Origin of the sequence: Nitrosomonas communis (genome assembly GCF_024102715.1) — a bacterium.
Lineage (GTDB): Bacteria > Pseudomonadota > Gammaproteobacteria > Burkholderiales > Nitrosomonadaceae > Nitrosomonas > Nitrosomonas communis_B.
Window position 1 is genome coordinate 1 of the sequence record NZ_JAGFJM010000081.1, and the last position, 98,532, is coordinate 98,532.

General features: G+C 49.8%; 91 protein-coding genes, 1 tRNA gene, 1 other RNA gene and 1 CRISPR repeat array. Of the genes, 50 read left to right on the top strand and 43 right to left on the bottom strand.

What is annotated here, in order from left to right:
* The first annotated feature begins 209 nt into the window (after positions 1-209).
* Positions 210-422 (top strand): BBE domain-containing protein, encoded by a 213-nt coding sequence (locus tag J5I83_RS07655; RefSeq protein WP_304054651.1) that lies wholly within the window; start codon positions 210-212, stop codon positions 420-422.
* 302 nt (positions 423-724) lie between these two features.
* On the opposite strand, the gene lolD is transcribed toward J5I83_RS07655, so the two are convergent.
* Both lolD and J5I83_RS07665 read right to left on the bottom strand, forming a co-directional pair.
* Positions 725-1,399, bottom strand: a complete 675-nt coding sequence (gene lolD / locus J5I83_RS07660; RefSeq protein ID WP_304054653.1) for a lipoprotein-releasing ABC transporter ATP-binding protein LolD — start codon at positions 1,397-1,399, stop codon at positions 725-727.
* Positions 1,392-2,639 carry a lipoprotein-releasing ABC transporter permease subunit gene (locus J5I83_RS07665; RefSeq protein ID WP_304054654.1) on the bottom strand — a complete coding sequence of 416 codons (1,248 nt, stop codon included), beginning with the start codon at positions 2,637-2,639 and terminating at the stop codon, positions 1,392-1,394. Before J5I83_RS07665 ends, lolD begins: the two co-directional genes overlap by 8 nt.
* Positions 2,640-2,821: 182 nt before the next feature.
* On the opposite strand from J5I83_RS07665, the gene rsmD reads away from it, so the two are divergent.
* From rsmD to J5I83_RS07680, 3 genes are read left to right on the top strand one after another with little or no spacing between them, the layout of a single operon-like run.
* Positions 2,822-3,373, top strand: coding sequence for a 16S rRNA (guanine(966)-N(2))-methyltransferase RsmD (rsmD, locus tag J5I83_RS07670; RefSeq protein WP_304054655.1), 552 nt, complete (start codon positions 2,822-2,824; stop codon positions 3,371-3,373).
* Complete coding sequence (coaD, locus tag J5I83_RS07675; protein WP_304054657.1) at positions 3,366-3,848, top strand: pantetheine-phosphate adenylyltransferase; 483 nt, start codon at positions 3,366-3,368, stop codon at positions 3,846-3,848. Before rsmD ends, coaD begins: the two co-directional genes overlap by 8 nt.
* Positions 3,849-3,866: 18 nt before the next feature.
* Positions 3,867-4,136: a YfhL family 4Fe-4S dicluster ferredoxin gene (locus tag J5I83_RS07680; protein WP_304054658.1), complete on the top strand. Its 270-nt coding sequence runs from the start codon at positions 3,867-3,869 to the stop codon at positions 4,134-4,136.
* Here J5I83_RS07680 and J5I83_RS07685 read toward each other — a convergent pair.
* The gene (locus J5I83_RS07685) at positions 4,105-4,821 is read right to left on the bottom strand and encodes a YggS family pyridoxal phosphate-dependent enzyme (protein WP_304054660.1); all 717 of its coding nucleotides are present in this window, start codon (positions 4,819-4,821) and stop codon (positions 4,105-4,107) included. The genes J5I83_RS07680 and J5I83_RS07685 overlap by 32 nt on opposite strands.
* A gap of 212 nt (positions 4,822-5,033) precedes the next feature.
* Between J5I83_RS07685 and J5I83_RS07690 the strand changes: the two genes are divergently transcribed.
* Entirely contained in the window at positions 5,034-6,077 is a 1,044-nt protein-coding gene (locus tag J5I83_RS07690) for a type IV pilus twitching motility protein PilT (RefSeq protein ID WP_304054663.1), read from the top strand.
* Between the two features lie 38 nt (positions 6,078-6,115).
* A complete protein-coding gene (locus J5I83_RS07695; RefSeq protein ID WP_304054665.1) occupies positions 6,116-7,252 on the top strand; it encodes a PilT/PilU family type 4a pilus ATPase in 1,137 nt (378 codons plus the stop codon).
* 81 nt (positions 7,253-7,333) lie between these two features.
* Here the strand turns inward: J5I83_RS07695 and J5I83_RS07700 are convergent, their stop codons facing one another.
* From J5I83_RS07700 to J5I83_RS07710, 3 genes are all read right to left on the bottom strand, one after another.
* Positions 7,334-8,119, bottom strand: coding sequence for a carbonic anhydrase family protein (locus J5I83_RS07700; RefSeq protein ID WP_304054667.1), 786 nt, complete (start codon positions 8,117-8,119; stop codon positions 7,334-7,336).
* Positions 8,120-8,145: 26 nt separating this feature from the next.
* Positions 8,146-8,388: a hypothetical protein gene (locus tag J5I83_RS07705; protein ID WP_304054669.1), complete on the bottom strand. Its 243-nt coding sequence runs from the start codon at positions 8,386-8,388 to the stop codon at positions 8,146-8,148.
* A 622-nt stretch (positions 8,389-9,010) separates the two neighbouring features.
* On the bottom strand, positions 9,011-9,205 hold the full coding sequence (locus tag J5I83_RS07710) for a hypothetical protein (RefSeq protein WP_304054670.1): 195 nt from the start codon (positions 9,203-9,205) through the stop codon (positions 9,011-9,013).
* 133 nt (positions 9,206-9,338) lie between these two features.
* Here J5I83_RS07710 and cutA point away from each other — a divergent pair, with 133 nt between their 5' ends.
* Genes cutA through J5I83_RS07730 form a run of 4 tightly spaced genes read left to right on the top strand, consistent with a single transcriptional unit; the run spans position 9,339 to position 12,623 of the window.
* Positions 9,339-9,662 carry a divalent-cation tolerance protein CutA gene (gene cutA / locus J5I83_RS07715; RefSeq protein WP_304054672.1) on the top strand — a complete coding sequence of 108 codons (324 nt, stop codon included), beginning with the start codon at positions 9,339-9,341 and terminating at the stop codon, positions 9,660-9,662.
* 33 nt (positions 9,663-9,695) lie between these two features.
* Complete coding sequence (gene dsbD, locus J5I83_RS07720) at positions 9,696-11,639, top strand: protein-disulfide reductase DsbD (RefSeq protein WP_304054674.1); 1,944 nt, start codon at positions 9,696-9,698, stop codon at positions 11,637-11,639.
* Positions 11,640-11,684: 45 nt separating this feature from the next.
* On the top strand, positions 11,685-12,224 hold the full coding sequence (locus J5I83_RS07725; protein WP_304054675.1) for a TlpA disulfide reductase family protein: 540 nt from the start codon (positions 11,685-11,687) through the stop codon (positions 12,222-12,224).
* A gap of 12 nt (positions 12,225-12,236) precedes the next feature.
* Complete coding sequence (locus tag J5I83_RS07730) at positions 12,237-12,623, top strand: DUF2784 domain-containing protein (protein WP_304054677.1); 387 nt, start codon at positions 12,237-12,239, stop codon at positions 12,621-12,623.
* Here the strand turns inward: J5I83_RS07730 and ttcA are convergent.
* Positions 12,620-13,537, bottom strand: a complete 918-nt coding sequence (gene ttcA / locus J5I83_RS07735) for a tRNA 2-thiocytidine(32) synthetase TtcA (RefSeq protein WP_304054679.1) — start codon at positions 13,535-13,537, stop codon at positions 12,620-12,622. The two genes, J5I83_RS07730 and ttcA, sit on opposite strands and share 4 nt — an antisense overlap.
* Before the next feature lie 168 nt (positions 13,538-13,705).
* Here ttcA and J5I83_RS07740 point away from each other — a divergent pair, with 168 nt between their 5' ends.
* Genes J5I83_RS07740 through J5I83_RS07750 form a run of 3 tightly spaced genes read left to right on the top strand, consistent with a single transcriptional unit; the run spans position 13,706 to position 15,186 of the window.
* A complete protein-coding gene (locus tag J5I83_RS07740) occupies positions 13,706-14,173 on the top strand; it encodes a cupredoxin domain-containing protein (RefSeq protein WP_304054681.1) in 468 nt (155 codons plus the stop codon).
* A 35-nt stretch (positions 14,174-14,208) separates the two neighbouring features.
* Positions 14,209-14,655 (top strand): DUF411 domain-containing protein, encoded by a 447-nt coding sequence (locus tag J5I83_RS07745; protein WP_304054792.1) that lies wholly within the window; start codon positions 14,209-14,211, stop codon positions 14,653-14,655.
* A gap of 45 nt (positions 14,656-14,700) precedes the next feature.
* The gene (locus tag J5I83_RS07750; protein WP_304054683.1) at positions 14,701-15,186 is read left to right on the top strand and encodes a cytochrome c; all 486 of its coding nucleotides are present in this window, start codon (positions 14,701-14,703) and stop codon (positions 15,184-15,186) included.
* 111 nt (positions 15,187-15,297) lie between these two features.
* Here J5I83_RS07750 and J5I83_RS07755 read toward each other — a convergent pair.
* The 3 genes from J5I83_RS07755 to J5I83_RS07765 all read right to left on the bottom strand — a co-directional run bounded on the left by J5I83_RS07755 (position 15,298) and on the right by J5I83_RS07765 (position 17,030).
* Positions 15,298-15,373: transfer RNA gene (locus tag J5I83_RS07755), tRNA-Arg, on the bottom strand.
* 48 nt (positions 15,374-15,421) lie between these two features.
* On the bottom strand, positions 15,422-16,705 hold the full coding sequence (locus tag J5I83_RS07760; protein WP_304054684.1) for an HlyC/CorC family transporter: 1,284 nt from the start codon (positions 16,703-16,705) through the stop codon (positions 15,422-15,424).
* Positions 16,706-16,832: 127 nt separating this feature from the next.
* Complete coding sequence (locus J5I83_RS07765) at positions 16,833-17,030, bottom strand: DUF3460 family protein (RefSeq protein ID WP_304054795.1); 198 nt, start codon at positions 17,028-17,030, stop codon at positions 16,833-16,835.
* Between the two features lie 133 nt (positions 17,031-17,163).
* On the opposite strand from J5I83_RS07765, the gene J5I83_RS07770 reads away from it, so the two are divergent.
* The 6 genes from J5I83_RS07770 (at position 17,164) to J5I83_RS07795 (ending at position 24,013) form a co-directional block, all read left to right on the top strand.
* On the top strand, positions 17,164-18,588 hold the full coding sequence (locus tag J5I83_RS07770) for a homospermidine synthase (RefSeq protein ID WP_304054687.1): 1,425 nt from the start codon (positions 17,164-17,166) through the stop codon (positions 18,586-18,588).
* A 164-nt stretch (positions 18,589-18,752) separates the two neighbouring features.
* Positions 18,753-20,642, top strand: coding sequence for a tRNA uridine-5-carboxymethylaminomethyl(34) synthesis enzyme MnmG (gene mnmG, locus J5I83_RS07775; protein WP_304054689.1), 1,890 nt, complete (start codon positions 18,753-18,755; stop codon positions 20,640-20,642).
* Between the two features lie 4 nt (positions 20,643-20,646).
* Positions 20,647-21,291: a 16S rRNA (guanine(527)-N(7))-methyltransferase RsmG gene (rsmG, locus tag J5I83_RS07780; RefSeq protein ID WP_304054691.1), complete on the top strand. Its 645-nt coding sequence runs from the start codon at positions 20,647-20,649 to the stop codon at positions 21,289-21,291.
* 40 nt (positions 21,292-21,331) lie between these two features.
* Positions 21,332-22,096: an AAA family ATPase gene (locus J5I83_RS07785; RefSeq protein ID WP_304054693.1), complete on the top strand. Its 765-nt coding sequence runs from the start codon at positions 21,332-21,334 to the stop codon at positions 22,094-22,096.
* A 51-nt stretch (positions 22,097-22,147) separates the two neighbouring features.
* Positions 22,148-22,987: a ParB/RepB/Spo0J family partition protein gene (locus tag J5I83_RS07790; protein WP_304054695.1), complete on the top strand. Its 840-nt coding sequence runs from the start codon at positions 22,148-22,150 to the stop codon at positions 22,985-22,987.
* 57 nt (positions 22,988-23,044) lie between these two features.
* Positions 23,045-24,013 (top strand): ADP-ribosylglycohydrolase family protein, encoded by a 969-nt coding sequence (locus J5I83_RS07795; RefSeq protein ID WP_304054696.1) that lies wholly within the window; start codon positions 23,045-23,047, stop codon positions 24,011-24,013.
* Between the two features lie 73 nt (positions 24,014-24,086).
* Positions 24,087-24,324: direct repeats of the CRISPR family, unit length 37 nt; unit sequence GTTGTAGCTCCCTCTCTCACCCCGGATGAACTACAAT.
* A 63-nt stretch (positions 24,325-24,387) separates the two neighbouring features.
* Here the strand turns inward: J5I83_RS07795 and cas2 are convergent.
* Genes cas2 through cas9 form a run of 3 tightly spaced genes read right to left on the bottom strand, consistent with a single transcriptional unit; the run spans position 24,388 to position 28,982 of the window.
* Positions 24,388-24,696 carry a CRISPR-associated endonuclease Cas2 gene (gene cas2 / locus J5I83_RS07800; protein ID WP_304054698.1) on the bottom strand — a complete coding sequence of 103 codons (309 nt, stop codon included), beginning with the start codon at positions 24,694-24,696 and terminating at the stop codon, positions 24,388-24,390.
* Between the two features lie 28 nt (positions 24,697-24,724).
* Positions 24,725-25,630, bottom strand: coding sequence for a type II CRISPR-associated endonuclease Cas1 (cas1, locus tag J5I83_RS07805; protein WP_304054700.1), 906 nt, complete (start codon positions 25,628-25,630; stop codon positions 24,725-24,727).
* Positions 25,617-28,982, bottom strand: coding sequence for a type II CRISPR RNA-guided endonuclease Cas9 (gene cas9, locus J5I83_RS07810; RefSeq protein WP_304054702.1), 3,366 nt, complete (start codon positions 28,980-28,982; stop codon positions 25,617-25,619). The genes cas1 and cas9 overlap by 14 nt, the downstream gene beginning before the upstream one ends.
* 663 nt (positions 28,983-29,645) lie before the next feature.
* Between cas9 and J5I83_RS07815 the strand changes: the two genes are divergently transcribed.
* From J5I83_RS07815 to J5I83_RS07830, 4 genes are all read left to right on the top strand, one after another.
* Positions 29,646-30,596, top strand: a complete 951-nt coding sequence (locus J5I83_RS07815) for a CoA ester lyase (RefSeq protein WP_304054703.1) — start codon at positions 29,646-29,648, stop codon at positions 30,594-30,596.
* A gap of 49 nt (positions 30,597-30,645) precedes the next feature.
* Entirely contained in the window at positions 30,646-31,827 is a 1,182-nt protein-coding gene (locus J5I83_RS07820) for a malate--CoA ligase subunit beta (protein ID WP_304054704.1), read from the top strand.
* Between the two features lie 15 nt (positions 31,828-31,842).
* A complete protein-coding gene (gene sucD / locus J5I83_RS07825) occupies positions 31,843-32,730 on the top strand; it encodes a succinate--CoA ligase subunit alpha (protein ID WP_304054705.1) in 888 nt (295 codons plus the stop codon).
* 130 nt (positions 32,731-32,860) lie between these two features.
* Entirely contained in the window at positions 32,861-33,475 is a 615-nt protein-coding gene (locus tag J5I83_RS07830; RefSeq protein ID WP_304054706.1) for a TIGR00645 family protein, read from the top strand.
* On the opposite strand, the gene J5I83_RS07835 is transcribed toward J5I83_RS07830, so the two are convergent.
* From J5I83_RS07835 to J5I83_RS07865, 7 genes are all read right to left on the bottom strand, one after another.
* Entirely contained in the window at positions 33,464-33,976 is a 513-nt protein-coding gene (locus J5I83_RS07835; RefSeq protein ID WP_304054707.1) for a CinA family protein, read from the bottom strand. The genes J5I83_RS07830 and J5I83_RS07835 overlap by 12 nt on opposite strands.
* A gap of 15 nt (positions 33,977-33,991) precedes the next feature.
* Positions 33,992-34,537: a phosphatidylglycerophosphatase A gene (locus J5I83_RS07840; RefSeq protein ID WP_304054708.1), complete on the bottom strand. Its 546-nt coding sequence runs from the start codon at positions 34,535-34,537 to the stop codon at positions 33,992-33,994.
* Positions 34,518-35,489 (bottom strand): thiamine-phosphate kinase, encoded by a 972-nt coding sequence (gene thiL / locus J5I83_RS07845; RefSeq protein WP_304054709.1) that lies wholly within the window; start codon positions 35,487-35,489, stop codon positions 34,518-34,520. The genes J5I83_RS07840 and thiL overlap by 20 nt, the downstream gene beginning before the upstream one ends.
* 284 nt (positions 35,490-35,773) lie before the next feature.
* On the bottom strand, positions 35,774-36,268 hold the full coding sequence (gene nusB / locus J5I83_RS07850) for a transcription antitermination factor NusB (protein ID WP_304054710.1): 495 nt from the start codon (positions 36,266-36,268) through the stop codon (positions 35,774-35,776).
* A gap of 10 nt (positions 36,269-36,278) precedes the next feature.
* Complete coding sequence (ribH, locus tag J5I83_RS07855; RefSeq protein WP_304054711.1) at positions 36,279-36,758, bottom strand: 6,7-dimethyl-8-ribityllumazine synthase; 480 nt, start codon at positions 36,756-36,758, stop codon at positions 36,279-36,281.
* Between the two features lie 50 nt (positions 36,759-36,808).
* Positions 36,809-37,924: a bifunctional 3,4-dihydroxy-2-butanone-4-phosphate synthase/GTP cyclohydrolase II gene (gene ribBA, locus J5I83_RS07860; RefSeq protein WP_304054712.1), complete on the bottom strand. Its 1,116-nt coding sequence runs from the start codon at positions 37,922-37,924 to the stop codon at positions 36,809-36,811.
* Between the two features lie 6 nt (positions 37,925-37,930).
* Positions 37,931-38,530: a riboflavin synthase gene (locus J5I83_RS07865; RefSeq protein WP_304054713.1), complete on the bottom strand. Its 600-nt coding sequence runs from the start codon at positions 38,528-38,530 to the stop codon at positions 37,931-37,933.
* Positions 38,531-38,957: 427 nt separating this feature from the next.
* Here J5I83_RS07865 and J5I83_RS07870 point away from each other — a divergent pair, with 427 nt between their 5' ends.
* The 8 genes from J5I83_RS07870 to J5I83_RS07905 all read left to right on the top strand — a co-directional run bounded on the left by J5I83_RS07870 (position 38,958) and on the right by J5I83_RS07905 (position 49,208).
* Positions 38,958-39,641, top strand: coding sequence for a hypothetical protein (locus J5I83_RS07870; RefSeq protein ID WP_304054714.1), 684 nt, complete (start codon positions 38,958-38,960; stop codon positions 39,639-39,641).
* Between the two features lie 39 nt (positions 39,642-39,680).
* Positions 39,681-40,367 (top strand): hypothetical protein, encoded by a 687-nt coding sequence (locus tag J5I83_RS07875; RefSeq protein WP_304054715.1) that lies wholly within the window; start codon positions 39,681-39,683, stop codon positions 40,365-40,367.
* Positions 40,368-40,372: 5 nt separating this feature from the next.
* Positions 40,373-41,701: a hypothetical protein gene (locus J5I83_RS07880; RefSeq protein ID WP_304054716.1), complete on the top strand. Its 1,329-nt coding sequence runs from the start codon at positions 40,373-40,375 to the stop codon at positions 41,699-41,701.
* 65 nt (positions 41,702-41,766) lie between these two features.
* Complete coding sequence (locus J5I83_RS07885) at positions 41,767-43,896, top strand: hypothetical protein (RefSeq protein ID WP_304054717.1); 2,130 nt, start codon at positions 41,767-41,769, stop codon at positions 43,894-43,896.
* An 11-nt stretch (positions 43,897-43,907) separates the two neighbouring features.
* On the top strand, positions 43,908-45,035 hold the full coding sequence (locus J5I83_RS07890; protein ID WP_304054718.1) for an aminotransferase class I/II-fold pyridoxal phosphate-dependent enzyme: 1,128 nt from the start codon (positions 43,908-43,910) through the stop codon (positions 45,033-45,035).
* 23 nt (positions 45,036-45,058) lie between these two features.
* Positions 45,059-47,032, top strand: coding sequence for a peptidoglycan-binding domain-containing protein (locus tag J5I83_RS07895; protein ID WP_304054719.1), 1,974 nt, complete (start codon positions 45,059-45,061; stop codon positions 47,030-47,032).
* Positions 47,029-48,429, top strand: coding sequence for a serine protease (locus J5I83_RS07900; RefSeq protein WP_304054721.1), 1,401 nt, complete (start codon positions 47,029-47,031; stop codon positions 48,427-48,429). Before J5I83_RS07895 ends, J5I83_RS07900 begins: the two co-directional genes overlap by 4 nt.
* On the top strand, positions 48,426-49,208 hold the full coding sequence (locus J5I83_RS07905; RefSeq protein ID WP_304054723.1) for an amidohydrolase family protein: 783 nt from the start codon (positions 48,426-48,428) through the stop codon (positions 49,206-49,208). Before J5I83_RS07900 ends, J5I83_RS07905 begins: the two co-directional genes overlap by 4 nt.
* Before the next feature lie 9 nt (positions 49,209-49,217).
* Here the strand turns inward: J5I83_RS07905 and J5I83_RS07910 are convergent, their stop codons facing one another.
* Positions 49,218-50,600: a sigma-54 dependent transcriptional regulator gene (locus tag J5I83_RS07910; protein ID WP_304054724.1), complete on the bottom strand. Its 1,383-nt coding sequence runs from the start codon at positions 50,598-50,600 to the stop codon at positions 49,218-49,220.
* Between the two features lie 457 nt (positions 50,601-51,057).
* Here J5I83_RS07910 and typA point away from each other — a divergent pair, with 457 nt between their 5' ends.
* On the top strand, positions 51,058-52,872 hold the full coding sequence (typA, locus tag J5I83_RS07915; RefSeq protein ID WP_304054726.1) for a translational GTPase TypA: 1,815 nt from the start codon (positions 51,058-51,060) through the stop codon (positions 52,870-52,872).
* A gap of 65 nt (positions 52,873-52,937) precedes the next feature.
* A complete protein-coding gene (locus tag J5I83_RS07920; RefSeq protein WP_304054728.1) occupies positions 52,938-53,546 on the top strand; it encodes a DsbA family protein in 609 nt (202 codons plus the stop codon).
* Between the two features lie 220 nt (positions 53,547-53,766).
* Here the strand turns inward: J5I83_RS07920 and J5I83_RS07925 are convergent, their stop codons facing one another.
* Positions 53,767-54,909 (bottom strand): acyltransferase, encoded by a 1,143-nt coding sequence (locus J5I83_RS07925; RefSeq protein ID WP_304054729.1) that lies wholly within the window; start codon positions 54,907-54,909, stop codon positions 53,767-53,769.
* Between the two features lie 989 nt (positions 54,910-55,898).
* Here J5I83_RS07925 and J5I83_RS07930 point away from each other — a divergent pair.
* The 6 genes from J5I83_RS07930 (at position 55,899) to glgA (ending at position 63,389) form a co-directional block, all read left to right on the top strand.
* Positions 55,899-58,379 (top strand): cation:proton antiporter, encoded by a 2,481-nt coding sequence (locus tag J5I83_RS07930; RefSeq protein WP_304054730.1) that lies wholly within the window; start codon positions 55,899-55,901, stop codon positions 58,377-58,379.
* Between the two features lie 221 nt (positions 58,380-58,600).
* On the top strand, positions 58,601-59,122 hold the full coding sequence (gene hslV, locus J5I83_RS07935) for an ATP-dependent protease subunit HslV (protein ID WP_304054731.1): 522 nt from the start codon (positions 58,601-58,603) through the stop codon (positions 59,120-59,122).
* Positions 59,123-59,152: 30 nt separating this feature from the next.
* The gene (gene hslU / locus J5I83_RS07940; RefSeq protein WP_304054733.1) at positions 59,153-60,481 is read left to right on the top strand and encodes an ATP-dependent protease ATPase subunit HslU; all 1,329 of its coding nucleotides are present in this window, start codon (positions 59,153-59,155) and stop codon (positions 60,479-60,481) included.
* A gap of 15 nt (positions 60,482-60,496) precedes the next feature.
* Positions 60,497-60,691 carry a hypothetical protein gene (locus tag J5I83_RS07945; protein WP_304054735.1) on the top strand — a complete coding sequence of 65 codons (195 nt, stop codon included), beginning with the start codon at positions 60,497-60,499 and terminating at the stop codon, positions 60,689-60,691.
* Positions 60,684-61,862: an acetyl-CoA C-acyltransferase family protein gene (locus J5I83_RS07950; RefSeq protein WP_304054797.1), complete on the top strand. Its 1,179-nt coding sequence runs from the start codon at positions 60,684-60,686 to the stop codon at positions 61,860-61,862. The genes J5I83_RS07945 and J5I83_RS07950 overlap by 8 nt, the downstream gene beginning before the upstream one ends.
* 42 nt (positions 61,863-61,904) lie before the next feature.
* Positions 61,905-63,389 (top strand): glycogen synthase GlgA, encoded by a 1,485-nt coding sequence (glgA, locus tag J5I83_RS07955; RefSeq protein WP_304054736.1) that lies wholly within the window; start codon positions 61,905-61,907, stop codon positions 63,387-63,389.
* Positions 63,390-63,399: 10 nt separating this feature from the next.
* On the opposite strand, the gene rsgA is transcribed toward glgA, so the two are convergent.
* Genes rsgA through J5I83_RS07970 form a run of 3 tightly spaced genes read right to left on the bottom strand, consistent with a single transcriptional unit; the run spans position 63,400 to position 65,917 of the window.
* On the bottom strand, positions 63,400-64,317 hold the full coding sequence (gene rsgA, locus J5I83_RS07960; RefSeq protein ID WP_304054737.1) for a ribosome small subunit-dependent GTPase A: 918 nt from the start codon (positions 64,315-64,317) through the stop codon (positions 63,400-63,402).
* Positions 64,314-64,652, bottom strand: coding sequence for a 4a-hydroxytetrahydrobiopterin dehydratase (locus tag J5I83_RS07965; RefSeq protein ID WP_304054739.1), 339 nt, complete (start codon positions 64,650-64,652; stop codon positions 64,314-64,316). Before J5I83_RS07965 ends, rsgA begins: the two co-directional genes overlap by 4 nt.
* 8 nt (positions 64,653-64,660) lie before the next feature.
* Positions 64,661-65,917: a M48 family metallopeptidase gene (locus J5I83_RS07970; RefSeq protein WP_304054740.1), complete on the bottom strand. Its 1,257-nt coding sequence runs from the start codon at positions 65,915-65,917 to the stop codon at positions 64,661-64,663.
* A 112-nt stretch (positions 65,918-66,029) separates the two neighbouring features.
* On the opposite strand from J5I83_RS07970, the gene orn reads away from it, so the two are divergent.
* Together orn and glgP are read left to right on the top strand one after the other, a co-directional pair.
* Positions 66,030-66,575, top strand: a complete 546-nt coding sequence (gene orn, locus J5I83_RS07975; protein WP_304054741.1) for an oligoribonuclease — start codon at positions 66,030-66,032, stop codon at positions 66,573-66,575.
* 39 nt (positions 66,576-66,614) lie between these two features.
* Positions 66,615-69,170 carry an alpha-glucan family phosphorylase gene (gene glgP, locus J5I83_RS07980; protein ID WP_304054742.1) on the top strand — a complete coding sequence of 852 codons (2,556 nt, stop codon included), beginning with the start codon at positions 66,615-66,617 and terminating at the stop codon, positions 69,168-69,170.
* An 8-nt stretch (positions 69,171-69,178) separates the two neighbouring features.
* Here the strand turns inward: glgP and panC are convergent, their stop codons facing one another.
* From panC to J5I83_RS08025, 9 genes are all read right to left on the bottom strand, one after another.
* Positions 69,179-70,069, bottom strand: a complete 891-nt coding sequence (gene panC, locus J5I83_RS07985; protein WP_304054744.1) for a pantoate--beta-alanine ligase — start codon at positions 70,067-70,069, stop codon at positions 69,179-69,181.
* A 32-nt stretch (positions 70,070-70,101) separates the two neighbouring features.
* Positions 70,102-70,893, bottom strand: a complete 792-nt coding sequence (gene panB / locus J5I83_RS07990; protein ID WP_304054745.1) for a 3-methyl-2-oxobutanoate hydroxymethyltransferase — start codon at positions 70,891-70,893, stop codon at positions 70,102-70,104.
* A gap of 21 nt (positions 70,894-70,914) precedes the next feature.
* Positions 70,915-71,568, bottom strand: coding sequence for a deoxynucleoside kinase (locus tag J5I83_RS07995; protein WP_304054747.1), 654 nt, complete (start codon positions 71,566-71,568; stop codon positions 70,915-70,917).
* Positions 71,565-72,077, bottom strand: coding sequence for a 2-amino-4-hydroxy-6-hydroxymethyldihydropteridine diphosphokinase (folK, locus tag J5I83_RS08000; RefSeq protein WP_304054748.1), 513 nt, complete (start codon positions 72,075-72,077; stop codon positions 71,565-71,567). The genes J5I83_RS07995 and folK overlap by 4 nt, the downstream gene beginning before the upstream one ends.
* A gap of 4 nt (positions 72,078-72,081) precedes the next feature.
* Positions 72,082-73,479 (bottom strand): polynucleotide adenylyltransferase PcnB, encoded by a 1,398-nt coding sequence (gene pcnB, locus J5I83_RS08005; RefSeq protein ID WP_304054749.1) that lies wholly within the window; start codon positions 73,477-73,479, stop codon positions 72,082-72,084.
* Positions 73,480-73,501: 22 nt separating this feature from the next.
* A complete protein-coding gene (locus J5I83_RS08010) occupies positions 73,502-73,687 on the bottom strand; it encodes a hypothetical protein (RefSeq protein ID WP_304054751.1) in 186 nt (61 codons plus the stop codon).
* A 308-nt stretch (positions 73,688-73,995) separates the two neighbouring features.
* An RNA gene (gene rnpB, locus J5I83_RS08015) (RNase P RNA component class A) lies at positions 73,996-74,286 on the bottom strand.
* Between the two features lie 47 nt (positions 74,287-74,333).
* On the bottom strand, positions 74,334-75,653 hold the full coding sequence (locus J5I83_RS08020) for a TolC family outer membrane protein (protein WP_304054753.1): 1,320 nt from the start codon (positions 75,651-75,653) through the stop codon (positions 74,334-74,336).
* Positions 75,654-75,749: 96 nt separating this feature from the next.
* On the bottom strand, positions 75,750-76,415 hold the full coding sequence (locus J5I83_RS08025; RefSeq protein WP_304054755.1) for a protein-L-isoaspartate O-methyltransferase: 666 nt from the start codon (positions 76,413-76,415) through the stop codon (positions 75,750-75,752).
* Positions 76,416-76,723: 308 nt separating this feature from the next.
* Here J5I83_RS08025 and thiC point away from each other — a divergent pair, with 308 nt between their 5' ends.
* Together thiC and J5I83_RS08035 are read left to right on the top strand one after the other, a co-directional pair.
* Positions 76,724-78,619 (top strand): phosphomethylpyrimidine synthase ThiC, encoded by a 1,896-nt coding sequence (gene thiC, locus J5I83_RS08030; RefSeq protein WP_304054756.1) that lies wholly within the window; start codon positions 76,724-76,726, stop codon positions 78,617-78,619.
* 49 nt (positions 78,620-78,668) lie between these two features.
* Positions 78,669-79,490, top strand: a complete 822-nt coding sequence (locus J5I83_RS08035; RefSeq protein ID WP_304054757.1) for an undecaprenyl-diphosphate phosphatase — start codon at positions 78,669-78,671, stop codon at positions 79,488-79,490.
* A gap of 182 nt (positions 79,491-79,672) precedes the next feature.
* On the opposite strand, the gene J5I83_RS08040 is transcribed toward J5I83_RS08035, so the two are convergent.
* Entirely contained in the window at positions 79,673-80,125 is a 453-nt protein-coding gene (locus J5I83_RS08040; RefSeq protein WP_304054758.1) for a rhodanese-like domain-containing protein, read from the bottom strand.
* A gap of 154 nt (positions 80,126-80,279) precedes the next feature.
* Here J5I83_RS08040 and J5I83_RS08045 point away from each other — a divergent pair, with 154 nt between their 5' ends.
* The 3 genes from J5I83_RS08045 (at position 80,280) to J5I83_RS08055 (ending at position 83,901) form a co-directional block, all read left to right on the top strand.
* Positions 80,280-80,963, top strand: a complete 684-nt coding sequence (locus J5I83_RS08045; RefSeq protein ID WP_304054760.1) for a zinc metallopeptidase — start codon at positions 80,280-80,282, stop codon at positions 80,961-80,963.
* 115 nt (positions 80,964-81,078) lie between these two features.
* Complete coding sequence (locus tag J5I83_RS08050; protein ID WP_304054761.1) at positions 81,079-82,680, top strand: hypothetical protein; 1,602 nt, start codon at positions 81,079-81,081, stop codon at positions 82,678-82,680.
* A 201-nt stretch (positions 82,681-82,881) separates the two neighbouring features.
* Complete coding sequence (locus tag J5I83_RS08055; protein WP_304054763.1) at positions 82,882-83,901, top strand: NAD(P)-dependent alcohol dehydrogenase; 1,020 nt, start codon at positions 82,882-82,884, stop codon at positions 83,899-83,901.
* A 97-nt stretch (positions 83,902-83,998) separates the two neighbouring features.
* Here J5I83_RS08055 and xerC read toward each other — a convergent pair whose 3' ends face one another.
* Positions 83,999-84,904 carry a tyrosine recombinase XerC gene (gene xerC, locus J5I83_RS08060; RefSeq protein ID WP_304054765.1) on the bottom strand — a complete coding sequence of 302 codons (906 nt, stop codon included), beginning with the start codon at positions 84,902-84,904 and terminating at the stop codon, positions 83,999-84,001.
* A gap of 106 nt (positions 84,905-85,010) precedes the next feature.
* Positions 85,011-85,670, bottom strand: coding sequence for a DUF484 family protein (locus J5I83_RS08065; protein ID WP_304054768.1), 660 nt, complete (start codon positions 85,668-85,670; stop codon positions 85,011-85,013).
* A gap of 688 nt (positions 85,671-86,358) precedes the next feature.
* On the opposite strand from J5I83_RS08065, the gene J5I83_RS08070 reads away from it, so the two are divergent.
* Together J5I83_RS08070 and J5I83_RS08075 are read left to right on the top strand one after the other, a co-directional pair.
* Positions 86,359-89,058, top strand: coding sequence for a hypothetical protein (locus J5I83_RS08070; protein ID WP_304054770.1), 2,700 nt, complete (start codon positions 86,359-86,361; stop codon positions 89,056-89,058).
* A 136-nt stretch (positions 89,059-89,194) separates the two neighbouring features.
* Positions 89,195-90,730: a class I SAM-dependent methyltransferase gene (locus J5I83_RS08075; RefSeq protein WP_304054772.1), complete on the top strand. Its 1,536-nt coding sequence runs from the start codon at positions 89,195-89,197 to the stop codon at positions 90,728-90,730.
* Positions 90,731-90,853: 123 nt separating this feature from the next.
* Here J5I83_RS08075 and J5I83_RS08080 read toward each other — a convergent pair whose 3' ends face one another.
* The 5 genes from J5I83_RS08080 to J5I83_RS08100 form a co-directional block, all read right to left on the bottom strand.
* Positions 90,854-91,666: a sulfite exporter TauE/SafE family protein gene (locus J5I83_RS08080; protein ID WP_304054775.1), complete on the bottom strand. Its 813-nt coding sequence runs from the start codon at positions 91,664-91,666 to the stop codon at positions 90,854-90,856.
* 7 nt (positions 91,667-91,673) lie between these two features.
* Positions 91,674-93,380 (bottom strand): TIGR01244 family sulfur transferase, encoded by a 1,707-nt coding sequence (locus tag J5I83_RS08085; RefSeq protein WP_304054778.1) that lies wholly within the window; start codon positions 93,378-93,380, stop codon positions 91,674-91,676.
* The gene (locus tag J5I83_RS08090) at positions 93,352-93,735 is read right to left on the bottom strand and encodes a metalloregulator ArsR/SmtB family transcription factor (protein ID WP_304054799.1); all 384 of its coding nucleotides are present in this window, start codon (positions 93,733-93,735) and stop codon (positions 93,352-93,354) included. Before J5I83_RS08090 ends, J5I83_RS08085 begins: the two co-directional genes overlap by 29 nt.
* Positions 93,736-93,856: 121 nt before the next feature.
* Positions 93,857-94,282 carry a YeeE/YedE family protein gene (locus J5I83_RS08095; RefSeq protein WP_304054781.1) on the bottom strand — a complete coding sequence of 142 codons (426 nt, stop codon included), beginning with the start codon at positions 94,280-94,282 and terminating at the stop codon, positions 93,857-93,859.
* A 22-nt stretch (positions 94,283-94,304) separates the two neighbouring features.
* The gene (locus J5I83_RS08100; RefSeq protein ID WP_304054784.1) at positions 94,305-94,736 is read right to left on the bottom strand and encodes a YeeE/YedE family protein; all 432 of its coding nucleotides are present in this window, start codon (positions 94,734-94,736) and stop codon (positions 94,305-94,307) included.
* Between the two features lie 110 nt (positions 94,737-94,846).
* On the opposite strand from J5I83_RS08100, the gene J5I83_RS08105 reads away from it, so the two are divergent.
* Complete coding sequence (locus tag J5I83_RS08105; RefSeq protein WP_304054785.1) at positions 94,847-95,710, top strand: MBL fold metallo-hydrolase; 864 nt, start codon at positions 94,847-94,849, stop codon at positions 95,708-95,710.
* Positions 95,711-95,745: 35 nt separating this feature from the next.
* Positions 95,746-97,416 (top strand): multicopper oxidase family protein, encoded by a 1,671-nt coding sequence (locus tag J5I83_RS08110; RefSeq protein ID WP_304054787.1) that lies wholly within the window; start codon positions 95,746-95,748, stop codon positions 97,414-97,416.
* A 165-nt stretch (positions 97,417-97,581) separates the two neighbouring features.
* On the opposite strand, the gene J5I83_RS08115 is transcribed toward J5I83_RS08110, so the two are convergent.
* Positions 97,582-98,298, bottom strand: a complete 717-nt coding sequence (locus tag J5I83_RS08115; RefSeq protein WP_304054789.1) for a dienelactone hydrolase family protein — start codon at positions 98,296-98,298, stop codon at positions 97,582-97,584.
* Between the last annotated feature and the right edge of the window lie 234 nt (positions 98,299-98,532).

The following is a 98,532-nucleotide window of genomic DNA, read 5'->3' on the forward strand; positions in this document are numbered from 1 at the left end:
GCCACGCTCCATTGCTTAGGTCACTCGGATAACGCTTCCTACACTTTTTGTTGATTCATGATACCGCCTGTTTATAGAAAATTCCTTACATTAACGCTAGGATTCAGAATTTCCAAACAGTTTCTTACAAAGACAAGTTATTCACCATACAGTACCAGACTTGGTGGAACGAAGCTGAAAAAGAAAAGGAGGAAGGTCAGAACAACTGCGTGTACACACGCCTAAACCGTGCACTTGACTGGATGGATATTTGTCGCGATTACGATATCCCTAATACCTCGGGCGCTTTCATCAGCTTCAAAGACAGTTCGGTACCCACCAGAACTTACTTTGATAAAAGTTACAACGAGCTGGTAAAAATAAAGCAAACCCGCGTAAAAGATCCCTACAATCATTTCAGTTCGCGCAAAACGATTATCTGATTGGATTTAACCCAGAAACCATAGCTGGGCAGGATGTGGTGTGCGGTGCTCCAGTTGAGAGGAAAGGTTAGTCGCAGGGCTGCCCTTTGCATTGCAAAGGGCAGCGTATTCGTTGCTGGAGCAAATTGACCAGATTGGGCCGCGACGTATCTGATAGTAATCTCGCCATATAAGTGGGCTGCAAAATTTTGAACATGCTCCTATAGATCATGCGTTAATTTTCCAGCTAAGCAGCCAACTACGGCTTCTAGGATTATCCAGTAGCAGCATCAGGTGTGTTATCGCGCTAACAAGATCAAGGTTTATACCAGCCCTCCGTCAATCAGTTGTAACACCCGTTCTGCCTGGCTGGCAAGGTGTGCATCATGCGTGACGATGACAAGGGTGGCATTGACTTTACGATTGAGCTCCAGCATTAAATTAAACACACCCTCGGCGGTATGACGATCCAGATTACCAGTCGGCTCATCAGCCAGCACACAGGCTGGTTGGGTTACCAGCGCGCGTGCCACTGCTGTCCGTTGACGTTCTCCGCCAGAAAGTTCGCCAGGGGTATGAGTCAGGCGATGGCCCAGGCCTACCAGCTGCAGCATTTCTGCTGCGCGCTCCATTGCTTCGCGCTTGTTCATGCGCCGTATCCGCAGCGGCATGGCAACATTTTCCTGCGCGCTGAACTCTGGCAGCAGATGGTGGAACTGATAAATAAAACCGAGGGATTGATTGCGCAGCTGGCATCTTTTTTCTTCGCTGATAGTGGTGAGGTCTTGCCCCAGCAGCAGAATTTCACCTTTGCTTGGCGAATCGAGTCCGCCGAGCAGATGCAGCAGCGTGCTTTTACCCGAACCGGAAGCACCGACAATTGCAACCATTTCACCCTTGTTCAGCGTCAAATTGATTCCTTGCAACACAGGCACTTCCAGTTTGCCCTGAAAGTAGCTTTTGTAGAGATCGTGGCAAGAGATGACCGTATTATTCATAGCGCAGCGCCTCCGCTGGATTGACTTTTGATGCGCGGTAACTTGGGTAAAGCGTTGCCAGTAAAGTCAGCAGGAAGGATACTGCTGCCACTGTCACGATGTCCTCAAGCTGGGGGTCAGAAGGTATTTCACTGATGTAATAAACCTCCTGTGAGAGAAACTGTACGCTAAACAGTTGTTCGATGAATGCAACCACTTCACCAACGTTATAAGCCAGCAGCATGCCGCCTATGAGCCCCAGTACCGTGCCAAGCACACCGATTAACGTTCCCTGAACGATAAATATTTTCATAATGCTGCCAGGACTGGCGCCCAAGGTACGCAGGATGGCGATATCTGATTGTTTATCGGTCACCGCCATGACCAGGGTGGAGACGATATTGAAGGCTGCGACCGCGATAATTAATGCCAGAATCAGCGACAGCATGCGCTTCTCGATCTGGATGGCGCGGAAGTAATTGGCATGCTGATGGGTCCAGTCAGTGAGATAATTGTCAGCAGCAACCACTAATGACAGGTCGCGCACTACTTGTGGCGCCTGGAACATATCCTGCAGTTTCAGCCGCACGCCAGAAACCTGGCCGGGTTCCATGCGATAGAGTTTCTGGGCGTCTGCCATGTGAATCAATGCCAAGCCAGAATCATATTCATAGTGACCTGCCTCAAACACACCGGTTACGGTAAATTGTTTCAGACGGGGTAAGATGCCGGCAGGGGTTACTTGCCCTTGCGGTGAAATCAGGACAATCTTGTCGCCTGGAAATGCGCCAAGACTGCGTGCCAGCTCGATACCAATGACAATACCGAATTCACCTGCTGCCAGCCGATTGAGCTCGCCCATTACCATCATTTGCGCAAAATCGGCCACGCGGCTTTCATCATCAGGCAAAATCCCGCGCACGATGACGCCCCGCACGACCTGATTATGCGACAACATGCCTTGTGCGTTGACGTAGGGTGCTGCCGCGACGACCAGCGGATGCTTGCTAGCTGTGTCGGCAACAGTTTGCCAGTTGGTTAAAATCCCATTGATGCTGCTGATTTGAACGTGCGAGGCCACACCCAGTATCCGCGAGCGGATTTCCTTGTGAAAGCCATTCATCACGGACATGACCGTAATGAGTGCGGTCATGCCCAGCGTGATACCGAGCAAGGAAATCAGGGAAATAAAAGAGATAAAGTGATTGCGCTTTTTTGCACGTGTGTAGCGTAGACCGATTAACAGTTCATAAGGTGACACGAATATTTTTCCCCGAAAAATGAATTTTAGCGTATGTCATATTCTAATGAAGCTGAGCGAGTAAGTGACAGGAAATTTCCAGATTAAGCCTGAATTTCTGTCAAATTACAGAAAGAGTGCTGCGAGTCTCCAGTATAATCGCTCTCAAGAAATCAGGATTTGCCATTGAGTGTGATCGACATATGTTGCGTGAGGGAAAGATTCGGGTTATTGGTGGCAAGTGGCGCAGCCGTGTGATCACTTTCCCCGAGGAGCAATACTTACGGCCAACGCCTGATCGCGTGCGGGAAACAGTGTTTAATTGGCTGGGGCAGGATTTAACCGGTAAGCGTTGTTTGGATTTGTTCGCAGGCAGCGGAGCGATGGGTTTTGAGGCTGCGTCACGCGGGGCAGAGCATGTCGTGATGGTAGAATTGAATAAAAGCATCATGCGTGGTTTGCATGTTACCCGGGAAAAGCTGGGAGCAACGCAAGTGGAATTAGTGCAGATGAATGCGCTGGCGTTTATCGCTGCTGATGTCAGACAATATGATGTCATTTTCTTGGATCCCCCTTTTCAGTTTGACTTGTTACCTGACTTAATCGCACAGTTGCCTGGCCGTATGACAGAAAATGCGTTGGTTTATGTTGAAAGTGATCATGGCACCGAGCTTAATGAGCAGTGGCTGGTATGGCGAAGCGGGCGGGCAGGCAAGGTTTACTATCGATTACTAAAATTGAATGAAAATGGATAAAGCGGTTTATCCCGGCACTTTCGATCCTCTGACGCGTGGTCATGAGGATCTGGTGCGCCGTGCGGCAAAATTATTTGACAGGGTGATCGTGGCAGTTGCTGCTGATAGTGGTGGCAAGGCACCCTTTTTTTCATTGAGCGATCGCATCAAAATGGCGCAAGAAGTGTTGAAGGACTGCTCAAATATTCAAGTGATGGGGTTTTCTGGCCTGCTGACTGAGTTTTTACAGCAACAAAATGCCCGCATCATTCTGCGAGGTTTGCGGGCGGTATCTGATTTTGAATATGAGTTTCAGCTGGCAGGAATGAATCGTAGCTTGTATCCGGATGTTGAAACGGTTTTCATGACCCCTTCTGAGCAGTACATGTTCATTTCCGCAACAATCGTGCGGGAAATTGCCCGACTTGGAGGGGATGCAGGTAAATTTGTGCATCCCATTGTTGCGCAAGAGTTACGTCAAAAAATGAAAAACTGATTTGTTGAGGTTGCTGGTATGGCGTTAATAATTACAGATGAATGTATCAATTGTGATGTATGCGAACCGGAATGCCCTAACGGCGCAATTTCGCAAGGTGAGGAAATTTATGTGATCAATCCCAATTTATGCACCGAGTGTGTGGGGCATTATGACACGCCCCAATGCGTTGAAGTTTGCCCGGTTAATTGCATCATCACCAATCCGGATGTGATCGAGAGCCGCGAGCAATTGCTGGCCAAATATCAGGCGCTGACTACTGGCGCGGAGCGAGCTCCTCGGGAATAGCATAGCGCCTTGCTCCAAAAATAGCAGTACCTACGCGTACAATGGTTGCACCTTCTGCAATCGCGATATCCATATCTTCAGACATGCCCATTGATAGCGTGTCGATATCGAATCCATCCTGTTTGAGCTGATCAAATATTTTCCGCATTATCTGGAATTGTTCCCGCTGAAGGGCGGTGGCAGAAGTAAGCTCGGGTACCGCCATCAAGCCGCGCAATTTTAACCGGGGTAACTGGCTGACAAAAGCAGCCAGTTCTGCTGCCTGCTCAGGCGCGATACCGCTTTTGGTGACTTCGCCACTGACATTGACTTGTACACAGACTTGCAGCGGCGGTAACGACTCGGGCCGGGCATTAGATAGGCGAACAGCAATTTTTTCCCTATCCACGCTGTGGACCCAGGAAAAGTTTTCAGCAATGGGTTTTGTTTTGTTGCTTTGGATTGGACCAATAAAATGCCACTCGATGGGCAGATCGGCAAGCGCATGAATTTTTATCAATCCTTCCTGCAAGTAGTTTTCTCCGAATACAGTTTGCCCTGCCTCCCAGGCTTCTCTTAACTTTTCGGGTGGATTGGTTTTGCTGGCAGCCAATAACAGAATATCTTCAGGGCGTCGTCCTGCGTTCCTGGCAGCTTCTGCAATGCGTGATTTGACTGTTTGCAGACGTGTGGCAATGGTTGTCATGATGTGCTAATGGCAATGAAAAACAATGAAATGGGTACGTATCGGGGTAAGGCGTATTAGCCAAGGATGGCTATCAATCACTTAATCTCTTCTCAATTTTTATTTATTCCTACCGTTGATAAGCAAACAGGCTTTTTTTACTTTAAGCTGGAAAATCAGGAACACTCTGAACTGACCAGCATCACCTATTCATAAAAAATTTAGGAATTTAGATGAACATAGTAGAGCTACTTGCCTTTGTGGTCAAGAATAACGCCTCTGATTTGCATTTGTCTGCCGGCATGCCGCCAATGATACGCGTGCATGGCGACATCAGGCGTATCAACTTGCCAGCAATGGAGCATAAAGATGTGCATGATATGGTGTATGACATCATGAATGACAGTCAGCGTAAATTCTATGAAGAGCATCTGGAATGTGATTTTTCTTTCGCTGTCCCTAATCTCGCCCGTTTCCGGGTAAATGCTTTCAATACCAACCGAGGCGCGGCCACGGTCATGCGCACCATCCCGTCAACAGTGCTGACGCTGGAGCAGATCAAAGCCCCCAAGATTTTTGCTGAGATTGTGCAACAGCCACGTGGTGTGGTGCTAGTGACGGGGCCAACCGGCTCCGGCAAGTCAACTACATTGGCTGCAATGATCAACGAAATTAATGAAAATCAGTACGGCCATATTCTAACGCTCGAGGATCCGATCGAGTTTGTTCATGAAAGCAAGAAGTGCCTGATCAATCAACGCGAAGTCGGCCGAGATACCCATAGTTTCGCCAATGCCCTGCGCGCCGCTTTGCGGGAAGATCCGGATATCATTCTAGTGGGTGAGATGCGTGACTTAGAGACGATACGCCTGGCGATGACCGCAGCAGAAACAGGTCATTTGGTATTTGGCACATTGCACACCAGTTCAGCAGCCAAAACGATTGATCGCATCATCGATGTTTTTCCTGCGGAAGAAAAGGAAATGGTACGCGCCATGCTCTCTGAATCACTGCGAGCAGTTATCTCTCAGACCTTGCTGAAGACCAAAGAAGGCACCGGACGGGTGGCGGCGCATGAAATCATGATTGGTACGCCGGCCATCCGTAATTTGATTCGGGAAGGCAAGGTAGCGCAGATGTATTCCACTATTCAGACTAGCGGAGCGGTGGGAATGCAGACGCTTGATCAGAATCTGGCCGATCTCGTGAAGCGCAATGTCGTTGCTCTGGGAGAAGCAAGAGCTAAAGCAATGAACAAGGATAATTTCCGAGGTTGATGGACTCAATTAAATTGAAAAGGATTTGAAAATCGGTCATGGAACAAGAGCAAGTCATTAAATTCATGCACGATCTGCTGCGCTTGATGCTCAGTAAAAAAGCTTCTGATTTGTTTATCACAGCAGGGTACCCGCCTGCGTTTAAAATTGATGGAAAAATGACGCCGGTATCACAGCAGCAGCTCTCACCGCAGCATACGGCTGAGCTGGCGCGGGCTATCATGAATGATAAGCAGGCGGCAGAGTTTGCAGCGAGCAAGGAATGCAATTTCGCTATTCATCCCCATGGGATTGGGCGATTCCGTGTCAATGCCTTTGTGCAGCAGCAGCGGACGGGATTGGTGATCCGCACAATTACCACGCAAATTCCGAAATTTGATGATTTAGGGCTGCCACCGGTGCTGAAAGAGGTGGTGATGAGCAAGCGTGGTCTGGTCATTTTCGTGGGCGGCACCGGCTCAGGCAAATCGACTTCACTCGCCGCTCTGATCGGCCATCGTAACCAGAACAGCTATGGCCATATCATCACCATCGAAGATCCCGTGGAGTATGTGCATGAACATATCAATTGTGTTGTCACCCAACGGGAAGTCGGCGTGGATACCGCTTCCTGGGAAGCTGCACTAAAGAATACCTTGCGCCAGGCACCCGATCTCATTCTAATTGGCGAGATTCGTGATCGCGAAACCATGGAGCATGCGATTGCTTTTGCTGAAACAGGCCACTTATGCATGGGGACGCTGCATGCCAATAGCGCCAATCAGGCGCTTGACCGCATTATCAATTTCTTCCCGGAAGAGCGGCGGGCGCAGCTGCTGATGGATTTATCATTAAATTTGCGCGCATTGATCGCGCAGCGGCTGATTCCCAAGAAAGAAGGCAAGGGACGGGTGGCGGCGATTGAGGTGATGCTGAATTCTCCGCTGATTTCCGATCTGATTTTTAAGGGAGAGGTACATGAAATCAAGGAAATCATGAAGAAATCGCGCGAGCTCGGCATGCAAACGTTTGATACGGCGCTCTTTGAGCTTTACGAGGCTGGACACATCAGCTATGAGGATGCACTGAGAAATGCCGATTCCATGAATGAACTGCGTTTGCAAATCAAGCTACATGGTGCGGAAGCAAGGCACGCGGACATCAATGCGGGCATTGAGCATTTGACAATTACCTGATGGGATGAGAAGGTGAAGTTGTTGTTGGAACATTCTGGTTGCCTCGGCAAAGCGAGCAATGCTCGATTTGCCGGTTTCAAATTAGTTCTTTTCTGCTACCACCCGGTCATTTAAAGCCTGCGGCAGTCTTGCATTGCCATCATAAAAACCTTTGAGCCTGTTCAGCTGTTCCTCCGATATGGTGATAGTATTTGTCAGGATATACCAGTCTACACCCTCGCTACAGGGTGGCGTGGTTAATGATCCTGCCAGCGTATGGTAGTGTTTTCTGTCATGTGGAAGCAGCAATGTCGGCTTGATATGAATGCCAGTGTCCGCATTATGACTTTTTTCAGTTGGCGGCATATTATCCAGAATAGTTTGGAAAACCTGATTTTCTTCGCCGATTTCCATGAGAACTCCCAAAACTGCAATCTTTCCATCATCCCTGACATGAACAAAGTGTAATTCAGCCGGGAAGGTTTGGGTGTCAATTACATGTTCGCTGGGAGCATGAAAGTGAAGCTGAATGAGCGGATAGGCTGCTGCTCCGACGAGTAATTGGCCTTGATAATGGTCAGAAAAGTTGACTTGCACGGCGTGACCAGTGTTATAAAAATCCACGGTATCAGCCGGATAGAGCGTTTTTATCCTGTTTAATCGCTTTGAAGCGCTGGTCGAAGCAAGGTCAACCGGTGATTGGTGATGCCCGATGCTGCATTCGGCAAAGGGATACATTTTAGGAACTTCGGTTTGAGACGAATCCTCGAGCTTGCCCCAATCTGCCTGCATTGTATGATCCCAATGAGGCTCTTCCGCTACGGCGACTGTGGCAATAGCAAACAAAAAAGTGAGTACTGATCCAGTAAAAAGTGTTTTTATTTTCATTGTTGTAACGATTCCTTTGATCAAAATTAGCAGGTATGTTTTTTACAATAATCGGCCATGCGGGATTTTCTTTGAGAGCTTGATTGTTGCTGCGGCAGTGATGATTTATTTTCAGCTGATGACGAGCTGGAAGCGGGTTTCTGCGATGACTGATTGGTTTGTGTGACCGTAGACGAGGGTTGGTTTGTGGTGCTAGCTGTTTCTGAAGCAATGACACTTGAAAAAGCCATACTCAAACCTGCAGCAACAAGAGCTTGTTTGATAAACATAGAGATCTCCTTCTGGTATAAAAAACACTGAATTAGATTAGAAATGTATGGAAACACTGAGATTATTGATTTACTGTTTATTTTCCCTCCTATACATTGATTAAATGACATTTGAATGCTATGTGTATCCAGACCACAATTTGCATCGTCTTGCGGAGCACTTGCTCGCTAGCATGATCTTTGTTACTGCTATTAAAGATTTCCAGTCAAAACTGGTATCAATGAAATAAAGTACATCACATAAGCTAAAAAAAATGTGAAGATAAGAGGAGTACTGCTAAGACTGTTTGCGGCTTGAAGTTACCAGTTATACGATATCATCGTATGTTTGGCGCGCTGATTGATATAAATAAAATTCAGTCAGCAAGGACTTTGTCTTGCTGAATCAATAAGATTAATGTTAGCTCTGCTATCAAAGGCAGAGGTATGAATGAACGTTTATAATTGCTTATTTAAACGTTGGATTCATTGATCCTGAGCGCTACGGCTGATTGCTTGGTTGGTAAGATAAGGATATGATTTGTAGGGAAATTTTTGCGCACAGCTGGATGGTGAGGCTGCTACAGCATATGCTATCTTCCATCCAGCTAGATTTTGGTTTGTTCACTGTTTTGCCAGGAGATTATTTTTTACTGATTCCCAGAAACAAGTTTTTTAGCAGCAGCACAAATAAAAAAGGAATAAAACTCATCCCTGTCACCCAGTAGTGCTCGTAAGTGAACTGATCGCCTTCATCCATAATGATGTACATAAAAAAAATACCGACAGGAGCAATTAAGGCAAGCATTTGCAGTAATAGAAATAATTTCTTAATCATTGGGTTAGTTTATTCATTAATGTTGTTGGTTATTACAAAACAAAAGCTGACGGATTTATGTTCCGCCAAAGTAAATTTGAGTTTAGTATAAAAAAGAATATAAAACTTTTGAATCTTCCTGTGTAGCAGATAAATGGAAGTTATACTTATTATTACCAATTTTCCTGACAAAGCAAGCGCGCTGATGCTTGCTCAAAAACTCATGGAAAGCCGGCTTGCAGCTTGCGTTAATATATTGGCTGAGTCCACTTCTGTGTACCGTTGGCAGGGAAAGACTGAAACGATCGATGAAATACCGATCTTTATTAAAACGCTGGCGGAGCAGTATGCTGCGGTGGAAAAGATCATCAAGGCGATGCATCCCTATGAACTCCCTGAGGTTATCGCTGTCCCTGTAAAGACTGGATTACCTGCATACATGCAGTGGATTGCTGATGAGGTGGCCAATCATTCTTGAACTAGCAATAGTAAAAATAATTTTGAGTAAGCTATGCGTTTAATTCAACTTTTTCTGATTTTATTTTGTCTTGTTAGCGCAAATGTTGTTGCCGAAGAAGAAAAGCGCTCCAGTGACTCCGGTGTACTATCGATACTGCAAAAATTGGGTGCGAGCTTTGGGCAAGCTGAACAGGAGTTGCTACCCCCAGATGAGGCATTTAAATTCTCAATCGAGGTGCGTGATGAGCGCACGCTCATCGCTAATTTTATTCCTGCAAAGGACTATTATCTCTATCGCGACAAAATTGCCTTCGAGCCAAAAAGCGATGGCATTTATATAGAAAAAATTACGCTACCACCAGGCAAAATGAAGGATGATCTGACCTTCGGGAAAACAGAGGTCTATTATCAGCCCGTTCAGGCTATTATTTCATTAAAACGAGAATCATCAGCAGCCGATCAGCTTTCTCTTGCCACAACCTATCAGGGTTGCAATGAACCGATAGGCGTGTGCTATGCACCGATCAAAAAAGAAAGCGACATAACACTTCCAGCAATCAAAGCAGCCTTGAATGCAGTAGCCGAAACGATCAGTGGCAACGCAACTGCTGCAACTGGGGATGCTGCTGCCGAATTGTTTGGAACACCTTCCAGATTGCCCGCTATTGAAACTGAGTCATACAAAATCGAGCAAATGTTTGCGAGTGGTAATTTCTGGTTGATTTTGACGGGCTTTTTTGGCATAGGCTTATTGCTTGCTTTTACGCCGTGCGTTTTTCCTATGTTTCCGATTTTATCGGGCATTATTGCTAACAGAAGTCAGCACCTTACTAAAGGCCGCGGATTTGTGCTGGCGCTTGCCTATGTTCTGGGAATGGCGATCGCTTATGCCATTGCCGGCATTGCTGCCGGCTTGTCTGGGACCATGCTCTCTGCAGCCCTGCAAAATGCCTGGGTATTAGGCACTTTTGCGTTGATTTTTGTCATGCTGGCTTTTTCGATGTTTGGCTTTTACGAATTGCAATTACCAGATTTTTTCCAGAGCAAGCTTTCAGAAGAAGCAAGACAGCTGCAAGGTGGGCGTTTATCTGGAGTATTTGGCATGGGGGCGCTATCGGCATTGATCGTCAGTCCTTGTGTCGCAGCTCCACTTGCGGGGGCATTGCTCTATATCAGCCAAACGCGGGATGTTGTACTCGGCGGGTCGGCATTATTCGTAATGGCGCTAGGCATGGGTGTCCCTCTGTTATTACTAGGCGCATCAGCGGGTGCTTTGCTGCCCAAATCAGGCCCATGGATGGAATCGATCAAGCAATTTTTTGGTGTACTGTTACTGGCAGTTGCTCTTTGGATGATATCACCGGTGATTCCTGCAGTTGCTTATATGTTATTGTGGGCAGCGTTGCTGATCATCTCGGCTATTTATCTGCATGCGATCGATCCTTTGCCTGAAAGAGCCTCAGGTTTCAGCAAATTTCTTAAGGGTATCGGCGTCATTGCGTTAATGATTGGGGTTGCCCTGCTGATAGGTGTATTGTCCGGTAGCCGAGATATTTTGCAGCCGCTGTCAAAATTGAGTATTGTTAGCGCCGGAAATAGTGAAATATCCCAGTCTGTAGGGGTTGATCAAGCTGATTATCTGCCGTTCCAGCGGATAAAAACGGTAGCTGAGCTCGATGAAGTTATCAAGCAGTCAAGAAACAAATACATCATGGTGGATTTTTATGCCGATTGGTGTATTTCCTGTAAGGAGATGGAGCGATTTACCTTTACTGATACGAGAGTGCAGGCGCGCTTGAAAGATGTTGTTCTGCTGCAAGTGGATGTAACTGCTGGAACACCTGACGATGCAGCGCTACTCAAGCATTTCAAATTGTTTGGGCCGCCAGGAATTCTATTTATTGACCGTCAAGGGCGGGAAATACCGAACATCAAGATCATCGGCTATCTCAATAAGGAAGATTTCCTTTCCGTATTGGATGCGGTATTGATTTAGTCCGACTGTTTTATCCGTTTATTTTATTAACCAGAGGAAAATTGCATGTCGAAATTAGGCAAGTTGTTGCTGTATGCAGCTATCGCCTTCGGAGCGATCGCTGCAGGAGTTATATTCAAAACTCAGCAGATGAATGTACAGTTGAGTGGTGCTGTCAAACAAGCAGGCGGGGAAGCATTCTTTGCTGCTAGCTTGCCGGATATTGAAGGCAATTTGCAATCTTTTTCTCAATGGCGCGGAAATGTTCTGCTGGTGAATTTCTGGGCCACGTGGTGCATGCCCTGTCGTGAAGAAATACCCGAGCTTATTGAAGCACAAGATAAATTCCGTGAGCAGGGACTGGTCCTGGTTGGCATTGCTATCGATCAAAAAGAAAAAGTGGAAGCATTCAGTAAAGAGTTTGCTATCAATTATCCTGTCGTAGTGGGAGACGTGGAGGCGTTTTCACTGGCAGAGGCAATGGGAAATACGCAAGGCGCTTTACCTTATACGGTAATAATCAATCGAGATGGTGAAATCGTTGATGCCCATTTAGGACGCATTCACCTGGATAAAGTCGAAAAGAGACTAAAATCCTTGCTGTAAATTTTATAAAGAATGCAGCTAGCCGACATCATATTGATGAGTCATTTTGTATTTGTGCTATTCGTCGTCGGCAGTCTGCCTGTAATTTGGCTCGGTGCTTGGCTGCATTTAAAATTCGTTCGAAATCTTGCATTTCGACTAATCCACCTTGTAGCCATACTGTTTGTGGTGGCTGAGTCGATAGTAGGTATTACTTGTCCATTGACCAGATGGGAATATGAGTTGCGTGAGATTGAAGCAGATCGCAGCTTTATTCAGTACTGGCTGCATCGAATACTTTACTATGATTTTCCGGAAAGTGTGCTGACAGTAAGTTATGTGGTATTCGCGCTGCTGGTGGCGATAACTTTTAAATTGGTCCCGCCAGCTATTCCCGGAAAATACAAATCTAAGTATTAAATAAACGTCGTTTCATCGCGTTCTGTTTCGTTTAAGCTATTCTTGGCAAGGAGTTCTGCCACTGACGGCTCAAATGTTTCTTCGTCAAAAGCTTTGTCTCCATCAACAACTGGGCTACCATGCGGCTTAAGACCTTGAAAATCGTAAAGTGTTGAATCCGCCAGGTGAGATAATTTTATATTTTGGAGCGCAGTAAACATTGTCTCAAGTCTACCTGGAAATTTTTTATCCCATTGCTGCATCATTTCTTTGATGACTTGTCGCTGCATATTTGGTTGTGAGCCACATAAATTGCAGGGGATGATGGGAAAATTCTCGAGCTCGGCATAAGCGGCCAAATCCTTTTCCTTGCAGTATGCCAGCGGACGAATCACGATATGATGGCCATCATCACTGACTAGTTTGGGTGGCATTGCCTTTAGCTTGCCGCCATAAAACATGTTGAGGAAAAACGTTTCGAGAATGTCGTCTCTATGGTGACCTAAAGCTATTTTAGTCGCACCGAGTTCAGTCGCAACGCGATAGAGTACGCCCCGGCGCAAACGGGAACATAAACTACATGTTGTCTTTCCTTCAGTAATGACGCGTTTGACCACGCTGTAGGTATCCTGTTCGACAATACGAAATGGCATGCCTATTTGGGTAAGGTATTCAGGTAATACATGCTCAGGGAAACCGGGTTGTTTCTGGTCCAGATTGACGGCAATCAGCTCAAAATCCAATGGAGCATGAGCCTGTAGATTGCGCAAAATATCGAGTAACGCATAGCTATCTTTTCCACCCGATAAACAAACCATCACCCGGTCACCAGATTCGATCATATTAAAATCAGCGATAGCCGTTCCTACCAAACGACGCAATCTTTTGCGAAGCTTGTTGGTGTTATATTGTATTTTTCTGGATAATATTTCCATCATAAAAATTGACGTAAGTCAGAAAGTTCTAAACTACTTTGGCTTGTATAGCGCATGAGCCGCAATAAATTAAATAGTTTAACAGCCGGAACAATAAAACAGTAATATGTTCTAATAAGTGGATTTAAAATGGCTGTTATGTACTAAAAGCAGAGAGGACAGAATTATATGAAGAAACATATCGCTGTATTCTTCTCGATTTTGATGTTCTGGGTGGTTAGTGTTTCTGCTGATTTGAATCACAAGCACGATAGTGCGTATCCCGCGGTCATTGGTGAGCCTGGTGATCCTGCCAAGGTGACACGCACGATTGAAATAAAAGCATTTGATAACCATTTTTTGCCTGCCGAGATTAATGTGGTGCAAGGCGAGACTGTTAGATTCATTGTTAAGAATGAAGGATTGAAGCGGCATGAAATGGTCATTGATACATTGGAAAATTTAAAAGAACACGCAAAGATAACACGCTCAAACCCTGGTTTGGTGCGCGAAGATCCTAACTACCTCAACATGCTGCCAGGTGAGCAGAAAGAGCTCGTATGGCACTTTACTGAAAGTGGCATAGTCCATTTTGCTTGTGGTTATCCTGGCCATTTCAAAGGGATGCGTGGAAAGATAAATGTGGAGATAAAATGAAAATAGAAATGAACAGATTTTTTCTGAAACCAATCATGGCAGGTGTGTTGGCATTGGCAGCATTTACAGTATCTGCTGGTGAGACGGTTGAGGTCTATAAAAGTCCAACATGTGGCTGTTGCTCAAAATGGATTGATCATCTGAGAGATCATGGGTTTACTGTGAATGCGCATGATGTAGGTAATAAAGAAGCTAGAGCGCGTGCAGGCATTTCTCCTTCTTTAGGATCGTGCCATACCGCTATGGTGAACGGCTATGCCATTGAAGGTCATGTGCCGGCACGGGATATTAAACGGCTTCTGAGAGAGCGTCCTCAAGCAGTTGGACTGGCTGTTCCTGAGATGCCACATGGTTCTCCCGGCATGGAAGGTGCTCGTAGTGATCCTTATGATGTATTGCTGATCAAAGAAAAAGGGGATCAACGACGCGATGCAACGGTTTACAATAGCTATAACACATCAGGGCAAAAAAGGTTTAAGTAAGAGCAGCAATTAGAATGAGTAAAATTTAACGAGTGCTGATTTTTTATGCAGTTTTATAAAAAGAAGAATATCTCTCAGTTGTTGTCAATAAGCGGACTTATTCTAATTTCGGGTTGCACTGATCCTGTTTCAACGGCCACGAAGCTTTTGCAGCAAATTCAGCAAGGGCAAACAGCAATGATTGAGCGAAATTTTGATCCTGCCCAGGTTGCTCGTGGGCAGGCGATTTTTCAGCAAAATTGTGCTGTTTGTCATGGAGCAAATGCTGAAGCAACTCCAGATTGGAGGAAACCATTGGAAAATGGGAGATATCCGCCGCCACCTTTGGATGGAACCGCGCATGCTTGGCATCACTCAACTGAAGAATTAAAGCGTTTTATTTTAAAAGGTGGCCCACCGGGCGAGGGACGTATGCCAGGCTGGGAAGATAAACTCACAGAACAGGAAATTGATGACATTCTTGTCTGGATTAAGTCTTTATGGCCTGACGAAGTATATGATGCTTGGTATAAACGAATTGAAAACAGGTAAAGATTTTTTCCGGGCTAAGTAATCAATTTTAAGACAGAAGTTTGCTGATTTGCCTCTTACCCGTGCTTGTTTGAATAAATGATAACTGGTAGGTATTCAGTTATTCTCAGATGGCGCGCCCAACACGATTCGAACGTGTGACCCCCGCCTTCGGAGGGCGGTACTCTATCCACTGAGCTATGAGCGCGTAATATTCAAAATTGCAGATTTACTTTAACGGAAAATCTATTGGGATCTATACGCTTGACTCAACCTTTGGCAAGGCTGGATAAATACGCACTACTTTGACTGCTTGATTTTTTGTTTGAATAATTTCCATAGGATATCCAGCGATATTTAATCCAATTCCTGCTTCGGGAATATCTTGAAAATGTTCCAGAATCAAACCGTTTAAAGTTTTGGGCCCATCGATAGGTAAATGAAACCCAAGCTTCCGATTAAGATCACGCAATAAAATACTTCCTTCTACCATTATACTACCATCTGGCTGTTGAATGAACGTGCTTGTTTGAGTAGGCGGGTGCGTTGTAAATTCGCCGATAATTTCTTCAAGAATATCTTCCAACGTTACCAGTCCTACCCACTCGCCATATTCATCGACCACTAACCCCATCCGTTTCTTATTTTCTTGGAATAATTGTAATTGTGAGAACAAGGGTGTGCCGGAGGGGATAAAATAAGGCTCCTGCATCACTTTCTCAAGTGTCGCTGCTGTAATTTTACCGCCTTTCATTTGGTTGAATACCTTGCGCACATGAATGATGCCAACAACATTATCAAGATGTCCACGATAGAGTGGTAACCGAGTATGGTGGCAAGTTAGCAGTTGATCATGGATAGCATCATCCTCAGCCTCTAGATCGAGTGCTTCAATCTGGCTTCTGGGTACGATGACATCGTCAACGGTAACTGTTTCAAGATCGACCAGATTCACCAGAACACTTTGATGCTTTTTCTGAATGAAATGACCTGCCTCCAACACAAGTGTTTTAAGTTCCTCGGGGCTGATTTTATGGGCTGTGTTTTCCTTGGGTTTCAAGCGAAAAAGAATCAAAAGTCCTTGTACAAAAAGATTAATGAACCAAACCACCGGATAGAAAATTTTAAGCAGGGGTGTTAATACATAACTTGCTGTTAATGCAATCTTTTCTGGATAAGTGGCGGCAATGACTTTAGGTGTGATTTCGCTGAATATCAGTATTGCTAGCGTCACACCGATAGTGCCGACCAGTAACGCAAGATCATTATGTGCAAAGAGAGAGGAAATAATCACCGCCACCAGTGTTGCTGCGGCAGTATTCAGCAGATTATTTCCCAGCAAGATCACACCGAGCAGCCTATCGGTATTGGCCAATAATTTGGTAGTTAAGCGTGCACCACGATGTCCCTGTTTGGCAAGATGTTTTAAGCGATAGCGATTAATCGCCATCATGCTGGTTTCGGAAAGCGAAAAAAAGCCAGATAAAATCAATAATAGGATTAATGCTGCAAGTAATAGAGGTAACGAAACGTCTTCCAACTGGCTTTATCCTCGTGATCTCCCGCAACCCAAGCACAAAGGTAACCTTACACTCATGTTAATACTTATGCATTGGTTCGAGCTACCAATCAGCATATCTTATTTCAGTGCGAAGTGCTCTTGCTATTTATTTCTGTAGCCAATCGAAATAAACATAGCTTTTTTGCGGGACTTTCGATTCATCAAAACGCTTAAGTTCCTCTTGATTGACTTTCTTATCCCACCAAATAGCGCGTGCTTCCTTTTGCTGTTCCACCAGATGCGGTCTTTTTGCAAATAATTCACGCATAAATTTGGTATGCTCAGATTCATACATATAGTCCATAGTCGATTTGCTCATGATATTAATAATTTGTAGAATTTAATGTTAGTTCTTTTGTGAATGTAATTATTGTCAATAATAACTGCAACTGGGTAAATTATAAAAGAAGAAAAACTATTAAGAAAAGATTAAGCTAATGGTTAATGAGGAAAAGCTATTCAAATTTAATGGAAAGTTTGTATTTATCGGTTTTGGAAGTGTGGGGCAGGGGTTTCTTCCTTTGCTGTTAAGACATGTTGATATTTCGCCTGCTCAGATCAAGATTATTGCCGCAGATGATGGTGGCAGAATTGAGGCAGAAAGCCAAAATATTTCATATACAGTCAACCCGCTTACGCCACTGAATTATCATCAGATACTTGATCCCTTGCTGGAACCGGGTGATTTCTTGCTCAATGTTTCTGTTAATGTATCCAGTCTGGCTTTAATCGAATTATGCCACACAAGAGGCGCTCTGTATCTTGATACTTGCATAGAGCCTTGGCTGGGAGGTTACGACGATGCTAATTTATCGCTTTCAGAGCGCTCTAATTATGGATTGCGTGAAAAAGCATTGATGCTTCGCGAAAAATTGGGTGGTGGTCCAACAGCCATTCTTTGTCATGGAGTCAATCCTGGCCTTGTTTCTCATTGGGTTAAGCAGGCGCTTCTCAACATTGCGCAGAGTCAGAGTGTTGGGTTGGATTTGCAGATTCCGGCAACACGGGAGCAGTGGGCAAGGTTGGCGCAGATGCTAAATATCACGGTGATCCAATGCGCAGAGCGCGATACGCAAACAATCCATCCGCCTAAGCGTATTGATGAGTTTGTCAATACCTGGTCAATTGATGGTTTTGTTTCCGAGGGAATCCAACCTGCAGAGCTGGGCTGGGGTAGTCATGAAAAATATGAACCAGCTGATGGCAAACATCATGACTTCGGTTGTGATGCGGCCATTTATTTGATGCGACCAGGTGTGCAAACACAGGTGTATGGTTGGACACCGCTGCAAGGTGCGTATCGTGGTTTTTTGATCACTCATAGCGAATCCATTTCTCTGGCGGATTATTTAACAGTCAAGGAAGGAAACAAGCTTTGCTACCGGCCAACCGTTTATTACGCTTATCATCCTTGTGATGCAGCCGTTTTGTCGCTGCACGAGTTCAATGGAAAGAATTTAAAGCTTCAGTCAAAAACCCGCTTGCCAATGGATGATGTTTATGATGGTGCTGATGAGCTCGGCGTGTTGTTGATGGGACATGCTAAAGGCGCATATTGGTATGGTTCGGTATTATCTATTCATGAAGCGAGGAAACTTGCTCCTCACAACAACGCAACTAGTTTGCAGGTAGCGGCCGGTGTACTGGCTGGCGTCATCTGGGCCATGAAAAATCAGCAAGCAGGTATTATCGAGCCTGATGAAATGCCCTTTGCTGAGGTGCAGGAAGTGGCGGCGCCATACTTGGGAAAAATGGTTGGGCAGTACAGTGACTGGACGCCGCTGCAAGGGCGCGGAGATCTGTATGAGGAAGATTTGGATAGAGCTGATCCATGGCAATTTAAGAACTTTCGTGCTGATTGAATTGCTGATGGTTCGCTCCTTCTTGCGCTGCCGGCTTGCAGTGTGATGGCGATAACAATGTTTCACGTGAAACATATGCTTCCGAGACTAAACTTTTTGTGAATAAAAATTGTGAATGCCTTAGAATTGTGCGGTAATGAGATTACCAGTTTTACAGCACATATATGAGCTTTTCGCAAAACTTTGATGTTATCGTAGTAGGCGGCGGTCATGCCGGGACAGAGGCGGCATTGGCGGCAGCGCGCATGGGGCGGAAAACATTGTTGCTCACCCATAATCTCGAAACATTGGGGCAGATGTCTTGTAATCCATCCATAGGTGGGATTGGTAAGGGGCATTTAGTCAAGGAAATTGATGCTTTGGGAGGCGCGATGGCTGAGGCCATTGACGAAGCGGGCATACAGTTCCGCATGCTTAATTCCAGCAAAGGGCCAGCTGTACGCGCGACGCGAGCACAGGCGGATCGGGTGCTTTATCGTCAAGCCATTCGCAGGCGCCTGGAAAATCAACCCAATCTATGGCTGATTCAACAGGCAGTAGACGATCTTATGTTGCAAGGCGAGCAGATTGCGGGCGTGGTTACCCAGCTTGGCGTTAAATTTTTTGCACGAACAGTCGTCCTGACAACCGGCACATTTCTGGCCGGATTAGCGCATGTGGGTAACAATAATTTTCAAGCAGGCAGAGCGGGTGATGCGCCTTCAATTAGTCTGGCGCAACGCTTGCGTGAATTGAAATTGCCGGTTGGGCGTCTCAAAACCGGTACGCCTCCGCGAATCGATGGGCGCAGTATCAATTATTCCTTGCTGCAGGAGCAGCCAGGAGATGATCCTGTGCCGGTATTTTCATTTCTGGGCAATGCGGCACAGCATCCACGCCAGATATCTTGCTGGATTACCCGCACGAATCGCCGCGCGCATGACGTTATTCGCGGCGGGTTGGATCGTTCACCGTTATTTACTGGAAAGATAGAAGGTATCGGCCCACGTTACTGCCCATCGATTGAAGACAAGATTGTTCGTTTTTCAGACAAAGATTCGCATACGATTTTTCTTGAACCGGAAGGGCTGGATACGCATGAAGTGTATCCTAACGGTATTTCGACCAGTTTGCCGTATGATGTGCAAATCGAGCTGGTGCGCTCGATCAAAGGCCTGGAAAATGCCCATGTCACTCGTCCGGGTTATGCCATCGAATATGATTATTTTGATCCGCGCGCACTTAAAAGCTCACTGGAAACGCGGGCGATTGAAGGATTGTTTTTTGCAGGCCAAATCAATGGCACCACCGGTTATGAGGAGGCGGCAGCGCAGGGATTGCTGGCTGGCTTGAATGCTGCTCTTAAAGTGCAAGAGCATGCTGCATGGTGTCCGCGTCGCGACGAAGCCTATCTGGGTGTGTTAGTCGATGATCTCATTACCCGTGGCGTGACCGAGCCTTATCGCATGTTTACCAGCCGCGCAGAATATCGTTTGCAGTTACGCGAAGATAATGCGGATATGCGCTTGACTGAAGTAGGTTATCGGTTAGGGTTGGTCAGCGAATCGCGCTGGCAGGCATTCGAGATTAAACGCGCGGCAATCGAAGTTGAGCAGCAAAGATTGCGTAATGTATGGGTGCGCCCAGGCATGCTGCCAGATGTGGAGTTAATCAGGGTGCTTGGTAAAACCATAGAAAAAGAATATTCGTTGCATGAATTGCTGCGCCGTCCTGATGTGACTTATGCGAGCTTAATGTCATTGCTCGATGCTGAAGAGACTGTCGCCGATGAGCAAGTCGCTGAGCAAGTGGAAATCAATATCAAATATGAAGGGTATATCGAGCGCCAGAAGCAGGAGGTTGCCCGCCATAATCACTATGAAATGACGAGTCTGCCAAAAGATATTGATTATCGGAGCGTGCGCGGTCTTTCCAGTGAAGTGCAACAAAAGTTGAATCAGCATAAACCCGAAACGATTGGTCATGCAGCGCGTATTTCTGGCGTCACGCCGGCGGCCATTTCCTTGTTGCTGGTGCATCTGAAGCGTGGTTTTATTCTATCGGAAATAAAATAAAAATATGAATCTAGAAAAACAATTACTGGAAGGTCTGGATAAGCTTGCCTGTGGTTTACCTCAAGAGCGGGAGCAGATCAGCACCCACTTGCTGCAATATATCCTGTTCCTGGATAAATGGAATCGCGTGCATAATTTGACTGCTGTGCGTAAACCAGAAGAAATGGTGACGAAGCATATACTCGACAGCTTGACTTTGCTGCCTGCCATGAGCGGTACTCATCATGCTGATGTGGGCAGTGGCGCAGGGCTGCCTGGTATTCCGCTGGCGATTACTCAGCCTGATTGGCATGTGACTTTGATTGAAAGTAATCAGAAAAAAGCCGCTTTTTTAACGCAAGCATGTATTGAATTAGCGCTGAAAAATGTCAAGGTGGTATGCGAGCGGGTTGAACGTTTCTTTCCTGCTACAAAATTCGATACAGTGATTTCGCGCGCATTTGCTGAACTAAGTGCTTTTACTCAAGCAGCGGAGCATTTGTGCGCTGATAATGGTACAAGCAGGCTGATCGCGATGAAGGGTCGCTTTCCCGATGCTGAGCTGATGCAGCTACCTCAGCAATTTGAGGTTGAAAAAGTGTTGCGTGTCATGGTGCCTGGCTTAAGAGCTGCGCGACACTTGATCGTTATTAAACCTGCGCAAGGATAAAGTCAATTTCTAGGTGTATACCAGTTAAGGAGCGAGCAAAGTGGTAAAAATTCTTGCGATCGCCAATCAAAAAGGAGGTGTCGGTAAAACGACCACAGGAATCAATCTGGCAGCAAGCCTGGTTGAAGCCGGTAAACGCGTGCTTTTAGTGGATCTGGATCCGCAAGGAAATACCACCATGGGCAGCGGTGTCGATAAACGTCACTTGCAGCATACGATTTATCATGTTTTACTGGGTGAACGGCCTATTGCTGATGTTCGTGTTGCTGTCAGCCCCGGCAAATATGATTTGGTTCCGGCTAATCAGGATCTGGCTGGCGCCGAGGTGGAAATGGTTCATCTGGCGCAAAGGGAGACGCGCCTTAAAGCAGCTCTGCTCACCTTGAAGGAAGAATATGATTTTATCTTCATGGATTGCCCGCCAGCGCTCAATTTACTGACATTGAATGGCCTGTGTGCAGCGCAGGCGGTAATGATTCCAATGCAGTGCGAATACTTCGCGCTGGAGGGATTGAGCGATCTGGTCAATACCATCAAAAGAGTGCGAGTCAATTTTAATCCTACCCTTAAAATTGAAGGCTTGCTACGCACCATGTTCGATCCGCGCAATGTTTTAGCAAAACAGGTTTCTGATCAACTACAGCAGCACTTTGGCAGTAAGGTTTACCGAACGGTGATTCCGCGCAACATCCGGTTGGCTGAGGCGCCTGGATTTGGCGCGCCCGCTTTATTCCATGATAGATTATCGAAAGGAGCACAGGCCTATCTTGCGCTTGCCCAAGAGGTCATGAGCAGTACAGCGTAGTACGTTAGCTTTTTCGCAAAAATTAAAAAAACGACGGATGATTAAGAGCACATGGCGAAGTTAAAAGGTCTGGGAAGAGGGCTTGATGCATTATTATCAAGCACTCATGATGATTATGTATTAACAGAATCCTTGCAGCACCTGGAAATTAATTTGCTGCAACCAGGTAAATATCAACCACGCACCAGCATGGATCAAGCGTCTCTGCTGGAGTTGTCCGAATCGATCAAGGCGCAAGGCGTGATGCAGCCCGTGCTAGTGCGCCCGCTGGCGGCCGAACGCTATGAAATCATCGCAGGCGAGCGGCGCTGGCGAGCGGCGCAGTTAGCAGGGTTGACGCAAGTACCCGCCATCATTCGGGAGGTGCCGGATGAGTCGGCGTTGGCCATGTCACTCATTGAAAATATCCAGCGCGAAAATCTGAATCCATTGGAAACAGCCATGGGCATTCAGCGGCTCATCAGAGAGTTTGGCATGACACATCAAACGGCAGGCGAGGCGCTAGGCAGCTCACGCAGCGCCATTTCCAATTTGCTGCGCTTGCTTAATCTGGCTGCACCGGTGCAAGAGTTGATGATGCAGGGAAAAATTGATATGGGTCATGGGCGTGCGCTGCTCGTTCTACCTGCAGTGAAACAGATTGAAGTGGCCAATTTAATCGCACATAAGCAGTTGTCAGTGCGCGAAACCGAAAAGCTGATCAAACGCCTCGAGCAAGAGCCAGTGAAAAGGCAACCTAAGCAGGATCGTGATTTGCTGCGCCTGCAGGAAGATATCTCCTCCAAACTGGGCGCCAATGTCGTGATTAAGCCTGGAAAAAGCGGCGCAGGCAATGTGATTATTCACTACACCAGTCTGGAGCAGCTCGATGGCATTCTCTCGAAATTCTAGCAGATAGCTGGATTTCCTCGCGCAAAGTAAATGATTAAACGCATCTGGAGGCTATAGGTGAATACGCATACTCTGATCTACCCTGACGTTGCCGCCATTGTCGGCGCGCTTGTCGCAGACGCGGCCTCGCTAGGCTTACACTGGCTTTACGATCCGGCGCGCATTGCAGCAATCGAGAAAAATGGCGAGCTGGTATTCCGCCAACCGAATGCTGCCGATTACGCCGGGACAAGCGGCTTCTTTGCACATGGCCGCAAGCAGGCGGGAGAATCGAGCGGTTATGGCGAAGTGTGCCTGTTAATGCTCAAGCATCTGGCCAAACACGGTGAATTCAAGCGAGCCACTTATCAGCTCGAATACCGTGCTCATTTTGGGCCGGGCGGTGACTATGCCGGTTATATCGACTCACCTACCCGCCAGACCCTGCGTGTGTTATTGCCGCTGGATATCAATAGCTTCCCGCAAATATCCGGTGCGGATGACGATCAAATGCCTGCGCTCGCCACCATTCCCGTGCTGGCGGCAACTTACCATGGTACGCACGAAGCGCTCATGCAGCGTGTCGAAGAAGTGGTGCGCATTACCAATAATAATGATCTCGCTGTTGCCGCAGCGCGTTGCGCAGCGACTGCACTGCAAGGCGTATTGAGTGGCAAACAGATGACACAGGCTTTAACCGATGCCTTGGCCATCGCAGGAGATGTGCTAAAGCCAGTGTTGGAACAAGCGCTTACCATGGATACGCTGGATAGTGTATCGGCTGCTGCGCGCTTTGGTGCGGCTTGTCATGTTGCAGAAGGATTACCCATCGTGTTTCATATCGCCAGGCATGCGCCGGATTATACCACTGCGATTAAAGCCAATATTCGCGCAGGTGGAGATAGCTGTGGCCGCGCCATCATGCTTGGCGCATTGGCCGCTGCATATCAAGCCAAGCAGCAAAATCTGGCCGGCTCCATACCGTTATCCTGGCTGGCGCGCTATAGCAAATTGGCGATGATGGCTGAAGCTTGTGAGGGGATTTGATGGACAATTGTGGTATGAGATTAAAAATCTTATAGGGCGATTTACTTTCATGCTATGTTGCTTCAGTGAATTCAGTTGTAGTCCCTCTCTCACCCCGGATGAACTACAATCTTCTGTGTTACCGTCAGCCATTCCTGCGCGTTGTAGCTCCCTCTCTCACCCCGGATGAACTACAATCAAGGGCGCTGAGGTTGTATTGAGCGAGATGTTGTAGCTCCCTCTCTCACCCCGGATGAACTACAATTTCGAGCGCTCCGAACCAGACCATCAACAAGTTGTAGCTCCCTCTCTCACCCCGGATGAACTACAATAGACCTCACGGAAACACCCGCCCTGCTTATAGCAGGCGGGGTTTTTGCGCAGGAAAAAAATGACTAGAATAGCAACATTTGCTGAGGACTAACCTTTTTTTCTTGAAAAAGAGGCATGCCAACGAGTAATTTCATGCTTGCAAATTGCTTTTCAGTGACGCTCAAACAGCGTACCGATCCATCCGGTGGCAGATTATCGATTAGCCGCTTCATGTGTTTTTCTAGCGCGTCGTTGCCATTCAGTATGCGGCCATACACCGAGAACTGGATCATGTCATAGCCATCATTGATCAGAAAGCGGCGAAATATGGTGTAAGCCCGGCGATCAGCTTTGGTTGCTACAGGTAGATCAAAGAAAACAAGCAGGCGCATATATCTCCGGGTCTCCTTACTCACAGCTTTAATACTCCAGTTGATGTGGCTCCAATCCGATCAAGCTGGGCAATTCAAGGAACGTTTTATCATTTCCTTCATAGAGACGTGCAAGGCTCTCGACAGTGTGTTCAATGGCTGAAAGCACAGACATTTTTCCCCGAGGCATTGAAACATCAACGTTAAGCAGATTGATCAGTGCTGCTTTGATTTCTGGATGCAACATCTCATCTGCCGGAATGACAAGATTGGTCACGAATAAATCAACAATCGGACGAAAAGGTTCAATGATGTCATCAGCCAGGTTAAAAGCATTTTGTTCGCTAGCATGAAACAAGCCCAAGGAAGGGAGGAATCCATGCGCGACCAAGGCGCGGGCAATCGTACCGCGCATGACGGCATAACCGTAATCGAGCGCAGCATTAATAAAACGGGTCTGATTACGGCGAAAATCCTTGCCAAAAAGCTGCACAAAATAAAAAGCGGCTGCTAGTCCTTCTAGATTGTTACTATCTCCAGAGCGCACACGCCGCTCATAAGATTCCAGTCGGCTGGCACCGTTACGGTTTGTGAGACGCAGGCAGACAGCCTGATTGGCGATTTTTCTACGCACAATCGTAGCCCAGGCTTGCTTGGCAACAGGGCGCGGCAAATCCAACTGCAGGCGCAACCAGCGTGTCGCACGTGAGTGCGGTAGAAAGGGTAGAAATACCCCACTGGGATGATGCGTCGAGCCTGTGGCAAATAAACTGATGCCATATTCGCCGCAGGCTGAGAGCACTGGATGAGTGAGTGTGATTTCGCGATGGTTTAGCACGATCACTGCGATATCTTCAAAAGGGACGAAAGCCGTTTGTTCCTGATCGATCGCAAGTGAATAATGTTCTTTCCGTAACCGTGCAGGCTTTGAGATCATAATACTACGCCAAGCCACGTCGTTTCTCCGCAGGAGCAGGATAAACATGACCCAGAACATCCACGTGGAATTTTTCGATGGATAGTGCAGTTTTGGCACCAATACCGCGAATCAACCCATCTTTACCAACTTGCCGGTTACGATCATGTGTCCATAGGTGGATAGCGCCAGTCGAACGATCGCATCCCGTATAATATCCCAATGGCGATTCTTTTTTTAACTTTACTCTTATTAAATCATTCGGATACAGCGAGAAGCAGAATGTAAAACTATCGTCGAGCAATGTCCATTCACTCTCATCTTTATATGCCACGATTGCTCGGTTTGGAAGTTCCTTGGCGACTTTGTGATGGACATAAACTGGCACAAGATGAAATTTACCTGCTTTGGTGAAGATGTCCACGCGCAACATGGTGTCATTCTTGGCAATACCTCCTCGTACCGGAATGCCAGTTAATTTGTCGACAATTTTGACGCTACGCACAGTGGGACCATCCAGATTGCCATTTCGCCCAGGCTTGCGCAGCGGATTATCGAACGGAAAGGCTTTTTCTCCCTTACCACCGTGCTGTTCAAGTCGTGTGCGTATGGCGGTGTAGAGCTTCTCGTTACGATGTGGATCGATCAATTTGTCCATATCTTTCAATGTTAAGCTGCTCAAAGGTACTTTCTGGATTACATTACCTTCTGTTTGTAATCGACTGGGCTGACTATAAATAGTATCTTTGTGTGCGGCGCCGCCATTTCGCCGTTGCGGGGCACGTGAAACAAACAGAGGTTGTAATTCACAGAGCGTTTCTGGTGAATAAGTGCCAAATTTTTCCACTTCCCTTCGCAGCAGAGCCGGATCGTCTACGTTCAGGCGCAGTTTTAATTCATCACGGAAATGCGGCCAAGGATTCGGGAAATGTGTTTCTAATTTTTGCAGTATGGCAGGATTAATTACTTCGCCAGTTTCCACATCGACGAAGCCTGAGCGCACTTGTTCAAGTTCACGGTTGCGCGAGTAGTCGGACAATCGCTTGACCATGCTATGTCTGCATGCCGCCACGACTGCCGCATCAAGCGCGTGATGACGATCACTTTCTTCCCGTGATTTAACGAGTCCCCAGCGTGCACGCAGAAATGCAGTCAATTGGCCGCTTACTACGACACAGCGTTTTGCTTCACTGTCTGTATGCAGTTGCAAATAACGCTCAATATAATTCTTGAAAAAACGGCAGATATAGCGTGTGTCATTCAAATTACGTTCCCTGAAATCTGCTGCATTCTTCTCATTGAAATCTTTCTTGAGCAACCGGTTACGCTTGGCTTGGCGATAAGTCTTGTTCGAATTGACAAATATTTCAAATTGCCGCCAGCGTTCACTGTGAGAGGCGCCATTCAGATACTCATAAGCGGTCATGTTGCCTTTATTACGGTTTTCACGTGACAATACCAATACCCGATTGTTTTTGCTGTCATCGAAGCTACGCGAGTAGGGCAAAGCATGATCGATCTCGCTGTAGCCCTGCTCAAACAGAACACGATGAATGTCCAGTGGCTCCAGCGAATAGGCGCATTTGCCCTGTTGTTCGCGATAAAGCTGGTATTTCTCGAATTCTTTGCCTTTAGGTATGCCAACAAGATTGAATTCTTCAGCAAACCGGGCTTTGTCTTTCTCATTCCGTTCACGAAATTCACCTTGCGCTTTTTCAATCTTTTTTCGCTCGCTGAAAGGTTTCGATAAATCGCGCGCCATTTCGATATGCACGGAATGTGGCGACCCATATTTGCGAATGAGCGCATTAACGACCTTCCGTGCCTGGTTCAACGCACGCAATACCACCGGATTACGAGGAATATCCATATCCTTATTGAATATCATACCGCCATCCTTGTCTCTGCCGGCATAAAGCGGTGGTAAGTATGAGTACTTACCTTCACTTGTATCAGGTAATTGGCTATGGTGATAGCCTGCTGCTTCACAGGCCTGATCATAGCGCAGGCCTTCCTCCATGAAGGGCACGATCTTATATAATGCCTTGAGTGATAATGCGTGAAACGCTTTGAAGCTGATTTCGCGCAGTGCTTCAATCATTTTGGCTTTATGGGGAAGCTCAAGCTTTTGCAGTTCGCTAATCGTTTCTTGATCTTCCTTGTACACGCTGAGAACATGAGCAATTTGATCGAGTAGCGTCGGCTGCCCATCCAAAGCCGCGACTGAAATTTGTCGCCATTCCGCTTCCAAGCCTTTTTCTTTCAGCTTTTTCTGTAGTGCCTGCCAACCGGGTAGTTTGATCAGTTTTTCATCTTCCGGATTTTTTACTTTTTCTTCATTTTTCTGTTGTTCACTCGGATAAGCAAAACCTAAAAAACGAAATGAATCGGTCAAACCATTTTTTACCAGTGCATTGCGTAATTGCTTGTAGGTGAAGTCGCTGGATTGCTGGTAAGGCAAGGGTAGAACAGCAATTCGTTCATCTGAATTCAACGGGCGGGTAATACCATCTACCACGATCCGTAAATTGTTCAATCGAGTCAGCCAGACATGACGTTCAGCGGTAAAGCTTGCTTTGGGTGCTCGGTATTCTTCTCTCTCAAATGTGCAGTGCCCCAGCATTTTTAATAAAGTATCTCCAGCTAGCGCAGGTTTTTGTTGCCAGAATAGCCCACTCTTTTTGTCGCTATTGCCCAATATTTTATTTTCAAGCTCTGTATTTGCATAAAGATTACCCATCTTGCATTGATATTCAAAGAGCATTTTTAATTCTTCAGCGAGCAGGGAACGTGATAATGCCTTGCTGTAGTCGCCCTGCTTGTTACGCTGGGCTTCAGGAAACTCTGCCAGTACCATTTCGGCAGATGTGCGATAGCCTTTTTCCTGCATCAATTGCTTCGTTTTCGTGAGACCTTGCTTGACTTTTCCTCCTTCACCGTTGCTGTCATTTTCTGCTGCCTTTTCCTCTGCACGACTAATCCAGTGAAAACCTCGATGCTTGCAGAGATGGTAGATGACTCGGGCCCATTCTTCCTTATCAAGTAATCGACTCAATCCTTCGACACGAAGCTGCCAGAGTGATTGGGGAAATGGTTGTTGATTCTTGAATAATTTGGTATCAGAAATTAATCCCTCCTGCCTCAGTAATCTTGCCAGCTTCGTTAGCCGCCATGCACGGCGCTGCAAACGGCGACGCATCAAACGCGCATCTCGTCGTGCTTTATTGAGCGATTCGCCCTCCTTGGCTGTTTCTGCTTTATCGAATGCGCGCACACCCAAATCAACGATTCGATCGGGTGCCAATACTGCCCAACCCACTGAGGCCATACCGATATCCAGTCCGAAAGTAAGCGGTATGGAATTATTCTTATCGCGATGCTTGTCTGACATATCGTTCTCCCTGATAATATAGCGGTTGTAGCTCATCCGGGGTGAGAGCCGTTGCTACAATAAGCTGAATCAAAAGATTCGAGTCGTACCCGCCCGGTGGCGAAATCCACCGGGCTTTATCATTTATATGACATTAACGTAAATGATATCGATTGTCCAAATCTTTACAATTAGTAGCTGCCAGAATTTATTTACATTTTGATTGCTACATCCTGTCTGAATAGTCCATATTCATATCTGCGTGATTTTGAAGCAACAAGGTGATTCAAATAATGCTCTCTAATAATTATTCTGAGTAATTCAAGCCAAGTTAATAGTGAGTTCAGGTATACAAATCGCTGTCGCTAGACGAGGCTCGCAAAGGAATAGTCTAGGATAGAATTTGGGTATATTCATTGTGTTCGCAGACTATCATTTCCCTTCAAACTCAAATCTAACGCCAGCCAGTGATATAATTGCACCCGAATCGAACAACACTACAGCCTGATTACTCGGAAATACCAGCTTGAAACGCACAAAAATCGACAGAAACAATCACAGTCATTTACCCGCTTCACGTACAACATGGCATGCTTCACAAGAAAAAATCTGGGCATGCTTGACTTCCACTTGCTGCTTCAGCATCCCTGACATACCGGTTTATTTTTATTTATTGGAGGAAAAATGAGTCACACATTGTATGAAACCAAGATTCAGCGCGTGCAACGTTGCGAACTGGCGGTGCCAGGTTCACGTCCTGAGATGTTTGAAAAAGCACTGAAAAGTGGGGTGGATTTTATCTTTCTGGATCTTGAGGATGCAGTTGCGCCGGACGATAAGTTGCAGGCCCGGAAAAATATTATCCAGGCGATCAATGATCTGGACTGGAAAGGGCATGGCATTACGCTGTCGGTACGAATCAATGGTCTGGATACGCAGTTTATGGTGCGGGATGTAGTTGATCTGGTCGAGCAGGCAGGATACAAGATCGATACCCTTTTGATTCCCAAAGTAGGTGTTTATGCAGATGTCTACATGGTGGAAGCGATGCTCAATCAACTGGAAATGCAGCAGGGATTGAAAAACCGGATCGGCATCGAAGCGCTGATCGAGACTGCGCTGGGTATGGCCAATGTCGAGGATATCGCGCGCAATGGCGCATCTGGGCGGCTGGAGGCACTGCATTTTGGCGTGGCGGATTACGCAGCCAGCAATCGCGCCCGCACCACCAATATCGGCGGACTTAATCCCGGCTATCCCGGCGATCAATGGCATGCAGCCATCAGTCGCATGACTGTGGCATGCCGCGCTTTTGGCTTGAGGCCGATCGATGGACCATTCGGAGATATTCAGGATCCGGAAGGTTACAAGCAGGCAGCCAGACGGGCAGCAGCGCTGGGTTGCGAGGGCAAATGGGCGATCCATCCGACCCAAATTGCGCTGGCCAATGAGGTATTCACTCCGCCCGCGGCAGAAATTGAAAAAGCCAGACGGATTCTGGCGGCATTGAAAGAAGCAGCAGCCCAGGGTAAAGGTGCGGCCTCGCTCGATGGCCGCTTGATCGATGCGGCTTCGGAAAGAATGGCCAACAATATTGTGAAAGCAGCCGAGGCGATTGCTGCCAAAAATAAATAACCAGCAGGCAGATTTTAAACAGTTTTTTGAAACAGAAGGGAGATAGGCATTGGATATTCACGAGTATCAGGCGAAAGAAATCTTGACCGAGTATGGTGTCAAGATTGCCGAAGGTGGATTGGCATATACAGTGGATGAAGCGGTACAGCGTTGCCGCGAGATCGATGGAAGTGTCTGGGTGGTCAAGGCACAGATTCATTCCGGCGCACGTGGTAAAGCAGGCGGCATCAAAGTCTGTAAAACACATGAGGAAGTGGAAGCGGCCGCCGAAGCACTCTTGGGCAAGAAACTGGTGACCCATCAGACCGGTCCGGCTGGCAAGATATGTAGCCGCCTTTATATCGAGGCGGGTACGGAGATTGCCAGAGAGCTATATTTGTCCTTCATGATCGACCGCAGCCATGAGCGCGTCATCATGGTCGGTTCCGCGCAAGGCGGTATGGAAATTGAGCATCTTGCTGCTACCAATCCGGATGCAATCGTTAAAATCCATGTGGAGCCTGCTGTCGGACTGCAGGACTTTCAGGCGCGTACCATGGCTTTTGCCTTGGGACTCGGAGAAGATTTACTTAATCACGCAGTTAAAACCATCAAGGGATGCTATCGTGCTTTGCGCGATCTGGATGCCAATATTCTGGAGATCAATCCGCTGGTTGTGACCAAAAATAACGAGCTGATTGCGCTGGATGCAAAAATGAGCTTCGATGAGAACGCCTTATTCCGCCGCCATAGAATTGCCGAATTGCGTGACAAAACGCAAATCGATCAGCGTGAAGTGGCCGCGGCAGAGGCTGGCTTGAGTTATGTCGGCCTGGATGGGGATATCGGCTGCATGATCAATGGTGCTGGTCTGGCGATGGCAACTATGGACATGATCAAGCTGGCAGGCGGTGAGCCCGCCAATTTCCTGGATGTCGGCGGGGGCGCCTCGGCTGAGCGCACCGAGAAAGCATTCCGTTTGGTATTGGCTGATGAAGGCGTCAAAGCGATGCTGGTGAATATTTTTGCTGGGATCAATCGCTGCGACTGGATTGCAGAAGGTGTGGTGCAAGCGGTGAGAAATATCGATATGAAAGTGCCGCTGGTGGTGCGTTTATCCGGCACCAACGTGGAAGAAGGCCGCCGCATTATTGCAGACAGTGGCTTGCCGATCATTACCGCGGAAACATTGGCGGAAGCAGCGGAAAAAGTTGTTCAGGCACGCAACGAAGTGGTTGCGACACAAGGGTAAGGGAGAACAGACAGAGTGGCCATTTTAATTAACGAAAATACGCGCATTATTGTGCAAGGGTTTACAGGCAGAATCGGTACCTTTCATGCACAGGAAATGATCGAATACGGATCGAAAGTCGTGGGGGGCGTTACCCCGGGCAAAGGCGGGAAAACGCACTTGGGGTTACCGGTATTCAATACCGTGAAAGAAGCCGTCGAGCAAGTCGGAGCCGAGGCGAGCATCGTGTTTGTACCTCCGGCATTTGCCGCGGATTCGATCATGGAAGCTGCCGATGCCGGCATCAAGTATTGTGTCTCGATCACAGATGGTATTCCGACGCAGGATATGATGACGGTCAAGAGTTTTTTACGCCGTTTTCCCAAGACACAGAGGATGATGCTGACTGGTCCGAATTGTTCCGGCACCATCAGTCCGGAACGGGCCATGCTAGGCATTATGCCCGGCCATATCTATAAACGGGGCAATGTGGGAGTGGTTGGCCGCTCAGGGACGCTGGGTTATGAGGCTGCTGATCAAATGCGGCGATTGGGTATCGGCATTTCCACCTCGGTTGGAATTGGCGGTGATCCGATCATAGGCAGCTCGCACCGGGATGTGCTGGAAAAGCTGGAACAGGATCCGGAAACCAAAGTAGCATTGATGATCGGTGAGATCGGCGGACCGCAAGAAGTGGAAGCAGGCATTTTTGCCAAAGAAAATATGAGCAAACCATTAATCGCCTATATTGCCGGATTGACGGCACCCACCGGCCGGCGCATGGGGCATGCAGGCGCCATTATTTCTACTGCGGGTGAGAGCGCTGCAGAAAAAGTCGAACGATTGAAGGAATTGGGTGTCACCATCTGCCCTACTCCTTCCCTAATGGGAAAAACGGTGGCGGAAGTACTGGCCAGAGTGTAAGCGCATGTCGCCATCTCAACGATTGACCAGACTTTGCCATGAGTCTGATCAATCGCTGAAGTCGGCGCATATGATTCCACAGCAAGCAATTTATTGTTGGCGAAACCAAAATAACTGAATTTTTGATGATATGAAAATTAATCAGCAACCTGACAAAAAAAGAATTTCAGCCATCGCCCGTTTTCTGTTTTTATCACGCTGGCTGCAATTACCGCTTTATCTGGGATTAGTGCTGGCACAGTGCGTCTACGTTTTTCACTTCTGGATCGAGTTGGTTGATCTGGTGGGTGCGATCATGGGTGACAGAGAGTCGTTGCAGCATATTCTGCATATTGTTGCTCCCGAAGAAGGAGCGGCACCGATGAAGATCACAGAAACGGCCATCATGCTAGTGGTACTCGGCCTGATTGATGTGGTAATGATTTCTAATCTATTGATTATGGTGATTATTGGTGGTTATGAGACGTTTGTTTCACGCATGAATCTGGAAGGCCACCCCGATCAGCCTGAATGGCTATCGCATGTCAATGCCGCGGTGCTAAAGATCAAGCTTTCCACCGCCATCATCGGTATCTCGTCAATCCACCTGCTCAAAACCTTTATCAATGCCAGTGCTTATAATGAAAAAACATTGATAGCCCAAACAGGCATTCATATTACTTTCTTGCTCTCTGCGATGGCGATTGCCTATACAGATCGTCTGATGTCAGAGACGCTGCACAGCAATACAGAATCAGACCACTGAAGGGGGAATATCGCTCAGGAGCTGGAGAATACCTGATAAGGCAGTGGCCACGGCCTGCCGCCTGATGGCAGCACGATCTCCCGCAAAAAAATGAGTTTTGCTATGAGCGAGACCATGCCTGCATGCCCAGGCGAAACACACCGTTCCTACAGGTTTTTCTTTTGATCCGCCGCCTGGGCCGGCAATGCCGGTGACAGCAACCGCTATCTGCGCTTCACTCATTTTAATGGCGCCCATTGCCATTTCCTGCGCAGTCTGCTCGGATACTGCGCCATATTGAGTCAGTGTTGCAGCCTGTACGCCCAGCATTTGCTGCTTGGCATGGTTACTATAGGTAATAAAGCCACGATCATACCAGGCTGAACTGCCTGCAACGGAAGTGACCGCCTGGCCTATCCAGCCGCCTGTGCACGATTCTGCGCTAGCCAGCATTAATCCTCTTTCTGCTAGTGCTGCGCCTGCTTTCTGAGCAAAGGTTAGCAGCGTTTGATCATCGTACATGATTCGTCGCTTTTTTCAAAAGTAGCTTTCAAATAATACCAGCGACTTCCAGCCGGCCAAACAAAGCAAGGTATAGAATGCTGCCAGTAAATCATCAAACATCACCCCTAGTCCGCCACGAAAATGGCGCTCATAGTATTTGATGGGCGGGGGTTTGAGGATGTCAAAAAAGCGAAATAGAATAAACGCGGCGAGGGACCATAGCCAATGATCTGGTATGAAATAGAGCACCAGCATGAAAGCGACGATTTCATCCCAAACCATACCAGGATGGTCAGGAGTACTCAGCGCCTTGCCAGTAATGCCGCACGCCCAAATACCCAGGATGAAAAAAATATCAATTGCGAGTAATAGTGCGACCGGTTCGAGAAAAGATGCCAAGGACCAGAATAATGGAAAAGCAACTAATGTGCCAAAGGTGCCCGGTGCCAGCCGGATCAACCCAACGCCAGCACCAAATGCGAGAAAGTGGGCAAAGCGGCTATGCACAAACGCCAAATCAGGCTGCAACGGCGGAAGTTTGAAACGGGGTTGATAGGGCTCAGGTAAGGAAGTGGTCATAGCCTTTTTTCTCGTGTGTGATCGTATTATCGTTTACATCAAGCAGGAACAATCCTTTACCCTGGCTAATTGTTCCAATCCGGGTAAGTGGAATGGACAATTCTTGCGATAGCTGCGCTATTTCGCTACGCTTGATCACGGGCGCGGTAAAACAAAGTTCATAATCATCACCCCCTGCCAATAAACAGTCAACTGCAACTGATAGGGGTAAGTATCGCTGCATGACCCCTGAGCAGGCAATTTTTCCTAAATGAATCGTTGCGGCAACTTGGGAGCATTCCAGAATATGCCCAAGATCAGCCAGCAATCCATCGGAAATATCTATCGCGCTATGAGCAAGATTAATTAATCGCTGCCCTAGTTCGATACGTGCTACCGGGGCATCAAGCGCAGCTAAACACACAGTCAGCTCGTCTGGTTTTAAGGTGATACGCTGCTGCAAGTGAGCAAGCGCCAATGCGGCGTTGCCTAAATAGCCGGATAGCCAGATATCATCACCTGGCATTGCCCCGCTTCTTTTCAGTGCTTTTCCTTTGGCAACCTCACCGATGATATGTACGCTTATATTAAGCGGACCGCATGTCGTGTCACCGCCAATGAGTTCCACCTCATATTTGCTGGCCAGCGTAAAGAATCCATCCATAAACACTTCCAGCCAGCTGCTATTCCTGTTTGCCAGATTGGCAGGTAATGTCAGCGCGAGTGTGACCCAGCGGGGAATTGCTCCCATTGCCGCCATATCAGAGAGATTGACTGCCAGCGCTTTATGACCAAGTTTGCCAGGATCGGTATCGGCGAAGAAGTGCTGATCTGATACCAGTGTATCGGTAGAAATGGCCAGATCAGCAGTTGCAGTATAGGGAATCAGGGCAGCATCATCTCCTATGCCTAGTATCGCCCGATGAGTCGGCCGGGTGAAATAACGGCGGATAATATCAAATTCTGAACTCACAGCCCGTCCATAGCAGAAATATTTACCAGAGGACAGCTAGAACGAAGTTTCAGGAATGAATCGTTCCAGTAAAATCGCTACTACCATTCGCAGTGAGCTTGTCGGATCGCTAAGTAACTGACATTGGCTTTCGACAAGCTCAGACCGAACGGCATTTTTGTAAATGTGATCATGGCACGATTTACTAAAACGCACGCTGCACGTTTTTTCTGATTCTGCGTTTTGTGTATCTTGCACTGTATCCACCTTGCTCACTTATTCAGGTTTTCTTTTGAAAATCATTGTTATCCTGATCCAGTTTTTTTCTTGGCCTGCGACTCGATTTCTATCGCGCGCAATTGTGCCGCGAGCTTATCCAGTACGCCATTTACATATTTGTAGCCGTCGGTTCCCCCATAGGTTTTGGCCAGTTCGATTGCTTCATTGATAATGGCTCGATAAGGAATTTCCAGATGATGCATGAGCTCGTAGGTGCTGAGCAAAAGAATGGAAGCTTCAACGGGACTAAGATCAGTGAGGGGACGATCAAGGCATGGTTGAATGTGTTGTTCCAGCGTAGTTGAATTTTTCAGCACGCCGCGCAGTAAATCATAAAAAAAGGACTCATCTGCTTTAGGAAAAATACTTGCTTCACGTAATTGGGTTTCAATGAAACCGACCTCGTTCCTGGCGACGCGCCACTGATAAATGCCTTGTAACGCGAGCTCGCGCGCAAGATGGCGGCGTTTCTTGTATTTAAAGCCGGTTTTTAAAGATGAAGCTGGTGGTGTTGCAGTCATAAGCCAATTTTTATGTCATTTCATCAAGTTTGGCCAGAAGATGGGCCATTTCAATCGCGGCGCGTGCCGCCTCGACTCCTTTTTGTGCCATCCTGGCAAGCGCTTGATCATCATTATCGGTTGTGAGTATGCCATTTGCCACCGGAATACCGGTATCGAGCTGAACAGCGATGAGTCCTCGTGCTGATTCATTTGATACCACTTCGAAATGATACGTTTCGCCGCGGATGACAGCGCCTAATGCGATGAGTGCATCAAATTGATCGGACAAGGCCATTTTTTGTAATGCCAACGGGATTTCCAGCGCACCAGGGACGGTAGCCAATAGCATGTTTGATCCCTGCACGCCTTGCTTGGTTAATTCAGCGGTACACGCGCCGAGCAACCCTTCTCCTATATCAATGTTAAAGCGGCTCATTACGATGCCGATGCGAAGCTCGTTGCCATCGAGCTGGGTTTCAATTTCCGGGATATTGTCATAATACGTCATGCCCACTCCAGTAAGCGTATTAATGGTTGAAGGAATAAAAAACCTGAATTTTACTGTAACAGTACGCTTTTATCCCGCGTTTCTAAGTACCCTGTCACTTCCAGACCAAAACCAGTCATGCTGGGCATTTTACGTGGCGTCGCCAGTAAACGCATCTTGCCTACGCCGAGATCTTTCAGTATCTGCGCACCGATGCCGTGGTCACGCAAATCTGTTTTGTTCAAATCCTGATGCTGTGCCTTGCTCTGCAACAGCCGTTCCATCAATACGGCGGCATCTCCCTTGCGATGCAACAGCACGATTACACCCTGTCCTATCTCGGCAATGACACGCATGGCATCATTAATACTCCAGGAGTGTACATGATCGTCGATATCCAGTACGTCGATTACAGATAAAGGTTCATGCACGCGCACCAGTACTTCTTGATCCGGGTGAAGCGTGCCTTTTACCAGCGCAAGATGGGTAACATTGGCGGTTTTATCATGGTAAGCAGTTAGATGAAATTCACCATAGATGGTTTGAATGGTCCGCTCTGCCATACGTGTTACCAGGCTTTCCGTGAGACTGCGATGGTGAATCAGATCTGCGATAGTGCCAATTTTGAGGTGATGCTTGCCTGCAAATTCAATGAGATCTGGCAGGCGCGCCATTTCACCATCATCTTTCAGGATTTCGCAGATCACTGCGGCGGGTGTTAATTCTGCCATCTGTGCCAGATCGCATCCTGCCTCGGTATGTCCTGCACGTACCAGCACCCCGCCCTTTTGCGCCTTGAGCGGAAAAATATGACCAGGCTGGATAATATCTTCGGGCTTAGCATCCGCTTTAACCGCGGCTTGTATCGTGCGGGCGCGATCAGCAGCAGAAATGCCGGTTGTCACACCTCGGGCAGCTTCAATGGAAACAGTAAAGTTGGTTCCGAGGGATGAATAGTTCGCTGAAACCATCAGCGGCAATTTGAGTTGATGGCAGCGCTCTTCGGTCAGTGTGAGACAGACCAGCCCACGGCCATGCTTGATCATAAAGTTGATCGCCTCTGCTGTGACAAAGTCAGCGGCCAGTACCAGATCGCCTTCATTTTCACGATCTTCTTCATCGATAAGGATGACCATTTTTCCAGCTTTGAGATCTGCAATGATTTCTTCGGTAGTGCTGATTGCCATAGTTACTTAAATTCCAGAAGATAGTTCCAGTAGACGCGCAACATAGCGCGCCAGCATATCTGATTCCAAGTTTAATTTTTCGCCCGGTTTGAGGTGTTTCAGATTCGTTTCAGCTAATGTATGGGGAATAAGGTTAATTTCCAAGATATCAGCATGAATACGGTTTACCGTCAGACTGACACCATTGACCGTAATCGATCCTTTTGCCGCAATATATTTTAACAGCGATGGCGGTGCTTTGATCGCCAGCAGGTAATTTTCTCCTGCTTGTTCGAATTTAGTGACTTCGCCCACTCCATCTATATGGCCGCTGACCAAATGACCACCTAATCGGTCTGTTAACCGCATTGCTTTTTCCAGATTAACATAATTGCCTATGCTATTCAGGCCATGTGTGCAGCGCAAAGTTTCCTCGGAAACATCGGTAGTAAAGAAATTATTGGCTAATGAGGTGACTGTCAAACACACGCCATTAACTGCAATGCTGTCACCGATCTTGACATCGCTCATATCCAGCTTGCCTGGGGCAATAAGCAGGCCGAGCGCATTGGCTTTCTGGCTAACCTGTTTAATCTCTCCGACTGCTTCGATAATTCCTGTAAACATCTGTTATTTTCCAAATATTGAGATACTGCCACCTTTGTTGATGTTTTCTTGGTAAACAAGCAACAGCATATGTCATCTTCCTTAACTGCGGTACAGTAAATATCTGAGCGTTACGCAGTTTCCAACCCACAAAGTCGGCTGGTTTTATCAACGCCATATGATATGGCCGAAACATTTTTCGCCTTTCACAGGGTATTTACTCCATTTACCGAAACCAACTTCGCCAACTTGTATGTCGTCACTTTCATGCTGTGGTCGAAGGCTGGCTGATTATTTCATTTTATTTTCAATGTATTAACTATTCTACCTGGCGAACGTCTGGATAACAATGATTTCTGGCACGTTATTTGCTCCTATTTTTAATGAAGGCGGCAGAAGTTGAATAAGTTGCCCTGACGGAAAAACTTAAAAATTGGAGGAATCAGCCATGTATGAGAGCGAAAACGCATTCGAATTCAATCCTGAAATGAGCAGTTTTGAGAGCGAACAATACGAGAACGAGCAATTTGAGAATGAGCAATTCGAGCAATTCGAGTTTGAGGAAGCAGAGTGGGGCGAAGTATTTAACGAGAGCGAGGTGATGGAGTTGACTGCCGAGCTTATGGAAGTCACCAACGAAGAAGAGCTCGATCTCTTTCTAGGCAAATTAATCAAGAAGGCGGGGAGCGCCCTCAAGAAGGTGGTGAAATCTCCCATCGGTCGGGCGGTAGGAGGAGTGCTCAAGGGCGTTGCTAAAAAAGCCTTGCCGATTGCGGGTGGTGCCCTGGGTGGCTTTGTCGGTGGACCGTTGGGTGCCAAGATTGGCAGTGGTCTTGCTTCAGCAGCAGGCAAGGCGCTGGGACTTGAACTTGAAGCATTGAGTCAGGAAGACCGCGAATTCGAAGGTGGCAAACAATTCGTTCGCTTCGCTGCTAACACCGTTAAAAATGCAGTTTCAGCGCCCGCTTCCATTGATCCACGGCGTGCTGCCCAAGCTGCAGCCACTAAAGCCGCACAGAAATATGCACCTGTTTTGCTAGGTGCGGGTGCGGGAACGAGTGCATCGATGGGCAAGAGCCGGAGTGGCCGATGGATTCGGCGAGGCCGCAACATCATTATTCTCAATGCCTGAACAACCCCCAGCAATGCATTTCTCGAGGAGGATCACACCATGCACGATATTGACCGTACTACCCTGGAAGCCAACTCTGAGCTGGAAAATTATGAATATGAACAATACGAAGACGGCGAAACCGAATGGGGCGCTGAAACAGGTGTTTTTAGTGAAGCGGAAGCCATGGAGCTCGCTGCTGAGCTATTGGAGGTCAATAGCGAAGCGGAGTTGGAGCAATTTTTGGGCAGCCTCATTAAAAGGGTTGGCCGGGCTGCGGGCCAGTTTATCAAATCGCCGGTAGGCCAACAGCTCGGCGGGCTCTTGAAAGGCGCAGCCAAAAAAGCCCTGCCCATGGTGGGCAGTGCCATCGGCGGCTATTTTGGTGGCAGTAGCGGTGCCAAAATCGGCAGTCAGGTTGCGTCCACTGCAGGCCGAATCTTTGGTTTGGAATTGGAAGGGTTAAGTCTGGAAGACCAGGAATACGAGGTCGCAAAAAGATTTGTTCAATTTGCCGGCACGGCAGCCAAAAAAGCAGCCTCCGCGCCACCCACGTCGAATCCGAGAGCGGTGGCGCAATCGGCCGTGCTGGCCGCCGCTCGTCAACTCGCGCCAGGTCTGGTCAGTGGCGCCCCTGCCGTCACGCCTGGCGGTGCAATGGGGACAGCTTGTCCCTCTTGCGGACGCGGCGCAAAGAGCGGCCGCTGGCTGCGTCGTGGCAACAAAATCATTTTGTTTGGAGCTTGACCATCATGGCCGCCGTTTCCTACGCCACATGGATGCTCGAGCAGGAAGCTCGCGCCTTAATGACCCGATTGAAACGCATCAAGCCTTTCGCATTGCATGAAACGATGGTGCCGGCGGCGGCTATTTTACCAGCAGCACAAATCAGTATTGAGCAACATCTCACAAAAGGCCGGCGGGAACTCAGAAGATTGATTGAGCGCTATATCCGCTGGTTGCATAGCCCCTCTGCTCAAAGCGCCAGCCCAGCGCAAGCGCAGCGACTGTTTTCGCTTCTGCGGCTCAGATTCAATACCGTGTTGACCCAGTTTGATTTATTCAACGATGTGTTGACGCAACGCAGCGAACATGAAACCGGCGTTTGGCTTTCTGGACTCGATGTCGTTTCTGCCGATGCTCTGACACTACCGGGTCATTATTACGATGTGCCTCCTGTCATCTGCTATCTTGATCGTGGTGCCGGAGCCGCTATCCGACGCGCACGAACGCGCTTGCCAGGCGGTGGTGAAAATCCGGTCGCGGTGATACGCGTGCCGCGCGAACGGATGATTGGCAGCGGTATCGCCTCTTCGCTGATTCACGAGGTCGGTCATCAGGCTGCCGCTCTGCTCAATCTGGTGAATTCACTGCAGCCCGTTCTGCAGGGAATGCAACGCGGTAGCGGCTCGCATAGCGCCATCTGGTCGTTATGGGAGCGGTGGATTTCCGAGATCGTGGCTGATCTTTGGTCGGTTGCGCGGATCGGCATCGCTTCTACCCTGGGCCTCATGGGCGTGGTCAGCTTGCCACGTGCCTTCGTGTTTCATTTGAATCGGGATGATCCGCACCCTCCTCCCTGGATTCGCGTCAAGCTGAGTTGCGCCATAGGCGAAGCGCTCTATCCCCATCCGCAATGGGAACGCTTAACTAGGCTGTGGGAGGCGTTTTACCCGCTAAGTGGGCTGGGCGCCGCACAACGGCGGAACTATGACGCCTTGCAGGCAACGTTACCAGGCTTGGTCGCACTATTGATCAACCACCGACCCAAATGCCTGCGGGGCCGCAGTCTGGCTGAAGCCTTGCAGGTGCGCAACCGTCAACCGCAGCATCTTCAAGCGCTTTTCCGGCTCTGGCAGCAAGATCCTTCGAAAATGTACCGTGCCCCGCCTACCTTGGTCTTTGCCGTGATCGGCCAGGCGCGTGCTGACGGTCGCCTGAGCCCGGAACAGGAAAGCACCATTCTGGGTAAATTGCTGACCCACTGGGCACTCAGCAGCACCTTGCAAACAGCCGCAGACTGCTCCAGACAAGACTGGAGACACGAAACACCGGAGTTTAAATTGGCAATCAAATATTGAGCATTAAGTTTATTAAGGAGAAGTCCATGTCTACAAAAAATACACAGTTGGGCGAAGTGACCATTTTGGTAACCGCTGACGACCCCAAAATCCAAAATACCCCAATAAGAAATGCTCGAGTTACCCTTCAAAGTAAAGAAAGCGGAGGGCAAACTCGGCAGAGATCTAGAACGAAAGAAAACGTCGGAGAATATTCGGATGATTCTTCTTGTGAAGAAAAGATTTTTTATAGGAAAGAAACGAATGAAGATGCTCTCGCCATTTTTGAAGTACCTGCTGGCGACTATGAAATCTGTTGTGAAGCTTTTGAAGTTTGCTCTAAACCAGAGATCATCACGGTTACCCCGGGAAACTGCATCACCAAAACAATAGTCGTCCCATTAAGGTTTAACATTGAATGGGGAGCTCTCACAGAAGACTGCCAAGGATCAGAATTTAACGCTTGTGCTCAGGCTGATGAGGGAACGACGTGGATTTTCAGAGCTTCAGCAGCAGTACAACCGGGAAACCGGGTATTCAGATGGACAACAAGTGGCGGTAGTTTTTATGAATCGGATACCACACGGGATATAGTGCATCTCAATACCCGTGGGCATGTTGGTGAAACGAAGGTCAGTGTCACAATGAGTGAAATAGGAAGTGCTTCCACTACCTTGGCAGCAACTGTCTTCTCAAAGCGGTCACCCATAACCAATGTTGGAGGCAATCTTAACGTCTCGCTGACGCGCACGGAGACCTCTTTCACGGAAGACACCGCGTTTTGGACAGGTATCCGTAATAGCACCGATGCACTCTCGTTCAATAATTATCTTCGTTTCATGGATTGGATTTTTTGCGGTGGGGAGCCTCCAAATTCAGAAAACAGTCCAGAATATAGCTTTGAAGATGGGCGTTTTCCTAAGAAGCAAATAGAATACGTTCGCCTGCAAAAGCAACGCTTCCTTTCCTTTACCGATTCTGATACCTATCGCGTCGTGAAGGCGGCTACCGAAGCCTTCGTGATGGTCAATTGCGGCGTCCAGCAGGAGCCGTTACCTTTTGATCTGAATTCGAATCGCCCAAATCGTGATGATGCCTATCTCGATCGCAGGGATTTACCCATTCCAGACGTGGGATTGAGCAACGCTTTCGGTCAATATCTCGTACCCGTAAATGGCGACAAAACCCTGCCTTATCTCGCGGTTATTCGCCGAAAATTACCAGATATTCCCATCAAGACAACCGTGTTCGAAAACGCCACTCCGAGAAATTTCGGAGTTGAACAAGCTGAAATACTCGATAATTGCTTCGGGATATTGCAAGACAAGCTTGCCAACCCTTGCTTGCTGGAGCTCATCTGGTCTTACTGGCACGAAGAAGGCATGCTGGTACAAACGATGAACGCCCTCTCTCGACGCTTCCAGAACATACGCTCGTCTGCCAAAGACCCGCTCGCCAATCTGGAGATGGATCCCTTGCGCCCGCTTAACAATCTGCTATGGAGCTACATTCAGGATGAGCAACATCGGCTGACGATTAATCGCCGCAACTACGAGTACGATCATCATTACGGTCTGCGGCTGGAAGGCAAGGCGGTGCAGGATTTTCGCCCGGTAGACACACGCTCGAAATTCCTGGAAGCTTTCCACCACTTGTTGCGCTTGTGCACCGTGTTCTATAAGCAGGATGACGATACCACAGTCAAGGCCGATGCCTTCCCGGTGCTCAATGCCCTCAAGGAAGTGCATTTGATCCTTTCCCAGGGCGCGCATAACCAGTTCGGCGATTTGCCGTCGACTTCCCGTATCGAAATGCTGATGCAGCAGTGGCTACTCGCCAGACCCGAATTCCGGGAATTGCTGCCGACCCGCATCATGGTGGCTTACCCTGAACCCTGGATGGATCGTGTCGATGCGATGAAGAAACTGCAGGGATGGACCGACACCAGTGTATTGCACTTCCGTAACCTGGGCATGTTCGGCGAGCAGCTATTGCTTTCCATCCGCTGGGGTCACTGGAGCGATGAATTCGAGCCGGTGAAGGCGCTCAATTGGGCACGGTTCTTCCGTCCGCAGGCGCAGGGCTACATCCATGCTTACCGAGCCGCAACGGGCGTGGATCTGTCGGCTGATCCGACGGTGAATGCGCGCGTGGATTCCACTTTGCCATCGGTGTTGTTGCAGAGGCGGCTGGCAAGCCAACAGCGGGTAAGTTGAGATGCGCCGCCATGATCAACTTTACCTCGGCCCTCTACCTTGGATTGCACCACCCGAGCCGGCTGCTGCAGCCCTGGCAGCAGCTCACCTTGGGTGTGCCGGCTGCACTGGCCGAGCCGCCCGGCGCCGAGGAATTCGCTCAGAAACTGGCACGGTTACAGGGTTGCGAGCGAGGCGTGCTGATGCCTTCTACCTTGCATCTCTTCTGGGACTTATTCGGGATGTTGTGCCAGCAGCCGGTAACGTTGTATCTGGACGAGGGAACCTATGCGATTGCCCGCTGGGGGATGGAGCGTTTAAGCGCAAGAGGGGTGGCTGTTCACCCCTTTCGCCACCACGATGCCAATGCGCTTTTATCGAAAATTACGCTTCAGGCGCGTAACAGGAAATATCCGGTGGTGGTCGCCAATGGCTTCTGTCCCGCATGTGGCACGGCAGCGCCTATCGGTGACTATCTGGAAATTGTCAGGCGTTTTGGCGGCCTGCTGGTTCTGGACGATACGCAGGCGCTCGGCATCTTGGGAGAAGCACCCGCAGTGTACGGCCCCTACGGTCATGGCGGGGGAGGTGTTTTGCGTTGGAGTGGGCATTTCGGCCCGGACATCCTGGTGGGTTCTTCTCTGGCCAAAGGATTGGGCGTGCCAGTGGCAGTGCTCACAGGGAGTGAACGTTTGCTCAGGCGCTTTGCAGTCGCAAGCGACACGCGTGTCCATAGCAGTCCGCCTTCGGTGGCCGTTATTCAAGCCGCTGCCCATGCGCTGGCCGTCAACCGACTTCAGGGCAATCTGCTGAGACGAAGGCTGGCACAGCGGATCGGACAATTCCGCAAAGGATTGGCACACATTGGATGGTCTTCCACGGGTGGCTGGTTTCCGGTGCAGACCCTGCGTGGCATCGCGGGGAAAGCGGCGATACGGCTGCATCAGCGTCTTTCTCAGTGGGGTGTTCAAACCATATTGGCACGGCCACGCCATGACAGAGAAGCCCATCTGAGTTTTTTGCTCACGGCGCGGCATCGTGAAAGGGAGATTGAGCGATGTATAGACATGCTGGACACATTGGCCCATGAGGCCAAAATGCCAATAAACAACGAACAACTTAAGGGACAGTCAGCTTCGGCCTGTCAGTCAAGAGGGTGACCCACATCTTTAAGAGGTGAATCATGAATCAAGAATTCAGCTTTGAAACGATACCTTTGATACCTTTCGAAATCGAACCCGAATTCCAGAACGAACTATTCGAAGAGGAAAGCGAACGGGGGCGGCGGGGCGTTTATGGGGGCGGGCGTCGATACAGCGGCTCGCGCGCTCGGCTGGGATTGCGCCCGAAAGGAGTCAAACGCCCACCGACTGCAAGGCCTCGACCAATCCGCCTTCCGGTCTCAAGGCCTAAACCAATCTTGAGGGGACGTCGGCGGCCGTGGGGGATAATGCGTGAACCTTATGGTATCGTAAGCGAGCCCTATCCGATTGAACCGGTACCGTTTGGCTCGGAGCGAGTGCGCTGGCTGCAAGACTGTCTGAATCAGGTGCTGGGCACGCAATTGCCGGTGACAGGCACCATGGGACCGGAAACGCGCAGCGCCGTCAGGAGCTTTCAACGGCAGCAAGGCCTCAGGGCAACCGGTATTGCCGGTCCCGATACCGAAGAGGCGTTGAGGTCCGCTTGCGAAAGGCGGGGTGGCCAGCCGTCAGCGGAGGAAATGGAGTTCGATGCAGGTTACGAAGGCGAATGGCTGGAAATGGAATTGCCTGTAGACTTTCAAACCAATTTTCAAACGCTCGTGCGCCGCATGAAAGCAAAACACCAGGCATTATGGGATAGCGGACGATGTTATCCATTGTCGCAATGGAACAGTGCACCTCAGCAAGGGGGAGTATATCTTCTCATTTTCCGCAGTCGCTCGCCCAGTGGCCACATTGGTTATGTCGGCGAGACCGGCAATCTTTATGTACGGATGGGTGTACATCACCGGCAAATAAGATCCCATGGTCTCGACCCAGATAATTATGCTTTCTGTTGGTATCCAACACCCCGACACAAATCGATCGAAGAGAGTATCCGGTCAACTTTGAACCCAACGGGCCTGGTCACCAATCAGCGAGAGCTCGAAATAGCGCTGGAAAGCCCCTTCAGCGAAGTGGAAGAAATCGAACTCGCTGCGGAATTGTTATCGATTTCCAGCGAGGAAGAGCTGGATCAGTTTCTCGGCAAGCTGTTCAAGGGAATAGGCAGGGGCATCAAGAAAGCGGGTCGCTTCATCGGCAAACGCGTGCTGCCTGTACTGGGCAGAGGGCTGAAAACCCTGGCAAAGGCAGCACTCCCGGTCGCGGGCAAAGTATTGGGCTCCTTTATTCCAATACCGGGCGTCGGCACGGCGATCGGTGGTGCTGTGGGATCAGCGCTGAGCAAAGCACTGGAACTTGAAGTCAGTGGCTTGAACGCGGAAGAAGCAGAATTGGAAAGGGCACGGCGCTTTGTCCGTATTGCAGGCACAGCGATCCGCCAGGCAGCCTTGTCATCGCCCGACATCGACGCGGAGCTCGTCGTTAATGAAGCGATTATGAGTGCGGCTCGGAAACATCTGCCTTATCTCCACTTGAGTGAATCCAAACAATTAGGGATGCCCGGCACAGCGCAACAAGGCCGATGGCTGCGCCGTGGTGACAAGATCGTTGTATTGGGAGCATCGAAGAACAACATGATGAATTCCGTCCCATCGCAAGATTTCTCGAGTGGATTGAAAGAAGTAGACATGCTGGATGAATTCGAGCTGGAATCTCCATTCAGTGCGTTCGATGCAGAAAGCAGTACCGGCGAACTCGAAACACACCGTGACCAGAAAAATTGGTACTATTTCGACGCCTGGTTACGTCCGACGAAGGGTAATGTTCGACGTCTCCAGGAACAGGGTCCTTCACTTATGACGGCGACGAATGCGAAAAACTTTTGCCAAGGCATGTGTCAGAAATTTACTGGACCCTCTAGTGGGTTGAACGGAACAGTCGTCACGCGTTGCTGGGTATGGCTTCCGCAGTCCAAAAAATGGAGTCCTTGCAAACGCACCAGTATGAGCGGGACTGGATCGTTCTCGTGCGGAGTGTTCTGCTCTGACGAGACTCCGGAGCTGAAATGAGCGCCTTGGGGTCGATGGAGTTGGGGCTGGAGAACCCATTTGACGAAACGGATGCGCTGTTCGGTTCGTTCAATCCTCCAGGACCAGGGATCTCTTGTGACGGCTCACAGTTCGAAAAAGCAAATTCCTTGGTGAGCGATACCCCCGTTCCAGGCCACTTTTACAAAATCAAGTATGGCGGAGGTGGCCTTCTCGAAACGGCGGGACGCGCTTATGGCCTCAAGCCGAGCGCGGAACGCCTGAAGCGTGCACAAACCATCAACAGCCATCCATTGAATATCAAATTCTGGCGGCCACCCGGAAATACTTTCGAACGCAAATATTTCGGGAAAGGCGTGATTTCGTTCTCGCCCCGCTTCACTTGTGGCAACAGGAAATGCTTCGCCACGATCTGGATCCCGCCGGTGACGTATGTCTACCCCTTCCTGGGTCTCGGTACCGCGATCGACAGTTTTGACGAGCCGGTCGACCCCCGTCAGTCCCAACGGGAATGGGGCAAAGAAAGCGCCTCCGGCCGCTTGTCGGCTGGACGTCGTATCGATATGACGAAAGTGCCGTTCAGGTGGATATGCCGCTTGCGGGTGTATTTAGAATGGCCAAATGAGGAAATCAAACAATCCTTTGCGACCGGTACGCTCGTCGGTCCGCGGCACGTGCTCACGGCTGCGCATGTTTTTGATGCGAATTGGCAAAACGATCCTGCTACACCTGCCAAAGTAGTCGCCATCCATGTTGCCGCCGGCGCCGATGGCTTGCGAATTCCATTTTGGTATTCGAAGACGAAGCCTGATGATTGGCAGTCACACCCCAATTGGCGGTCCAGTCACTTCGACTCACGCTTCGATTTCGGCCTGATCAGGTTGCCCAACCCACCCATCGCGTATCGAAGATTTAGTAAACTGAAGAACAAGACGCTAAGTTTCTGGGGCAACGCGGGAGAAGTAGACGGCACCTTCTTGCTGCCCGTCGATGTCTTACCCGAATATGGCATACGGACGCTGACTGGAAAAGCGCTCAATATTTGCGGCTATCGAAAAAATGACAACGGCCGGTCCATACTTCTTCCAGCCACGGTCAGAAGTGTGAGTTCCACTGCGGGAAAGCGGCCAGTCCGTCAACTTATTACCTATGCCGCCGATACCTCTCAAGGCATTAGCGGGTCTCCGGTTTGGTATTGGGATAAAAAATCAAAGAGGCGGTATCTGATCGCGGTTCACCACGGCGATTGCGGCAATTGTGAAACACCCCCTGCTTTAGATAGCTGCACGACGCAATGGGTCGGCGAAGACTGTATGAGCGACCCCAAAATCGGCGTCCTGCTGACGCAGCAGGTGGTCAGGCAGGTACGTGGTTGGATAAACGAGGACTACGACGTGAAGAGAGACATCGCCTTATGATCATCGATTGCCACTGCCACGCCGGAATAGGTGATGGCCTAACCGGACCATGGGATACCCGGGCACCCTTGCAGAATTATTTGCGCCGCGCAGCGGCAGCAGGGATTCATCGCACGGTGTTGTTTTCTGCATTTCATTCGAACTACACCGTCGCCAATCAGCAAGTGGCGCGCATTGTGACGAGCAAGCCTGAGCGCTTTTACGGCTTTGCCTTCGCGCATGCTGAACGGGATCGAGGGCATGTGCACGAGCTGGTTGGCATAGCCGTTAAACGCTACGGATTCGTTGGTATCAAGGTACACCGTCACGATGCTGCCATCACGCGGGAGATCTGTGCGGCTGCACGGGTCTATGCTTTGCCGGTGCTGTACGATGTCGCGGGTGAAGTATCTGTTTGTGAACTGCTGGCCCAGGAGTATCCAGACGTCAATTTTATCATTCCACATCTTGGCAGCTTTGCCGATGACTGGCGCGCCCAATTGTCCATGATTGACCATCTGGTTCGCCATCCCAATATGTATGCCGATACCTCTGGCGTACGACGCTTTGATCTGCTGGAACAAGCGGTCAAACGGGCAGGAGCGACTAAGCTTTTGTTCGGCTCGGATGGTCCCTGGCTGCACCCGGCGGTCGAACTTGCAAAAATCAAGGCATTGCGCTTGCCGCCCTTCCAGGAAAGCTTGATTCTGGGAAGAAATTTTGAAAACTTGATCAGCACAGCTTGGCGACGTAGGGTGATACCCACTGGCACACAGCTTGCGAAGCGAGTCATCGAATAACCAAAACAATTACAAAAATTGTTCGGTCTTATGGGTCAATGATCTATCTTTCTTCCAGTTTTGAACAGTGCGGTCAGTTACCCCTAAGAGCTGGGCAGCCTGTTGCGTATTACCGTTTACTTGCTCCAACACGATACGGAACGCCGTCTCTTCAGTGTTCCGGCTAATGGCCTTAAGTCCTACGCCGCGATTCAGCGCGATACGTATCGCACGTTCGAAGCCCGTGTCGCGCCATTCTTTCCAGTCCTCCGTCCACATTGGCCGATCATCTGGCGGAATGCAACCCACCGTGATAGCACCTTTTCCAGCGTGACGACATAGCATGCGGGCAATGACTTGCTTGAGATCGCGCACATTACCGGGATATTCACGGCGCAACAAGTATTCCTGCACGGGGGCATCCAACTCGGGTGGATCTTGATCAGGGTAGCTAACCTTCAGGAAGTGGCTGGCCAATGGCAGAATGTCCTCAGAGCGCGCCCGCAAGGGGGGCAAATGGCAGACATAACTGGCGATACGATAGTAGAGGTCGGCGCGGAATTCGCCGCGCTGAACCTGCGCCCAGAGATCACGATTAGTGGCACAAACCAAACGAAAAGAAGTACGCTGCCAAGCGTTGCCGCCGACGCGTTTAAAGGTATGTTCCTGGATGACACGCAGCAACTGGGTTTGTAAGGTAAGTGATAATTCCCCTACTTCATCGAGAAACAGGGTGCCGCCGTTTGCCAGCGCAAACACACCGTCACGCGAGGATGCCGCACCCGTAAAGGCACCCCGCTCATGGCCGAAGAACTCGCTGCCGGACAATTCCGGGACAATGGTCGTGCAGTCCAGAATGACCAGATCGCCTTTGTCGGGGCGGGGGTCCAGGGTATGGATGAGATTCGCCAGCAATTCTTTGCCTGTGCCACTTTCACCGAGGACCAAAACCGAAGCATCGGTAAAATGGGCCACCTCTACGACTTGACGCAGAATCGTTTTCAAAGCTTGGCTTTCTCCCACTAGCACATTCTGTACGAGGGGTGAATGCACCATGCGATCCACCGCCTCCCAGCGTTGGAGGCGAGAAATGATCTCGTGGATTATCGTATGCCATCCCGAACCCACCAAAATATCTGCGGCACCTGCTTCCAATAGCTGCCAGACGGCATCGCTCGGCATGGCCGCATCACAACAGACAAGAATTTGTATTTGGCCGTTTCGGCTCAGTTCGTGGAGCTGTTGGCAGATTTTTGGCGTGACTTCATTACTGAAGATCACACCAGGATAAGTGGAAAGATAATCATCATGGTCTTGTACATCGATGCCCTGCCGGATCAAAAGATCCGTCATTTCACGCGCAATTTGTTGCTGATATCCACTCAACCAATGAACCCAGACTTTGATAGCCATATCAAACCTCCCGTACCCACTATTCTCGGATAGAAAAATAACGCTTAAATAAAGAAGGGAATAGAAGTGTGTTTATATCAGCCAGGTTCCAGAGGGGTTGCAATGAGCGGCGCGTTGTCCTGCCTCTCCTTGATAGTCGTGACGTCCATAGCCTCCTTCGCAAGATGAGTGTGGGAAAGTGAGAAATACTATCGCCTCGTGGCACGTAATATTGAGTCAGATATTGCCCAGGTGGCAGAGACAAAAAACCTTATACATGCCGTTTTAGGTTCTACTACGCCGATAGGTTATCGAAATACACTCTTCAGAAAAATACGTGCAAACACGTAAGAGGCATACTCATTTGATGAAAGGTTTTTTGTGGACAAAGACAGGTTAAAGGTAATTATGTCACTGATTTCCTGATATAATCCTTTGTTTTTTTACATCTTCAGCTTAATTCTTAGGGACTTACCATATGTCACGCCCACTCCGTAACATCGCTATTATTGCTCACGTCGATCATGGCAAAACCACAATGGTAGACAAACTGCTGCATCAGGCAGGGACATTTGCCGCGCATCAGCATGTCGCTGAACGTGTCATGGATTCCAACGATATCGAACGCGAGCGGGGTATTACAATTTTTTCCAAGAATTGTGCGGTCGATTACGAAGGAGTGCATATCAATATTGTTGATACACCAGGGCATGCGGATTTTGGCGGAGAGGTCGAGCGTGTGTTATCGATGGTGGATGGCGTGTTGTTGCTGGTGGATGCCGTGGAAGGTCCCATGCCACAAACGCGTTTTGTCACCAAAAAGGCATTGGCACTGGGGTTACGGCCTATTGTGGTAATCAACAAGATCGATCGTCCGGGTGCGCGGCCGGATTGGGTGATCAATCACACCTTTGATCTGTTTGATAAACTGAATGCAACCGAAGCGCAACTGGATTTTCCGGTGGTGTATGCGTCTGCGCTCAATGGTTACGCCACGCTTGATCCGAAACAAACTAGCCCGGATATGCGCCCGCTGTTCGAAACCATTCTCAAGCATGTGCCAGAGCCTACAGGTAATCCTGATGAACCGTTGCAATTACAAATCAGTGCGCTTGATTATTCGAGCTTTGTTGGTCGAATAGGTGTAGGGCGGATTACACGCGGCCGTCTCAAGCCAGCCCAGGATGTGATGGTGATGACAGGAAACCAAACACCCAAAAAAGCGCGCGTCAATCAAGTGTTCGGTTTTCGTGGCCTTGAGCGCGTCCCGCTGAGTGAAGCGTCAGCTGGTGATATTGTCCAGATCAATGGCATTGAAGAACTCAGCATTGGCACTACCCTGGCGGATATCGATCACCCCGAGGCGTTGCCGATGCCGAAGGTGGATGAACCGACCTTGTCCATGACTTTTCAGGTCAATACCTCGCCCTTTGCGGGCAAGGAAGGAAAATTTGTCACTAGCCGGCAGCTGCGTGAACGGCTGGAAAAAGAGCTGCTAACCAATGTCGCCCTCAAGTTGGAAGAAACCAGCGAGACTGATTCGTTCCTGGTTTCCGGCCGCGGGGAATTGCATTTGACTATATTGCTGGAGAATATGCGGCGAGAAGGTTATGAGCTGGCTGTCTCGCGTCCGCGAGTGGTCATTCGTGAAATTGATGGTGAAAAATGTGAGCCTTTCGAAGTGCTCACGGTGGATGTCGATGAGGAAAACCAGGGTGCCGTGATGGAGGCGCTCGGTGCGCGCCGCGGTGATTTACTCGATATGGTATCGGATGGACATGGCCGGGTCAGGCTCGATTACCGGATTCCTGCCCGCGGTTTGATTGGTTTCCAATCGGAATTCATGACCATGACGCGGGGCACCGGCATGATGAGTCATGTCTTTGATGAATATGCGCCGATGCGACCGGAAATCGCAGCGCGCAGAAATGGCGTGCTGATTTCTGCCGAGTATGGTGAAGCTGTGGCCTACGCGCTGTGGAAACTGCAGGAACGTGGCCGCATGTTCGTCAGCCCGGGCGATCCGGTTTATGAAGGCATGGTGATCGGTATTCACAGCCGTGACAATGATCTAGTGGTCAATCCAATCAAAGGCAAGCAATTGACCAACATCCGTGCATCGGGCCATGATGAGGCGGTTGTATTGACGCCGCCCATTCAATTGACGCTGGAATCTGCCATAGAATTTATTGCCGATGACGAATTAGTGGAAATTACGCCAAAAAGCATACGCATACGTAAACGCCTGTTGCTGGAGCATGAACGTAAAAAAGCGTCACGCTCCGCAGCATAAGTTATCTTTCACCAACCTTATTTGCTGGCATGAATGAGCGCACGCTGTGGTACATAGCTGATCCCATGTGTTCCTGGTGTTGGGGGTTTTCGCCTGTGATCGAGGCAATCAGGCATGAATATGGTGAGCGCTTGGCAATCAGGCTGGTCGTGGGCGGGTTGCGTTCTGGCACAACCGAACCGCTTGCACCCGAAAAGCGCGCTGAGATATTGCATCACTGGCATAGCGTACAGCAGATGACCGGGCAGTCCTTTAAATTTGAAGGCGCCCTGCCGCAAGGCTTCATTTACGATACCGAGCCAGCCTGCCGTGCTGTAGTCAGTGCTTCACTCATTGATTCATCGTATACCTTTCCGCTGCTAGTTGCTGTTCAATATGCCTTTTACGCCGAACAGGCTGATGTGACACAAGTGGAAGTGTTGATTCAACTGGCAGTGAGTGTGGGTTTCCCTGCTGCGCAATTTTCGCAAGTATTTGCCTCGGATGCGGCTAAACAAGTAACCCAACAGCATTTTCGTCAGGCTATTCAGTGGAGAGTACGAGGGTTTCCTACTGTTATCGGGGAGGATGCTGTCGGCTTTCATTTACTGACTAATGGCTATTGCACCATTGAAACACTACGCCAGCACATAGATACCTGGGTGTTGAACACGAGGAGTTTGGGGGCGGAGTAATTTAATGCTTAATTTTTAATTTATCTCCAATTTCCCTAAGTTTAGCCGTGATTTGATCTTCTGATTAACCACCTAGCAATAACGGGGTGACGCTGACGTTGCTATTTGATTAGGATCGCCAGCTTTCTTGACGATCCAGTAACATGCTCTGATCAGGAATTGGTAAGTTTAGTCAGACACGGAAGAATTCCTTCAGTTTTTGCGTTTACAACTGCATATGTCATGTATATTTTGGCGCATACTTAGTTTCAAGTAAGCAATTCAATCGAATACTAATCCACCTGCGAGCAGGCATTTCCAGAGATCGATAGCTCCAAGCTGAAATCGGAATAATCAAACCTGTTAAACAGGCAACGAATATCGCCGACCCCGGTATACTGCTTTGTAACGGTAATCCTGTATAGTATTCCCAATCTTTCTGTGCAATGAATTTGATGAGATAATGCCACATGTAAATTGAGTATGAAAATAATCCAATAGTATGAATATGGCGCGTTGCGAGCCAATTGCATAAAGAGCCACGATCTTCCCATGTAACCAAGACGATCAGTGCCATTAAACTGATGGAAATAACATCGGGCACGCCAAAGTGTAGTGTCAGCAAAAGGGTAATGCTTGCTGTGATTTGAATGTGCGTTAAGCATTTCTCCGAGAGAGCAGAAATCGTTTGGCGGCCCAGGAACAACACGATGCCAATTGAGAAAGCTGATGTAGCGCGTACAACAGAGAAACGAAAATTCTCATCTACATCGCCACTGGTAATAAGGTGAAAACCATAATAAAGCAACACGATACATAACAACGCAATCAAGGCTAGTTTTCGACTACCGCTATCCATGGTAAGAAGAGTCGCAAAGATCAGATAACAAAAAAATTCTGCGCTGAGAGACCATGATGGAAAGTTCCACGTTACCCAGTCAAACATACCCCAGGCATGAACAAGGAATAGATTGGCTAGCAGGGAATCAGGGCTTCGCAAGGAACCATCAAACACGCAACAGAATGTTCCATTCTGGCTCCAGCTAATCAATGCAACGGTGATAAAGAATAAAAATACAGCTATAAGCGATATCAGGTGCAATGGATATATTCGGGCAAAACGAGCAATCAAATAGTGAGTAATGTCGCGAAAAGTGCGGCGTTCAGGATGTTCGATGCCATAAACATATGACAATACAAACCCACTGAGGATAAAGAAAAAATCTACCCAGAGATAACCTTTTGCAAGAAAAAATGTCACTTCATCTGGATGAATTGATGGGTGGAAAAAGGAACGAAAATGGACGAGGACGACTATCAAAGCTGCCAAGCCTCGTAGGGCAGTATGAGAACGAATCTCACTCTTGTTTGATATCGGAGTCATAAAAAACCTTTCAGTAATAATTAATATCTTGCATCCTGTGATGGCAAGGTTTTTTTGATTTTTAAAAATGCATTAATTTAGCTTTGACAGCTATCACAGGTTGGTCGAATATTTGTTTATTTGAATCTAATCTCAGTATTTTGTTGTATGAAATTAGAATACCGATGAAAAATAAAACCTTTTGACTTACAGTCAGCTGGTAAGCGCTATCGGGCTAATTGGCTTATAGACAAGCGATCGTGATTACCGTATCGCTTCCATTGTCATTGCGCCAGGATCATCGGAAAGATTTCTGCTATTACAACTGCATAGAATGCAACTTGATTTCTATCCAATTGGCAAGAATCGTTAATAAGAATATTTCTAAAAGTATTATTGAAGACGAAGGTATTAATTGGTCGCCGCCTTTCCAGCGACGATGCATGGACTTAAGAGCCTGTGGTAAATATGTTGATATTACGCTACTCAACACATAATTCTTGTTTTTCTGTCTTCTTATGAATTTAGATGCTAAATTTTCCAGGTTATCAAAATATATTGTTATCAATAAACTTACCTCCTTTTTCAAATAAATGTAATGCAACCATTTACTTCTCCAAAATGTTTATAGAGGAGAGTCAGACTAAATTAATCTACTACTTATTCAGATAAATAACAACGAAAGCAACAGCTGCGATAACGGGTGTCATCCACAAATATCAATGGTAGACTCCAGTTTGTGTGTAAGTGCTGAATGATCGAAGTCTGCATCAGAGATGTATAATATTTTGTTTTAATTGTAAATTTCGAGAACTTGTTCTGATCATTCCTGTGTTGGATAACCAATCGAACTTTCAGTACATTCGGTCTCGATAAAAAAGAGTATTTATTTTTTCCTATATACTGCCTACGGAGTTCATTCCCGTGTAGGCGTCAATATTGCCCGACTTGCCGGTTCATCGTGAATACGGAAACCGGGTCACCTAAGTCGGGGCAGATGGAGTGGAGTCATGCACGAATCTGAACTGGGCCATACCGTTGCCGGACTCGTTGGATTGCTGATTATTGCCGCGGTGACGCAAGAGCTGTGTAAACGCTTCAAGCTGCCACTCACCATCATGCTGGTGCTGGTTGGAAGCGGTTTGGCATGGATTGCTGAGCATTTTTCCGGCTATGCTGGTCTGCTCCCTGCCTTTGAGCTGACGCCCGACTTGGTGCTGTATGTCTTCCTGCCCACACTGATCTTCGAATCGGCTCTGAGCCTGGATGTGCGCCAACTGCAGCGTAACCTGTTGCCAGTATTGACACTTGCTGTTCCCGGCTTGTTGTTATCCACCGGCATCATCGGCGTGCTGGTATGGCTGGCGACGCCGCTGGAGCCCGCCCCCGCCTTGTTGCTGGGTGCTATTCTGAGCGCCACCGACCCGGTGGCAGTGATTTCGCTGTTCAAGCAGCTAGGCACGCCCGGGCGCCTCACCGTGCTCGTGGAAGGAGAGAGCTTGCTGAACGACGCCACGGCGCTAGTGCTCGCGCGGTTGCTGGTAGGGATTATCGTCGCCGGCAGCATCTCCATGGGCACGGTCGCGGCAGGCACGCTTGACTTCGTTGTGGTGTTCTTCGGCGGAATGATCGTCGGCTGGTTCTTGGCGCTGGTAGTGAGTTGGGCGATCGGACATGTTGAGGGTGATGCTTTCATCGAGATTACGCTAACGACGGTGCTCGCTTACTGCTCGTTCCTGATCGCCGAGGAGGTGTTCCACGTGAGCGGCATCATGGCCACGATGGCTGCCGGGATCACTCTGGCTGGCTGGGGCCGTGCCAAGATCTCGCCTTCCATCGCCGAGTACATGGAGCACTTCTGGCAATACTTGGCGTTCTTGGCAAATGCGCTAATCTTCCTGCTGGTGGGGCTGCAGATTAATCTGCTGGCGCTGTGGCATGAGGCCGACATCCTCCTGTGGGTAGTGCTGGCGATGTTGCTGTCGCGTTTCATCGTGATTTACGGCCTGGTACCGCTGGTCAGCAGAATTCCTGGTGCCGAGGTGGTGCAGCGTGATTATCAGACAGTGATGTTCTGGGGTGGATTGCGCGGCGCTATCGCTTTGGCCATTGTACTCAGCTTGCCACGTTTCGAGTATTCGGCGCTGCTAGAAACACTGGTCATGGGCGCTGTGCTGTTCACCTTGGTGGTGCAAGGATTGACCATGGAATGGCTGATTCGATTCCTGAAGCTCAACAAGTCGCCGCTGGCAGACCGCCTTGCCTACGAGGAAGGCCTGCTGCATGCTCAGCAGCACTTGCTGGCGGAGATTCCGGCGCTGGAAGCACAGATCCATTTTTCACCACGTATTGCCGAGCACTTGAAGGAGCAATGCCAGAAAAACATCGATACTGTCATGCGCGACATCCAGGCGCTCAGTAGAGAGTTGAAGGAGGACGAGGACTATCACCTGCTGCTCACGCGCTGCCTCGCCAAGGAGAAGAGTAACTACTACCAGATGTTTTGCGATGGTCACCTCACGGAACGCTCGTTTCGCGAGCTCGATCACCTGGTTACGGGGCAGATCAACAGCCTGCGCTTCCTGAATCGGCTGCCTAAAGACAGCTTTGGTCGCTTCAGCAGCAAACGCATCCATCGCACCCTGGTACATTGGCTTGGCAGAATCCCAATACTGGCCGGCATCGTGCAGCGGATGCGCATCACTCGCATGACGCTAGACTACGATACCGCCTGGGGCCGCGTGCAGGCTGGTGCCCGGGTTTTGGAGGCACTCGATGACATTGCCTCCAGTTTGTGCGTGTCGCCTGACACCGTCAGTCGCATCCGGCAACTGCTGGGGCATTGGCATGAGGGTGCCCGGGAGTTGCTCGGCGAAATGGCCGAACAGTTCCCTGAGTTCGTTGAGGCGATGCAGATGCGCATGGGCGAGCGGCTGGCGGTGCTGGCGAGTATCGAGGCGATCGAGTCGCTGGCCCACGGCGGCACTCTGCCGGAAGCCGTCGCCGGGCAACTGATCGTGCAACAGCGCAACCGGTTGCGTAAGCTGCGTGGCCCGGTAGGGACTGCCTTGAAGGTGCCGACTCTTGAGTTGCTGCGCCGCACAGCGATCATCCGCGACCTGCCGAATCAAGAATTCGAAGAGCTTGTGCACCGATTGATTCGGCACACTGTCCCGCGCCACGAGATGCTGATCCATCCTGGCGAACGCGTTTCCTCGCTGTTCTTGATCGCACGCGGCGCGGTAGCCGTGTACGAGCAGCGGCAAGACAAAAAGACGCCTCTCGCCACGTATCAGGCTGGTGACTGCTTCGGCGGGGAGTCGTTCGCGCATAATCCGCTGCTCGCTGCCCAGGCGATGATTCCCTCGTCTATTTATGAGCTGTGCAAATCTGACTTCGATGCGTTGTGTGAGCGTCACCCCAGCATCAAGTTGCAGCTGACGCAGTTGCAGGAACAGAGCACAGTTGCGGGTGAGACGACGAAGTCCTGAGGGATACTGAGCATGTTAGCGCCGCGCGGGCAACGTCGAATGGATCAGTAACAGACCAGCCTATTCTGATCGTCCTTGCAATTTGATTCTAGATAATCCGGTCAGCTCATATGCTACAGGTCTGGACAGTTTGTTTGCTGCACTTTCCCATTTCAATTGCGTACCATGCTTGAATCGGCGCTATAATTATTCCTTTTTCTCAATACAGATGATTTATTGATATGACCACCATAGTATCCGTACGACGCGGCAAGCAAGTGGCATTGGGCGGCGATGGGCAGGTGACGCTTGGCGCCGTGGTTGCCAAAGCCAGTGCACGCAAGGTGCGCAGGCTGTATCATGGCAAGATTCTGGCTGGGTTTGCTGGCGGCACAGCCGATGCGTTCACCTTGTTTGAACGTTTTGAAGGCAAGCTGGAAAAGCATCAGGGTCACCTCATGCGATCTGCGGTTGAACTGGCCAAGGATTGGCGTACCGATCGTATTTTGCGGCGTCTTGAGGCGATGCTGGTGGTGGCTGACGGTGAGGCTACGCTGATTATCACGGGCGCGGGCGATGTCATTGAACCCGAGCAAAGTCTGGCTGCGATTGGCAGCGGGGGTGCTTATGCGCAGGCTGCGGCCCGGGCGCTGCTGGAAAATACTGAGCTGTCTGCTAAGGAGATTGTGTCCAAAGCATTGACCATCGCGGGTGATATCTGTATTTACACCAATCAGGCCCACGTCATCGAGTCCCTTGATTAATTTGATTCATCCTTCCGAGAAGCTATTAACATGTCACAAATGACTCCCCAGGAAATCGTACACGAACTCGACAAACATATCATAGGTCAAATTGGCGCTAAGCGCGCAGTGGCGATTGCGCTTAGAAACCGCTGGCGCAGACAGCAAGTGACTGAACCGCTGCGGCATGAAATCACGCCGAAGAACATCCTGATGATTGGACCCACTGGTGTCGGTAAAACAGAAATTGCGCGTCGCCTGGCGAAGCTCGCGGATGCGCCATTTATCAAGATCGAAGCGACCAAGTTTACCGAAGTCGGTTATGTCGGGCGTGATGTTGATTCCATCATCCGCGATCTGGTGGAATCTGCCATCAAACAGGGGCGCGAACGGGAAATCAGAAAAATGCGCCCGCTTGCGGAAGATCGTGCAGAAGAGCGGATACTGGATGTATTGTTACCCCCTGCGCGCGACCTGGATTTTCGTGCGGAGAGCGAGGAAAGCAGCGCCACCCGGCAGAAGTTCCGTAAAAAGCTGCGTGAGGGCGATCTGGATGAGAAGGAAATAGAAATCGAAGTCGCTGCAGCGCAGGCGAGTATGGAGATCTTCGCACCTCCCGGCATGGAAGAACTTACCTCGCAGATTCAGGGCATGTTCCAGACGATGGGGTCGAGCAAAAAGAAAACACGCAAACTCGCGATCCGTGAAGCCAAAAAAATCTTGATCGAGGAAGAAGCAGCACGACTGATCAATGATGAAGAGCTGAAGCTGCGTGCGGTGCAGAATGTGGAACAGAACGGTATCGTGTTTCTTGATGAAATCGACAAGATCACCAGCCGCTCTGAAACATCGGGCGCAGATGTCTCGCGCCAGGGAGTACAGCGCGATCTCCTGCCACTGGTCGAGGGCACTACCATTTCGACCAAGTATGGCATGATCAAGACTGATCACATCCTGTTCATTGCCAGTGGCGCCTTTCATCTCGCTAAACCCTCCGATTTGATTCCAGAATTGCAGGGACGTTTCCCGATCCGGGTGGAATTGGATAGTCTGAGTGCAGATGATTTCGAGCAGATCCTCACCAATACGGACGCTTGCCTGACACGGCAATATCAGGCGCTATTGAAAACCGAAGGAATCGAGCTTAGTTTTTCAGAAGATGCGATCAAGCGTTTGGCGGAAATTGCCTATTCAGTCAACGAAAAAACCGAGAACATTGGTGCCAGAAGGCTGCATACTGTCATGGAGAAACTGTTGGAAGAGGTTTCTTTCAATGCCACCAAGCGCAGCGGCGAATCAATCGTTATCGATGCGGTGTATGTCGATACGCGCCTCAAGGATCTGTCACAAAGTGAGGATTTGGCGCGCTATGTGCTGTAGAGGAAAACCTGATAAGTGGCTGCAGTGACACATTGCTGCGATGCGTGGTGTTCACTCCCTTGCCTATCTATGGAATACGTGGCTTCGCTAAAACTTGCTTTGCTCGTTTTCTCGGGTTCTGTGCGTGGTGCGTCTTCCACTTTGCTGGCTGTTTCAGGCTTTCTCGGGATATTCATTCAAGCAAGGAGTATTTTTCATGCCGATACCTGAGGTGGTCATCCTCAGTGGTGTGCGCACTGCAATCGGTGATTACGGCGGGGCACTCAAGGATATCGCTCCTGCTACTTTAGCCGCCAAGGTCGTGCGTGAAGCTGTCACGCGTGCAGGGATTGATCCCGTAGAGGTCAGCCATCTGTTTTTTGGTCACGTGATTCACACTGAAGCACGCGATATGTATCTCGCTCGGGTGGCAGGGCTGGCAGGAGGGTTGTCGCAATCGATTGCGGCTTTGACGCTGAACCGGGTATGCGGCAGCGGCTTGCAGGCGATCCTGTCTGCGGCGCAAGGCATTATGCTCGGCGATACCGAGGCAGCTGTTGCAGGCGGGGTGGAATCGATGAGCCGGGCAGGTTATCTGTTACCGGCGCTACGCTGGGGACAGCGCATGAAAGATAGTCAGGCAGTAGATATGGTGGTTGGCGCCCTGAACGATCCGTTCGATCAGGTTCATATGGGAGTGACGGCAGAAAATATCGCCAGGAAATGGGGTATTAGCCGTGAAGAGCAGGATCGATACGCTATGGAAAGCCATCAGCGGGCGCTGAATGCGATCAGGCAGGGTTACTTCAAAACACAGATCTTGCCAATCGACATTCCGACGCGTGATGGAATCATGCTTTTTGATACTGATGAACATCCACGTGAACAAGTAAACCTGGAAAAACTGGCCGGGCTTGCCAGCGTTTTTCAGGAGAATGGCACGGTCACCGCAGGTAATGCCTCCGGCATCAACGATGGCGCAGCCGCCATGGTGCTCATGAACGCGCACGCAGCCGAACACAGGAATTTGCAGCCGCTGGCGCGCCTGGTTGCTTATGGTCATGCCGGTGTCGATCCTCGTTACATGGGTATTGGCCCTGTGCCGGCCGTGCAGCAGGTGCTGCATCGTGCCGGACTGAAGCTCGCCGACATGGATGTGATTGAATCCAATGAGGCCTTTGCAGTGCAAGCCTGTGCGGTGGCGCGCGAACTCGGTTTTGATCCAGACAAAACGAACCCCAATGGCGGTGCGGTGGCATTCGGGCATCCGATTGGCGCAACCGGCTGCATCCTGGCGGTTAAGGCGATTTATGAATTGCAGCGCGGGGGCGGGCGTTATGCTTTGGTGACAATGTGCATCGGCGGCGGGCAGGGGATTGCAGCGATTTTTGAACGGCTATGAGCTGGTGAATTCAGTAAGTGATTACTTAACATCCAACAAACCATGCCAGCAATTTCTTCCCATCAAGCTTTCAAGGTACTGTTTATTACGCCGGAAGTCTATCCATTGTGTAAGACTGGCGGTCTGGGCGATGTCAGCGCCGCATTACCCGCTGCTTTGCGGCAATTGGGTGTAGATGTTCGCTTGTTATTGCCCGGTTATCCGTCTGTCATGTCGGGAATTAAATCCAAGCGGAAAGTGGCAGTATTCGATGAGTTGTCCTATTTTCCGCCTGTGACGCTGTGGTCAGCTAAACTGCAAGCCAGCAATGTGCCGCTATACATCATCGATTGTCCGGCATTGTACCAGCGTGCAGGTGGGCCATACCTGAATCCTGCTGGCAAAAACTGGCCAGACAATGCTTTGCGTTTCGGTCTGCTCTCAAAAATGGGTGCAATCCTGGCAAGTGATGCCACTTCGCTGGCCTGGCAACCGGATATCGCGCATTGCAATGATTGGCAAAGCGGACTTGTCCCCGCTTATCTTCATTTTCATCCAGGAAAGAAAGCAGCTTCGCTGATATCTATCCATAATCTGGCTTTTCAGGGCTGTTTTCCAGCCGAGACAGTCACTCAACTGGGATTGCCTGCTGCCAGCTTTGCTATGGAAGGGGTGGAATACTATGGTAATTTATCGTTTATCAAGGCTGGACTTTATTATGCTGATCATATTACGACCGTCAGCCCCACTTATGCTCGTGAGATCCAGCAGGAGCCGCTTGGATTTGGTTTGCAAGGACTGCTGGCTACACGCAGTCAGGATATTAGTGGCATCGTCAATGGCATTGATACCATGGCATGGGATCCTGTGAGCGATCCCCATCTGAGTAAAAATTATTCCGATAAACATCTTGTTGCAAAAAAGGTCAATAAGCGTGTGCTTCAGCAAGCAATGGGATTGGAGGTCGATAGTGATATTTTGCTGTTTGCTGCCATCAGTCGTTTCAGCGAGCAAAAAGGCTATGATCTGATACTGCAGGCGGCATCGCAGCTTGTACAAATACCTGCACAACTAGTGGTACTTGGAAGTGGCGATGCCCTGCTGGAAGCAAGTCTGGCCAAGCTGGCAGAAGCTTACCCTGGCAAGATTGCAGTATACATCGGTTTTGATGAAGCCTTGTCGCATCTGATTGAAGCTGGTGCTGACAGTTTCCTGATGCCATCACGTTTTGAGCCTTGCGGCTTGAATCAGATGTATAGCCAGCGTTATGGCACGCCCCCGCTGGTACACGCAACTGGCGGGCTGATCGATACCGTGGTGGATTGTACGCCAGCCACGCTGGCCGATGGAAGTGCCAGCGGATTCCAATTTCATGATATGACAGCCGAGGATTTTCTGGCGGGTATCCAGCGTGTTGTGGCAGCCTACCGCAATCAGTCAATTTGGCGGCGGCTGCAAAGAAATGGCATGCGCAAGAATTTTAGCTGGCAAGCCAGTGCTACGGCTTATCGTGAAATTTATCAGTTATTGCTGACGACCTCGGGCTGATCTGCGCAGCTCACCATGTCTTCTGATGTTCTGCCGCGGTCATCAGCTTGTGGTAGACAGCCAGCCGGCGCGTATTAATTTTGTTATGCTGGACTGCCAGCAGCAATGCACAATCAGGTTCCGCCATGTGGCGGCAGTTGCTGAAGCGGCATTGCCAAAGATAGGGCCGGAATTCAACGAATCCCCATGCCAACTCCTTTTCATCAATATGATGCAGGCCAAATTCCTGCAAGCCGGGTGAGTCGATGATGCAGCTTTGCGCATCGAGATGATAGAGCCGCGTATGCGTGGTGGTATGCCGTCCGCTGTCTAATGCGGTGGAAATTTCCATGGTGGCGCGCTTGGCATCTGGAAGCAGTGCATTAATGATGGTCGATTTGCCCATGCCGGATTGGCCGGACAGCACACTGGTATGGCCTTGCAGATAAGGTTTAAGCGGCTCGATATTTTGAGTGGCGCTGATGGATAGCACCGGATAGTCAAGCGATTGATAAAACGAGAGCGTGGTGAGAGCTGCGCGTGCTTGCTCCAGCAAATCGGCTTTGTTCAGCAGGATTAGTACTTTGATATGCTGATTTTCAGCTGCGATCAGGCAGCGATCGATCAGTTCCTCGCTGAAGCTTGGTACCGCAGCCACCACGATGATGAGTTGGGTGACATTGGCGGCAATCAATTTCTGGCGAAATGCGTCGCTGCGGTAGAGCAGACTCGAGCGTGGCAAAACGGTTTCAATGACACCCTGCCCAGGGGTGGTTGGCAGAATCCCGACCTGATCACCACAGGCGATGCCCCCTTTCTTCCCACGCATGACACAGTTTACGAGAGATCCATCACCTAGTTCGATTTCATACTGTCTGCCGTAGGTGGCAATGACCTGGCCTGCCGCCGGTTGAGTTCGTTTTTTAGAAGAAGTGTGCTTTGAGCTCAAATTTTGAACAGCCAATCGATTTTGGCTGCGCAAATAAAATCATTTTCAGACAGTCCGTTGATGGCATGGGTCATGTACTCGACATGACACTTGTTATAGCCGACCGTCATGTCCGGGTGATGGTCTTCGCGATGGGATAACCATGCTACTGCATTCACGAATGCCATGGTCTGATAGTAGTTTTTGAAGTCAAATGTCTTGCTGATTTTATTGTCTGCCAGCGACCAGCCTGCGAGTTGCTGCAGCAGTTTGTTTGCTTCCTCTTTAGTGAGAGGCGACACGCCCCCTTCACAAGGTTTGCATTGCTTGTTGGTTAGATCACAGATATCGGTCATAAGCACACCTATATGGAAATGAGTTTTTTCAGTTGAGCAATGCGAATCGCCGCAGGCGGATGCGAATCATAAAAAGCAGAATGTATCGGGTCAGGCGTGAGCGTTGCCGCATTATCCTGATAAAGTTTTACCAAAGCACGAATCAAATCGGCTGCGGAAGCATTCTGCGCGGCGTATTCATCCGCTTCGAATTCATGTTTACGAGAATACAGGCTGGACAGCGGGTGCAGCAAAAAAGTAAATACCGGCATGATCAGAAAAAACAATAATAGTGCCATGGCCGTGGAAGAAGCAGATGTGACAGAAACGCCCAGCCCCTGATAGAACCAGGGCTGCTGCATCAGATAACCCAATAACCACAAAAATGCCAGGCTGACGATGAATGACCAAATAATCCGTTTGATGACATGATGTCGTTTGAAATGACCAAGCTCATGCGCAAGCACAGCCTCTACTTCCGTTGCTTCAAGGCGCGACAGCAATGTATCGAAAAAGACGATGCGTTTGGTTTTGCCGAAACCGGTGAAATATGCGTTGCCATGACTGCTGCGGCGTGATCCGTCCATCACGAACAAGCCGCTGGATTTAAAACCACACTTATGCAAAAGCTGCTCGATACGCGTTCTGAGAGCAGCATCTTCCAGTGGCGAAAATTTATTGAATAAAGGTGCAATCCAGGTCGGATAAATGGCCAGCAGGAAGAGGTTAAAGGTTATCCATGCCAGCCAGGCATAAAGCCACCAGTGATCGCCCATTTTTTCCATCAGCCATAAAATGCAGAACAACAATGGCGTGCCAAGCAGCAGGCCTAAGCTATATTGCTTGATGAGATCAGTAAAAAACATAAGTGGTGTCATCTTGTTAAAGCCGAATTGCTGTTCAATGACAAAAGTCCGGTAATAACTAAAAGGAATTTCGGCCAGGCTCAACAGTAAAACGGTGCTGAAAATGAGCGCCATGCCATGGGGTATCGATTCAGTAAACCAGTTTGCCCAGAAGTTTGCCAAGGCGTTCAGCCCTCCTCCCAGTGTCAGCATCAGCAGCAAAGCGACATGGATTAAGGTGCTGGGATAATCCAGAAGGGTTTTAGCGCAGGTATAATCAGCAGCTTTTTGGTGAGCCGCAAGATCGATTTGCGAGACAAAATCTTGCGGTACAGTGCTGCGATAGGCGCGGATATGTCGGATATGTCGCGTCGCCAGCCATAGTTGAGTAAAAGTGGTCAGTAATAGTGCAGCGATAAATACAGCAGTGAAAGTTTGCATAAATAATCAAAATAGCTAGAAAAGATAATGAAATTCCCTTTCACTTACGACAAAGTGACGGGTGGCTTTCAATATGACACAATCAGTCTATTAAAATTCAAGAAAGCTCATTATGGCACAAGATAGCAATAACCTCATCTGGATAGATATGGAAATGACGGGCTTGAATCCTCATACCGACCGTATCATTGAAATTGCGTTAGTGGTAACCGATTCACAACTCAATGTGGTGGCAGAAGCCCCGGTATTGGTAGTATCGCAGCCAACTGCCATCCTGGATGGGATGGATAAATGGAATCAGTCGACGCATGCCAAATCAGGACTGATTGATAAAGTCAAAGCTTCCAGGATTACGGAAGCGCAGGCAGAGGCCAGCATGCTTGCTTTTTTGCAGGCTTATGTTCCCTCTGCCACCTCTCCGATGTGCGGTAATTCCATTTGTCAGGATCGGCGCTTTCTGGCGCGTGTCATGCCACAGTTGGAGGCATATTTTCATTACCGTAACTTGGACGTCAGTACGCTCAAGGAGCTGGCGAAACGCTGGAAACCAGAAATTATGGCAGGACTGAACAAGGAAAGTAAGCATGAAGCGCTGGCGGATATTTATGATTCGATCAACGAATTAAAATACTATCGCGAACATTTTATCGGTGTCTGACAGCCGAGCCGCTATTTATCTCGTCAAGGAGAACAACCAATGATTACCAGAACAACATTTACCGTCACAGTCAATCCCAAAATACCCTCCCGTCTGAGCCGCTTGGAAGAATTGGCTAATAATCTTTGGTATAGCTGGGATCGGGAAACACGCGCTTTGTTCTCTCGCATCGACCCACGTTTGTGGGAAGCTATCGGGCATAATCCCAAAGCTTTTCTCAAGCGGGTTGATGAGTCATTGCTGCACAAGGCAGCGGAAGATCAGACATTTCTTGCTACCTATAACAGCGTATTGTTGGCTTATGATTCTTATCATTCAGAGTCTTTGCAATACAATCATATTGAAGGCTTGGGCCCGCACGATCAGGTGGCCTATTTTTGCTTTGAATTTGGCTTCCATGAAAGCCTGCCGGTTTATTCAGGGGGACTTGGTATCCTGGCAGGAGATCACTGCAAGGCGGCCAGTGATTTGTGCCTGCCATTTGTTGCGGTCGGGTTGTTGTACCGGCAAGGTTATTTCTCTCAGACCATTGATAGTCAGGGTAATCAGCAGGCGATTTATGCCGATTCAGATTTTGCAGATCTGCCTGTGGAGCCAGCCTTGCATGACGATGGCACAGAAGTACATATTCAGATCAGCCTGCCGGGACGCAAGGTGATGGTGAAAATATGGCGAGTCATCATAGGTCATGTCAGCTTGTATTTGCTCGATACCGATTTGCCGGAAAATCCGCAGAAAGATCGCATGATCACCCACCAGCTTTATGGCGGCGATAGAACGATGCGCATCGAGCAGGAAATCGTTCTCGGTATTGGCGGCGTTTGCGCCTTACAGGAAATGGGGATTAAGCCCACTGTCTGGCACAGTAACGAAGGGCATGCGGCATTTATGATGCTGGAGCGCGCGCGTAATCTGGTGCGGCAGGGGCTGGATTTCGCCAGCGCGCTCGAGGCAGTGGCGGTCAATACTGTATTTACTACGCATACCGCAGTGCCAGCAGGGCATGATCACTTTTCCAAAGCCATGATGCATGATTATTTTGGCGGGTTTTGCCATGATTTGAAGATCTCCTGGGAAGAATTCATGGCGCTGGGACATATGCCTGGTTGCGATGATTTCAATATGACAGCATTGGCTATCCATATGTCACGCACACATAATGGTGTCAGCAAGATCCATGGCAATGTATCCGCGCACATTTGCAGCGATCTCTGGCCGCAAATCGAGCCAGAGGAGAATCCGGTCAGCTATATCACCAATGGTGTGCATGTGCCGACTTTTCTGGCGCAAGAGTGGTCTGATCTGTTTGATCGTTACCTTGGTTACGAATGGCGCAATAAAATGTGCGACAAAGAATTCTGGTCACGTATCGACACGATCCCGGATCATTTGTTCTGGAGCGTGCGGCAGACGCTGAAATCACAAATGTTTTATGGCGTCCGTGCGCGCCTGACTGAGCAAAATAGACGCAATCGTGGTTCGGAAGCGCATCTTGACCGACTGTTCAAGCTGCTTGATCCAATCAATCCCAATGTGCTGGTGTTAGGCTTTGCACGCCGCTTTGCGACGTATAAACGTGCGACGCTGTTATTCGAGAACCTCGACTGGTTAAGAAAAATCCTGCTTGACCCGGAATACCCGGTATTGCTCGTTTTTGCAGGCAAGGCGCATCCAATGGATGTTCCAGGCCAGGATTTGATCCGGCGGGTTAGCCAGGTATCGCGCCTGCCTGAATTTGAAGGACGGATTTTGCTGGTGGAGAATTATGATATGCGCTTGGCTCGAAGGCTGGTGGCTGGTGTGGATGTGTGGATCAATAACCCTATTTATCCCTTGGAAGCGAGTGGCACTTCCGGCATGAAGGCAGGGATTAATGGCACGATCAATTTAAGCGTGCTTGATGGCTGGTGGGAAGAAGGCTATGATGGTAAAAATGGTTGGGCAGTCAAACCAGTATCGGATGATATGGATGCCGCTTTGCGGGATAAGGATGAGAGCCAGTTTTTTTACGAGATTTTGCAGGATCAAGTCATACCCCTGTATTATCGCCGCGGCAAATTCGGCTATTCTCAAGAATGGGTCAGGATGGCCAAATATTCAATAACTTCCTTATTGCCACGCTACAATGCGACGCGCATGGTGAGCGAATATGTCAACAAATTTTATGTGTCTGCGAATAAACAAGGCACGCATTATGCCAAGGATGATTATGCCCATGCCAAGAATCTCGCTGCCTGGAAAGCGAGAGTGAATGCGGCCTGGAGCGGTGTTTCCCTGCAGCGGCTGGATACGCCGTGTAACCGCATTGATTTCGGCAGTACTTTGAATTTCAAGGTGGCAGCCAAATTAAACGGCTTGCAACCCGGCGATGTGGTGGTGGAGCTGTTGCTTTGTCGTCAATACAAGCAAATGAGGTTGAACAGCTTCAGGCGTTTTCATTTCGAATTTGCAGGAATGAACGAGGCCCAGGAACACTTGTTCGAGCTGGATCATATGCCTGAGTTATGTGGCAGGCAGGAATACTACTTGCGTATGTATCCTTATCATGCGCTGCTGACCCATCCGCTGGAGATGGGCAGGATGGTGTGGGTGTAGAATGACGCTTATACCGCTTGTCGGGATGATGGGTTACTTATCCGCTCCATCGTGTTGATGGCAGGCTCCTGGATCAAAATTTCCAGATTATCAATCAAGCGCGTCTGACCCAGCCTTGCTGCCGCGAGGATGACCAGGTCAGTATCGCCAACCTGGGCCGGTAACAATGTTTCGCGCTGCTGCAAGGCAATGTAGTCGACTTGCCAGCCATGGCTGGCAAGGTTTGATCTTGCGGATTGTTCCAGTGCACGGAAATCACGATTGCCTTGTGCTATGGTTTGCTTGATATGATGCAAAGTACGAAACAGATCACTTGCCTGCTGCCGTTCCGCTTCACTCAGATAGCTGTTGCGGGAACTGAGTGCAAGGCCGTCTGCCGAGCGCACTGTTTCGGCTGCCATGATTTCGACGGGTAGATTTAACTGCTGCACCATTTTTTGCACAATGTGTAATTGCTGATAGTCCTTTTTGCCAAATACGGCTAACTGTGGCTGGACGATATTGAACAATTTCAGTACGACGGTCGCGACCCCTCGGAAAAATCCGGGACGGAAGGCGCCTTCCAGCGTATCGGCTAGCGGCGGGAGCAGGAGTTGAAATTCCTGCGAGACAGGATAAAGCGTCTTTTCATCAGGTAAAAATACAATATCGACTGCCAGTTTCTCCAAAAGCTGGCAGTCGTCTGCGTGGGTGCGCGGATAATGGTCAAAATCTTCATGCGGTGCAAATTGCAGTCGATTGACGAAAATACTTACCACCGTGCAGGCGGCATGCTGCTGTGCAATCCGGACCAGCGACAAGTGACCCTGATGCAAATTACCCATGGTGGGTACCAGCGCGATGGACGGTTCGCGCTGCAGGCGGGTCCGCAACGTTGCAATGTCAGTAATGATTTCCACGGCTAGCGCATTGAGAGAATGGATGTTTATGCTTAGAAAGCATGTTCTGTCGCCGGGAATTTGCCTGTCTTGACTTCAGCGACATAGTGCGCAATCGCTGCCTGGATGCTACCGGCATCTGCCATGAAATTTTTGACGAAACGCGGCTTGTTGCCTGAGTAGATTCCCAGCATGTCGTGCAGGACCAGTACCTGGGCAGAGCAATCGGCACCTGCTCCGATGCCGATGGTGGGAATAGACAGTTCCCGGGAAATTTTGGCAGCCAAGGCAGCCGGAATCGTTTCCATTAACAGCATGCCTACTCCTGCTTCCTGTAAAAGCATGGCATCGCTTAGCAGCTGTTCTGCCTCATTCGTCGTTCTCCCCTGCACTTTATAACCGCCAAGCTGGTGGACGGATTGCGGCAGTAGGCCAATATGAGCGCATACCGGAATGCCGCGCTGGGTGAGAAAGTCAATGGTGTCGGTCATGATGTGACCACCTTCAATCTTGACCATCTGTGCGCCGGCAGCCATGAGTCTGGCTGCATTCATAAATGTTTCTTCAGGTGACACCTGAAATGTGCCAAAAGGCATGTCAACCATGATGAATGCCTTGCTGGAGCCACGCACCACGCACTGAGTGTGATAAATCATATCCTCCAGTGTGACGGGCAAGGTACTGGCATGACCTTGCAAGACATTACCCAGCGAATCGCCTACCAGCAGCATATCGACGCCGGCATTTTCCAGCAGGGTGGCAAAAGCTGCATCATAGCAAGTCAAGGCAGCGATTTTGTCGCCTGCTGCATGCATTTTTTGTAAGGTGTCTCGAGTTATTCTCATGTCAGTTTAATCCATGACGGCTTATAAATATTCTCTGAGGCCACAGTTGAAATATTCCCGTGCACCTCGCATCTGGCTGATGCGTCGTAGTAGTAGATTGAAATCAGCGGTGTTGTTGGCAAAATTGAGGTTTTCACTATTCACGATGATGACGGGCGCTTTGTCGTATTGGTGAAAGAACTGGGTATAACTGCTGGCTAATTTATACAGATATTGCTCGGAGATGTTCCTTTCATAACTGTTGCCACGGCGCTTGATACGCTCCAGCAGCTTTTCGGGTGAAGCCTGAAGATAAATGACCAGATCGGGGGAAGGTGCCTGAGGCTGCATTTGTTGATAAATTTTCTGATAAAGCTCAAATTCAGCTTTGCTCAGCGTCATTCGCGCGAATAACTGATCCTTCTCCAGCAAGAAATCGCTGATCGTCGGTCTTGACAGTAGATCCGCCTGCGTTACACCGCGGAATTGATTGATACGCTGCAGCAAAAAGGATAGCTGTGCCGGCAATGAATAACGCGCAATGTCGCTATAAAATTTTTCAAGGAAAGGATTCTCTTCCGGACGTTCCAGTAATAAAGCGCATTCCAGGCAGTCTGCCATATTTTGCGCAAGGCTGGTTTTACCAGCGCCAATGGGGCCTTCGATGACAATATAGTGATATTTTTCCAGTATCATGATGTTGATATGCGTTCCAATCGTTGTGCTGTGTATGCGGTTAGCAATGCGGCAACCGGCCCGTGACCGGGAATTATGCAATTTTGTTCGATTTCCATGAGCGGCTGCAATACGAACGCGCGTTCATGCATGCGCGGGTGCGGTAACGTTAGACCCTCCTCCTGGCATTGCAGCGCATCATATAACAGCAGATCGAGATCGAGGGTGCGCGGGGCATTGGGGTAAGTGCGGATACGCCCGCAACGTTGCTCGATTTCAAGTAAAGCTCTGAGGAGAGCATGCGGCCTCAGCGCTGTTTCGATATGCGCCACCGCATTAATGAAATCAGGCTGATCAAGCGGAGTGCCAAGCGGTGCGCTGCGGTACAGGGAAGATTGTGCTAGCAGACGGGAATCAGTAAGCTCAGACAGCAATAAAATGGCGCGTCTGATTTGGAATATGGGGTTTTCCAGATTGCTGCCTAATCCAATAAAGGCCTGGCTGGTCGGTTTGGTTCCAGTTAAAGGCATCAGTTCATTTTTCCGCGCTGATCATCAAGCAGCTGGCGTCGCTGGACTTACGGTCTGCAGATTCAGCTGGTTTGCGACGACGAGGCCTTTTGCGCCGCTTTGACACTGTTTCCTTTAGCAGCATTGCTTCGCGTGCAGCGCCATCAGCATGCTGGAAAACTTTCCACCATTGCCCCGCTTCCATATTGATCTCGCCGCTTTCACAGCGTAGCCAGAAAAAATCATACGCCGCACGGAAGCGTGGATGTTCCAGCAAGCGAAATGGTTTACGTCCCGCTCGCGCCAGAAAACGAGGCTGTAGCGTCCAGATATCGTAAATGATTGAGTCCAGCCGACGAGGGATGGCAAGCTGCTGGCGTTGCAAGGCCAGTGTTTCGACCATTGCTGAATGCAGTGCAGGAAGAGGCTTTTCCCCTGCAGCCTGCCGCTTGTTCCAGGCGGTGAGCACTTCATGCCAGAGCAGGGCGGCAAACAGGAAGCCCGGTGATACCGGTTTATCCTGCTGGACGCGCTCATCGGTATTTTTAAGCGCCAAAGTAATAAAGCGTTCGCCGAGGGGCTGCTCCAGAATCACATCAAGCATGGGCAGCAAGCCATGATGAAGTCCGCGCATACGCAAATCCACGACACAGGCAAGGGAGTGACCTGACATCAATAACTTCAGCATTTCATCGAATAGCCGAGCCGCGGGAACATTCTGCAGCAACGGCGCCAGATTGCCGATAGGCGCGGCAGCGGAATCATCAATCTGGATATCGAGCTTGGCTGCCAGCCGAACCGCCCGCAGCATGCGTACCGGATCTTCCCGGTAGCGTTGGACAGGCTCGCCGATGATGCGCAGGCGTTTGGCCTTGATGTCTTCGTAGCCACCGAGATAATCAAGAATTTCTTCGGTGGCAGGATTATAAAACAGCGCATTGATAGTAAAATCGCGCCGCATTACATCCTCTTCTTGGCTACCAAAAATATTGTCATGCAGCAAACGCCCATGCTGATCGGCATAGCTCTGGGCAGGTATTCCCGTGTTGTTATCAATAGAGCAATTGGCACGAAAAGTGGAGACTTCCACCATTTCGTTGCCATAGTTGACGTGTACCAAGCGAAAACGCCGCCCGATGATGCGGGAGCGGCGAAATAGCGTGCGTACCTCTTCAGGGGTGGCATTGGTCGCAACATCAAAATCTTTGGGTTCCAGTCCCAGCAATAAGTCACGAATCGCACCACCGACGACGAATGCGGAAAATCCGGCCTGGTGTAAGGCCGCGGTTACTTTTAGGGCACCCGGGCTAATTTGCTGGCGGCTGATGCCATGCTCTTTGCGAGGTATCATGCGCACTACTGGGGCAGTGCTGACAGCAGGTAGATTGCGCGCGAAGATACGTCGAAAAAATTTATGGATCATTGCGGAATGTTGAGAGAGTCAGTCACAGCTTATAAAAAAAACCGTCGTTTGAACACAGGGTACGAGGCAAGGCGCAACCACGCTGCAGGGTGCTCCCTGTGACCTGGAGCAATGCCGCATTCATACCCGCGGCGGCATGCGATACACGCCCTAGCAATCTCACCATTTGGGTGAACAAGAAAATTTCAGAAACGTCTCTATGAGTCATGAGCTTGGTCATACAATCAAGCGGTCAACAGCTGTTTTCAGGATAATCCTAGAAGTTTTCAGGATTATACACTTGCTCATGCATTCAGTACTAAATGGTTCATTTCAGATATGCTGAAATGAATCCGTTGCTATTGACAAAGAATTGCAAGATTAGATTGGTTTAATATATTTTTTGTTCTGTCAGCCAAGGCATGACTTTCAGCCGCGGGCTGGTAGAAGCAAGCAGCAGTACAGGAGGGGTAAAGACTTGTCTGGCGGAGGCCACGGTCCTGCTTGAGAGAAAGAGTAATCGGAGTAGCAGGGAAAGTGGGAAGCTGACCGGTAAGCCGGGTTCTGTCTTGGACAGTCATTCCTCTAGGCACACAGTTACCCGTGTGCTCAAGCAACCTACCCGCAGGCTCGGCGAGCAGCGTCATAGCCTGCCTATTTGGTCTTGCTCCGGATGGAGGTTACCGCGTTTCACCGTAACTTAATACGCTCGTCTCTGTGGCCCTGTTCCTCGCCTCACGGCGGCCGGCCGTTAACCGGCATCCTGCTCTATGGAGTCCGGACTTTCCTCTCCCCGTTTTCACAGGCAGCGACTGTCTGGTCAGCTTCTAGCCATATTTTAGCAACTTCTATGCAGAGATTGATAAATCTTGCGCTTACAGCAGTTCACTGATCTCTTGCAGCACCACTTCATCCAATTCGCCGGCTTCTGCTTTCAGCCGCAAACGTGACAGCAGATATGTGTAATAGGCCTGTGCCAAGTCTCTGCGCGCGGAAAAGAATTGCTGCTGAGCATTTAAAACATCCACTTCTGTTCGGACGCCCACTTCCAGTCCCAGCACGGTGGAGTCTAGCTGGCTCTTGCTGGTGGTCAGCGCCTGTTTCTGAGCTTTGATCAGGGCAATGCCGTTGGTCACGTTCAGAAATTGCTGGCGTACCTGCAAACCAATGGTTCGCCGTGTATTTTCCAGATCCTGGCGCGCCTTGTCCCGGTTGGCTAACGCTTCGCGAATACGGGATTGCACCGAAAATCCCTGAAATATGGGAACATTAAGTTGAAGCCCTACTGATTTCGATTCCAGATCGATACCAACACCAGTAATCGCACCCCCGACACCTTGTTGATTGCTGTACTGTGCGACCAGATCAAGCGTTGGGTAATGCCCTGCCTTGGCTTTTCTGATGTCCTGCTCGGTCAGATCAAAGGTAATTTGCTGTATTTTGAGGGAGAAGTTTTTTTGCTCGGCCAAGGCCACCCATTCCTCCATGCTATCATAAGGCAGAGCAAGCGAATCAGACACGATCTTGTCGATGCTGGCGCCGACCAACTGATCTGGAAAACGATTTATGATACCTTGCAGGGTGCGCTTGTTGACTTCCAGCGTATTTTTAGCCAGTATCTCTTGCGAGATGGTTAAATCATAACGTGCCTGGGCTTCATGCGTGTCTACGATAGTGGCAACGCCCACTTCAAAGTTGCGCTTGGCTTGTTCCAGTTGCTCACCGATAGCTTTTTTCTGGGCGCCCATGACTTCGACATTGACCTGGGCGATCAGCACATCAAAATACGCCTGAGCCACGCGCAATATCAGATCCTGGGCAGCCAGAACAAATTTTGCATCAGCTTGTGCAACCTGATTTTTCGATTGCTCATAGATGATGAAATTTTCAATGCGAATAAGCGGCTGCGTTGCCGCAATCACCATGCCACGATTTTTGATTATTCTTTCAGGGCCCAGGTTGGTGTCGATATATTGGTTCTGACCTGTTCCAGTGAAGTTGACATTAGGCAGCAGTCCGGCCCGCCCTTGTGGCAGTTTTTCCTGTGCTGCGATATAGGCAGCCCGTTCGGCGCCATATTTTGCATCCTGCTCCAGCGCTTCACGGTAAATATCCATAAGGCTGGCTGCGTGCAGAGGCGTTTGCAAAATTGCGCCGAGCGCAAGCATCATTCCCCAATATCGCAGATTTTTCATGAGCACTGTTAGCACGATTTTTTCAGACAAGGGGTACGCGCCCCTATCCTGTCGAAATGGCAAGCTGTATATAATAATAGGTGCAAGCGCAGCGCATTAAAAAGTAAATCGTTGCGGCTGCAAAGCATTCCTGAGCGGGGCAGTACAGGTTTCGAACAGCATTTTGGTATGGTAGACGCCAGGAGCGACACAGGTGATAAGCTTTGCTTCCATCAATGGTTCTTCGCCGACGATGGCAAACAAACGTCCTCCCAGATTCAGGCTTTTTTGGAAAGTTTCCGGCAACACCGGGGTGGAAGCTGTCAGCACGATGACGTCGTAGGGACCATGCTGAGGCCAGCCTTGCGCAGCATCGCCTTGTTCCAAGGTGACATTGGTAATGTTATGCACCTGCAGATTGATTTTGGCCATGGTGCAGAGTGCTGACACAATTTCAACGCTGTAAACATGGGAGCCCAGTTCTGCCAGTAATGCAGTCATGTAGCCACTGCCGCTGCCCACTTCCAGAATCTTGTCGGTTTTTTTGATATGTAATTCCTGTAAGATGCGTGCTTCCATTTTAGGCGTCAACATGACTGCGCCATGTTCCAACGGAATTTCCATATCGGTGAAAGCCAGAGAACGATAAGCTGCCGGTACATATTCTTCGCGCCGTACTTTGTAAAGTAAATTAAGAACTGTTGTATCCAGAACATTCCACGTCCGAATTTGCTGTTCCACCATATTGAAGCGGTTTTGTTCGAGATTGGTGTCGAGTTTCATAATTGTTATGTTTTTTTATGGATGAGATAAACAGGCTTGCAATTATTTCATATTTCTATTAGTTTCACAGCTTCAGCTAGGGGTCCGCACTTGGAGATTATCCAGAGAGCCTGTGAAGGAATCGTAGCGCGCAGCATGGGCAAAACACGATTTGATCAAAATTTGATCAAAACTTCGTTTTAACGAAACTTTATCTTCATAGGTTCGGGGTGCTGGTGAGATAGTCCCTTAATTACCTGATGCGGATAACGCCGCCGGAGGGAAGCTAGGGATATCCCTGCTCCTTACGGCATTATGAGGAGCATAACATGAACACCATTATTTCAAAGCTAGAAAAGTTTACTAGCGATACAGCGCAGGTTGATGAAGCTGCGATCAAGCCGCTGCCCAATTCACGCAAGATCTATGTGCAGGGCACTCGTCCTGATATTCAGGTCCCCATGCGTGAGATCAGCCAGGCAGATACGGCCACTAACGGTGGTGCAGAGAAGAATCCTCCCATCTATGCTTACGATACCTCTGGCCCTTATACAGATCCTGCCGTTAAGATCGATATTCGTGCTGGATTACCCCCTTTGCGCGAAAAGTGGATCGAAGAGCGGGGCGATACTGAGTTGCTTACAGGGTTGACTTCAGCTTATAGCCGGGAGCGGCTGAATAATCCGAAGCTTGCGCAGATGCGTTTCAATCTCAAGCGGCCGTCGCGGTGCGCCAGGGCCGGCGCCAATGTGACCCAGATGCACTATGCGCGCCGGGGCATGATTACCCCGGAGATGGAATATATTGCAATACGGGAAAACCAGCGCCGTGAAATGATGGATGCGCCTGGCAGCGAATGGCTCGCGCGTCAGCATCCCGGTCAGGATTTTGGCGCTGCGATTCCACGCTTGATTACCCCTGAATTTGTGCGTGAGGAAGTTGCACGCGGACGGGCCATCATTCCCGCCAATATCAACCACCCGGAATCCGAACCGATGATTATCGGGCGTAATTTCTTGGTCAAAATCAATGCCAATATCGGCAATTCCGCCTTGGGTTCCAGTATCCAGGAAGAAGTCGAGAAAATGACCTGGGCGATTCGCTGGGGCGGCGACACCGTGATGGATCTTTCCACTGGCAAGAATATCCATGAAACACGTGAGTGGATTATCCGTAACAGCCCGGTGCCGATTGGCACGGTGCCTATTTATCAGGCGTTGGAAAAAGTCGATGGCAAAGCAGAAGAGCTAACCTGGGAAATATTCCGCGATACCCTGATTGAGCAAGCGGAACAAGGAGTGGATTACTTTACCATTCATGCCGGGGTGCGCTTGCCGTTTATTCCGATGACGGCCAAGCGTATGACCGGCATCGTTTCCCGCGGTGGTTCAATCATGGCCAAATGGTGTCTGGCGCATCATCAGGAAAGTTTCCTCTATACCCATTTCGAGGAAATCTGCGACATCATGAAAGCATATGACGTCAGTTTTTCGCTCGGTGATGGACTGCGGCCAGGGTCGATTTATGATGCCAATGACGAAGCGCAGTTTGCCGAACTGAAAACGCTGGGCGAGTTGACACAGATTGCCTGGCAGCATGATGTGCAGGTCATGATTGAGGGGCCGGGCCATGTGCCCATGCACTTGATCAAGGAGAACATGGATCTGCAGCTCAAGTATTGTCAGGAAGCGCCGTTTTATACTTTGGGGCCGCTTACCACCGATATTGCGCCTGGCTACGATCATATTACCTCTGCCATTGGTGCTGCCATGATCGGCTGGTATGGTACTGCCATGCTCTGTTATGTGACTCCCAAGGAGCATTTGGGACTGCCTGATAAGGATGATGTGAAGGATGGCATTATTGCCTACAAAATTGCGGCGCATGCAGCTGATCTGGCCAAGGGTCATCCTGGCGCGCAAATCCGGGATAATGCACTTTCCAAGGCTCGTTTCGAGTTCCGCTGGAATGATCAGTTCAATCTCAGCCTGGATCCGGACAAAGCCAAACAGTTTCATGACGAAACGCTGCCGCAGGAAGGTGCTAAACTGGCTCATTTTTGTTCGATGTGCGGCCCCAATTTCTGCTCGATGAAGATCACGCAGGATGTGCGTGATTATGCGGCGCATCAAGGTATTAGCGAAGACGAGGCGTTGAAAAAAGGCATGGCCCAGAAATCTACCGAATTTGTGGAGCAAGGCGCGGAAATTTACAGTAAATTATGATGACTTTCTCAAATCTTTCTTGTTATGGCTCTTCGAGCACAAGGTCAGCATGGATTGGCCGATACTGATCAAGGCGCTGATTCTCGGGATCGTGGAGGGGCTGACCGAGTTTCTGCCAATTTCTTCCACGGGCCATTTGATTCTGATAGGCGATCTGCTTGCTTTCAATGATGACAAAGCCAAGGTTTTCACTGTCGCCATTCAATTGGGTGCCATTCTAGCAGTATGTTGGGAATATCGCGCCCGCCTGATGGCGGTCGCAGCAGGCATAGGCTCCAGGGAATCGAATCGCTTCCTGTTAAACCTGCTGATTGCCTTTTTGCCTGCTGCCATTCTGGGCTTCCTGTTCATCAAGACTATCAAATATTATCTGTTTCATCCGCTGCCAGTGGCATTGGCGCTGATCATCGGTGGTGTGCTGATTTTATGGGTTGAGCGCCGCGATCACGTGGTGGATGTCCAGCAGGTAGAGAAAATGGACTGGAAACATGCGCTGAAAATTGGTTGTGCGCAGTGTCTTGCCCTGATTCCGGGCACCTCGCGTTCGGGTGCGACCATCATCGGGGGGCTGCTGTTTGGCCTATCGCGCAAGGCGGCGGCCGAATTTTCCTTTTTTCTGGCGATCCCGATCATGTTTGCAGCCACTTTTTACGATGTTTATAAAAGCCGCGAGTTGCTGCAACTGGAGGATCTCAGTATGTTTGCTGCAGGTTTTCTTGCTTCATTTGTAAGTGCGTGGCTCGCGATCCGGGGATTGATGCGCTATATTAGCCACCATGATTTCACGCTGTTCGCGTGGTATCGCATCGGCTTCGGCATCATCATTCTGCTGACGGCTTATACGGGAGTGATTGCCTGGTCAGCCGGTTAGTTTAGGGGGGGCATACAGACCACGAGCAATATGGGAGGCACTTCACTGCGTGAAGCATATCCTATGGTAAAAACACTGCCGTTTCGGTGAGCTTGTCAGGTTGCCTGAGCGAATGAACATCAGCTTTCGACAAGCTCAGCCCGAACGGTGTAATGGCGACTGCTTTTTACTGGAGCAGCTTACTAACTTTGCACCCAAGGCAATCCGGCTGCTTTCCAGCCACCTTTCTGCCCGCGATGACCTGTCTCATCCTTATCGCCTTCAAATCCTTCAAGGATGTTGTAGCAATTGGGGAAATCTGACTGAGTCGCAATCGTTGCCGCATAATCCGAGCGTCCGCCGCTACGGCAAAGAAACATGATCAGATCATCTTGCGCTACCTGCTCCGCGAGCTGATCGAGGAAATTTGGATTAGATTGCATGCCCGGGTAGGTTTTCAGCTCAAGTTCGATTGCGCCAGGAATGCGGCCAACCCAATCGAGTTCAGCCCTACAGCGAACATCGATCAACTTAGCGTCGGGAATTTTCTGTAACAATGCATATGCCTCCGTAGGCAGCAAGGCGCCTTTGTAAGGCAGATCCATTTCCTCGGCGCGCTCATGCGCTTGTTCTAGTATCGTGGTTGCGTTTTCCATGTGTTGGTTTTAATCAGTAAAAGGTAAAGTGTAATCAAAGTGAGGCGCTGAAGCAAAAAAACGATGGTTGTTAATCTGAACTGATGCTGCCACGATGAATCTGATGTAACGTACCACAAGTTAATTTACTTCTTTGATAATCTGGAAAAGCGTCATGTTTTATCTGATTTTGATCGTTCTTTTAGTGGCTGCGGTTGCTGGGCCTTCCTATTGGGTCAAATATATCATGGAGAAATATAGCCAGCCGCACGATCGCTATGCAGGGACGGGTGCGGAGCTAGCCCGTGCCTTGCTCGATCAGGCGAATTTGCCCCAGGTCAGGGTTGAGATGACCAAGCTGGGTGATCATTATGATCCGCTGGAAAAAGTGGTTCGTCTTGCGCCGGATAAATTCAATGACAGATCGCTTACGGCGATTACGGTCGCGGCACATGAAGTTGGCCATGCCATGCAGGATCGGGATGGTTATCTGCCTTTAAAAATGCGCACCAGATTGGTGCAGCTGGCCGCACCAGCAGAAAAATTGGGCGCGGCTATCCTCATGCTGGCGCCGCTCGTGATGGTGTTGGCGCGCGCGCCTATCGCCGGCGCGTTATTTTTAGCGGGCGGATTGCTAACCTTGGGCACTGCAACTTTGGTGCACTTGCTTACCCTGCCGATGGAAATGAATGCAAGCTTTGCGCGTGCGCTGCCTTTATTGGAGCGTGGCAATTATCTCAAACCAGGCGATGCGCCGCATGCCCGCAGATTACTCAAGGCAGCGGCCTGGACGTACGTTTCCGCTTCACTCATGACATTACTCAATATTGCACGCTGGTGGACGATTATTCGAAGATAGCTGCGCGGTACAGTAACCGGATTGTCATCAATCGGTAACTTAACGGTAACAATGCCGTCATAATGGCTTGCTAGTCTGCTTCCTTCAAGATTTTTTAATATGAGGGAGTTAACTTATGTTCAGATTTGGCGATTTGAATGCCCGGCTGACAGCGATATCCGCCGCTGTCCTCAGCGCAATTTCATTCAATACACAAGCAGCAACAGCAACCTATAATCCAACAGATAACACGGTCGATTTGCCGGTCGTGGAAGTGCTCAGCGGGGGCGCATCATCGTTTTTCAGCGCAAAACTGCAACTGGTGAGCGGCAATGAACTGGTTCTGATCGATGCGCAACCTATTTCTGCTGGCAAGGGAACAGATCGCAACGTTTTTGATGCGGACACTTCAGCGGTTCATATCTCGTCTGTGGCTGCGGGCGCGGATGAATTCTATGCCAAACTGAGATTGGTGCCAGGAGCCGGTCCTATGAAATTCACCTTGGAGCAACTGGTTAATAATCAATTCCAGGGATGTCCGGATTTTTCGACACCCGGTCCTACCGCAGGAAGCTGCGTTCTGAGCGGCGAGATCAGAAGAGATATTACCCTTACCAAGAATATTCAATGGATTTTGTCGGGCGGTGTCTTCATCGGTGGTGACAAAGTCGATAATGCCACCATTGCCATTAATCCAGGCACGCAAATTTTTGGTCAGCAGGGAGCGGATTTCCTGTGGATCAGACGCGGCTCCAAGATCATGGCGGAAGGTACGCCGGATAATCCGATCGTGTTTAGCGGCCCATCACAACAAGCCGCTGGCGAGTGGGGCGGCCTGGTGCTATCCGGCCTGGCACGGATCAATGGCTGTAACCAGGATGTCGCTGTCTGTGAAGTGGCCAATGAAGCGATCACCTCCGAGTTTTCTGGCGGTGATAATGATGCGGATAACAGCGGTGTCCTGAAATATGTGCAGATCCTGTTTGCCGGATTTGCCGTGCGTCCTGACGAAGAGCTGAATGGTTTGACATTGAACAGTGTCGGCTCAGGTACGCTGATTGATTATGTGCAGGTGCACGCTGGCCTGGATGATGGCATCGAAATGTTTGGCGGAACCGTCAACATGAAGCACCTGGTATTGACCAATATTGAGGATGACAGCCTTGACTGGGGGCTTGGTTGGAGAGGAAAAGCACAATTCGTACTGGCCAAGCAATCGGCTAGTGACGGAGACCATGGTATTGAGGCTGATAACAATCCCACCAATAATAACCTTCTTCCCCGTTCCAAGCCTGTATTGTCGAACATGACTTTCATCGGCACGCCTGTGTCGCAATCTTCTGGCGCATTGTTGCGCCGCGGTACCGGTGTCAATATCTGGAATTCGGTATTCACGCAGTTTAGAAATTGTCTGACTATCGATGGTGAAGCAACCTCGGCGCTTGCAAGCGCGCCTGGAGAATTGACCATTGCCCATTCTTTCGTACATGGTTGCGAAAACAATTTCTCTGAAGCAAATGGCGCAACGATTTCTACCGCTGACTGGTTTAACTCCCAGCCTGGCAACAAAGTGGAAGACCCCCTCTTGAGCGGCTACCTGCCTGCGTTTGGCTCACCGCTAACGCTTGCTGGCACGGCGGTCAATGATGCCTTCTTCACAACGGTCGATTATGTCGGTGCATTTAAAGATGCAGACGATGACTGGACCCAGGAATGGACCTTCCCATTTGCGAACTGATCTGCAGCGCAAATAAATAACAAGAAGCCCTGCTTGCCAGTAAAGTAAGCAGGGCTTCTTGCTTTTCACTACCTTTAGTTGATCGCACTTGAGTACTGCTTCATCCAGGCGCAGCGAGGAATATTTTTGCAAGCGCCAAAAATAACAGTAATATGAACAAGCGTACTTTTACCGATACTTATCTGAAAGCAAGGGGGGGTGATGACTTATATCAGCGGATGGGCTGCCCATGGGGCAAGGCAGAAAATCGAACCGTTTACTTATGATGCTGGCCCGCTGGCACCGGAGGAAGTTGAGATTGCCGTCGAATACTGCGGTCTTTGCCATTCTGATCTGTCCATTCTCAATAATGATTGGGGGCTCTCGCGCTATCCTGTCGTCCCGGGACATGAAGTGGTGGGCCGTATCGTGGCGATGGGAGAGCATGTCAAAGAATTGAAGATTGGGCAACGTGTCGGCATAGGCTGGAATGTCAATAGCTGCATGCACTGTCATGAATGCTTGACAGGTAGCCATAATCTTTGCCAGAAGGCAGCGCCGACGATTATCGGCCATTATGGCGGTTTTGCAGAACGGGTGCGCTCGCACTGGCTGTGGGCGATTCCTTTACCCGGCAAGCTTGAAATGTCTTCTGCCGGGCCGCTGCTGTGCGGCGGTATTACCGTTTTTGCGCCGCTGCTGATGTATGGTGTGAAGCCGACAGATCGGGTCGGTATTGTTGGCATCGGTGGTCTTGGTCACCTTGCGCTGCAATTTGCCCGTGCCTGGGGCTGTGAAGTCACTGCGTTTACCTCGGATCTATCGAAGGCGGAAGAAACCCGGCAATTTGGGGCGCATCGTGTCGTTTCCAGCCGTAACAGTGCAGAAATCCTCAAAGTGGCCAATTCACTCGATTTTCTCATGGTTACCGTGAATGTGCCGCTCGACTGGCCGCTGTTGCTCAAAACGCTGAAGCCGAATGGCCGCATGCATATCGTGGGCGCTGTGCTGGAACCGATACCTGTGCCCGCGTTTGAGCTGATCATGGGGCAGAAAAGCGTTTCGGGATCGCCTACCGGTGGGCCTGCCATGATGACGGCCATGCTGGATTTTGCAGCACGACATCATATTGCGCCGCAGGTCGAGCATTTTCCGCTCAATAAAGTCAATGACGCTATCGCGCATTTGGCAGCAGGTAAAGCAAGGTACCGCGTGGTGCTGGATCATGCTGCTTCGTTCTGATTGATGCGGCCAAGATCTGCCAGAAATACCGTTTGGCCTAATACCATACAAGCCTCACCGCGGTCGGTTATCATTTTGCCGGAGCAGCCTGGCAAGCTTATTTTTTCCGCTTTGCGCGCGGGTGAGCGCTATCGTAAATCTTGGCAAGGTGTTGAAAATCCAGGTGTGTATAGACTTGAGTGGTGCTAATGCTGGCATGCCCCAGCATTTCCTGCACGGCACGTAAATCCCCGCTGGATTGCAGCAGGTGGGAAGCAAATGAATGGCGCAGGGCGTGGGGGTGTACATGATTATCGAGCTGTTGCTGGCTGGCTCGTGCTTGCAGGCGGTATTCGACTGTCCGGGGACTGATCTGGTTGCCGCGCTGCGACAGAAAGAGCGCGCGTTCCCCTGGTTGCAACATGCCCTGCCGCTGCTTCAGCCATGCCTGCAGTGCTTGCAAGGCATAAGTGCCAACCGGTACTATCCGCGTCTTGCTGCCTTTTCCTTGAACCCGCACGGTACCTTCGGCAAAATGGATATCCTCTGGTCTCAGCCGGGTCAATTCTGTCAGCCGCAGGCCAGAAGAGTAAAACAGTTCAAACATGGCGCGATCGCGCACGCTTAGCGGATCGTTGTGAGCGAACGCCATCAACTTTGCGGTTTCATCCGGAGAGAGCGCATGCGGCAAGTTTCTCGGGGATTTTGGAACCCGTATGCCATTGCAGGGATTATCAACGTAGTTGTGATGGCGGATTAAATAGCGATAAAAACCCCGCCAGGCTGATAGCATTCTCGCCAGGCTTTTGCCGGAAAGACCGCCTCCATGAAGTTTGGCGATGAAATGACGGATATCGTGCACGCATAGCTGATTCAGCGGTGTTTTCTCAGAAAGCTGCAACAAAGCCGCCAGATCGCGGGCATAACTTTGTCCGGTCAGCGGTGACAGTCTGCGCTCATGCGTCAGGTGGGTGAGGTAGGCGCTGACCAGCGCTGGTTTTTCGTCGCAATGGGCGTGATCCATGGGTATGTTTTCTAGCTATTCAGTCGCTTATTGCCTGTGAAAACAATGTGTCGGCGCAGCCGCCTTCAGATACAAGGCGAAGAATATCGCAGCCAACGCAGTTAGTTTACAGGTTCTTAAAACGTGCCAGTGCGCCTGCAATCAGCTCGCCTAACCGCTCCAGATAAAGCGTGCCCATATCGGGATGAAAGCGCTCCGATTCTGGGCTGCCCATCACCAGTAAGCCAATGGTATGCTTCCTGCGCAGCGGGATCATGCAAAACGATTGTAGTTGCTGTGCATCACGCCCAAACCATTGAATGATATCGCCAGCAGGGTTTGGCCCGCAGTAGGGTTTTGCCATATTTTCCACGATGGCGCGCAATGACTCGCTGATAGGTTTGAATTCAGAGCGCTGTCCGCCGCCGCTAGAATTGTGCGAAAACCACAAACGTAACGCTACATGGGGAATGGCGAAAATTTCACACAGATTGTCGTTCAAGCCGTGCAGCATGTCTTCCAGCGAATTAAACGCCATCAACGCCACCATCAGCCTATGCATTTTCTCGCTGATGATGTCGTTATGCTCGCCGTTATTGATGAGCTCATGGAGTTTTACTTGCAGTTGGCGGTTTTTTTCCCGCAGCGCGGTCATCTGGCGTTCACTGATCGAAATCGCCCGGCCATCATAGGGATGTGGAATTCTGATATCAGCCAGCACCTCAGCATATTGGTCAAAGAACTGCGGGTTTTCCCGCAGGTATTGGGCAACGTCTTCTGCTTTCATAATGATTTTCTGATCTCTTCCTCGAGCAAAAAAACGTGATATTAGCCTATAAAGCCATAAACCGTACGATCACTTTTAGCGGGTGTAACAGAATCACCACTGACTTACAAGTCATATTCACGAAAAGCAATCGGTGTTAGAATAACGCGGAAGTTTTGTTTTGGCGGGCAGCCAGCGATTAATGTGAGAAAAATCACTCGTTTGTCAGGCATTGGGATGCACAATAAAGACCATAACAAGCCTGGCAAAGAAGTGAAGCGCCTTCCACGAGTTGTTCGTTTGTCGTAGAACGAGAAAGCAGGGAGCGCCAGTTGATCTTCTAATACCCGAATCAAATGATATAAAGGAGCTTTTTTTATTCTTTCGCAATCGTACCGTCAGCTTATTATGTGTGATGTCATGACATGATTTGGATTGTTGTAAATAAGCAACATGACGCGTCCGGAGAGGTTTGATTGCTTGCATGCACTGGGATTTTTAGGCAGAATCGGTGAAACTTGTCAACTGTGGCGATTTCTGGTGGCGAGACCATTATCATTGTCATGAAATGTGCAATCAGGTAAACAGGAACGCGAAAACTGATTTTTAACAGCTTGCAAGGATTATTTGTTTTATATCTCAGCAATTTCGTGGCATATGGTTTTTTGTCTGAAGTTTTTTTAACTCTATTTAAAAGGAAACACTCGTTATGGCTATTTCTGACACTCAAAAGGAACAGATTGTTGCGCTTGTAGTGGCTACATTCAATGCCCCGCCCGGCGCAACTTTTTTAAGAGAATTTGCGAATGCTATTGAAGCGGGTATGCCGCTTACGGAACTGGCGAATATCCTGGTGGGAACCACTGAATTCCAAAGAGATATTCTGCAAGGCGCCGTGACCCCGACGGAAATCTCAGCCGCGCTGCTGAAAAACTTCGGCCTGACAGCGGGCAATACTGATCCTAACAGTCCAGATGCCCAGGCAGAAGCCTTTTTTGCTAATGGTCTCGAAGCCGGTGCGAGCGTGAGCTCTCTCCTGATCGCTGCAGGCGCTTTTCTGCTCGGCAATCCAGGAGAGCCATTTGCAGCGACATCGGCTTTATTCAAAAACAAAGTAAACGTTGCTGAACAGTATTCTGTAAGCAATTCCGATGACAATGTGCCTGATCTGCAAGCTGTTCTGACCGGTGTTACAGCGGCAGGGCCTGCTACGGATGCAGAAGCGCTACAATATCTGGCGGACAGAGGTTATGCTGCTCCTGGTGAGGTTGTGGGCGATACCTTCACCCTGACAACCAATCAGGACGCCCTGACCGGCGCAACAGGCAATGATACTTTCAATGCGTCCCTGGAAGATGGTCTGCTCGGCATACAGGTCAATACGTTGCAAGACGTGGATGTACTGGATGGCGGTGCGGGCACTGATACGCTCAATGCCACCCTTAGCAATTTCTTCACGGTGACTAACCCGCCAGTGCCAGCTCCCTTTGTAACAGCGCCAACGCTCGAAAGCATCGAGAACGTCAATGTGAAGTTTGTGGGCGTCGCACCTCCCCCTCCCGCCTTCTTTACCGCCAATCTGAATCTGGCCAATGCCAGCGGCGTTAATACTGTGACGATTGCGGACAGCACGAGCGCAGGACTGGTGAGCGGCCTGGGCGCAGCCGCTAATCTGGCGGTCAAGAATCAAACACAGAATGCTATTTTCGGTGGCTCCACTGCAGAGACTTTGAATCTGAATCTGGATACGGTGGGTAAACTTACACCTCCGACCGAGACTACAGTGCATTTGCTGGATGCCACAGGAACTACGCTCAATGTGACCAGCAACAATAGCAATGTTCTAGTAGACAGCGATGCTGATGCATTTACTACTCTGAGCGTCGCGGCGACTGGTGAAAATATCCTGAACATGGCGGCAGCCGCCAAAGCGACTGGCGTGACAGTGACTGGCACGGGGTCGGTTGATTTCAACCCGTTGTCTTCCTTTACCGGTGAATTGGCCACGTTTGATGCAAAAGGCAACAGCGGCGGCGTCAAGGCAAATATCCAAAGCACCAAGGCTGTAACGGTGACCGGCAGCAGCGCTGCGGATGTATTTGACATGGATACGCTTGTTACCGGTGATTCGTCAATCGACTTGGGCGCGGGTGACGACAAGCTGTTTGCAGGCAATCAGCTTGCTGGCTTCAACAAAGGCGCAAACGGCGGCGACGGCACTGGTGACATCATCAATATCACCGATGGCGCTACGCTGACCGAGGTCAATGCAGCATTCATCACGAATTTCGAAACGCTGGATGTCTCGGGTGGTACCGGCAGCTATGATGTGTCGCTGAACAATTTTACCACCGTGCAAATCGACGAAGCCATCAATGGCTTGCCAGTAGGTCCGCTTACTTTCGCCAATGCGCCTGATGCCTTCACGCTGACGATCGCGAACCAAGCCAATGACCCTGCTAATGATGGTTTTTTCCTCGGTTTTCCAACCACAGTACTTGGCAAGGATTTCGCCGGCACGGATGAATCCTTCACGCTGGCAGCGACGCTGCATGATGGCAATAAGGACAACTTGGTCAATAATGGTTTCATCGGAACTAACACGATTGTGGCCGATGGTGTTGAGAACCTCGCGATCGATGCCAAGGTCGGTACGCTGGACGGTGGCGCCACTGCAACGGCTGTTGCTTCCGATTACATACTGTTTACTGCTTTGGCTAGCGATGTCGCTCAAACCTTGACCATCACCGGCGATGCTTCTGTTAATCTGCTCGGCTCAGGGATATTTGCTGTAAACAAGGTTGATGCGAGCACTTCAACCGGCAATATCACGCTCGATTTCTCGGCGCAAACCGGTAGCGTTGGCTACACAGGCGCTGAGGGCATAGATACTTATGCGGGTAGTGCCTTTGGTGATACTGTTTATACAGGCAAAGGTGCGGACGTGGTAACACTTGAGGATGGATTGTTGGCAGATTTAGTAACTCCTCATGATCGTGCGCGTGATACTTTCGTGCTGAAAGATGCAACCGATTCACAAATTACTGATACCTCCAAGGACGGCAAGATCACCCTTGATATTGACACCGGCTTCGATGAAGTGATCAACTTCCAGGTAGGTGGAGGTGCAACCAACGATCGTCTGGATGTCACTAACTTTGGTTTTGCTGGCGCGCAGCGTGGCGTGGTGAATGTGACTGCGAAAGTCAACGCAACCACCGATCTGACCAGTATCGCAGATTTGTTTGATTCTGCAGCTGGTGATCGCGGTGTCGCTTACAGCGTGAACGCTGCCGGTACTTTCGCATTTGTCGATGCCAACAAAGATGGCAACTTCACTGCAGCGGATGACCTGGTGGTTAAACTGACCGGTGTGGCAACACTGTCGGAAACCGACATCAACTTCTAATCTCTTGGGAGATGACCGGCGAGCTTGATTTTGCCGGAGAAGCAGTCAATCAAACCCCGTCCTTTGCACAAGGGCGGGGTTTTTTTATGAGTGTTTGCCTGGCAAGAAAACTGCTATTTTTTCGAAAGGAATGATAATGACTGACTGGACTGCCGGCTACGTGGCGGACATTGGCTATACTTATGGCTACTATACGGAACTCAATCCGTTACGGCTCAGGCTGCCATTACTGGCTGCCGGGATTGTTTTCCCGGAAATTGACACAGCCTGTGAATTGGGCTTTGGCCAGGGAATGAGCATAGGCATGCACGCAGCGGCCTCAGGCAGGCGCTGGTATGGCACTGACTTCAATCCCGCGCAGGCCGGATTTGCGCAGGAAATGGCTGCCGCTTCTGGCGCACAGGCGTATCTGTTCGACCAGGCGTTTGCCGAGTTTTGCACCCGCAATGATTTACCTGATTTTGACTATATTGGCCTGCATGGCATCTGGAGCTGGATTTCAGACGAGAACCGCGCGCTCATTGCCGATTTTATCCACCGCCGGCTGAAGGTGGGTGGCGTGCTCTATATCAGCTACAACACGCAGCCTGGCTGGACAACGATGCTGCCGATGCGCGAGCTGCTGACAGAACACGCCGAGGTCATGGGTGCCAGCGGCCAGGGTATCAGCAGCCGGATCGACGCCGCGCTTGATTTTGCCGAGCGCATGCTTGCCACCAACCCGCTGTACGGCCGGGTGAATCCGCAGGTAGCCGAGCGCATCAAGAGAATGAAGGAGCAAAACCGCAACTACCTGGCGCACGAATACTTTAACCGCGACTGGCATCCGATGTCGTTCAGCCGCATGAGAGAGTGGCTGATGCCTGCCAAACTGAGCTATGCCTGTTCCGCGCATTATGTCGATCATGTCGATGCAGTCAATCTATCAGAAGGGCAGCAGCAGTTTCTGCGCGACATTGCTGACCCGATGTTTCGTGAAATGACGCGCGACTTCATGTGCAATACCCAGTTCCGGCGGGATTACTGGATTAAAGGCGCCCGCAAATATGATGCCATCGAGCGTATCGAACATCTGCGCAACCAGCGCATCATGCTGCAGAATGTGCGCGACGCAGTCGAACTGAAAGCCAGTGGCGCGCTGGGCGAGGCCAAGCTAAATGAAGGTGTCTACGTGCCGATTCTCGATCTGCTGGCTGATTATAAACCGCGCACGCTGGGTCAGATCGAACAGGCGCTGCAGGGCAAGAGCATCGTCTTCGCCCAGGTTTTGCAGGCGGCAATGATACTGATCGGCAAGGGCGATGTCGGCGTGGTGCAGGAAGATGCGGCGGCGGCAAAAGCCAGACGCAGCACTGACAAACTCAACCTGCATTTGATGAACAAGAGCCGTGGCAGTAACGACATTGTTTACCTGGCGAGTCCCCTCACCGGCGGCGCCATAACGGTCAATCGTTTCCAGCAACTGTTCCTGCTGGCCCGCAGTCAGGGAAAGAAATCGCCCGCTGAATGGGCGCAGTTGAGCTGGCAATATCTGGCCGCCTTGAACCAGCGGCTGACCAAAGAAGGTAAAACCATAGAATCTGCCGAGGAAAATCTGGCTGAACTTACCCGCCAGGCAAGCGAGTTTGCCGACAAGCGCCTGCCCATTCTGATGGCGTTGCAGGTAGTCTGAATTTGCAGGGTGCGCCGACGCCAAGAGGCGCATCGTTCGCGGCAAGCTCAGTCCGAGCGGCATCTTTGAAAAACGATTTACTTGTGAATAGCGCTAAGGTATTCATGTATCTGTCCTGTGATGCTAAAGAAAGGCTGTCCAGACCACCTTGGCAATCATGCCGATGGCGATACAGCCAGCAAGGATAGCAAAAGCTCGCTGTAATCCCGGCCCGGCGAAACGATCGGCAACTGTTTTGCCGAGCAGCATGCCTGCGATAGTTCCGGCGCAAAAGGGAATGGCGATCGACCATTGCATGGCGCCAATCAGTATTGCTGAAATAACGCCTGTGGTAGCAATGAGTGCAGTGATGGCAAGCGATGTGGCTAAGATGGACCATATGGGAAGATTGGTGATTTTTCTGAGCGCCGGCACCATCACGAAGCCACCTCCTACACCCAGTAAGCCTGACAGGAAGCCTGCTGTTGTGCCTGTAAAAGCTAGCGCGCTGAAACATGGTACGGTCCAGATCAGACGCCCACTGATCTCATCCAGAGTACAGGGCGCAGCGGTATGCATGTCTATGTCCTTTTCATGCAGACGTTGGCGCAACATTTGCTGGGCTGCGTAGGCGAGCACGCCAGCAAACAGCAATGTCAACGCGGTGTCTGGTAATCGTTGTGCAATCCATACACCCGCTGGAGACACCAGTGCGCCTGTCAGTGCGATAAAACCGGCTGCCCGGTATCTGACCCTTTTTTGCCTGAATGCCAGCAATGCGCCGATTGCCGCTGACAAACCGACGGCAAGTAGGCTGATAGGAGCAGCTTCTGCTACTGTCAGGTGCAGGCTGAGCATGAGCAGCGGCACTGCGACGATGGTGCCGCCTGCCCCGGTCAGTGCCAGCACGATGCCGGTGAATGAGCCCAGCAGAATGCTGATCAAGCTGGTTTCCATGGGCGGCTTAGCTGACACCTGTTGAGCGGGTTAGCCATTCACGGCCTTTCAGCATGCCGTTCCAGTACAGCCAAGGGAATACCTTGACTTTGAGCAGCCAGTTGAATCGCCGTGGCACGGTCGGGTCGAGCGGAAAAGTCGGCAGCAGCTTGCCGCCAAAACCGAATTCGGCCAGAATCACCTTGCCATTCTCCACGGTAAGCGGGCAAGCGCCATAGCCATCATAAATATCAGGGAGTTGTCTGCCTTCTTTGGCTGCCAGCAGATTCTCGGCCACGATGACGATCTGCTTTCTGGCTGCGGCCGCGGTTTTAGCGTTGGGCGAGGAGCAGGCATCCCCCAGCGAGAAAATATTGGGGTAACGCACATGCTGCAAGGTCTTGGGATTGACTTCACAGAAACCGGAGGCGTCTGCCAGCGGGCTGTTGCTCAGGAAAGCAGGCGCGACCTGGGGTGGCGTGACATGCAGCAGATCAAATGGTTTTTCCACCCGTGAGACCTTTCCTTCACTGTCCTTGATTTCAAAAGTAGCGATTTTATTGGCGCCATCGACTTTTACCAGATTGGAGTTGAATGCCAGTTTGGCATGATAGCGTTTTACGTACTCCATCAGCGATGGTACAAAATCCGCGACCCCAAACAGCACTGCTCCGGCGTTATGGAATTCGACTTCAATATTATCCAGCACACGCTGGTGCAGCCAGTAATCGCATGACAGATACATGGCTTTCTGCGGTGCGCCGGCACATTTGATCGGCATGGGTGGCTGGGTAAACAACGCCTTACCACTTTTGAGGTTTTTCGTCAACGTCCAGGTATAAGGCGCCAGCTCGAATTGGTAATTGGAGGTGACGCCATTTTTACCCAGTGTTTGCTGGATACCTTCAATCTTTTCCCATGCCAGGCGTATGCCGGGACAAACGATCAACTGTCGGTAACCAATTGTGCGGCCATCGGCCAGATGAACCAGATTGTTGTCTGGATCGAAGTCGCTTGCTGCTGCCGGTATCCACTCTGCTTTTGGCGGGATGACGTCTGCCGTGTTCCTGACTGTCTGCGCAATATCATAAGCGCCACCGCCAACCAGTGTCCAGGCTGGCTGATAATAATGCTTATCGCTTGGTTCGATAATGGCGATGCGCAATGAAGGGCGGCGGTGCAACAGGCTGGCGGTCACACCAATTCCCGCAGCTCCTCCGCCCACCACGACGATATCGAAGGCATTGCCCCAATTGCAGGCAGCGGTCACAGCAAGTGATTTATCTTCGGTTGCGTGCAGGACGGGAATTGTTTCAGGCGCCTCCTCTGTCCAACTGCAGGCGGCTGTGACCGATTCTTCCGTCCTTTCGGGTTTTTCCGGTTCAGGCTTTTCTGTTTGCTGTTTGGTTAGTTCATATAGCGCTTTGGCCCGATTACCGGTATTGCAGAAAGCGAGTACTGGCCCCGGCAGTTCTGCCAAGAGCTTATTAAATGTTTCGCTCTTTTCTATGGAAACTTTACCAATCTCGATAGGTAAATAAACAAAGTTGATTTTCAGCGCGTGCGCTGCTTGTTCTAGCTGAGCGCTGGCAGGCTGGCTTGCCCCGCCTTCATGATCAGGACGATTGCAGATAATCGATTGATAGCCTGCTGCTGCGATTTCTGCCAGATCATCCACGCTGATTTGACCGGCCACAGACAGTTTTTCAGTTAGCTTGGTCGTGGTAATGCTCATTTTTTCCTCCTTTTGCCGGGACCGGCTTTTTTAATGCAAGATGATTACTGCTCTGCTGCGGGCTCTTGTCCGCGCAATAAAGCTGGTACAACGTTTGCATGATGTGTAATGCTTCCTGGCTGGCCAGGCGGTAATAGATATATTTGCCTTTGCGCTCAGTGTGCACCAGCTTTTCTTCGCGCAACACGGTAAGTTGCTGTGACAGAGTCGGCTGACGGATTGCGAGCGATTGTTCCAGTTCGCCTACATTTTTTTCACCTTGTACCAGTTGGCAAAGAATAAGCAGACGGTCTTCGTTAGCCAGTGCTTTTAACAAGGCACAGGCTTGCGCGGCGGCTGCCCGATTTGACAGCATGTCAGCCAAATCAGCATGATGTTCTGTTTTTTTTATAATTAGTGGCTTGCTTAGCATAAAAAACGCATTCAATTTTTTGTTTGAATTTCGAAAAACACTTGCTGTTGCTGTGCGCAACGGCTCATTTCCGTGCGCGGTATCGTTCCAGGAGCTCAAAGATGGCCATGCCGAGCAGCATGGCGGCAACAAACACCATGCCGTGCAGACTGCCTGTGCCAACCAGCACCAGCCCAGGGCCCGGGCAAATACCTGCTAATCCCCAGCCGATACCGAATGCCAGGCTGCCGAGCACCAGGCGTTTATCGATCACGCGCGAAGTAGGTAGCTGGATGGGTGAGCCTTGGTAGGTCTGACCGCGGCGGCGCGCCAAAGTGAAAGCAAGCATGCCGATGCTGATGGCGCCGAGCATGACGAATGCCAGCGAAGGATCCCACGAACCGGTGATATCAAGGAATGACAGCACTTTGGCCGGGTTTGCCATCTGCGAAAGGATGAGTCCGATGCCAAAAACCAGGCCGGAGAGTAAGGCAATGAGAATGGTGATCATAGGTGATTACTTGGAAGTGTAATCAGCCCAGGAGATGTCTGATGAGATAAACCGTGACAACACCTGTGCTCATAAATGTGAGCGTGGCAACGGCGGAACGCGGCGACATGCGCGACAGGCCGCATACGCCGTGCCCGCTGGTGCAGCCAGAGCCATAACGTGTGCCCAGACCCACGATCAGTCCTGCAATGGCCAGCACCGCGTAACTGGTATCAATCTGGATAGGAGGCAACTTATTGAATAGCTGCCATAACCATGGCGCCAGGATGAGTCCTGTAATAAAGGCGATGCGCCATCCCATATCACCTTTGTGCAGCTTGAACAAACCGCCGACAATGCCTGAAATGCCGGCGATCCGGCCGGCAAGCAACAGTAGTAATGCGGTGGCGATACCAATCACCATGCCGCCTGCCAGTGCCAGCCCTGGTGTGAAATGGGTCCAATCAATGGTCATGCGCTTTCTCCTGAATTCATCTTTTCATATAATTACAATTGATATTATGTTAATAAATATATTATAGTCAATATAAATGTGTTTATTCGGACTTAGCAAAGGAGAGCGTCATGCAGCCAAACATTCAAGCATTCTTTGATCCTGTGACCGGGACAGTGAGCTACGTGGTGTACGATGAGCCAGGCGGAAGCTGCGCCATCATTGACCCCGTGCTCGATTACGATCCAAAGGCAGGCAGAACGAAAACAGTTTCTGCCGACAAATTAATTGCGTTCGTCAATGAGCAGCACTTGACCGTGAGCTGGTTGCTCGAAACGCATGCTCATGCCGATCATCTTTCCTCTGCTCACTACCTCAAAGACAAACTGGGGGGAAAAACGGCGATAGGCGGTCACATTCCGCAGGTGCAGCAAACTTTCAAGAAACTGTTCAATCTGGAGCCGCAGTTTACTGCAGATGGATCGCAATTCGATCGTTTGCTGGCAGATGGTGAAATTTTCAATGTGGGAAAGTTGACTGGCAAGGCAATTGCAGTGTCGGGGCATACCCCAGCCGACTTGGCCTATCAATTTGAAGATGCAATATTTATCGGCGATACCCTGTTCATGCCGGATGTAGGAACCGCACGCGCAGATTTTCCAGGGGGAGATGCGCGTCAGCTTTATCGTTCCATCCGTAAATTACTGGATTTTCCTCCCGCCACGAGATTATTCATGTGCCATGATTATCCACCCAAGGATCGTGCTGCTCCTCAGTGGCAAAGCACGGTGGCAGAAGAACGCGCGCATAATATTCACGTCCATGACGGTGTCAGCGAAGATGACTTTGTCGCCATGCGCACTGCACGCGATGCGACGCTGGAGATGCCGGTGCTGATGCTGCCTTCCGTGCAACTCAATGTGCGCGCAGGGCAAATGCCGCCGGCAGAAGATAATGGCGTATCCTATTTCAAGATACCGATTAATGTGATCTGAGAGCTTTGATTGTAAATTAATACGGAGGGACAGAGATGGCGCGCTTCGATGACAAAAGACGGCAATTTCTGCAGTTTGCTGCATTCAGCGCGGCTGCTGCGGCGTGGCCAGGCGTTATGCTGGCACAAGCAGCTAAAATGAGCAATGCGCCCAGCGGCACTTTCAAGCCTGATGTGGAAATCGAATTGACTGCACGTGAGGCTACGGTTTCCCTCAAGCGGGGTGCGACCACCAAGGTGTTCAAATACCATGGCAAATTACTTAAAGGTTCTCCCGCTACCTTAAGCGAACTGCCAGGCTACCTTGGTCCCACGCTGAATCTGGTGCGTGGGCAGAAAGTTCGCATCATTTTTTACAACCAATTGCCTGAACCAACTGTCGCGCATTGGCACGGCATGCATGTGCCGCAGAAAATGGATGGGCATCCGATGTATGCAATTAATCGGGGTGAACGTTATGTGTATGAGTTTGAAGTCAAGAATCCTGCCGGCACCAACTGGTATCACGCGCATACCCATGAAATGACCGCGACCCAGGTTTATCAGGGATTGGCAGGGTTGATCACCATTAGCGATGAGCAGGAACAAAAACTGGAATTGCCTGGCGGCGCATACGATCTGCCGCTTGTGATTCAGGACCGACGCTTCACTGCTGACAATCAATTGCGCTATCTGCAGCATGGCATGCAAGAACGGATCAGGGGATTTCTGGGCGATACTATCCTGATCAACGGCCAGATTGATCGCACCATACCGGTGAAAACTCGCGCGTATCGTTTGCGTGTGCTGAATGGTTCGAATTCGAGGATTTATAAGCTCGGCTGGGAGGACGGCACGCCTTTGACCGCAATCGGCACGGATGGTGCATTGCTCGCAAAGCCTGAGACCTTTCCGTACATCATGCTGGCCCCGGCTGAACGGGTCGAGTTATGGGTCGATTTCAGCGGCCGGGAGCTGGGCTCCGATCTCGTGCTGTATAGCCTCGACTATCATGGTGTCATGCCGCATATGGGTGGAGGAATGCGCGGCGGAAGGAGCGGAGAAGGTAGAAGAGGCGGTGGCATGGGCATGATGGGGGGTGGACTTGCGCAAGGCAGCAAATTCCCGCTGGTTAAATTCCATATTGCTGAAAAGACCAGCGAATCACCTCAATTACCGACAACGCTGGCCAGCTTTAAACGTCTGCTCGACCGCGATGTTGCGAACCCGGATAAACCGATCCGGATTGGCCTGAGCATGATGCATATGTCGCCCGAACTCAATCATCGCTCGTTTGAGCTGTTGGCCGCCGCAGAGAGTGAAAAAATTCCCGTCAATACTATTCAGAAAATCCGGATTTTCCAGGAAGACCATGGTATGCGCGGAGGAGGAAGAAGAGGAATGGAAGATACGGCGGATATGAGCGGCAGGGGAGGAAGGAGGGGTGGCGGCATGGGGATGATGATGTCGATGGCGCACCCAATCCATCTGCATGGACAACAATTCCAAATTCTGTCGCGCTTGATAAAAGAGCAGCATGGCAGCGGCTACGAAACTGTCAAGGATGGTTTTGTCAATAACGGCTGGAAAGATACCGTGCTGGTTATGCCTGGCGAAGAAGTGACCATCATCAAGCCGTTTCAGGAGTATACCGGCCTTTTCCTCTATCACTGCCATAATCTGGAGCACGAAGATATGGGGATGATGCGTAATTTTTTGGTGGAGTGATCGTCACTGGAATCCAGCCCGCTTATTGCAGCAAGCCGCGATTGATCCGTGCAGTCAGCCGCCAGCCTGTTGAGACTGGCGGTGTCCATTGGCTTTTTACAGAGATGTGCTAAGCAGGCGGGCTCGTATGTTTTTGGTGCGATGACTTCAGGCAGAATTTTCTCGCTATAGCTGGAATATCTCCGCCAAAAAATTACTGATCGACTGATAAGCCCGTTTTGCCGCCACTTCGTTATAGACTGTCCCAAAAACGGGATTATTCGCAACAGGATTGGTAAAAGCATGCATGGTGCCACCGTAGACATGCACCTGCCAGTCTACTCCCGCTTCAGTCATTTCCTTCTCAAAAGCCAGCACCTGTTCTGGCGGCACCATGGGATCATCATGGCCATGGAGACACAGTACTTTAGCGTTCATTTTCTGGTTGGCCACATTACCAGGCGCAAAGATGCCATGAATGCTGATTACCCCTTTTACTTCGGCACCCGATCGAGCCAGTTCCAGCACGCACATACCGCCAAAGCAGTAGCCCATGGCAGCGACTTTTGCTGCGTCAACTTGTGGCAGTTTACGCACAGCGTGTAATGCCGCGTTTATTCTTTGTCGCAATAAGGCACGATCGCTTGCGAAAGGGTGCATGAGCGCAGCATTGCCTTCGGTGTCGCCATCGCGACCAAAAATACCTTTGCCGTACATATCCAGCGCAAAGCCTACATAGCCCATTGCCGCCACTCTTTCCGCCGCCTTGCAGGCAAATTCGCGCCGTCCGCTCCAGTCATGCGCGATCAGCACGGCCGGTTTGCTTGTATTTGTTTCATTGTAGGCAAGATATCCTTCCAACTGCGTTTCACCATCCTGATAATCAATGTGTTTGGTCAGCATATTCGGTCAATCCTTAAGTCGTATGTAAGAAATATGCATAATCTTACGCTAACTTTATCAGCTACACGTCTATCATAGAAACTATCATGCGATTGAACAGCAATTATCTGTATAGCAAAGCTCAAATAAATTGATTACAATTCATAGATGACTTATCCATCATCATTTCGCTGCAAAGTTTTGTCCGTTCGCAAGAAGGAAGGACTTACCATTGCGCAGGCGGCGGCGCGTTTT

Excerpts from the sequence above, each read along its gene's own strand:
- J5I83_RS08070 (WP_304054770.1), top strand. The coding sequence starts at position 86,359 with ATGGCTATTTCTGACACTCAAAAGGAACAGATTGTTGCGCTTGTAGTG.
- J5I83_RS08115 (WP_304054789.1), bottom strand. The coding sequence starts at position 98,298 with ATGCTGACCAAACACATTGATTATCAGGATGGTGAAACGCAGTTGGAA.
- J5I83_RS07685 (WP_304054660.1), bottom strand. The coding sequence starts at position 4,821 with ATGACAACCATTGCCACACGTCTGCAAACAGTCAAATCACGCATTGCA.
- J5I83_RS07705 (WP_304054669.1), bottom strand. The coding sequence starts at position 8,388 with ATGTTTATCAAACAAGCTCTTGTTGCTGCAGGTTTGAGTATGGCTTTT.
- xerC (WP_304054765.1), bottom strand. The coding sequence starts at position 84,904 with ATGGATCACGCCCATTGCGACGAAAAACCAGCGCTGGTCAGCGCCTAC.
- J5I83_RS07880 (WP_304054716.1), top strand. The coding sequence starts at position 40,373 with ATGGCCGCCGTTTCCTACGCCACATGGATGCTCGAGCAGGAAGCTCGC.
- J5I83_RS08065 (WP_304054768.1), bottom strand. The coding sequence starts at position 85,670 with ATGAAAGCAGAAGACGTTGCCCAATACCTGCGGGAAAACCCGCAGTTC.
- coaD (WP_304054657.1), top strand. The coding sequence starts at position 3,366 with ATGGATAAAGCGGTTTATCCCGGCACTTTCGATCCTCTGACGCGTGGT.
- J5I83_RS07765 (WP_304054795.1), bottom strand. The coding sequence starts at position 17,030 with ATGGACTATATGTATGAATCTGAGCATACCAAATTTATGCGTGAATTA.
- ribH (WP_304054711.1), bottom strand. The coding sequence starts at position 36,758 with ATGACGTATTATGACAATATCCCGGAAATTGAAACCCAGCTCGATGGC.
- J5I83_RS07905 (WP_304054723.1), top strand. The coding sequence starts at position 48,426 with ATGATCATCGATTGCCACTGCCACGCCGGAATAGGTGATGGCCTAACC.
- glgP (WP_304054742.1), top strand. The coding sequence starts at position 66,615 with ATGATTACCAGAACAACATTTACCGTCACAGTCAATCCCAAAATACCC.
- nusB (WP_304054710.1), bottom strand. The coding sequence starts at position 36,268 with ATGACTGCAACACCACCAGCTTCATCTTTAAAAACCGGCTTTAAATAC.
- ribBA (WP_304054712.1), bottom strand. The coding sequence starts at position 37,924 with ATGGCAATCAGCACTACCGAAGAAATCATTGCAGATCTCAAAGCTGGA.
- J5I83_RS08010 (WP_304054751.1), bottom strand. The coding sequence starts at position 73,687 with ATGACTCATAGAGACGTTTCTGAAATTTTCTTGTTCACCCAAATGGTG.
- J5I83_RS08090 (WP_304054799.1), bottom strand. The coding sequence starts at position 93,735 with ATGCTGTCAAATCGGGCAGCCGCCGCGCAAGCCTGTGCCTTGTTAAAA.
- orn (WP_304054741.1), top strand. The coding sequence starts at position 66,030 with ATGGCACAAGATAGCAATAACCTCATCTGGATAGATATGGAAATGACG.
- cutA (WP_304054672.1), top strand. The coding sequence starts at position 9,339 with ATGGAAGTTATACTTATTATTACCAATTTTCCTGACAAAGCAAGCGCG.
- J5I83_RS07740 (WP_304054681.1), top strand. The coding sequence starts at position 13,706 with ATGAAGAAACATATCGCTGTATTCTTCTCGATTTTGATGTTCTGGGTG.
- J5I83_RS07680 (WP_304054658.1), top strand. The coding sequence starts at position 3,867 with ATGGCGTTAATAATTACAGATGAATGTATCAATTGTGATGTATGCGAA.
- J5I83_RS07910 (WP_304054724.1), bottom strand. The coding sequence starts at position 50,600 with ATGGCTATCAAAGTCTGGGTTCATTGGTTGAGTGGATATCAGCAACAA.
- J5I83_RS07835 (WP_304054707.1), bottom strand. The coding sequence starts at position 33,976 with ATGTACGATGATCAAACGCTGCTAACCTTTGCTCAGAAAGCAGGCGCA.
- J5I83_RS08085 (WP_304054778.1), bottom strand. The coding sequence starts at position 93,380 with ATGAGCATTACCACGACCAAGCTAACTGAAAAACTGTCTGTGGCCGGT.
- ttcA (WP_304054679.1), bottom strand. The coding sequence starts at position 13,537 with ATGGAAATATTATCCAGAAAAATACAATATAACACCAACAAGCTTCGC.
- J5I83_RS08080 (WP_304054775.1), bottom strand. The coding sequence starts at position 91,666 with ATGGAAACCAGCTTGATCAGCATTCTGCTGGGCTCATTCACCGGCATC.
- panB (WP_304054745.1), bottom strand. The coding sequence starts at position 70,893 with ATGAGAATAACTCGAGACACCTTACAAAAAATGCATGCAGCAGGCGAC.
- J5I83_RS07920 (WP_304054728.1), top strand. The coding sequence starts at position 52,938 with ATGTGTTCCTGGTGTTGGGGGTTTTCGCCTGTGATCGAGGCAATCAGG.
- J5I83_RS07865 (WP_304054713.1), bottom strand. The coding sequence starts at position 38,530 with ATGTTTACAGGAATTATCGAAGCAGTCGGAGAGATTAAACAGGTTAGC.
- cas2 (WP_304054698.1), bottom strand. The coding sequence starts at position 24,696 with ATGCGCCTGCTTGTTTTCTTTGATCTACCTGTAGCAACCAAAGCTGAT.
- folK (WP_304054748.1), bottom strand. The coding sequence starts at position 72,077 with ATGCCTTTAACTGGAACCAAACCGACCAGCCAGGCCTTTATTGGATTA.
- J5I83_RS07815 (WP_304054703.1), top strand. The coding sequence starts at position 29,646 with ATGAGTCACACATTGTATGAAACCAAGATTCAGCGCGTGCAACGTTGC.
- J5I83_RS08110 (WP_304054787.1), top strand. The coding sequence starts at position 95,746 with ATGGCGCGCTTCGATGACAAAAGACGGCAATTTCTGCAGTTTGCTGCA.
- J5I83_RS07995 (WP_304054747.1), bottom strand. The coding sequence starts at position 71,568 with ATGATACTGGAAAAATATCACTATATTGTCATCGAAGGCCCCATTGGC.
- J5I83_RS07695 (WP_304054665.1), top strand. The coding sequence starts at position 6,116 with ATGGAACAAGAGCAAGTCATTAAATTCATGCACGATCTGCTGCGCTTG.
- cas9 (WP_304054702.1), bottom strand. The coding sequence starts at position 28,982 with ATGTCAGACAAGCATCGCGATAAGAATAATTCCATACCGCTTACTTTC.
- J5I83_RS08035 (WP_304054757.1), top strand. The coding sequence starts at position 78,669 with ATGGATTGGCCGATACTGATCAAGGCGCTGATTCTCGGGATCGTGGAG.
- thiC (WP_304054756.1), top strand. The coding sequence starts at position 76,724 with ATGAACACCATTATTTCAAAGCTAGAAAAGTTTACTAGCGATACAGCG.
- lolD (WP_304054653.1), bottom strand. The coding sequence starts at position 1,399 with ATGAATAATACGGTCATCTCTTGCCACGATCTCTACAAAAGCTACTTT.
- J5I83_RS08055 (WP_304054763.1), top strand. The coding sequence starts at position 82,882 with ATGACTTATATCAGCGGATGGGCTGCCCATGGGGCAAGGCAGAAAATC.
- J5I83_RS07900 (WP_304054721.1), top strand. The coding sequence starts at position 47,029 with ATGAGCGCCTTGGGGTCGATGGAGTTGGGGCTGGAGAACCCATTTGAC.
- J5I83_RS07770 (WP_304054687.1), top strand. The coding sequence starts at position 17,164 with ATGGTTAATGAGGAAAAGCTATTCAAATTTAATGGAAAGTTTGTATTT.
- J5I83_RS07710 (WP_304054670.1), bottom strand. The coding sequence starts at position 9,205 with ATGATTAAGAAATTATTTCTATTACTGCAAATGCTTGCCTTAATTGCT.
- hslU (WP_304054733.1), top strand. The coding sequence starts at position 59,153 with ATGTCACAAATGACTCCCCAGGAAATCGTACACGAACTCGACAAACAT.
- mnmG (WP_304054689.1), top strand. The coding sequence starts at position 18,753 with ATGAGCTTTTCGCAAAACTTTGATGTTATCGTAGTAGGCGGCGGTCAT.
- J5I83_RS08045 (WP_304054760.1), top strand. The coding sequence starts at position 80,280 with ATGTTTTATCTGATTTTGATCGTTCTTTTAGTGGCTGCGGTTGCTGGG.
- J5I83_RS07730 (WP_304054677.1), top strand. The coding sequence starts at position 12,237 with ATGCAGCTAGCCGACATCATATTGATGAGTCATTTTGTATTTGTGCTA.
- typA (WP_304054726.1), top strand. The coding sequence starts at position 51,058 with ATGTCACGCCCACTCCGTAACATCGCTATTATTGCTCACGTCGATCAT.
- rsmD (WP_304054655.1), top strand. The coding sequence starts at position 2,822 with ATGTTGCGTGAGGGAAAGATTCGGGTTATTGGTGGCAAGTGGCGCAGC.
- J5I83_RS07830 (WP_304054706.1), top strand. The coding sequence starts at position 32,861 with ATGAAAATTAATCAGCAACCTGACAAAAAAAGAATTTCAGCCATCGCC.
- J5I83_RS07840 (WP_304054708.1), bottom strand. The coding sequence starts at position 34,537 with ATGACCACTTCCTTACCTGAGCCCTATCAACCCCGTTTCAAACTTCCG.
- dsbD (WP_304054674.1), top strand. The coding sequence starts at position 9,696 with ATGCGTTTAATTCAACTTTTTCTGATTTTATTTTGTCTTGTTAGCGCA.
- J5I83_RS07930 (WP_304054730.1), top strand. The coding sequence starts at position 55,899 with ATGCACGAATCTGAACTGGGCCATACCGTTGCCGGACTCGTTGGATTG.
- J5I83_RS08100 (WP_304054784.1), bottom strand. The coding sequence starts at position 94,736 with ATGACCATTGATTGGACCCATTTCACACCAGGGCTGGCACTGGCAGGC.
- J5I83_RS07970 (WP_304054740.1), bottom strand. The coding sequence starts at position 65,917 with ATGCAAACTTTCACTGCTGTATTTATCGCTGCACTATTACTGACCACT.
- J5I83_RS07895 (WP_304054719.1), top strand. The coding sequence starts at position 45,059 with ATGAATCAAGAATTCAGCTTTGAAACGATACCTTTGATACCTTTCGAA.
- pcnB (WP_304054749.1), bottom strand. The coding sequence starts at position 73,479 with ATGATCCATAAATTTTTTCGACGTATCTTCGCGCGCAATCTACCTGCT.
- J5I83_RS07700 (WP_304054667.1), bottom strand. The coding sequence starts at position 8,119 with ATGAAAATAAAAACACTTTTTACTGGATCAGTACTCACTTTTTTGTTT.
- J5I83_RS08020 (WP_304054753.1), bottom strand. The coding sequence starts at position 75,653 with ATGAAAAATCTGCGATATTGGGGAATGATGCTTGCGCTCGGCGCAATT.
- J5I83_RS08075 (WP_304054772.1), top strand. The coding sequence starts at position 89,195 with ATGACTGACTGGACTGCCGGCTACGTGGCGGACATTGGCTATACTTAT.
- glgA (WP_304054736.1), top strand. The coding sequence starts at position 61,905 with ATGCCAGCAATTTCTTCCCATCAAGCTTTCAAGGTACTGTTTATTACG.
- rsmG (WP_304054691.1), top strand. The coding sequence starts at position 20,647 with ATGAATCTAGAAAAACAATTACTGGAAGGTCTGGATAAGCTTGCCTGT.
- J5I83_RS07725 (WP_304054675.1), top strand. The coding sequence starts at position 11,685 with ATGTCGAAATTAGGCAAGTTGTTGCTGTATGCAGCTATCGCCTTCGGA.
- J5I83_RS07870 (WP_304054714.1), top strand. The coding sequence starts at position 38,958 with ATGTATGAGAGCGAAAACGCATTCGAATTCAATCCTGAAATGAGCAGT.
- J5I83_RS07790 (WP_304054695.1), top strand. The coding sequence starts at position 22,148 with ATGGCGAAGTTAAAAGGTCTGGGAAGAGGGCTTGATGCATTATTATCA.
- J5I83_RS07750 (WP_304054683.1), top strand. The coding sequence starts at position 14,701 with ATGCAGTTTTATAAAAAGAAGAATATCTCTCAGTTGTTGTCAATAAGC.
- J5I83_RS07965 (WP_304054739.1), bottom strand. The coding sequence starts at position 64,652 with ATGACCGATATCTGTGATCTAACCAACAAGCAATGCAAACCTTGTGAA.
- hslV (WP_304054731.1), top strand. The coding sequence starts at position 58,601 with ATGACCACCATAGTATCCGTACGACGCGGCAAGCAAGTGGCATTGGGC.
- J5I83_RS07925 (WP_304054729.1), bottom strand. The coding sequence starts at position 54,909 with ATGACTCCGATATCAAACAAGAGTGAGATTCGTTCTCATACTGCCCTA.
- J5I83_RS07745 (WP_304054792.1), top strand. The coding sequence starts at position 14,209 with ATGGCAGGTGTGTTGGCATTGGCAGCATTTACAGTATCTGCTGGTGAG.
- J5I83_RS08040 (WP_304054758.1), bottom strand. The coding sequence starts at position 80,125 with ATGGAAAACGCAACCACGATACTAGAACAAGCGCATGAGCGCGCCGAG.
- J5I83_RS07890 (WP_304054718.1), top strand. The coding sequence starts at position 43,908 with ATGATCAACTTTACCTCGGCCCTCTACCTTGGATTGCACCACCCGAGC.
- J5I83_RS08025 (WP_304054755.1), bottom strand. The coding sequence starts at position 76,415 with ATGAAACTCGACACCAATCTCGAACAAAACCGCTTCAATATGGTGGAA.
- J5I83_RS08105 (WP_304054785.1), top strand. The coding sequence starts at position 94,847 with ATGCAGCCAAACATTCAAGCATTCTTTGATCCTGTGACCGGGACAGTG.
- J5I83_RS07690 (WP_304054663.1), top strand. The coding sequence starts at position 5,034 with ATGAACATAGTAGAGCTACTTGCCTTTGTGGTCAAGAATAACGCCTCT.
- J5I83_RS08050 (WP_304054761.1), top strand. The coding sequence starts at position 81,079 with ATGTTCAGATTTGGCGATTTGAATGCCCGGCTGACAGCGATATCCGCC.
- J5I83_RS07875 (WP_304054715.1), top strand. The coding sequence starts at position 39,681 with ATGCACGATATTGACCGTACTACCCTGGAAGCCAACTCTGAGCTGGAA.
- J5I83_RS08095 (WP_304054781.1), bottom strand. The coding sequence starts at position 94,282 with ATGATCACCATTCTCATTGCCTTACTCTCCGGCCTGGTTTTTGGCATC.